At 65.2% G+C, this 115,343-nt stretch carries 89 protein-coding genes, 4 other RNA genes, 2 pseudogenes and 1 riboswitch; of the genes and pseudogenes, 56 read left to right on the top strand and 39 right to left on the bottom strand.

Going from position 1 to position 115,343, the window contains the following annotated elements:
• Window positions 1-27: 27 nt before the first annotated feature.
• From QRM60_RS18150 to QRM60_RS18135, 4 genes are all read right to left on the bottom strand, one after another.
• The gene (locus QRM60_RS18150) at window positions 28-1,218 is read right to left on the bottom strand and encodes a methyl-accepting chemotaxis protein (protein ID WP_011037126.1); all 1,191 of its coding nucleotides are present in this window, start codon (window positions 1,216-1,218) and stop codon (window positions 28-30) included.
• 150 nt (window positions 1,219-1,368) lie between these two features.
• Window positions 1,369-1,983, bottom strand: coding sequence for a high frequency lysogenization protein HflD (gene hflD / locus QRM60_RS18145; RefSeq protein ID WP_114998379.1), 615 nt, complete (start codon window positions 1,981-1,983; stop codon window positions 1,369-1,371).
• Window positions 1,983-3,119, bottom strand: coding sequence for a tRNA 2-thiouridine(34) synthase MnmA (gene mnmA, locus QRM60_RS18140; RefSeq protein ID WP_228432939.1), 1,137 nt, complete (start codon window positions 3,117-3,119; stop codon window positions 1,983-1,985). The genes hflD and mnmA overlap by 1 nt, the downstream gene beginning before the upstream one ends.
• Complete coding sequence (locus QRM60_RS18135; protein ID WP_285446783.1) at window positions 3,116-3,574, bottom strand: NUDIX hydrolase; 459 nt, start codon at window positions 3,572-3,574, stop codon at window positions 3,116-3,118. Before QRM60_RS18135 ends, mnmA begins: the two co-directional genes overlap by 4 nt.
• A gap of 292 nt (window positions 3,575-3,866) precedes the next feature.
• On the opposite strand from QRM60_RS18135, the gene clpS reads away from it, so the two are divergent.
• Window positions 3,867-4,187, top strand: coding sequence for an ATP-dependent Clp protease adapter ClpS (gene clpS / locus QRM60_RS18130; RefSeq protein ID WP_029217216.1), 321 nt, complete (start codon window positions 3,867-3,869; stop codon window positions 4,185-4,187).
• Between the two features lie 143 nt (window positions 4,188-4,330).
• A complete protein-coding gene (gene clpA, locus QRM60_RS18125) occupies window positions 4,331-6,613 on the top strand; it encodes an ATP-dependent Clp protease ATP-binding subunit ClpA (RefSeq protein WP_012438364.1) in 2,283 nt (760 codons plus the stop codon).
• Between the two features lie 395 nt (window positions 6,614-7,008).
• Here clpA and infA read toward each other — a convergent pair whose 3' ends face one another.
• The 4 genes from infA to trxB all read right to left on the bottom strand — a co-directional run bounded on the left by infA (window position 7,009) and on the right by trxB (window position 10,243).
• Complete coding sequence (gene infA, locus QRM60_RS18120; protein ID WP_002813418.1) at window positions 7,009-7,227, bottom strand: translation initiation factor IF-1; 219 nt, start codon at window positions 7,225-7,227, stop codon at window positions 7,009-7,011.
• An 80-nt stretch (window positions 7,228-7,307) separates the two neighbouring features.
• Window positions 7,308-8,057, bottom strand: a complete 750-nt coding sequence (gene aat, locus QRM60_RS18115; RefSeq protein ID WP_115555966.1) for a leucyl/phenylalanyl-tRNA--protein transferase — start codon at window positions 8,055-8,057, stop codon at window positions 7,308-7,310.
• A 41-nt stretch (window positions 8,058-8,098) separates the two neighbouring features.
• On the bottom strand, window positions 8,099-9,217 hold the full coding sequence (locus tag QRM60_RS18110; RefSeq protein ID WP_115577020.1) for a GNAT family N-acetyltransferase: 1,119 nt from the start codon (window positions 9,215-9,217) through the stop codon (window positions 8,099-8,101).
• 57 nt (window positions 9,218-9,274) lie between these two features.
• Window positions 9,275-10,243 carry a thioredoxin-disulfide reductase gene (gene trxB, locus QRM60_RS18105; protein ID WP_042599053.1) on the bottom strand — a complete coding sequence of 323 codons (969 nt, stop codon included), beginning with the start codon at window positions 10,241-10,243 and terminating at the stop codon, window positions 9,275-9,277.
• Window positions 10,244-10,528: 285 nt separating this feature from the next.
• Between trxB and QRM60_RS18100 the strand changes: the two genes are divergently transcribed.
• From QRM60_RS18100 to crcB, 5 genes are all read left to right on the top strand, one after another.
• Window positions 10,529-12,889: a DNA translocase FtsK gene (locus QRM60_RS18100; RefSeq protein ID WP_076055365.1), complete on the top strand. Its 2,361-nt coding sequence runs from the start codon at window positions 10,529-10,531 to the stop codon at window positions 12,887-12,889.
• Window positions 12,890-13,023: 134 nt separating this feature from the next.
• A complete protein-coding gene (locus tag QRM60_RS18095) occupies window positions 13,024-14,949 on the top strand; it encodes a DUF3857 and transglutaminase domain-containing protein (RefSeq protein ID WP_285446782.1) in 1,926 nt (641 codons plus the stop codon).
• Between the two features lie 105 nt (window positions 14,950-15,054).
• The gene (lolA, locus tag QRM60_RS18090; protein WP_042599055.1) at window positions 15,055-15,684 is read left to right on the top strand and encodes an outer membrane lipoprotein chaperone LolA; all 630 of its coding nucleotides are present in this window, start codon (window positions 15,055-15,057) and stop codon (window positions 15,682-15,684) included.
• Between the two features lie 92 nt (window positions 15,685-15,776).
• The gene (locus QRM60_RS18085; RefSeq protein ID WP_115555963.1) at window positions 15,777-17,147 is read left to right on the top strand and encodes a replication-associated recombination protein A; all 1,371 of its coding nucleotides are present in this window, start codon (window positions 15,777-15,779) and stop codon (window positions 17,145-17,147) included.
• Window positions 17,148-17,149: 2 nt separating this feature from the next.
• Window positions 17,150-17,220: riboswitch (Fluoride riboswitch) on the top strand.
• Between the two features lie 112 nt (window positions 17,221-17,332).
• Complete coding sequence (crcB, locus tag QRM60_RS18080) at window positions 17,333-17,734, top strand: fluoride efflux transporter CrcB (RefSeq protein ID WP_042599057.1); 402 nt, start codon at window positions 17,333-17,335, stop codon at window positions 17,732-17,734.
• A 106-nt stretch (window positions 17,735-17,840) separates the two neighbouring features.
• Here crcB and QRM60_RS18075 read toward each other — a convergent pair whose 3' ends face one another.
• From QRM60_RS18075 to QRM60_RS18065, 3 genes are all read right to left on the bottom strand, one after another.
• On the bottom strand, window positions 17,841-19,046 hold the full coding sequence (locus QRM60_RS18075; RefSeq protein WP_115530467.1) for an acetyl-CoA C-acyltransferase: 1,206 nt from the start codon (window positions 19,044-19,046) through the stop codon (window positions 17,841-17,843).
• Window positions 19,047-19,201: 155 nt separating this feature from the next.
• The gene (locus QRM60_RS18070) at window positions 19,202-21,574 is read right to left on the bottom strand and encodes a 3-hydroxyacyl-CoA dehydrogenase/enoyl-CoA hydratase family protein (RefSeq protein ID WP_285446781.1); all 2,373 of its coding nucleotides are present in this window, start codon (window positions 21,572-21,574) and stop codon (window positions 19,202-19,204) included.
• 25 nt (window positions 21,575-21,599) lie between these two features.
• Entirely contained in the window at window positions 21,600-22,232 is a 633-nt protein-coding gene (locus QRM60_RS18065) for a TetR/AcrR family transcriptional regulator (protein ID WP_011037144.1), read from the bottom strand.
• A 218-nt stretch (window positions 22,233-22,450) separates the two neighbouring features.
• Between QRM60_RS18065 and ndk the strand changes: the two genes are divergently transcribed.
• The 8 genes from ndk to glp all read left to right on the top strand — a co-directional run bounded on the left by ndk (window position 22,451) and on the right by glp (window position 30,336).
• The gene (ndk, locus tag QRM60_RS18060; protein WP_076038930.1) at window positions 22,451-22,876 is read left to right on the top strand and encodes a nucleoside-diphosphate kinase; all 426 of its coding nucleotides are present in this window, start codon (window positions 22,451-22,453) and stop codon (window positions 22,874-22,876) included.
• A gap of 75 nt (window positions 22,877-22,951) precedes the next feature.
• On the top strand, window positions 22,952-24,100 hold the full coding sequence (rlmN, locus tag QRM60_RS18055; protein WP_181921133.1) for a 23S rRNA (adenine(2503)-C(2))-methyltransferase RlmN: 1,149 nt from the start codon (window positions 22,952-22,954) through the stop codon (window positions 24,098-24,100).
• A gap of 10 nt (window positions 24,101-24,110) precedes the next feature.
• Window positions 24,111-24,899 (top strand): type IV pilus biogenesis/stability protein PilW, encoded by a 789-nt coding sequence (gene pilW, locus QRM60_RS18050; RefSeq protein WP_115556107.1) that lies wholly within the window; start codon window positions 24,111-24,113, stop codon window positions 24,897-24,899.
• Window positions 24,896-25,750 carry a RodZ domain-containing protein gene (locus tag QRM60_RS18045; RefSeq protein ID WP_014507730.1) on the top strand — a complete coding sequence of 285 codons (855 nt, stop codon included), beginning with the start codon at window positions 24,896-24,898 and terminating at the stop codon, window positions 25,748-25,750. Before pilW ends, QRM60_RS18045 begins: the two co-directional genes overlap by 4 nt.
• Before the next feature lie 70 nt (window positions 25,751-25,820).
• Window positions 25,821-26,459, top strand: coding sequence for a tetratricopeptide repeat protein (locus QRM60_RS18040; protein WP_011037148.1), 639 nt, complete (start codon window positions 25,821-25,823; stop codon window positions 26,457-26,459).
• A complete protein-coding gene (gene bamB, locus QRM60_RS18035) occupies window positions 26,459-27,676 on the top strand; it encodes an outer membrane protein assembly factor BamB (RefSeq protein WP_014507731.1) in 1,218 nt (405 codons plus the stop codon). The genes QRM60_RS18040 and bamB overlap by 1 nt, the downstream gene beginning before the upstream one ends.
• 10 nt (window positions 27,677-27,686) lie before the next feature.
• Window positions 27,687-29,084 (top strand): ribosome biogenesis GTPase Der, encoded by a 1,398-nt coding sequence (gene der / locus QRM60_RS18030; RefSeq protein ID WP_011037150.1) that lies wholly within the window; start codon window positions 27,687-27,689, stop codon window positions 29,082-29,084.
• A gap of 31 nt (window positions 29,085-29,115) precedes the next feature.
• The gene (gene glp / locus QRM60_RS18025) at window positions 29,116-30,336 is read left to right on the top strand and encodes a gephyrin-like molybdotransferase Glp (RefSeq protein ID WP_285446780.1); all 1,221 of its coding nucleotides are present in this window, start codon (window positions 29,116-29,118) and stop codon (window positions 30,334-30,336) included.
• Window positions 30,337-30,346: 10 nt separating this feature from the next.
• Here the strand turns inward: glp and moeB are convergent, their stop codons facing one another.
• Window positions 30,347-31,546, bottom strand: coding sequence for a molybdopterin-synthase adenylyltransferase MoeB (gene moeB, locus QRM60_RS18020; protein ID WP_285446779.1), 1,200 nt, complete (start codon window positions 31,544-31,546; stop codon window positions 30,347-30,349).
• A 199-nt stretch (window positions 31,547-31,745) separates the two neighbouring features.
• Between moeB and QRM60_RS18015 the strand changes: the two genes are divergently transcribed.
• Together QRM60_RS18015 and QRM60_RS18010 are read left to right on the top strand one after the other, a co-directional pair.
• Window positions 31,746-34,421 (top strand): TonB-dependent receptor, encoded by a 2,676-nt coding sequence (locus QRM60_RS18015; protein ID WP_285446778.1) that lies wholly within the window; start codon window positions 31,746-31,748, stop codon window positions 34,419-34,421.
• 81 nt (window positions 34,422-34,502) lie between these two features.
• Window positions 34,503-34,718, top strand: a complete 216-nt coding sequence (locus QRM60_RS18010; RefSeq protein ID WP_012438379.1) for a hypothetical protein — start codon at window positions 34,503-34,505, stop codon at window positions 34,716-34,718.
• Between the two features lie 145 nt (window positions 34,719-34,863).
• Here QRM60_RS18010 and QRM60_RS18005 read toward each other — a convergent pair.
• Window positions 34,864-34,937, bottom strand: a non-coding RNA gene (locus QRM60_RS18005) — sX9 sRNA.
• Between the two features lie 61 nt (window positions 34,938-34,998).
• Window positions 34,999-35,877, bottom strand: a complete 879-nt coding sequence (locus QRM60_RS18000) for an SDR family oxidoreductase (protein WP_285446777.1) — start codon at window positions 35,875-35,877, stop codon at window positions 34,999-35,001.
• A 209-nt stretch (window positions 35,878-36,086) separates the two neighbouring features.
• On the opposite strand from QRM60_RS18000, the gene QRM60_RS17995 reads away from it, so the two are divergent.
• The 4 genes from QRM60_RS17995 to QRM60_RS17980 all read left to right on the top strand — a co-directional run bounded on the left by QRM60_RS17995 (window position 36,087) and on the right by QRM60_RS17980 (window position 39,852).
• Window positions 36,087-37,445 carry a cytochrome P450 gene (locus QRM60_RS17995; protein WP_285446776.1) on the top strand — a complete coding sequence of 453 codons (1,359 nt, stop codon included), beginning with the start codon at window positions 36,087-36,089 and terminating at the stop codon, window positions 37,443-37,445.
• 113 nt (window positions 37,446-37,558) lie between these two features.
• The gene (locus QRM60_RS17990; protein ID WP_162275367.1) at window positions 37,559-38,137 is read left to right on the top strand and encodes a DUF4142 domain-containing protein; all 579 of its coding nucleotides are present in this window, start codon (window positions 37,559-37,561) and stop codon (window positions 38,135-38,137) included.
• Window positions 38,138-38,140: 3 nt separating this feature from the next.
• Window positions 38,141-38,686: a hypothetical protein gene (locus QRM60_RS17985; protein WP_285446775.1), complete on the top strand. Its 546-nt coding sequence runs from the start codon at window positions 38,141-38,143 to the stop codon at window positions 38,684-38,686.
• Window positions 38,683-39,852, top strand: a complete 1,170-nt coding sequence (locus QRM60_RS17980) for a zinc-dependent alcohol dehydrogenase (RefSeq protein ID WP_285446774.1) — start codon at window positions 38,683-38,685, stop codon at window positions 39,850-39,852. The genes QRM60_RS17985 and QRM60_RS17980 overlap by 4 nt, the downstream gene beginning before the upstream one ends.
• A gap of 30 nt (window positions 39,853-39,882) precedes the next feature.
• Here the strand turns inward: QRM60_RS17980 and QRM60_RS17975 are convergent, their stop codons facing one another.
• Window positions 39,883-40,653, bottom strand: coding sequence for an OBAP family protein (locus QRM60_RS17975; protein ID WP_285446794.1), 771 nt, complete (start codon window positions 40,651-40,653; stop codon window positions 39,883-39,885).
• Window positions 40,654-40,796: 143 nt separating this feature from the next.
• On the opposite strand from QRM60_RS17975, the gene xth reads away from it, so the two are divergent.
• Entirely contained in the window at window positions 40,797-41,867 is a 1,071-nt protein-coding gene (gene xth / locus QRM60_RS17970; RefSeq protein ID WP_116923766.1) for an exodeoxyribonuclease III, read from the top strand.
• Here xth and QRM60_RS17965 read toward each other — a convergent pair.
• Entirely contained in the window at window positions 41,864-42,139 is a 276-nt protein-coding gene (locus tag QRM60_RS17965) for a hypothetical protein (RefSeq protein ID WP_042599066.1), read from the bottom strand. The two genes, xth and QRM60_RS17965, sit on opposite strands and share 4 nt — an antisense overlap.
• A 172-nt stretch (window positions 42,140-42,311) precedes the next feature.
• Here QRM60_RS17965 and QRM60_RS17960 point away from each other — a divergent pair, with 172 nt between their 5' ends.
• The 3 genes from QRM60_RS17960 to QRM60_RS17950 are packed head-to-tail and all read left to right on the top strand — an operon-like array spanning window position 42,312 to window position 44,533.
• Window positions 42,312-43,562: a molybdopterin molybdotransferase MoeA gene (locus QRM60_RS17960; protein ID WP_285446773.1), complete on the top strand. Its 1,251-nt coding sequence runs from the start codon at window positions 42,312-42,314 to the stop codon at window positions 43,560-43,562.
• A 46-nt stretch (window positions 43,563-43,608) separates the two neighbouring features.
• Window positions 43,609-44,187 (top strand): molybdenum cofactor guanylyltransferase, encoded by a 579-nt coding sequence (locus tag QRM60_RS17955; RefSeq protein ID WP_285446772.1) that lies wholly within the window; start codon window positions 43,609-43,611, stop codon window positions 44,185-44,187.
• Window positions 44,171-44,533: a hypothetical protein gene (locus tag QRM60_RS17950; protein ID WP_011269778.1), complete on the top strand. Its 363-nt coding sequence runs from the start codon at window positions 44,171-44,173 to the stop codon at window positions 44,531-44,533. Before QRM60_RS17955 ends, QRM60_RS17950 begins: the two co-directional genes overlap by 17 nt.
• Before the next feature lie 24 nt (window positions 44,534-44,557).
• On the opposite strand, the gene QRM60_RS17945 is transcribed toward QRM60_RS17950, so the two are convergent.
• Window positions 44,558-45,556, bottom strand: a complete 999-nt coding sequence (locus QRM60_RS17945) for an NAD(P)-dependent oxidoreductase (protein WP_228945635.1) — start codon at window positions 45,554-45,556, stop codon at window positions 44,558-44,560.
• Between the two features lie 84 nt (window positions 45,557-45,640).
• On the opposite strand from QRM60_RS17945, the gene QRM60_RS17940 reads away from it, so the two are divergent.
• The 7 genes from QRM60_RS17940 to cobA all read left to right on the top strand — a co-directional run bounded on the left by QRM60_RS17940 (window position 45,641) and on the right by cobA (window position 55,276).
• Window positions 45,641-46,213, top strand: coding sequence for an ANTAR domain-containing protein (locus tag QRM60_RS17940; RefSeq protein WP_011037167.1), 573 nt, complete (start codon window positions 45,641-45,643; stop codon window positions 46,211-46,213).
• Window positions 46,214-46,217: 4 nt separating this feature from the next.
• Window positions 46,218-47,288: a CmpA/NrtA family ABC transporter substrate-binding protein gene (locus tag QRM60_RS17935; protein ID WP_285446771.1), complete on the top strand. Its 1,071-nt coding sequence runs from the start codon at window positions 46,218-46,220 to the stop codon at window positions 47,286-47,288.
• Between the two features lie 373 nt (window positions 47,289-47,661).
• Window positions 47,662-48,831, top strand: a complete 1,170-nt coding sequence (locus QRM60_RS17930; protein ID WP_172666357.1) for a nitrate/nitrite transporter — start codon at window positions 47,662-47,664, stop codon at window positions 48,829-48,831.
• A 58-nt stretch (window positions 48,832-48,889) separates the two neighbouring features.
• On the top strand, window positions 48,890-51,307 hold the full coding sequence (nirB, locus tag QRM60_RS17925; protein WP_029217224.1) for a nitrite reductase large subunit NirB: 2,418 nt from the start codon (window positions 48,890-48,892) through the stop codon (window positions 51,305-51,307).
• Entirely contained in the window at window positions 51,304-51,669 is a 366-nt protein-coding gene (nirD, locus tag QRM60_RS17920; RefSeq protein ID WP_186829686.1) for a nitrite reductase small subunit NirD, read from the top strand. The genes nirB and nirD overlap by 4 nt, the downstream gene beginning before the upstream one ends.
• Complete coding sequence (locus QRM60_RS17915; protein WP_285446770.1) at window positions 51,666-54,464, top strand: nitrate reductase; 2,799 nt, start codon at window positions 51,666-51,668, stop codon at window positions 54,462-54,464. The genes nirD and QRM60_RS17915 overlap by 4 nt, the downstream gene beginning before the upstream one ends.
• A 65-nt stretch (window positions 54,465-54,529) precedes the next feature.
• On the top strand, window positions 54,530-55,276 hold the full coding sequence (gene cobA, locus QRM60_RS17910; RefSeq protein ID WP_170873827.1) for a uroporphyrinogen-III C-methyltransferase: 747 nt from the start codon (window positions 54,530-54,532) through the stop codon (window positions 55,274-55,276).
• Between the two features lie 33 nt (window positions 55,277-55,309).
• Here cobA and QRM60_RS17905 read toward each other — a convergent pair whose 3' ends face one another.
• From QRM60_RS17905 to QRM60_RS17880, 6 genes are read right to left on the bottom strand one after another with little or no spacing between them, the layout of a single operon-like run.
• Window positions 55,310-56,395 carry an acyltransferase gene (locus tag QRM60_RS17905; protein ID WP_285446769.1) on the bottom strand — a complete coding sequence of 362 codons (1,086 nt, stop codon included), beginning with the start codon at window positions 56,393-56,395 and terminating at the stop codon, window positions 55,310-55,312.
• Window positions 56,396-56,451: 56 nt separating this feature from the next.
• Window positions 56,452-57,750: an SAF domain-containing protein gene (locus QRM60_RS17900; RefSeq protein ID WP_285446768.1), complete on the bottom strand. Its 1,299-nt coding sequence runs from the start codon at window positions 57,748-57,750 to the stop codon at window positions 56,452-56,454.
• Window positions 57,747-58,328, bottom strand: a complete 582-nt coding sequence (gene rfbC / locus QRM60_RS17895; RefSeq protein ID WP_285446767.1) for a dTDP-4-dehydrorhamnose 3,5-epimerase — start codon at window positions 58,326-58,328, stop codon at window positions 57,747-57,749. Before rfbC ends, QRM60_RS17900 begins: the two co-directional genes overlap by 4 nt.
• Window positions 58,325-59,374 (bottom strand): SDR family oxidoreductase, encoded by a 1,050-nt coding sequence (locus QRM60_RS17890; RefSeq protein ID WP_011037177.1) that lies wholly within the window; start codon window positions 59,372-59,374, stop codon window positions 58,325-58,327. Before QRM60_RS17890 ends, rfbC begins: the two co-directional genes overlap by 4 nt.
• Window positions 59,375-59,378: 4 nt before the next feature.
• Window positions 59,379-60,152 carry a glucose-1-phosphate cytidylyltransferase gene (gene rfbF / locus QRM60_RS17885; RefSeq protein ID WP_285446766.1) on the bottom strand — a complete coding sequence of 258 codons (774 nt, stop codon included), beginning with the start codon at window positions 60,150-60,152 and terminating at the stop codon, window positions 59,379-59,381.
• A gap of 54 nt (window positions 60,153-60,206) precedes the next feature.
• Window positions 60,207-61,391, bottom strand: a complete 1,185-nt coding sequence (locus QRM60_RS17880) for a glycosyltransferase (protein ID WP_285446765.1) — start codon at window positions 61,389-61,391, stop codon at window positions 60,207-60,209.
• Between the two features lie 245 nt (window positions 61,392-61,636).
• Between QRM60_RS17880 and QRM60_RS17875 the strand changes: the two genes are divergently transcribed.
• The 6 genes from QRM60_RS17875 (at window position 61,637) to QRM60_RS17850 (ending at window position 67,340) form a co-directional block, all read left to right on the top strand.
• On the top strand, window positions 61,637-62,812 hold the full coding sequence (locus QRM60_RS17875; protein WP_285446793.1) for an NAD(P)/FAD-dependent oxidoreductase: 1,176 nt from the start codon (window positions 61,637-61,639) through the stop codon (window positions 62,810-62,812).
• Window positions 62,803-63,111 carry a hypothetical protein gene (locus QRM60_RS17870; RefSeq protein WP_076055310.1) on the top strand — a complete coding sequence of 103 codons (309 nt, stop codon included), beginning with the start codon at window positions 62,803-62,805 and terminating at the stop codon, window positions 63,109-63,111. Before QRM60_RS17875 ends, QRM60_RS17870 begins: the two co-directional genes overlap by 10 nt.
• 211 nt (window positions 63,112-63,322) lie before the next feature.
• Window positions 63,323-63,580, top strand: coding sequence for a KGG domain-containing protein (locus QRM60_RS17865; protein WP_012438401.1), 258 nt, complete (start codon window positions 63,323-63,325; stop codon window positions 63,578-63,580).
• A 762-nt stretch (window positions 63,581-64,342) separates the two neighbouring features.
• A complete protein-coding gene (locus QRM60_RS17860; RefSeq protein ID WP_011037183.1) occupies window positions 64,343-64,852 on the top strand; it encodes a ferritin-like domain-containing protein in 510 nt (169 codons plus the stop codon).
• A 381-nt stretch (window positions 64,853-65,233) separates the two neighbouring features.
• Window positions 65,234-66,286, top strand: a complete 1,053-nt coding sequence (locus QRM60_RS17855) for a chemotaxis protein CheB (RefSeq protein WP_285446764.1) — start codon at window positions 65,234-65,236, stop codon at window positions 66,284-66,286.
• Between the two features lie 133 nt (window positions 66,287-66,419).
• Window positions 66,420-67,340 carry a M14 family metallocarboxypeptidase gene (locus tag QRM60_RS17850; RefSeq protein WP_285446763.1) on the top strand — a complete coding sequence of 307 codons (921 nt, stop codon included), beginning with the start codon at window positions 66,420-66,422 and terminating at the stop codon, window positions 67,338-67,340.
• A 69-nt stretch (window positions 67,341-67,409) separates the two neighbouring features.
• Here the strand turns inward: QRM60_RS17850 and QRM60_RS17845 are convergent, their stop codons facing one another.
• Window positions 67,410-69,215: an EAL domain-containing protein gene (locus tag QRM60_RS17845; protein WP_285446762.1), complete on the bottom strand. Its 1,806-nt coding sequence runs from the start codon at window positions 69,213-69,215 to the stop codon at window positions 67,410-67,412.
• Here QRM60_RS17845 and QRM60_RS17840 point away from each other — a divergent pair.
• On the top strand, window positions 69,187-69,456 hold the full coding sequence (locus QRM60_RS17840; RefSeq protein WP_285446795.1) for a hypothetical protein: 270 nt from the start codon (window positions 69,187-69,189) through the stop codon (window positions 69,454-69,456). The genes QRM60_RS17845 and QRM60_RS17840 overlap by 29 nt on opposite strands.
• A 450-nt stretch (window positions 69,457-69,906) precedes the next feature.
• Window positions 69,907-80,100 (top strand): autotransporter-associated beta strand repeat-containing protein, encoded by a 10,194-nt coding sequence (locus tag QRM60_RS17835; RefSeq protein ID WP_285446761.1) that lies wholly within the window; start codon window positions 69,907-69,909, stop codon window positions 80,098-80,100.
• Between the two features lie 83 nt (window positions 80,101-80,183).
• Here the strand turns inward: QRM60_RS17835 and QRM60_RS17830 are convergent, their stop codons facing one another.
• Entirely contained in the window at window positions 80,184-82,925 is a 2,742-nt protein-coding gene (locus QRM60_RS17830) for a S8 family serine peptidase (protein WP_285446760.1), read from the bottom strand.
• A gap of 1,490 nt (window positions 82,926-84,415) precedes the next feature.
• Window positions 84,416-84,997 (bottom strand): TetR family transcriptional regulator, encoded by a 582-nt coding sequence (locus QRM60_RS17825; RefSeq protein WP_042596119.1) that lies wholly within the window; start codon window positions 84,995-84,997, stop codon window positions 84,416-84,418.
• A gap of 173 nt (window positions 84,998-85,170) precedes the next feature.
• Here QRM60_RS17825 and QRM60_RS17820 point away from each other — a divergent pair.
• From QRM60_RS17820 to QRM60_RS17805, 4 genes and pseudogenes are all read left to right on the top strand, one after another.
• A pseudogene (locus tag QRM60_RS17820) lies at window positions 85,171-86,267 on the top strand (alkene reductase).
• A 66-nt stretch (window positions 86,268-86,333) separates the two neighbouring features.
• Window positions 86,334-87,122: an SDR family oxidoreductase gene (locus QRM60_RS17815; RefSeq protein ID WP_115555935.1), complete on the top strand. Its 789-nt coding sequence runs from the start codon at window positions 86,334-86,336 to the stop codon at window positions 87,120-87,122.
• A 36-nt stretch (window positions 87,123-87,158) separates the two neighbouring features.
• A pseudogene (locus QRM60_RS17810) lies at window positions 87,159-87,386 on the top strand (alcohol dehydrogenase catalytic domain-containing protein); the annotation flags it as partial.
• Between the two features lie 35 nt (window positions 87,387-87,421).
• Window positions 87,422-88,306 carry an alpha/beta hydrolase gene (locus tag QRM60_RS17805; RefSeq protein ID WP_202975400.1) on the top strand — a complete coding sequence of 295 codons (885 nt, stop codon included), beginning with the start codon at window positions 87,422-87,424 and terminating at the stop codon, window positions 88,304-88,306.
• Between the two features lie 208 nt (window positions 88,307-88,514).
• Here QRM60_RS17805 and QRM60_RS17800 read toward each other — a convergent pair whose 3' ends face one another.
• The 3 genes from QRM60_RS17800 to QRM60_RS17790 form a co-directional block, all read right to left on the bottom strand.
• Window positions 88,515-90,479, bottom strand: coding sequence for a beta-N-acetylglucosaminidase domain-containing protein (locus QRM60_RS17800; RefSeq protein ID WP_115555934.1), 1,965 nt, complete (start codon window positions 90,477-90,479; stop codon window positions 88,515-88,517).
• 712 nt (window positions 90,480-91,191) lie between these two features.
• Window positions 91,192-91,965, bottom strand: a complete 774-nt coding sequence (locus QRM60_RS17795) for a DUF4440 domain-containing protein (RefSeq protein WP_115555933.1) — start codon at window positions 91,963-91,965, stop codon at window positions 91,192-91,194.
• Between the two features lie 135 nt (window positions 91,966-92,100).
• A complete protein-coding gene (locus tag QRM60_RS17790; protein WP_115555932.1) occupies window positions 92,101-93,372 on the bottom strand; it encodes a GAF domain-containing sensor histidine kinase in 1,272 nt (423 codons plus the stop codon).
• A gap of 664 nt (window positions 93,373-94,036) precedes the next feature.
• Here QRM60_RS17790 and QRM60_RS17785 point away from each other — a divergent pair.
• The 3 genes from QRM60_RS17785 to QRM60_RS17775 all read left to right on the top strand — a co-directional run bounded on the left by QRM60_RS17785 (window position 94,037) and on the right by QRM60_RS17775 (window position 97,012).
• Window positions 94,037-94,453: a DUF2231 domain-containing protein gene (locus QRM60_RS17785; RefSeq protein ID WP_115004771.1), complete on the top strand. Its 417-nt coding sequence runs from the start codon at window positions 94,037-94,039 to the stop codon at window positions 94,451-94,453.
• The gene (locus QRM60_RS17780) at window positions 94,450-95,760 is read left to right on the top strand and encodes a sorbosone dehydrogenase family protein (protein ID WP_116903026.1); all 1,311 of its coding nucleotides are present in this window, start codon (window positions 94,450-94,452) and stop codon (window positions 95,758-95,760) included. The genes QRM60_RS17785 and QRM60_RS17780 overlap by 4 nt, the downstream gene beginning before the upstream one ends.
• Before the next feature lie 214 nt (window positions 95,761-95,974).
• Window positions 95,975-97,012: a Gfo/Idh/MocA family oxidoreductase gene (locus QRM60_RS17775; protein ID WP_285446759.1), complete on the top strand. Its 1,038-nt coding sequence runs from the start codon at window positions 95,975-95,977 to the stop codon at window positions 97,010-97,012.
• A 66-nt stretch (window positions 97,013-97,078) separates the two neighbouring features.
• Here the strand turns inward: QRM60_RS17775 and QRM60_RS17770 are convergent.
• Window positions 97,079-97,153, bottom strand: a non-coding RNA gene (locus tag QRM60_RS17770) — sX9 sRNA.
• Window positions 97,154-97,402: 249 nt separating this feature from the next.
• On the opposite strand from QRM60_RS17770, the gene QRM60_RS17765 reads away from it, so the two are divergent.
• Window positions 97,403-98,086: a thermonuclease family protein gene (locus QRM60_RS17765; protein ID WP_285446758.1), complete on the top strand. Its 684-nt coding sequence runs from the start codon at window positions 97,403-97,405 to the stop codon at window positions 98,084-98,086.
• 107 nt (window positions 98,087-98,193) lie between these two features.
• Here QRM60_RS17765 and QRM60_RS17760 read toward each other — a convergent pair whose 3' ends face one another.
• Together QRM60_RS17760 and QRM60_RS17755 are read right to left on the bottom strand one after the other, a co-directional pair.
• The gene (locus tag QRM60_RS17760; RefSeq protein WP_285446757.1) at window positions 98,194-100,284 is read right to left on the bottom strand and encodes a M13 family metallopeptidase; all 2,091 of its coding nucleotides are present in this window, start codon (window positions 100,282-100,284) and stop codon (window positions 98,194-98,196) included.
• 203 nt (window positions 100,285-100,487) lie between these two features.
• Window positions 100,488-101,363, bottom strand: coding sequence for an NmrA family NAD(P)-binding protein (locus QRM60_RS17755; RefSeq protein WP_285446756.1), 876 nt, complete (start codon window positions 101,361-101,363; stop codon window positions 100,488-100,490).
• Window positions 101,364-101,678: 315 nt separating this feature from the next.
• Here QRM60_RS17755 and QRM60_RS17750 point away from each other — a divergent pair, with 315 nt between their 5' ends.
• From QRM60_RS17750 to QRM60_RS17735, 4 genes are all read left to right on the top strand, one after another.
• A complete protein-coding gene (locus QRM60_RS17750) occupies window positions 101,679-102,110 on the top strand; it encodes a DUF2946 family protein (RefSeq protein ID WP_285446755.1) in 432 nt (143 codons plus the stop codon).
• A gap of 342 nt (window positions 102,111-102,452) precedes the next feature.
• The gene (locus QRM60_RS17745; protein ID WP_285446754.1) at window positions 102,453-103,109 is read left to right on the top strand and encodes an SCO family protein; all 657 of its coding nucleotides are present in this window, start codon (window positions 102,453-102,455) and stop codon (window positions 103,107-103,109) included.
• A gap of 61 nt (window positions 103,110-103,170) precedes the next feature.
• Window positions 103,171-103,245, top strand: a non-coding RNA gene (locus QRM60_RS17740) — sX9 sRNA.
• A 97-nt stretch (window positions 103,246-103,342) separates the two neighbouring features.
• Window positions 103,343-103,921, top strand: coding sequence for a copper chaperone PCu(A)C (locus tag QRM60_RS17735; protein WP_285446753.1), 579 nt, complete (start codon window positions 103,343-103,345; stop codon window positions 103,919-103,921).
• Window positions 103,922-103,977: 56 nt separating this feature from the next.
• Here QRM60_RS17735 and QRM60_RS17730 read toward each other — a convergent pair whose 3' ends face one another.
• Window positions 103,978-105,183, bottom strand: coding sequence for an MFS transporter (locus QRM60_RS17730; RefSeq protein ID WP_285446752.1), 1,206 nt, complete (start codon window positions 105,181-105,183; stop codon window positions 103,978-103,980).
• Window positions 105,184-105,428: 245 nt separating this feature from the next.
• Between QRM60_RS17730 and QRM60_RS17725 the strand changes: the two genes are divergently transcribed.
• Entirely contained in the window at window positions 105,429-105,845 is a 417-nt protein-coding gene (locus QRM60_RS17725; protein WP_285446751.1) for a helix-turn-helix domain-containing protein, read from the top strand.
• A gap of 61 nt (window positions 105,846-105,906) precedes the next feature.
• A non-coding RNA gene (locus tag QRM60_RS17720) (sX9 sRNA) lies at window positions 105,907-105,981 on the top strand.
• A gap of 108 nt (window positions 105,982-106,089) precedes the next feature.
• Here the strand turns inward: QRM60_RS17720 and QRM60_RS17715 are convergent.
• From QRM60_RS17715 to QRM60_RS17695, 5 genes are all read right to left on the bottom strand, one after another.
• Window positions 106,090-106,344, bottom strand: a complete 255-nt coding sequence (locus tag QRM60_RS17715; protein ID WP_228436235.1) for a hypothetical protein — start codon at window positions 106,342-106,344, stop codon at window positions 106,090-106,092.
• Complete coding sequence (locus tag QRM60_RS17710; protein ID WP_285446750.1) at window positions 106,341-107,678, bottom strand: TFIIB-type zinc ribbon-containing protein; 1,338 nt, start codon at window positions 107,676-107,678, stop codon at window positions 106,341-106,343. The genes QRM60_RS17715 and QRM60_RS17710 overlap by 4 nt, the downstream gene beginning before the upstream one ends.
• A 15-nt stretch (window positions 107,679-107,693) precedes the next feature.
• Window positions 107,694-108,836, bottom strand: a complete 1,143-nt coding sequence (locus QRM60_RS17705) for an SPFH domain-containing protein (protein ID WP_228436233.1) — start codon at window positions 108,834-108,836, stop codon at window positions 107,694-107,696.
• A 198-nt stretch (window positions 108,837-109,034) separates the two neighbouring features.
• On the bottom strand, window positions 109,035-109,310 hold the full coding sequence (locus QRM60_RS17700) for a hypothetical protein (RefSeq protein ID WP_228422935.1): 276 nt from the start codon (window positions 109,308-109,310) through the stop codon (window positions 109,035-109,037).
• A 131-nt stretch (window positions 109,311-109,441) separates the two neighbouring features.
• Window positions 109,442-109,867 (bottom strand): YqaA family protein, encoded by a 426-nt coding sequence (locus QRM60_RS17695; protein ID WP_285446749.1) that lies wholly within the window; start codon window positions 109,865-109,867, stop codon window positions 109,442-109,444.
• A gap of 293 nt (window positions 109,868-110,160) precedes the next feature.
• Here QRM60_RS17695 and QRM60_RS17690 point away from each other — a divergent pair, with 293 nt between their 5' ends.
• A complete protein-coding gene (locus QRM60_RS17690; RefSeq protein ID WP_285446748.1) occupies window positions 110,161-112,209 on the top strand; it encodes a TonB-dependent receptor in 2,049 nt (682 codons plus the stop codon).
• Between the two features lie 246 nt (window positions 112,210-112,455).
• Here QRM60_RS17690 and QRM60_RS17685 read toward each other — a convergent pair whose 3' ends face one another.
• Window positions 112,456-114,564 (bottom strand): methyl-accepting chemotaxis protein, encoded by a 2,109-nt coding sequence (locus tag QRM60_RS17685; protein WP_285446747.1) that lies wholly within the window; start codon window positions 114,562-114,564, stop codon window positions 112,456-112,458.
• A 353-nt stretch (window positions 114,565-114,917) separates the two neighbouring features.
• Between QRM60_RS17685 and QRM60_RS17680 the strand changes: the two genes are divergently transcribed.
• Entirely contained in the window at window positions 114,918-115,226 is a 309-nt protein-coding gene (locus QRM60_RS17680) for a hypothetical protein (RefSeq protein ID WP_285446746.1), read from the top strand.
• The last annotated feature ends 117 nt before the right edge of the window (window positions 115,227-115,343 follow it).

The raw sequence follows: 115,343 nt of genomic DNA, 5'->3' as shown, positions 1-115,343 counted from the left end.
GGGATCAGGCAGTGCGTGGCATCGGTCTCAGAACAACTCGACCGTGCCAGCGCCCATGCCCTGCTGTGCGACCGGCTTGTGCGGCGGGCGTTCCCACTCCACACGCATGTCGCGCAGACGGCTGGACACCTTGGCCAGCGACGCAACCAGGTCGCTGTCGTACACGCCGCCGTTGCGATGCAGCAGTTCCTGCAGCGCCGTGGCTTCGCGGTTGATCGCGGTGAGGCGATCCAGGTGGGTGTGGATACCGCTCAGCGTCTGCGTGGCGATGTCCTCGAACTGCAGGGCACGCACCGCTTCGGCCACGCTGCCATCGATGGAGCGTGCGCACTCGGAGATCTCGCGCATGCCATCGCCCAACGAGGCGTTGATCTGCGCAACGTTCTCCAGCATCGCGGCCGATTCATGGCGCGCCTCGCGGGAGCGGTCCATGTGACGCGAGGCCAGCTGCGAGACCGTTTCACGTACCTTGGCGATCGATTCCTTGGAGCTGTGTGCCAGCTTGCGAATCTGTTCGTTGAAGGTAGTGGAGCGTTCGGACAGGTTGCGCACCTCGTCAGCGACCACCGCGAAGCCACGACCGGCTTCACCGGCACGCGCTGCTTCGATGGCGGCGTTCAAGGCCAGCAGGTTGGTCTGGTCAGCGATCGACTTGACGTCTTCCAGCAGCGCAAAGATGCCGTCCAGGTGCTGGGCCATCTCGTCGATGTGGTGCACCGTGTTGGTGCTCTGGCCGCTGACCTGTTCCAGCGCTTCCACCAACTGCTCCATGCGGGAGCTGGCGTGCTGGGCGAAGCGGGCCACGTCGACGCCGGCACTGCCGTCGTCACCGGCACGGTCGACGATGCGGGCCAATGCCTGGCTCTGCTGGCGCGACTTGCGGTTCATCGACTCGAAGCTGCCACCCAGACCGGACACGGCCTGGCGGATCAGTTCACGGGCGCGTTCCACTTCGGAGCGCGAACCGTCGACTTCGTTGCTGACGAACGTACGCAGTTCGTTGAGCAACTGGTCCTGCTCGCGCAGGATGCGGATCTGGTCCGGATTACGCCGGAACTGGGAATACGTCACCCAGGCAGCGAAACCCAACCAACTGAGGGTCATGGTCACCAGGATCGCCCAGCGCACCGAAGCGGGCCAGTCGAATCCAACGGCGAAGGGAAACAGCAAGGTCAGGGCCAAAGGGGCGGCCAGACGGATAAGTGGACGTGAATACATGGGCGTTCTCGGCAGAGTCACGGTTGCTGTATCGGCCGTACCCCCTTTGTCTTTAGCGACGATCACCACGTCGCTGCACGCCATTCAACCGCATCACGCCTGTGTGCCCACTGCCTGCGCGTGTCTCACGCCATCAGGCGGCCTGCGCCATCAACGCAGCGCGCGTGCCACCGCATCGATCATGGCACGCTTGGCGAACAGAAAATCCCACAGGCTGCCGCCCATCTGCCGCCACAGCACCGCCGAGCGCACCGCGGCCAGCAGCAGCGCGCGGATCTCGGCGACCACGCCGGCCTGGCCCAGGTAGTGCGGGTTGCCCTGCACCATGACCTTGGGGCGCAAGTGGCTGATGGTCTGCGCATACAGGGCGCCAAGCGCGCTCAGCACATCCGGGTGCGCGCTGTCGCCCAAGGTCTGGGCCTGGCGGGCGGCCGCCTCAATGCCCTTGGAAACGGTCTCAACCGTGGAATGGTCGCGCACGAAGCGCCGCTCCAGTTGTAGCACCGCCAGGGCCAGCCGCGGCAGCATGTCGTCCTTGCCCTGGTTGGTGAAATAGTTGTGCAGCAGGCGCAGGCCTGGCGCCACATCGGCCGAGGAGCCATACACGCCCTCGGGCGTGGCGGCGTCCACCCGGAATACGCTGTCCACGGCAGTGCGAACCGTTGCCGCCTCCGAATGCCCGGTCTCGGCGATCCGCCGCACCTGCTGCAGGGCCTGAGCGACGCCGGCCAGCGCCAGCACACGGTGATCCATGGAAGAACTCATCAAGCCACTACCTCGGAAGAAAAAGAAGATCCCGCCAGCTGGCGTTCCAGCGGCGCATCGGTGGCGGCAATGACCGCACCGCCTAGGCATTCCTCGCCGTCGTACAACACCAGCGACTGCCCCGGCGTCACTGCGCGTTGCGGCCGCTCGAAGTGAACCTGCAGCGTGCCGTCGTCCTGGACGGTCACGGTGCAGGGCTCATCCGGCTGCCGGTAGCGGGTTTGCGCGGTACAGCTGAAACTGCGCGCCGGCGGTGCGCCGGTGACCCAGTGCGCCTGCTCGGACTGCAGCCAACGCGACTGCAGTAGCGGGCTGTCGCGGTCCTGGTCCACATACAGCACGTTGCTGGCCACGTCCTTGCCCACCACGTACCAGGGCGCTGCGGCTCGCCCACGCACGCCGCCGATATTCAGGCCTTCGCGCTGGCCCAGGGTGAAATAGAACACCCCCGGATGCTCGGCAATCCGCTCACCCTGCGGGTCACGGATCTCGCCGGTGCGGGCGGGCAGATAACGGCCCAGGAACTCGCGGAAGTCGCGCTCGCCAATGAAACAGATGCCGGTCGAATCCTTCTTGGCATGCGTCGGCAGGCCGGCGTCCTGGGCAATGCGGCGCAGCGCGCTCTTTTCCAGCTCCCCGATCGGGAACAGCGTGGCTGCCAGCTGGCTCTGGCCCAACTGGTGCAGGAAGTAGCTCTGATCCTTGTTGCGGTCGGCCCCGCGCAGCAGCCGCCAGCGCCCGCCCAGATGGGCCACGCGCGCGTAGTGGCCGGTGGCGATCCGCTCGGCGCCTAGCGCCTGGGCAGCCTCCAGGAAGTGCTTGAACTTGACCTCGCGGTTGCACAGCACGTCCGGGTTCGGCGTGCGTCCGGCTGCGTATTCGGCGAGAAAATGCTCGAACACGCCGCTCCAGTACTCGCCGGAGAAATCCCGGAAATGGAAGGGAATACCCAGCACGCCGCAGACAGCCACCGCATCGCGCCGGTCGTCCTCGGCACGGCAGTCGCCGCTGCCATCGTCGGCCCAGTTCTGCATGAACAGCCCGGCGATCGGCTCGCCGTCCTGGGCCAGCTTCCATGCCGCCACCGACGAATCCACGCCGCCCGACACCCCTACGATGGTCCGCGGCGTGCTCATGCGACGTGCCGTACCAGCGCCAGCGGATGGCGTTGCCCGGCCAGGTAGTCGGCCACCACCTCCCACACCAGCGGGCTGCGCAGCCGATCGTTGGCAGCGCGCAGTTCCTCGGGCGTCATCCACAGCGCGCGCACTACACCCGTGTCCAGGCTGCGTTCGGGATGATGGGCGAGGGCATCGGCGATGAAGGCAAAGCGCAGGAAGCACTGCCCGGTGGGCGCCACCCATTGATAGGTCCCGATGAATTGGGTCAAGCGCACGTCCCAGCCGGTTTCCTCCAGGGTCTCGCGCACGGCCGCCTGCAGCAGGCTTTCGTCCGGCTCCAGATGCCCGGCGGGCTGGTTCAACAGCAGGCGCCCCCCGATGGATTCTTCCACCTGCAAGAAGCGGCCGTCACGGACCACCACGGTGGCCACGGTGACATCGGGGTGCCAGCGGGTTTCTTGAAGCGTCATCAGTCACTGGGTCCAGGAAGTTGCAGGCTGGAGATTGATCCGCGCCGCACAGGAAACAAGCGCCGTCCATCGATCGCGGCGGGCGCTAGGTGCGGCATCCGCAGTGCGGCGCAGTGCAACACTGCATGCCGCCAATGCGGATGCCGGCAGCAGCGCAGTGCGCCACGGAGCGTGCCATTGCAACGCAGTGTGGGAAGACGTCATCAGTGGCCGGCCGGAGAACAGGCGCAAATTGTGCGGGCGCGGGGCCAAATCGTCCAATGCGGAGGGCGCGGGACCGTATAATGGCCGGATGCCTCGTAAGACCTCCCACGAACACGACCACGGCCTAGTGGTTGAGACCAGCAAGCCCGAAGTGGCGCCACCGCCGCGCTACCAGGTGCTCCTGCTGAATGATGACTACACCCCGATGGACTTCGTGGTGACCGTGCTGCAGCAGTTCTTCAACCTGGATCTGGAGCGCGCCACCCAGGTGATGCTGCATGTCCATACGCGGGGGCGCGGCGTCTGCGGCGTCTACAGCCGCGAGGTTGCCGAGTCCAAAGTGGCCCAGGTCAACGAATTCTCGCGCATGAACCAGCACCCGCTGCTGTGCACGATGGAGCAGGCCTGAGCGGTCTAGCTGGATCATTCCAGCAGTGCAACGGTGTCGCTGCAATGGCGTGCTAACGCCATCTGAACATGCCTATCCGATAGGGTTGTGGAAAATCCCAACAAAAGCCGCATATTGTTGGCAACAGCCGTTCGGAGTTACCAATGTTCAGCAAAGACCTAGAGCAAACCATCGGCCAGTGCTACAAGCGAGCCCGTGAGGCGCGGCATGAATTCATGACCGTCGAACACCTGCTGCTCTCGCTGCTGGACAACCCCTCCGCGCAAGCCGTCTTGAAGGCCTGCGGTGCGGACCAGGTGCGTCTGCACACTGACCTGGAACAGGCGATCGAGGCCTCGGTCTCGCGCCTGGCCGAGGACGATGGCCGCGACACGCAGCCCACCCTGGGCTTCCAGCGCGTGCTGCAACGCGCCGTCTACCACGTGCAGTCCTCCGGCAAGAAGGAGGTCACTGGTGCCAATGTGTTGGTGGCGATCTTCGGCGAAAAGGACTCACATGCGGTGTACTTCCTGAATCAGCAGGACATCACCCGCCTGGATATCGTCAATTACCTCTCCCACGGCATCGCCAAGCTGGGTGAAGACGGCGAGCAGCCGTCCGCCTCGGATGGTGAGCCCAAGAGCGATGCGGGCGAGGGCGAAGGCAAGGGCGATGCCCTGGCCGAGTACGCCACCAACCTGAACGATCATGCCCGTAACGGCAAGATCGACCCGCTGGTTGGGCGTGCGGACGAGATCGAACGCACCATCCAGGTCCTGTGCCGCCGCCGCAAGAACAATCCGCTGTACGTGGGCGAGGCCGGCGTGGGCAAGACCGCGATCGCCGAAGGCCTGGCCAAGCGCATCGTCGATGCCGACGTGCCAGAAGTGCTGGCCGACGCGGTGATCTTCTCGCTCGACCTTGGCGCACTGGTCGCAGGCACCAAGTACCGCGGCGACTTCGAAAAGCGTCTGAAGGGCGTGCTGACCGCGCTGAAGAAGGTGCCGAACGCGGTGCTGTTCATCGACGAGATCCACACCATCATAGGTGCGGGCTCGGCGTCGGGCGGCACCATGGACGCCTCCAACCTGATCAAGCCGGCACTGGCGTCGGGCGAGCTGCGCTGCATCGGCTCGACCACGTTCCAGGAATACCGCGGCATCTTCGAGAAGGACCGTGCCCTGGCACGCCGCTTCCAGAAGATCGACATCGTCGAGCCGACCGTCGGTGAAACCTTCGAAATCCTGCAGGGCCTCAAGCCCAAGTACGAAGCGCACCACGGTGTGACCTATGCCGATGATGCGTTGCAGGCGGCGGTGGATCTCTCAGTCAAGCACATTGGCGACCGTCTGCTGCCGGACAAGGCCATCGACGTGATAGACGAAGCCGGTGCGCGCCAGCGTCTGTTGCCCGAAGGGCAGCGCAAGGAGCTCATCGACATCGAAGAGATCGAGACCATCGTGGCCAAGATGGCGCGTATTCCGGCCAAGCAGGTCAGTGCGACCGACAAGGACGTGCTGCAGCATCTGGAACGCAATCTCAAGATGGTGATCTTCGGGCAGAACCCGGCGATCGAAACGCTGGCTGGCTCGATCAAGCTGGCGCGCTCGGGCCTGGCCAATCCGGAGAAGCCGATCGGCAACTTCCTGTTCGCCGGCCCGACCGGTGTGGGCAAGACCGAGGTCACCAAGCAGCTCGCGCTGCAATTGGGCATTGAGCTGGTGCGGTTCGACATGTCCGAGTACATGGAAGCGCATTCGATCAGCCGTCTGATCGGTGCGCCTCCGGGCTATGTCGGCTTCGATCAGGGCGGCCTGCTGACCGAAAAGATCGTCAAGACGCCGCACTGCGTGCTGCTGCTGGACGAGGTGGAGAAGGCGCATCCGGACATCTTCAACATCCTGTTGCAGGTCATGGACCGCGGCATCCTCACCGATACCAACGGGCGCGAAGCGAACTTCAAGAACGTGATCCTGGTGATGACGACCAACGCCGGTGCCACGCAGGCCTCGCGTCGTTCGATCGGTTTCACCAAGCAGGATCATTCCACCGATGCGATGGAATCGATCCGCCGCGGTTTCACGCCGGAGTTCCGCAACCGTCTGGATGCGATCGTGCAGTTCCAGCCGCTGGGCTTCGACCACATCCTGCGGGTGGTGGACAAGTTCATCATCGAGCTGGAGATGCTGTTGCAGGAAAAGCACGTGTCGCTGTCGGCCACGCCGACCGCGCGCGACTGGCTCGCTCAGCATGGCTTCGATCCACTAATGGGTGCGCGCCCGATGTCGCGCGTGATCCAGGAGAAGATCAAGCGCCCGCTGGCCGACGAGTTGCTGTTCGGCAAGCTGGTGGAAGGTGGCCGCGTCAACATCGACGTCAAGGATGGCGAGCTGGTGGTCGAAGCGCATCCAGAACCGGAGCGCCTGTTGCCGGCTACGGTTGATTGATCGACTTCGATTGTCTCTGCTGGAGAAAAAGCCGCTCGAAAGAGCGGCTTTTTTGTGTTTAACGCGCTGGAGCTGGAGCGGCACCGGTCTGGCGTAATGCTGGAGCGTTGGGGCGGGGTGCCGGCGCACATGGCGCCCAAGTGCGGGAGGATCGCCGCAAATCACCAAGACGCCATGCGCTGCGTACAACCCCGAGCCGCGCTGCAGTAGTCGAACAATCACATGGTCTGCGGGTGTGTCACGCAACTGCGCTATCGGCCGCCGAGAACGTCAACGCACAGATCAGCGCGCAGACGAAAGCCCGCCCATGTAACGCGATCACACGAGTGGAAAATAAAACCCGGGCACGACAAAAAGCGGCACTTGGCCGCTTCGCGTCTTGATACCAGAACCGCTTACTTCATGCGGTAGGTAATACGACCCTTGGTGAGGTCGTACGGCGTCATCTCAACTTTGACACGGTCGCCGGTGAGGATGCGGATGTAGTTCTTGCGCATACGGCCGGAGATGTGGGCGATGATTTCATGCCCGTTTTCCAGCTTGACCCGGAACGTGGTGTTGGGGAGCGTCTCGCTGACGCTGCCTTCGAATTCAATGGAGTCGTCTTTCGACATGTAATCCTGTGCAATCACGGTTGGCCCGGCAGGGCCGTAAGGGACAGCATTTTACGCTCCATCTCGCCGAGGCGCAAATTTTATGTTAAGCGGACTCCTGCAAGCGTGCTTGCGTGCCGTTCGCCATAGCGTTGCGTCCAGCTGCCAGGTGGCTCGGGCAATGCGACTTGGGTGGCTACATGCTGCAGGAACTGCTCACGTGGCAGGCGTTGTGCGCCCAGGCGCATCAGGTGCGGGTTTTCTACCTGTGCATCGATCAGTGGCCAGCCGCGGCCATGCAGTTCGGCGGCGAGCGCTGCCAGTGCAATCTTGGAGCCGCCACTGGCGCCGCTGAACATGCTTTCGCCGAAGAACATCTGGCCGATCGCGACCCCATAGATGCCGCCTACCAGACGCGCGCCGTCGAACACTTCGACTGAATGCGCGTAGCCGCGTCTGTGCAGGTCCAGGTAGGCCTCCTGCATCTGGTCGGTAATCCAGGTGCCGTCCTGGCCAGGGCGCGGACTCGACGCGCACGCGGCGATGACCTGCGCAAATGCGGTGTCGGCGCGCAGGGTCCAGGTGCATGTGCGCAGCTGCCGCCTGAAGCGGGACGACAAGTGGATGGCGTCGGTGCGAAACACGGTGCGCGGATTCGGGCTCCACCACAGCAGCGGTTGGCCGTCGGAGAACCAGGGAAAGATTCCGTGCGCGTAGGCGTTGAGTAGCCGCTGCGGGTGCAGGTCGCCGCCGATGGCGAGCAGCCCATCGGGCTCGCGCAAGGCGTGCTCGGCGGGTGGGAAGGGGCTCGCAGGATCCGGAGACAACAGATGGGGCAGGGTGCGCGACATGCGCAGAGTCTAGCGGCGCGGTCTGCGCGGCGGCGATGTTGTCAGTCGCGGAACGGGCTGTGTTCGGCCAGCTCGACGGCATGCTGGGCCACGGCGGCACGCTCATCGGCGCACCACTGCGCCAGCGGCTCACGGAAGCCGGGGTCGGCAATCCAGTGGCGGCTGCGCACCAGGGTGGGCAGGAAGCCGCGCGCAATCTTGTGTTGCCCCTGGGCGCCGGGTTCGAAGCGGGTCAGGCCTTCGCGCAGGCAATACTCGATGCCCTGGTAGTAGCAGGTTTCAAAATGCAGGCCAGGCAGTGCTTCGCCGCCCCAGTAGCGGCCGTACAGGGTGTCGCCGCCGCGCAGGCATAGCGCCCCGGCGATGGGTTGCCCGTCCAGCTCGGCCAGGAACATCACCAGCTGCCGCGGCAGGTGCTGCGCCAGGTGCTGCAGGAATTCGGGCGTCAGCGCGGGCGAGTTGCCGTATTCCTCGAAGGTCTTGAGGTAGAAGCCGTACATGGCCTGCAGCTCGTCCGCGCTGGCCTCATCACCATGCATTACACGAAAACGCACGCCGGCGCGCTGCACCTTGGCACGCTCCTGGCGGATGTTCTTGCGGTGCTTGTGGTTCATCGCGGCCAGGTAGGCCTCGAAGTCGGCCCAGCCGGTCGCGTTGTGCCAGTGGTATTGCAGGTCGTTGCGCTCCAGCCACTCTGCGGTGAATGCCGCGTCCTCGTTGGCGGGATAGAAATTGACGTGCGCAGACGACAGGCCGGCGCTTTCCACCAGGGTGCGCATGCCGTCGAGCAGGTGCGTGTGCCAGCGCGGGTCGCCCAGCAGGCGGGGGCCGGTCACTGGCGAGTACGGCACCCCGCACAACCACTTGGGGAAGTAGTCCTGGCCATAGCGGGCATAGGCATGCGCCCAGGCGTGGTCGAACACGAACTCGCCATGCGAGTTGTTCTTGAGGTAGCCCGGGGCAGCGGCGACCAGGGTGTCGCCGTCCCACAACGTCAGGTGCAGTGCCTGCCAGCCCCAGTCCGGGCGCAGGCAGCCCTCGCGCTCCATGCCTTCGAGGAAGGCATATGAAACGAAGGGGTGCGCGCCGTCATGCAGGCTGTCCCAGGCGCCGGCGGGTATCTCCGCAAGCTGGCGGCACCAGCGCGCAGTCACGCTCACGCCGCCGCCCCTCTAGCGCAAGTGGCCTGCGGGTGGGGCCGTCGGCCAGCCATCACCTCAGGCGCTCTTGTCCAGATACCGTTCGGCATCCAACGCGGCCATGCAGCCGAAACCAGCCGAGGTGATCGCCTGGCGGTAATGCTGGTCGGCGACGTCGCCGGCTGCGAACACGCCGGCCACCGAGGTCTCGGTCGCCGCGCCGTTCAGGCCGGAGCGGATCTCCAGGTAGCCGTTGTTCATGGCCAGCTGGCCGTCGAACAACTGCGTGTTGGGGTGGTGGCCGATGGCGACAAAGAAGCCGTGCGCGTCGATGTCGCGGGTGCTGCCGTCGAGGGTGGACTTGACCCGCACGCCGGTCACGCCAGCATCGTTGCCCAGCACTTCTTCGATGGCGTGGTGCCAGACGGTTTCGATCTTGCCGGCCGCCACCTTGGCGAACAGCTTGTCCTGCATGATCTTTTCGGCGCGCAGTGTGTCGCGGCGGTGCACCAGGTAGACCTTGCGGGCAATGTTGGACAGGTACAGCGCTTCTTCGACCGCGGTGTTGCCGCCGCCGACCACCACCACGTCCTGGTCCTTGTAGAAGAAGCCGTCGCAGGTGGCGCAGGCGGACACGCCGCGGCCCTTGAACGCTTCTTCGGTGGGGATGCCCAGGTACTTGGCGGTGGCGCCGGTGGCGATGATCAAAGCGTCGCAGGTGTACTCGGCGCTGTCGCCGATCAGCCGGAACGGGCGCTGCGACAGGTCCGCGGTATGGATGTGGTCGAAGATGACCTCGGTCTCGAAACGCTCGGCATGCGCCTGCATGCGGCTCATCAGGTCCGGGCCCATCAGGCCGTGGGGGTCGCCCGGCCAGTTGTCCACCTCGGTGGTGGTCATCAGCTGGCCGCCTTGCTGCAGCCCGGTGATCACTACCGGCTTGAGGTTGGCGCGGGCGGCGTAGACCGCGGCGGTCCAGCCGGCCGGGCCGGAGCCGAGGATCAGCAGGCGGGAATGCTTGGCGGGACTGGCAGAGGAGGCGCTCATGTATACTCGCGATCTAGGAAAAGGCAGGGTTGGCGCGGTGCAATCAGCGCCCCTGTGGCGGCATAGAGTGGCGGTCCCCACCCGGTGAATCAAGGCGGCGCGATGGAACTGCTTGGACCGCCGATGGCATGGTCATCCCCATTCGCGCTTTCGACGCCGCCCTGTGCGGCGTTTTTCGTTGGCTGCGGCGCGGGTTGCTGGCGATCCGATGCGTGGCTGCTGAAACTGTGCACTCAGTCGTTTATTATCAACCACTAACAGCATTTTTCTAAGGTCTGGCTACAGGTGGCAAAGCAGGTTCCCGAACGCAGCAAGCCCGCAGAGGGCAAGTCGTCGTCGCGCAAGCCGGCGGCCGCGGACAATCCCCGTCGGCAGAAGCTCTGGCGCGATCTGGCGCTGATCGCGGTTGCGCCGCTGTTGCTGTACCTGTTGGCGAGCCTGTTCACCTATTCAGCGGCGGACCCGGGCTGGTCGCAGACCGGCAGCGTGGTCGCACCGGTGCACAACATGGGCGGCCGGGTAGGCGCCTGGATCGCCGATGTGCTGCTGCAGCTGTTTGGCTACGTGGCCTTCCTGTTGCCGGTGGTGTTGGGCGCAGTGGCCTGGATCGCCTTGTTCGGCATGGACAAGGAAGGGCAGGCCGAGGCCGACCTGGGCCCGGCCTTGCGCCTGGTCGGCATGGTCGGCTTCCTGATTGCCTCGACCGGCTTCCTGCACCTGCGCCTGTTCAATGGCGACGTGGCTGGCGCGGGCGGCATCCTGGGCCGGCTGGTGAGCAATTCGCTCAGCGCCGGGTTCGGTGCGCTGGGGGCGAACCTGTTCGTGGTGGTGCTGCTGCTGGTGTCGATCACGCTGGCGACCGGGTTGTCGTGGTTCGTGGTGATGGAGCGCATCGGCAAGTGGGTGCTGGCGCTGGGACCGTTGCTGCAGCGCAAGTCGCACCAGGCGACCGAGTGGCAGCAGACCCGCGTGATGCGCGAAGAACGCGAGGAAGTGCGCAAGGTCGATGCGGTCAAGCAGGCCAAGCGCGAGCCGGTCAAGATCGAGCCGCCGCCGGCGCCGGTGGTGGAAAAGAGCGAGCGCGCCAAGCGCGATACCCAGATCCCGATGTTCCAGGGCGTGAGCACCGACGGCTCGGATCTGCCGCCGCTCGCGCTGCTGGACGACCCCAAGCCGCAGGCCAAAGGGTATTCGGAAGAGACGCTGGAAACGCTGTCGCGCCAGATCGAGTTCAAGCTCAAGGATTTCCGCATCGAGGCGCAGGTGGTCGGTGCGTATCCGGGCCCGGTGATCACCCGGTTCGAGATCGAACCCGCGCCCGGCGTAAAGGTCAGCCAGATCAGTTCCCTGGACAAGGACATCGCACGCGGGTTGTCGGTGAAGTCGGTACGCGTGGTGGACGTGATTCCGGGCAAGTCGGTGGTGGGTCTGGAGATCCCCAACGTCACCCGCGAGATGATCTTCCTGTCCGAGTTGCTGCGCTCCAAGGAATACGACAAGTCGGCCAGCCCGCTGACGCTGGCCCTGGGAAAGGATATTGCCGGCCGCCCGACCGTGGCCGATCTGGCGCGCATGCCGCACTTGCTGGTGGCCGGTACCACTGGTTCGGGCAAGTCGGTGGCGGTCAACGCGATGGTGCTGAGCCTGCTGTTCAAGGCCTCGCACAAGGAACTGCGGATGCTGATGATCGACCCGAAGATGCTCGAACTGAGTGTCTATCAGGGCATCCCGCATCTGCTGGCGCCGGTGGTCACCGACATGAAGGAGGCCGCCAACGGCCTGCGCTGGTGCGTGGCCGAGATGGAGCGCCGCTACAAGCTGATGAGTGCGGTGGGCGTGCGCAACCTGGCCGGCTTCAACAAGAAGGTCAAGGACGCCGAGGACGCCGGCCAGCCGATGATGGACCCGCTGTTCAAGCCGAACCCGGAACTGGGTGAAGCGCCGCGGCCGCTGGAAACGCTGCCGTTCATCGTCATCTTCATCGACGAATTCGCCGACATGATGATGATCGTCGGCAAGAAGGTCGAAGAGCTCATTGCGCGCCTGGCACAGAAGGCACGTGCGGCCGGCATCCACCTGATCCTGGCCACCCAACGCCCCTCGGTGGATGTGATCACCGGTCTGATCAAGGCCAATATCCCGACCCGCGTGGCGTTCCAGGTCAGCTCCAAGATCGATTCGCGCACCATCCTGGATCAGTCCGGTGCCGAAGCGCTGCTGGGCAACGGCGACATGCTGTATCTGCCGCCGGGCACGGCGTTGCCAGACCGCGTGCATGGCGCCTTCGTCAGCGACGAAGAAGTGCATCGGGTGGTCGAGCATCTCAAGGCCAGCGGGCCAGTGGCGTATGTGGACGGCGTGCTGGATGAAGTACAGACCATGGGCGATGGCACCGTGGTTGGCGCGACCGGGTTGCCTGAAAGCAGTGGCGGCGGTGGCGACGAGTCCGACCCGCTATACGACGAGGCACTGCGGATCGTCACCGAGACCCGGCGCGCGTCCATTTCAGGCGTGCAACGTCGCTTGAAGATCGGCTACAACCGTGCTGCGCGGTTGATCGAGGCGATGGAGGCAGCGGGCGTGGTCAGCCCGCCCGAACACAACGGCGACCGCACCGTGCTGGCGCCGCCGCCGCCGAAAAACTGAGCCTGCCATGGCGTCCGACGCTGCGGTGTCGGCGCCGTGTATCGGCCGTTTCTGGAGGCCCGTCCATGCGTCTGGCGGGCGCAACGGCTACCCTGTAAACCAAGGGCCGCTCCGGTCCGCCGCGATCAAGACCCATGCTGCGTTGTCCCTTGTTGTTGTGTGTGCTGCTTTTTTCCATGCCGCTGCTGGGCCAGGCGCAGCAGCAAGCGGCCGCGCCCGCATCGGCGGCGCGCGCACAGGCTGACACCAACTACAGCTTCGTGCGCTACCGCGCCGACTACGAAGTGCGTGACGACGCCAGCAGTGTGGAGACGGACACCTACGAGATCCTGCTCAAGACCAAATCGGCGGTCGAGCAGTTCAGCCAGGTGCGGCTGAGTTACAGCGAAAAGATGGAAACCCTCGACGTGCTCGAGGCCTACACCATCACCGCCGAAGGGCTGCGCCAGGACGTGGCGGCCGACAAGATCTACACCCAGGAAAGCTACTCCAGCGCATCGGCAGCGATGTATGCCGACCGCAAGGTCAAGGTAGTGGTGTTCCCGAACCTGGCGCCGGGCGCGCGCATCGTCTACCGCGTGCGCCGTGCGCAGAACACGCCGTATTTCCCCGGGTATTTCAGCCTGTGGGAGACCTTCAGCGTGTTTGCGCAGTACGACGATGCGGTTGTCACCCTGGTCGCGCCGAAGGCACTGCCGATGCACCTGTCGGTGCGTGGGCTGGAAGGCAGCACCAAGCCGGTGGTGCGGGGCGACCAGGCGCGCTGGGAATGGCATTACCAGCGCGCCGTACCGATGAAGAACCAGAACTGGAGCGCGGCCACCTGGGAGTTCAGCCCCACACTGATGGCCAGCACTTTCGACAGCTGGTCGCAGATGGGCCTGGCGTATCACATCAAGGGTGGGCGGGCGGCGGCAGTGACGCCGGCGATCCAGTCGCTGGCCGATGAGGTGACCCGCGGCATCGAGGCGCCGCGTGCGCAGGCGGCGGCGTTGTACGCCTGGGTGGCGCGCAACATTCGCTACGTGGCGGTGTACCTGGGCAACGGCGGGCTGGAGCCCAACAGTGCCGACAGCATCCTGGCCAACCACTATGGCGACTGCAAGGATCACACCGTCATCCTGGAAGCACTGCTGGCCGCCAAGGGCATCGCCAGCACGCCGGTGTTGATCGGCGCCGAAGGCGGGCCGACGCTGCCGCCGATCCCGGTGCTGGGGCGGTTCAATCACGCCATCACCTATATCCCGGCATTCGATCTGTACGTGGATTCCACCAACCCCTATGCGCGCTTCGGCCAGCTGCCTGCCGGGGATCTCGGCGCACCGGTGGTGCACACACTGGATGGCAAGGTCACGCAGACGCCGCCGAATGATCGCAAGCTCAACCGCTACGTGGCCCGCACCGAGTACCGCTTCACCCCGCAAGGCGGCCTGGAAGGGCTGACCACGCTGGACAGCGGCCAGACCGGCGAGGTGGGTTTGCGGGCGATGTTCGTGCAGCTCAATGCGCAGAACCGCAACCGCATTGAGGAATCCATCATTGCCCAGTCCGGTTTCGACGGCACCGGCGATCTGTTGATCCAGGGCGATCCACTCGACCTGGATGCGCCATTCAATTACCGCTATCGCTTTCAGGCCAACGACGCGGTGGATTTCTCGGTGGTCGGCGGCATGACCTTGCCGGATATGCCGGGCGCTGAATCCACGCGGGCGATCTATACAACGACCTCGGCCGAAGACAATCTCACCCCGTTTTACTGCAACGACAGCGTGCGCGAAGAAACCTATGCGGTGACGTTTCCGGACACCGTGCCGATCATTGCCATCCCGCGCAGCAGCACGTTCCGCAATGCGGCCGGCGAGTATGCCGTGGACTGGACCCGCAAGGGCCAGACCGTGACTGCGGTGCATCGCCTGCAGCGCGCCGCCATCCGCGGGCCGCAGGCACTGTGCCAGCCGCAGGATTACCGCGCCTTCCGCGAGCTGTATCAGCAAGTGCGCCGCGGCTTCCGTGGGCAGATCGTGTACGGCGACCTCTCGCAGGTGCAGACCGCGCGGTGAGGGTGACGCAGGCGGGCACACGCGGCTGAACATCGGCCGCCGACACTGCTCGCCCATTCATCCAGGAAGCTTCAGAATTCACCTAGTCCCTTTTGGAAGACCGCGATGCATCGCCAGCTCCGTTACGCCGTCCTCGCCACCGCCTTGCTCGCCGGCACCGCTTTCGCCGGCGCACGTCAGGAGCTGGATGCCTTCACTCGCGGCTTGAAGGGCCTGGACGGGCAGTTCAGCCAGAAGGTCACCGATGCCAATGGCCGCGCCAAGGAAACCTCCAGCGGCCGCGTTGCGTTGTCGGCGCCGCGTCTGTTCCGCTGGGAATATGCCAAGCCGTACAAGCAATTGATCGTGGCCGATGGCAAGAAAGTCTGGGTATTCGACCCCGACCTGGAGCAGGTGACCGTGCGCGTGCAGGGCACCGAAGAACAGAACAGCCCGTTGACCGCGTTGATCGACCCGGCGCGTCTGGACAAGCAATACGACGTCAGCGAAGAAGCCGCCGAGCGTGATGGCTTGCTGTGGCTGTCGCTGACACCCAAGGTCGATACCGAAGCCAGCTTCCAGATGGCCTCGCTCGGCTTCGGCAAGCAGGGTCTGGCCAGGATGGAAATCGTCGATGCGGTGGGCCAACGCACGGCGATCACCTTCGAGGGCTGGAAGCGCAACCCCGCATTCGCCGCCGACACCTTCCGCTTCACGCCCGCCAAGGGTGTGGATGTAGTGGGCGACGCGCAGTAACCATGGCAGCGGTGCCAATCAGTGCACGCAGCAGCGCCGGCGCAATGCTGCGTTGCCATCGGCCCCGCATGCCGGCGCGCTAGACTACGCACGTGGCACGTACCAGGCTCCCTGTCGAAACCGCCGATCTGCTGAGCGTGGATGGCGATCATCTGCGCCCGCTGGCCGAACGCATGCGGCCGCGTGCGCTCGACGAGATGGTGGGTCAAAAACGCCTGCTGGCACCCAATAGCGCGTTGCGGCGCGCGGTCGAATCCGGCCGCGTGCACTCGATGATCCTGTGGGGTCCGCCGGGCTGCGGCAAGACCACGCTGGCGCTGCTGCTGGCGCATTACGCCGATGCGGAATTCAAGGCCATTTCCGCGGTGCTGTCCGGCTTGCCGGAGGTGCGCCAGGTGCTGGCCGAGGCCGCGCAACGCTTTGCCAGCGGCCGGCGCACGGTGTTGTTCGTCGACGAGGTGCACCGCTTCAACAAAGCGCAGCAGGATGCCTTCCTGCCGCATATCGAGCGCGGCACCATCCTGTTTGTGGGCGCCACCACCGAAAACCCGTCTTTCGAGTTGAACTCGGCCTTGTTGTCGCGCTGCCGCGTGCATGTGCTGGAAGCCGTCTCGCCACAAGACATCGTTGAGGCCTTGCAGCGCGCCCTGCAGGACAGCGAGCGCGGGCTGGGGCAGGAGACCATCCAGGTTACCGATGCTTCGTTGCTTGAGATCGCCAGCGCCGCCGATGGCGATGTGCGCCGCGCGTTGACGCTGCTGGAAATCGCCGCAGAGCTGGCAACGGGCGAGGGCGGTGAAATCACGCCGCAAACGCTGCTGCAGGTCCTGGCCGATCGCACCCGCCGCTTCGATAAGAATGGCGAGCAGTTCTACGACCAGATCTCCGCGCTGCACAAGTCGGTGCGCAGTTCCAATCCCGATGCCGCGTTGTATTGGCTGACCCGCATGCTCGATGGCGGTTGCGACCCGGCGTATCTGGCGCGCCGGCTGACCCGCATGGCGATCGAGGACATCGGCCTGGCCGATCCGCGCGCGCAGAGCATGGCGCTGGAGGCCTGGGACATCTTCGAGCGCCTGGGCAGCCCGGAAGGCGAGCTGGCCTTTGCGCAGTTGGTGCTGTATCTGGCCAGTACCGCCAAGTCCAATGCCGGCTATGCCGCCTTCAATCAGGCCAAGGCCGAGGTGCGCGCCACCGGCACCCAGGAAGTGCCGCTGCATCTGCGCAACGCACCGACCAAATTGATGAAGACGCTCGGCTACGGCCAGGATTACCAGTACGACCACGATGCCGAAGGCGGCATCGCGCTGGACCAGACCGGCTTTCCGGATGCGATGGGCGAGCGGGTGTATTACAACCCGGTGCCGCGCGGGCTGGAGATCAAGCTCAAGGAAAAACTCGATCGGCTACGCGAAGCACGCGAGCAGGCCCGTGCTGACAAGGGCCGCAAGCCCACCGCATAATCTGCTGCACTGGAGATGGCATTCCTCCTTGAACCGCGTGCTTGTGCAGTGCGCTGATGATGCCTGCCCACCCACGCCGGGGCGGCAGGCCGCTGTCCCGGCATCGCGATGTATCGACCGAGGAGCATGCCGATGATGCGTTCTAAGCCTTCAAGACCTGTCTGTGCCCTGCTCACGGTGCTCCAATGAGTGCGCCGGTGTGGTGGCAACAGGCGCTGCTGGCTATGGTGGGCGGCGCGGTGGGCTCCGGCCTGCGCTTTGCCATTGGTGCATCGCTGCTGCAGCGCTTCGGCACGGGATTTCCCTGGGGAACGCTGACCGTCAACTTGGTCGGTGCCTTTTTCGCTGGCTTGTTGATGGTCTGGCTGGATGCGCGCGGGCCAGCGAGCTGGGCGTTGCGCGCGTTGCTGATCGTCGGTGTGATGGGCGGGCTGACGACGTTCTCGTCGCTGATGATGGAATGCCTGGTGTTCGCACGCACCGAGCGTTCCACCCTGGTCGGTCTCTATCTGGCGGTGACGCTGCTCGCCGGGCTGGCGCTGGTGTTTGCGGGCGCACGTACCGGCCAATGGCTGGTTGCGCGTTGATGGTTTCGCCGCAGCGCTGAAACGAACAAAGGCGTGCATGAGCACGCCTTCGGTCTTTACAGCATGCGGCGCGACGAACCCGCGTTGCCGGCCCGCCGTGTTGCGCTTACAGCGCTTCGATGATGCCCGCAGCACCCATGCCGGTGCCGATGCACATGGTGACCATGCCGTACTTCTGCTGACGACGGCGCAGGCCGTGCACCAGCGTGGCGGCACGGATCGCGCCGGTGGCGCCCAGCGGATGGCCCAGCGCGATCGCGCCGCCCAGCGGGTTGACCTTGGACGGATCCAGTTCGCTGTCGCGGATCACGGCCAGTGCTTGCGCCGCAAAGGCTTCGTTGAGCTCGATCCAGTCGATCTGGTCCTTGGTCAGGCCGGCTTGCTTGAGCGCCTTGGGAATTGCCGCGATCGGGCCGATGCCCATCACTTCCGGGCGCACACCGGCCACCGAGAAGCTGACAAACCGTGCCAGCGGGGTCAGGCCGTAATCCTTGATTGCCTGTTCGGACGCCAGCAGCACCGCGCCGGCACCATCGCTCATCTGCGAGGAATTGCCGGCAGTGACGCTGCCGCCGAACTGGCCGTTACGGAACACCGGACGCAGCTTGGCCAAACCTTCGAGCGAGCTGTCCGAACGCGGGCCTTCATCGGTGTCGACCAGGCGCTTGCGCAGCGCAATCACGTTGCCGGCCAGGTCGGGTTGATGCGACAGGATTTCGTACGGGGTGATTTCGTCGCGGAACTCGCCAGCCGCAATGGCCGCGATGGCTTTCTGGTGCGAGGCCAGCGCGAACGCATCCTGATCTTCGCGCGAGACTTTCCATTCCTCGGCGACCTTCTCGGCGGTGATGCCCATGCCATAGGCAATCGCCACGTGGTCGTCGGCGAACACATTCGGCGACATCGCGACCTTGTTGCCCATCATCGGCACCATCGACATCGACTCGGTGCCGCCGGCCAGCATCAGGTCGGCATTGCCCAGACGGATCTGGTCGGCCGCCATCGCCACGGCCTGGATGCCGGACGAACAGAAGCGGTTGATGGTCTGCCCGGCCACCGTATTCGGCAGGCCGGCCAGCAGCACGCCGATGCGCGCCACGTTCATGCCTTGCTCGCCCTCGGGCATCGCACACCCGATGATGGCGTCGTCGATCCGCGACAAATCGATGCCCGGCGCCTGCGCCACCACCGCACGCAGCACGTGCGCCAGCATGTCGTCAGGACGGGTATTGCGGAACACGCCCTTCGGCGCCTTGCCCACCGGCGTGCGGGTGGCGGCAACGATGTAGGCTTCTTGAATCTGCTTGCTCATGTGGCTTTCTCCGAAAGCCGGGAATGGGGAGTGGGGAATCGGGAATCGCAACTGCGGATTCGCCTGAGTTCACCCTCGACATCGACCGGCAGAATAGTGGGAGGAGCAGGGAATCGATTTGGCTTTCACCATTCCCGATTCCCCATTCCCGATTCTCAGTTCCTCAGCGGCTTGCCCGTCTTGAGCATGTGGCCGATGCGTGCCTGGGTCTTTTCCTGCTGGGCCAGCTCGACGAAGTGCTTGCGCTCCAGCTTGAGCAGCCATTCCTCGTCCACCAGCGCGCCGCGGTCGATCTCGCCGCCGCACACCACCGTGGCAATGCGGGTGGCGATCTCGTAGTCGTATTCGCTGATGAAGCGGCCTTCCAGCATGTTGACCAGCAGCATCTTGAAGGTGGCGATACCGACGTCGCCGGCCACCTGGATGCGGCGTGCCGGCAGCGGCGCGCGGTAGCCGCCTTCGGCCAGTGCACGCGCTTCGGCCTTGGCAATGTGCAGGGCTTCATAGCCGTTGAACACCACCTTGTCGGTGGCGCGCAGCAGGCCGAGTTCCTTGGCATTGACCGCCGAGTTGGACACCTTGGCCATCGCCACGGTCTCGAAGGTCTTCTTGAGTTCGGCGAACACGTCGCCGCCAGGGCCGGCCGCCACCGAGGCGCGCACCGCCAGTTCCTTGAGGCCACCGCCGGCCGGCAGCAGGCCGACGCCAGCTTCGACCAGACCGATATAGCTTTCCAGCGAGGCCACCGTCTTAGCGCTGTGCATCTGGAACTCGCAGCCACCGCCCAGCGCCAGGCCGCGCACCGCCGAAATCACCGGCACCTGCGCATACTTGATGCGCTGGCTGGTGGCCTGGAAGTTGGCGACCATCGCCTCGAACGCATCGACCTTGCCGGCCTGCAACAGGCCCAACGCACCGGCCAGATCGGCACCAGCGGAGAAGGGTTCCTTCTGCTGCCAGATCACCAGGCCGGCGAAGTCTTTCTCCGCGCGGCCAACCACTTCCTGCAGGCCATTGAGCACGTGATCGGACACGGTGTTCATCTTGGTCTTGAAGCTGACCACCGCGATGTCGTCGCCGTCGTGCCACATGCGCACGCCGTCGTTTTCGAACACCGTCTCGCCCGGCGAGAACTGCTCTCCCAGCAGCGGGTCCGGGAAGCGCTGGCGCTTGTACACCGGCAGCGCCGAACGCGGCAGCTTGGCATCGCGCGCCGGGCTGTAGGAGCCCTCGGCCGCATGCACGCCATCGCGGCCGTCGAACACCCAGTTCGGCAGCGGCACGCTGCTCATGCTCTTGCCGCTGGCAATGTCTTCGGCAATCCACTGCGCCACCTGCTTCCAGCCGGCGGCCTGCCAGGTCTCGAACGGGCCCAGCGACCAACCGTAGCCCCAGCGGATCGCCAGATCCACATCGCGCGCGGTCTCGGCGATGTCGGCCAGGTGATAGGCGCTGTAGTGGAACAGGTCGCGGAACGTCGCCCACAGGAACTGCGCCTGCGGATGCTGGCTCTCGCGCAGCTTGGCGAACTTTTCGGCCGGGTTCTTGATCTTGAGGATCTCGATCACTTCCGGCGCAGCGCTTCGGTCGGCCGGTCGGTAATCCTGCTTCTGCAGGTCCAGCACCACGATGTCCTTGCCGACCTTGCGGAAGATGCCGGCGCCGACCTTCTGGCCAAGCGCACCCTTGGCGATCAGCGCCTCCAGCCACTTCGGCGACTTGAAATACTGGTGCCACGGGTCGTCCGGCAGGGTGTCGCCCATGGTCTTGATCACGTGCGCCATGGTGTCCAGGCCGACCACGTCCGAGGTGCGGTAGGTCGCTGACTTCGGGCGGCCGACCAGCGGGCCGGTCAGGCCATCGACTTCATCGAAGCCCAGGCCGAATTCGGCGGTGTGGTGGATGGTGGACAGGATCGAGAACACACCGATGCGGTTACCGATGAAGTTCGGGGTGTCCTTGGCGTACACCACACCCTTGCCGAGCGTGGTGACCAGGAAGCTTTCCAGGCCTTCGAGCACGGCCTTGTCGGTGCCCTTGGCCGGAATCAGCTCGGCCAGGTGCATGTACCGCGGCGGGTTGAAGAAGTGCACGCCGCAGAAGCGGTGGCGCAGCTGCTCCGGCAGCACGTCCGACAGCTTGTTGATGCCCAGCCCGGACGTATTGGAGGCCAGCACCGCATGCTCGGAGACGAACGGGGCGATCTTCTTGTACAGGTCCTGCTTCCAGTCCATCCGCTCGGCAATCGCCTCGATGATCAGGTCGCAGTCGCGCAGCTGCTCCAGCCCGCTCTCGTAGTTGGCCGGCGTGATCGCCTCGGCCAGCGCCTTGCTGGCGAGCGGGGCGGGGCTGAGCTTGCCTAGGTTGGCGATGGCCTTGAGCACGATGCCGTCGGCCGGACCTTCCTTGGCAGGCAGGTCGAACAGCACGGTGTCGACACCGGCGTTGGTGAGGTGCGCGGCGATCTGTGCGCCCATGACGCCGGCACCGAGCACGGCGGCGCGACGGACTAGCAACGGATTGGACATAGCGATGAGCCTTTGGTGAGTGCGACTACGGTGTGGAATGGGTGCGGAAACCGGGTTCCGCGAAACGAATCAGTTCACGCGCGGCGTGCGCGCGATGGTCGGCCTCGCTCACGCCCGCCGGGCGCTTGATGAGGCCGAAATCGGCCATGGCATAGGTGAGCGCGCCGGCCAGGAAATCCAGGCGCCAGTACAGCTCCTCCTTGCTCAGGCCCGGCACGCAGCCGGCGATGGCCTTGCCGAACTCGCGTAGCACATGGCCGTAATGGTCGGAGAGGAACTTGCGCAGGTTGTCGTTCTTTTCGGCATAGGCCCTGGCGATCACGCGGACGAAGGCGCCGCCACTCTGGCGGTCCTGGGCCATGGCCAGTGCCGGTTCCACGAACGCGGCCAGCACCGCGGTGAGTTCGCCCGGCTGGCTACGCTTGGCGGCCTCGAGCTGCTGCAGCCGTGCGGCCGTCATCTCGTCCATGCGCCGACGGAACACCTCGTTGACCAGATTTTCCTTGGAGCCGAAGTGGTAGTTGACCGCGGCGATATTGACGTCGGCCTGGGTGGTGAGCTGGCGCAGCGAGGTGCCGGCGAACCCGTGCTGTGCGAACAACTCCTCGGCCGCGCTGAGGATGCGGTCCTTGGTCGAGAAGTGGGCGGGCTTGGGCATGGACGGGTGTAGCGCTCAATCAAACGATTGTTTGAGTCTACGGGCTCGCGAACGCCATGGTCATGCCGCACTGCAGCACGATTCAGGGCCTGGTATGCAAAGGTAAGGACGACGGGATAGAATTGGCCATCGCAAAGAAGGCTAAGCCCGCGTTTTGACGCGGGTTTTTTTCATGATAACCTCGGGCCTTCAGTGGCCCGCCCAACGGAGATTCTCCCATGGCGCTGGAGCGCACCCTGTCCATCATCAAGCCCGACGCCGTCGCCAAGAACGTCATCGGTGAAATCTATAGCCGCTTCGAGAAGGCTGGCCTGAAGGTCGTGGCCGCCAAGTACAAGCAGCTGTCGCGCCGCGAAGCCGAAGGCTTCTACGCCGTGCACCGCGAGCGTCCGTTCTTCAACGCGCTGGTCGAGTTCATGATTTCCGGCCCGGTGATGATCCAGGCGCTGGAAGGCGAGAACGCCGTCGCCGCACACCGCGACCTGCTGGGCGCCACCAACCCGAAGGACGCCGCACCGGGCACCATCCGTGCCGACTTCGCTGATTCGATCGATGCCAACGCCGCCCACGGCTCGGACTCGGTCGAGAACGCTGCCAACGAAGTCGCGTATTTCTTTGCTGAAACTGAAGTGGTCTCGCGCTGAGGCCGAGAGAGTCGAATCGTGAATGAGGTCGTGATCCCCTCCGTGTTGCTGGACGTTCCCGTCCCGGCTGCAACGGTGCACAAGCAGAACCTGCTCGACCTCGACCGCGAGGGACTGGAGCGCTTCTTCGCCGATACGCTCGGCGAGGCGCGCTACCGTGCCCATCAGGTGATGAAGTGGATTCACCATCGCTACGTCACCGATTTCGACCAGATGACGGACCTCGGCAAGGCGCTGCGTGCGAAGTTGCACCAGCACGCCGAGGTCCTCGTCCCGAATGTCGTGTTCGACAAACCGTCGACCGACGGCACCCACAAGTGGCTGCTGGCCATGGGAACCGACGGCAAGAATGCGATCGAGACGGTCTATATCCCCGACAAGGGCCGTGGCACGCTGTGCGTGTCTTCCCAGGTCGGCTGCGGCTTGAACTGCACCTTCTGTTCGACCGCCACCCAGGGCTTCAACCGCAACCTCACCACCGCCGAGATCATCGGGCAGGTCTGGGTTGCCGCGCGCCATCTGGGCAATGTGCCGCACCAGCAGCGTCGTCTCACCAATGTGGTGATGATGGGCATGGGTGAGCCACTGATGAATTTCGACAACGTCGTGCGCGCGATGAGCGTGATGCGCGACGATCTGGGCTACGGCCTGGCCAGCAAGCGGGTGACGCTGTCCACCTCGGGCCTGGTGCCGATGATCGACCGGCTAGCCACCGAAAGCGACGTGTCGCTGGCGGTGTCGCTGCATGCCGCCAACGACGCGCTGCGCGAGAGCCTGGTGCCGTTGAACAAGAAGTACCCGATCGCCGAGCTCATGGAGTCGTGCGCGCGCTACCTGCGCGGCAACAAGAAGCGCGACTCGGTGACGTTCGAATACACCTTGATGAAGGGCATCAACGACCAGCCCGAGCATGCGCGTCAGCTTGCCCGGCTGATGCGGCAGTTCGACAACGCCGTGCAGTCCAAGGATGCCGGCAAGGTCAACCTGATTCCGTTCAACCCGTTTCCCGGCACGCGCTACGAGCGCTCTGGCGAAACCGAGATCCGCGCATTCCAGAAGATCCTGCTCGATGCGCAGGTGCTGACGATGGTGCGCCGCACGCGCGGCGACGATATCGATGCAGCCTGTGGTCAGCTCAAGGGCCAGGTCATGGACCGGACCCGTCGCCAGGCGGAATTCCGCCGCACATTGGAAGGGCAGGCCGATCGAGATGCGGCAGCGTGATATCGCGTTAATGGCGGCTGCGGTCATCGCGCTGAGCGCGGTTGGCTGCGGCGGGCGCAATGCCAAGGCCGGCACGGTGAAGGATGTCGAGGAGGTCGCTCAGGTCTATTCTTTCCGTGACACTGCGGCTACCAAGAACCGGTTGGGCGTACAGGAAAAGCTTGGGCTAGCCAGCAACCGACTCAGATCAGGCGATTACGCGGGTGCTGAAGAACAGGTGAGGGCTGCGCTGAAGAAGGATTCTCAGGCGGTGGACGCCATCGGCCTGCTCGCCCTGATTCAGGATGCAAAGGGTGATGCTGCCGCTGCTGGCGCCTCCTACCGCCGCGCCGCAGAGCTTGCGCCGCAACGTGGCGATGTGCTCAACAACTACGGCGCGTGGCTCTGTGCCAATGGCCAACCGGCCGAGTCGCTGGTCTGGTTTGATCGCGCGTTGACGGATCGCAACTATTCCTCGCCTGCATCGGCGCTTGGCAATGCGGGCGGCTGTTCGCTCAAGGTGGGGCAGTTAGAGCGTGCATCCCGTGACCTGCGCAAGGCGCTGGAATTGGACCCGAATAATCCGTATGCGCTGGAGTCGATGGCCCGTTCCGAAGCGGGCAAGCGCAATTATTTCGAAGCCCGCGCATTCGTCGAACGACGGCTGGCGGCTGCACCGGCAACTGCTTCCGTGTTACAACTCGCCATTCAGATTGAGCAAGGGCTCGGCGACAAGGTAGCTGCCGGCCGTTATCAACAGCGGTTGGTCAAGGAATTTCCTGACGCAGCGACCGCTACTCCTGGGGCCAATGCATTGTGATCAGTGATTCCAATCCGAATCCTTTCGAGCAGGAAAAGGGATGCGGGCAGCAGTTGCGCGACGCGCGCGAAGCGGCAGGTCTGAGCGTGGACGATGTGGCAGGCAAGTTGCGCATGCCGGCCCACGTGGTGCGTTCGCTCGAACAGGAAGAATGGCAGCGTCTCGGCGCGCCGGTCTTCGTGCGCGGCCAGTTGCGCAGCTACGCGCGCCTGCTACGTGTCGATCTGGATCCGCTGTTGCAGCAAACCACGATTGCGCCGGTTGAACCGGTCAAGCTGGTCAGCCACACGCATACCCCGCGTGCCCGGCGGATTCTGGAAAGCACCGCACGCAAGGCGATGTACGTTGTGATCACCGGCGTGTTCGCAGTGCCGGTGTGGTATGCCACGCGCTCGCACCTGGATGGACAGGGGCCAAGCACCGTGTCGCTGGACAGCGTGCCGGATGCTGCCAAGACCGGCACGCCCGCGCGGACTGCCGAGCCACCGTCTTCCGCGCCACGTGAACAGCCTGCGCCGTATATCGCGTCGATGACGCCGGTGCCCCGGGCCACACCTGCTGCCGAGACCCCGACCGCCAGCAGTGCTGGCACGTTGTCGCTGCGTTTCAGCGGTGACAGCTGGGTGCAGATCCTGGCACCGGATGGCAGCGCGGTGGAAAAAGCGTTAATCCGTGCCGGCGAGCAACGCACCTATTCACCGGGCCAGATCGGCCGTGTGGTGCTGGGCAATGCGTCGGCGGTAGAGGTTCAGCAAGGCGGCAGTATCGTCGACGTAAAGCCGTTCCAGCGCGCTAACGTGGCACGTTTTGCGGTATCCTCCGACGGCTCCGTGGTGCCTGCTTCCGAATAGAAGCGGACTGCGGTTTTTCATTTTCCCCTTTTGATGTTCCGCGCCTGCAGGTGGCGGAGCGAGAGTACGCATGGCGATCGACGATCTGCTCGACGAACACGAACAAGGTGAACGGGTTCGTTCCTGGTTGAGAAAGAATGGCGCGGGTCTGATTGGCGGAGTCCTGCTGGGACTGGCCCTGATTCTGGGGTGGCAGTGGTGGCAGAAGCGCAACACGACCGCGTCGGTGGAGGCCAATGCCCGCTACGAGGCCGTGGTCAAGTCTATCCAAGGCAAGGACCTGGACAAGGCCGCCAAGGACATCGTGGCGCTGGACGACGGCAAGGGTGGCGTTTACGCCGAGCTCGCTGCGCTGCGGCTGGCCAAGGCCCAGATGGATGCCGGCAAGACCGCCGAAGCGATCAAGACATTGCGTGATGTGCCCGCCGAAGGCGAGCTCAAGCAGATCGTGCAGCAGCGCCTGGCGCGCGTGCTGACCGACAGCGGCAAGCCGGATGAGGCGATCAAGCTGCTGGCCGATGCGCAGGATCACACCAGCCTGGAAATCCGCGCCGATGCGCTGGTGAAGCAGGGCAAGCGCGACGAAGCACGCGCGCTCTATACCAAGGCACTGGCAACGGTGGATGTGGCATCGCCGCAGCGCCGCCTGCTGGAAACCAAGCTGATGGATGTGGGCGGCACCGTGCCCGATCCGGCGGAGCCGATTTGATGAAGCAGGTTGATATGTACAAGCGCGTTGCATTGATCGCCCTGATGGGCATGTCGCTGGCGGGCTGCAGCACCGTCAAGGGCTGGTTCGCAGGCAAGGACGCGGCTGCCAAGAAGGCGCAGGAACCGGCCGAACTGGTTAAGTTCGAGCCTTCGGTCAAGGTCGACAAGCTGTGGTCCACTGGCGTGGGCAAGGGCGAGGGGCACATCGGTGTGCGTCAGCGTCCGGCCGTGGCAGATGGCAAGGTGTATGCGGCCGCCATCACCGGTGGCGTGCAGGCGCTGGATCTGCAGACCGGCAAGCGCGTGTGGGAATACAAGCCCAAGAAAGAAGAGCGCAACGATCGCAAGTTCAAGCAGCGCCTGTCCGGTGGCCCGGGTGTGGGCGAGGGCCTGGTAGTGATCGGCACGCTGTCCGGTGACGTGATCGCGCTGAATCAGGCCGACGGCACCGAGAAGTGGCGGGCCAAGGTGCCGAACGAAGTCATCGCTGCGCCTGCCATCGCGCAGAGCCTGGTGCTGGTGCGCAGCAACGACGGCCGCGTGAGTGCGTTCGATGCAGCCACCGGCGAGCGCCGCTGGTTCCATGCCGAGGAAGGTCCGACCCTGTCGGTGCGCGGCAATGCGCCGATCGTGACCGGCCCGGGCGTGGTGTTTGTCGGCAACGATGTCGGCACCCTGAGCGCCCTGGCGCTGCAGGATGGCCGCCCGTTGTGGGAACAGGCCATCGGCGTGCCGGAAGGCCGTACCGAGCTGGAGCGCATGTCCGACGTGGACGGCGCCCCGGTGCTGGATGGCACCACCCTGTACGCAACCAGCTTCAAGAACGAAACCCTCGCCCTGGAAGGTCCCAGTGGCCGTCCGCTGTGGACACGCGATCACGGCGGTGCCGGTGGTCCGGGCGTGTCGTCCAGCGTGGTGGTAGTGGCCGACAACGCCGGTTCGGTGTGGGGCCTGGACAAGTCCAGCGGTGCGGCGATGTGGTCGCAGGCTGCGCTTGCACGCCGCTCGTTGACCGGTGTGGCCATCCAGGGTGATTACGCCGTGGTGGGGGATTACAAGGGCTACCTGCACTGGCTGAAACTCAGCGACGGTGCTCTGGCCGCGCGAGCTCGCGCTGGACGCGACACGCTGCTGGCACAGCCGCTGGTCGTCGATGGCATTCTGCTGGTACAAAATACCGACGGCGATATCACCGCCTTCCGGTTGGCACAATAAGGACCTTGCGATGCTGCCCCTGGTCGCCCTGGTTGGACGGCCCAATGTCGGCAAGTCCACCATCTTCAATGCGCTGACGCGCACCCGTGACGCGCTGGTACATGACCAGCCTGGCGTCACCCGCGACCGCAACTACGGCGTCTGCCGGCTCGACGAGCAACAGCCCTTCATCGTGGTCGATACCGGTGGTATCGCCGGCGACGAAGAGGGCTTGGCCGGCGCCACCGCGCGCCAGGCACGTGCTGCGGCTGGCGAAGCCGATCTGGTGTTGTTCGTGGTCGATGGCCGCGAAGGCGCCTCGTCGCTGGACGACGAAATCCTGGCCTGGCTGCGCAAGCTGGCCCGGCCGACCGTGCTTGTGATCAACAAGATCGACGGTACCGATGAAGAATCGGTGCGTTCGGAGTTTTCGCGCTATGGCTTCTCCGATGTGGTGGCGCTGTCGGCCGCGCATCGGCAGGGCATCGACGACCTGCTGGAAGAGGTCGGTGCGCGTTTGCCGGAGGAAGGCGCGGGCGAGCTGCTCGATAACGACCCCGCGCGCGTGCGTATTGCATTCGTGGGCCGCCCGAACGTGGGCAAGTCGACGCTGGTCAATCGCCTGCTGGGCGAGGAGCGGATGATCGCGTCGGAAGTTCCGGGTACGACGCGCGATTCGATCGCCGTGGACCTGGAGCGTGACGGCCGCCAGTACCGCCTGATCGACACGGCCGGCTTGCGTCGCCGCGGCAAGGTGGAAGAGGCGGTCGAGAAATTCAGCGCCTTCAAGACGCTGCAGGCGATCGAGCAATGCCAGGTTGCGGTGCTGATGCTGGATGCTACCGAAGGTGTGACCGATCAGGACGCGACCATTCTCGGTGCGATTCTCGATGCGGGCCGCGCACTGGTGGTGGCGATCAACAAGTGGGATGGGCAGAGCGACTATCAGCGTGCCCAGGCCGAAGACCTGTTGTCGCGCAAGCTGGGCTTTGTGAACTGGGCCGAGGCCGTGCGGATCTCCGCGTTGCACGGCTCGGGCATGCGTGAGCTATTTCAGGCGATCCATCGTGCGCACGCATCGGCCACGCATGAGTTCAGCACCAGCGAAGTGAATCAGGCGCTGGAAATTGCCTACGAAACCAACCCGCCGCCAAGCATTCGCGGGCATGTCTCCAAGCTGCGTTACGTGCACCCCGGTGGGGCGAATCCGCCCACCTTCATCGTGCATGGCACGCGCCTGAAGGTGCTGCCGGAGTCGTACAAGCGTTATCTGGAAAACTTCTTCCGTAAGCGCTTCAAGCTGGTCGGCACGCCGGTGCGTTTCATTTTCCGTGAGGGTGCCAATCCGTACGAGGGCAAGAAGAATCCGCTCTCCGATCGGCAGATTGCGCGCAAGCGTCGCCTGATGCGGCACGTCAAGGGCAAGTAAGCCGGCACGGCGCGCTGGTATCCTGCGCGCCATGACCGACTATCCCTCCCGCATACCTTACGCACGGGCACTGGAGATTCTCCGCGCCGTTGCGGCGAACAGCCGCCTGCCCGACGAGAACATCGCCACCTCGCGTGCCGACGGCAGGATCTCCGCCGCCGACCTGATCGCGCCACTGTCGCTGCCGCCGTTCGCCAATAGCTCAATGGACGGCTTTGCCGTGCGCCACGCCGATACGCTGAGCGAGGACGTGCGCCTGCAGCTGGTGGGCGAGCAGTTTGCCGGCGACTCCTGGAGCGGCACGCTGACTGCCGGGCAATGCCTGCGCATCACCACCGGCGCGCCGTTGCCGGCCGGTGCCGACACCGTGGTGCCGAAGGAAGACGCCGACGAGCAGGCAGGTCTGGTGCGCCTGCGCACGCACCCGACACTGGGGGCGGCGGTGCGGCTGGCGGGCAGCGACGTGCGCGCGGGCGATCTGGTGATCCAGCCCGGCCAGGTCCTTACCCCGGCGCGGATTGGCCTTGTCGCTGCGCTGGGCGTGTCGCGGCTTGCGGTGGCGCCGCGCCCAACCATTGCGGTGCTGGCGACCGGTGATGAGCTGGTGGAACCGGGCATGCCGCTGGGGCCAGGGCAGATCTACAACAGCAACCGCGACATGTTGATGGCGCAACTGCGGGCACTGGGCTATGCGCCGACCGCCTGGCCAACCTTGCCGGACGATCCGCAGCGCATCCGCACCATTCTGGAAGATGCGGCGGCGGCTTTCGATGTGGTGATCACCTGCGGCGGCGTATCGGCCGGTGAAAAGGACTATCTGCCTCGCCTGATCCAGGAATTGGGGCAGATCCATTTCTGGCGCGTGCGTATGCGACCGGGGATGCCGGCGGTGCTGGGGCAGATCGGGCGCTGCCTGGTGTTGGGCCTGCCGGGCAATCCGGTGTCGGTGCTGGCGACGTTGATCGCCTACGGCGTGCCGCTGCTGGATGCCCTGCAGAGCCGCAGCGAGCCGCGGCCGGTGTGGCATGCGGCCTTGTCGGCGCCCTGGGACAAGCGCCACGAACGCCTGGAATTTCTGCGCGGCCGGCTGGACTGTGGCGCCGATGGCCGCCTGGTCGCGACGCCCCACCGTGGCGATGCCTCGCATCTGTTACGCGGCGCGGCCGACAGCAACGTGTTGATCGTGCTGCCGGAACCGGCGCGTCAATACGAAGCGGGCGAGGTGGTGCGCGTGATTCCTTACGCGTTGTAGCCGCCGTGCGTCAGGCCGGTGTGCCGCAGAAGCTGGCATAGTCGGCATAGCCGGGAAATGCCGTGCCTGGTGCGCACACCGGGCACTGTGGATCGGGCGGCAGGCGGATCTCGCGAAAGCGCATGGCCAATGCGTCGAAGCTGAGCAGGCGCCCGGCCAGGCTGTCGCCGAGCCCAAGCAAGAGCTTGATCGCCTCGGTCGCCTGCAACAGGCCGATCACGCCGGGCAGTACACCGAGCACACCGGCCTCGGCGCAACTGGGTGCGAACTCCGGCGGCGGCGGTTCGGGAAACAGGCAGCGGTAGCACGGCAGCTGCCCGCGGTGGCGTCCGGCATCGAACACGCTCAACTGCCCTTCGAACTGTTGCACCGCGCCATACACCAACGGCTTGCCGAGCTTCACGCAGGCGTCGTTGAGCAAATAGCGCGCCGCGAAATTGTCGGCGCCATCCACCACCACATCGACGTCCTGCAGCAGGGCCTCGATGTTGCTGGCGGTCACGCGCGTCTGGATGGCGTCGACCTGCACCCGCGGATTCAACGCGGCGATGCGCTGCGCGGCCGACACCACCTTGGCCATCCCGACGCTGTCTTCGGTATGCAGGATCTGGCGCTGCAGATTGCTGCGATCCACCACATCGTCATCGGCCATGCGCAGGTGCCCGACGCCAGCGGCGGCAAGATAAAACGCGGCCGGCGAACCGAGCCCACCGGCACCGATCAGCAGAACACGCGCGCGCGCCAGGCGCTGCTGCCCGTCGATGCCCACCTGCGGCAGGCGCAGATGCCGTGAGTAGCGTTCCAGGAAATCCGTTTCGTCTGACGGCAGCGTCGGCCGTACCAGCGGCAGCCCGTCGCGCGACCAGGCAGTGGTGCCGCCGAGGACCGACAGCGCGTGCGGATAGCCTTGCTCGCGCAGCTGCGCGGCGGTCTGTGCGGAGCGTTTGCCGCTCTGGCAGATCAGCAGGATATCGCGATCGCGATCGCGGTCGGGCAGATGCTGCGCCGGTGCCTGCTCCAGATCGGCCTGTGCGATGGCAAGCGCGCCTTCGGCCTGGCCGCTGACGCGTTCGTGCAGTTGGCGGATATCGATCAGCAGGGCGCCGCGCAAGGCGCGGGCACGGGCTTGGGCAGGAGAGAGGTCGTGGCTCATACGGCCATTGTCGCGCAAAGCCTCCATCCGATGACGCACCTGTGTGTTGCGCAGCATGTGAGTGGCCTGCATGAAGAGCGCGTGCGGATCACGCTGGATGGGCATGTGCCGATCACATGGCTTAGGCCGGTACGTGGCTGTAATCCAGCGCTTACCGGTGTGGCGCCAGTTGCGCGCTCGCGCCTGGTTCGTCCGCCCATTGCCGAACGCAGGAGGTGCAGCGCGCCATACCTGCGGCCGGCTTCAGGAGAATGTCATGACCCCACTTATCTGCGTATTGCCTGCGCATTGCAGACGCGCGATACGCCACCCGTTGGCGTTGTCGATCGCGCTGCTGCTCAGCGCAGGCGTGCACGCCCAGGAGGCCGCACCTCACGGCACTGCCGCTGCGCAGCCAGCCAACGCGCAGCCAACCTCCACGCTGGGTGCGGTGCAGGTGCGCGGCGTGCGCAGCAGCGTGGAAAGCGCCATTTCCACCAAGCAGGCACACAAGGAGATCAGCGATTCGATCGTGGCCGAGGACATCGGCAAGCTGCCCGATAACAGCGTCGCCGCGGCTCTGCAGCGGGTGACCGGTGTGCAGGTGGCACGTGCCGGCGGCGAAGTGGGCCAGGTGCTGGTGCGTGGTCTGCCGAACGTCATCACCACGCTGGACGGGCGCAATGTCTTCACCACGGTAGGGCGCGACATGGAGTTGGCGGATGTGCCGGCGGAGTTGTTGCGCAGCGTGGATGTGTACAAGACCACCGGTGCGCAATTCCAGGAAGGCGGCATCGCCGGCGTGGTGGATGTGCATCTGCGGCGGCCGTTCGATTTCGACGACGACAGCACGATTGCCGGCAGCGTCAGCGCATTGCGCGGCGATCAGGCGGAAAAGACCGTGCCCAATGGCAGCCTCACCATGAGCCAGCGCTGGGAGACCGGGGTGGGGCGCATGGGCGTGATGGGCAGTGTGGCCTACCAGCGTCGCCCGTATCAGGAGTCCAACACGCTCTACGGTACCTATGACCTCAAGCCGAATCCGCTGGATCCAGCGCAGCAGCTCTACGTGCCGTACAGCGCCGGCGGGTTGATGGCGCGTGGCGATCGCAAGCGCAAGTCGGCCAATCTCTCGTTTCAGTGGGCGCCGAGCGACAACAGCGAAATCTACATCGACACCTTGTACATCGGTTACGACAACCGGCCACAGGTGAATTACTGGCTGCCATTTCCAGGGCTGGCGAACGCGGAAAATACCGAATCGGTGAGCGTGCGCCCCGGCAGCAACGTGCTCGATGGCCTGGTGGCACGCGATCTGCAGACGCTGTCCAGCACGCAGGCGCACAAGAACGCGTCGGACACCTACCAGGCCGCGCTGGGTGGGCGCTGGAGCGGGGAGCGCGTGAAGCTGAGCACCGAGCTGGCGTACACCTACAGCGATGCGAAGAATCGCGCATTCACGCTGGACATGGACACGCGTGCGCCGCTGCTGCACATGCGCTCAGGCGGTGGCGCGGCCGATACCTGGATCACCCAACGCGATGGCAGCCCGTATGACATCACTGCGCCAGGCAACTGGGTCTTGCGCCAGTACTACGACAGCTGGAACCGGCAGCGCGGCGAAGAATGGGCCTGGCGCGGCGATGCCACCTTCGACCTGGATGCCGGACCGCTGACCTCGCTGGAGGTGGGCGCGCGCGCCAGCCGGCGCACCGCGACCAATCATTCCGGCGACACCGGTGCGCGCGACAACATCACCGGCGCGCCGATCCTGCTGAGCGACGTGCCCGGGCTGGCATCGGTGACGCCAGGCAACATGCTCGACGGCACGCGCGCGTTCACCAGCGACCGCTGGGCCTCCGCCAACCAGGACGTGCTGCTGCAGCAAAGCGCACGCCTGCGGACGCTGATGGGCCAGTCGCCGGAAGCGCCGATGGAAAATCCGGCGTTGTTCTTTGATGACCGCGAAGATAACTACGCGGTGTATGCGCAGCTGAACTATGGTTTCTCGCTGGGGCCGGTGCCGGTGGATGGGCGGATCGGTGCCCGCGCGACGCGGCTGGATTCCAGCCTGGAGGGCAGCCAGTCGCTGGACGGTGTGCTGAGCCCGGTGAGCATCGATCGCCGCATCGACAAGGTGTTGCCCAACTACAGCGCCAACTTCACCTTGCACGAGAACCTGATCCTGCGCCTGGCCGGCAGCACCACCATTACGCGGCCGGAGTTTGCCGATCTGAACCCGCAGCTGGCGTTGTATCAGTCGACCGAATCGCTGCCCGCGCGCGGCAATGGCGGCAACCCGCAGCTGCGCCCGGTGGAGTCGCGCAATGCCGACCTGTCGCTGGAGTGGTACTTCCGCCCGGGATCGCTGCTGTCGCTGGCCGGCTTCCATCGGGACATTGACGGCTATATCCAGAACTACGCCGCCGATGAGGCGATCGAGGGCATCACCTATTCGATCAGCCGCCCGCGCAATACCGGGCAGGGCAGTTTGAAGGGCGTGGAGGTGGGCTACACGCAGTTCTATGACTTCTTGCCGGGCTGGTTGTCGGGCTTCGGAACCCAGCTCAACTACACCTATATTTCGGCCGAAGCCGACTCGCCCGAGGGCATCAGCCAGCCGCTGACCAATGTCTCCAAGAACGCCTACAACGCGATCTTGATGTACGAATATGCACGCTTCTCTGCGCGCGTAGCCTACAACTGGCGTGGCGATTATGCAGTGAGCTTCAACAGCTCCGGTGACCAGCCCGAGCAGATCAACCAGGGGCGCGAAAAGTGGCTGGATGTGGCGTTCAACTACGAGTTGAGCGAGCGGCTGACGGTGTTTGCCGAGGCGACCAATCTGCTGGGCACCACCACCGATAATTATTTTGGCCAACGTTGTGCGTTTCCGCGCGAAGTTGCATCGCCCGAGCGCACGTATTCGCTAGGCCTGCGCTTCCGCCTGTGACGCGCGCTCAACCGCGTGGCCGGTACGTTGGCGCCAAGCTCACCCGCTGCTGGGTAGCGTGGACGTGTAAAGGAGACCCCCATGACCCCTGATATCGACGCACAACTGAAAACACTGGCTGACGACCTTCCCGAGCTGCGGCGGCAGCACCCCGATGACTTCTGGGATGTGTTCCATGCACGCGCAGAGGCCATTACCGCTGCGGTGCAGAGCAAGGAGGATGCCGCGCAGGTGACCAAGCGCATCGACGACATGCTTGCGGCCAACCAACTTGGGCCGGCGGACCCTGGCGCTTAGCACCGATGGTGTAACGCGCATTCTTTGCGCAGATGAGTAATGGATACAGATCGCCGCTCTTACGGCGATCTGTATTTGCAGCGAGAGATGCAGGCAGAAACCAGCCAAGCGACGGTGCTCGCCTGACCGGCGCCAGGCTTAGAGCGGCTAACAAAACGTAGCGAGCAGCCGTCAGGCGAGTGCGGACGGCGCGGAGGAACCGGAGTGTACGGGGTACATGCCGATTCCGAGCACCGGCCACGCCCGCTTGGCGGCTGCGTAGTAATTTTGATAGCTGCTCTTACTCGCCGTGGATGCGTCCACTTTCGCCCGCGCGGTACAACGTGCCTGCGGGATCGACCGCAGCGCGATCCTGTTGTTGGGTCTTGGCCCGCTTGGCGGAGAGCGCATCCGCCAAGCGCGGCATCAGCCGGGTCACGGTGATATTTGCATTGGCCATCGCGCCCACCTTGACGTCGCGGCCGCCGTGTTCGGCCGCATGCAGGATGGCGTTGGCAACGCGCATCGGTTCGATCAGCGGCGGCGGTAGTTGCGGTTCTGCTTGCATGTAGTTGCGCGCATGCTGCGGATAAGGCGTGTCCACCGCGGTGGGTTGAATCAGCACCACCGACACCGGCTGTTTGGCCAGGCCTTCGATCTCGATGCGCAGGCTGTCGGTGAAGCCTTTTACCGCATGCTTGGATGCCGAATACATGCCTTGCCAGGGGACCACGGCCTCCGAGGCTTCGCTGCCGATGTTGATCAATGCGCCGCCGCTTGTTGCCAGGTGCGGGAGCGCGATGCGCGACCCATAGACCACGCCCCAGAAATTGATATCGAACATGCGCCGGCTGTCGTCATCGTCTACGTCCTGTAACAGGCCGAAGATCGCCACGCCTGCATTGTTGACCCAGGTGTCGATGCGGCCGAAGCGCGCGATTGCCGTGTCTGCGGCGTGTTGCAGCTGCGCCGGTTCGGTGACGTCGGCGACCACGGCGATGGCCTGGTGTCCCTGCGCGGTGAGCAGGTCGGCCACTTCCTGCAGCACACCAGCACTGCGCGCAACCAGGACGACACTGGCGCCTGCTTCGGCGGCGGCCAGCGCGGTACACAGGCCGATGCCGCTGGAGGCACCGGTGATGACAATGACCTGCTGGTCGAGAGGGCGATGCTTGGCCATGGCGTAGCTCCGTGGAAAGTCCTAGACGCTAGGCACGGGTTGCTCATTACGCGGTGAAGCCAGTCTCGAGCATCTTCACGTGCGTAGCGCGCAGCGGCAGGTGTGAAGTCTGCGCATGCGCCGGGGGCGCATGTGGAGTGCGATTCACGTGCTGCTGCGTGCACCGAGCTCAGCGTGCCAGGCATCACCGCAACAAGAGCAGACCGGCAATGACGATGCATTCGTCCACCACCGACCATGTTGGCCACGCAGCGCAGCGTCTGCGCGATGACGCTGCGGACGCGACAGCGGAGACCGAAGGACGGATTGCACAGGCACCGCAGCGCGATGTGCTCCCGGCCTTGCTGCGAGATGGCTATGCCTTTGTGTCCAGACACTGCGACGCGCTGGGCAGCGATGCGTTTCAGGCACGTCTGGCGCTGCAACAGGTGGTGTTCGCGCGCGGGCCGGATGCGCTCGCCACCTTCTATCACCCAGGCCGCTTCACCCGCGTTGGCGCGATGCCGCCGACCACGCTGCGCTTGTTGCAGGGACGCGGCAGCGTGCAGCAGCTCGATGGCGATGCGCACCTGCAGCGCAAGCGCCTGTTCCTGTCGGTGCTGACACCTGCCGAAACCTCGCGGCTGGTGGCGTGCTTCGAGGAGAAGTGGAGCCGGCAGGCAGACACCTGGGCGCGTAGCGCACACATCATCTTGCAGCAGGAAGCCGAACACGTGCTCTGCCGCGCCGCGTGCCGATGGGCGGGGCTGCCTCTGCGTGCGCAACAGAGCAGGCCACTTGCACGCGACCTAGGTGCGATGATCGATGGCGCGGGGGCGTTCGGGCCGCGTTGGGTGCGCGGATGGCGTGGCCGTCGCCGCGTGGAGCGTTGGGTGGCGCGTGCGGTTCGCAATGTGCGGCGTGCCGGGACAGCGCCCGAAGCCAGCATCGCAGCCACAGTCGCCTGGCATCGCAATGCGGACGGCGTGCTGTTGAGCGTGCCCACAGCGGTAACCGAGCTGATCAACCTGTTGCGCCCGATCGTGGCCGTGGCGCGCTGGATCAGCTTCTGCGCGCTTGCCCTGCATGAGCATCCGCCGCTGTGCCCGCGCCTGCGCGCCGGTGAGCCAGGTCTGTTGCAGAACACTGTGCAGGAAGTGCGCCGCTTCTATCCTTTTTTCCAGCTGATTGGCGGGCGGGTGCGCATGCCGTTCGTCTGGCGAGACCGGCATTTCAAGCAGGGCGACTGGATGATGGTGGATCTGTATGGCACCAATCATCATCCTGCGGTCTGGCGCGATCCCGAGCGTTTCGATCCCTCGCGTTTCGAGCACTGGAAAGGCAGCCGCTACGACTTCGTGGCGCAGGGCGGCGGCAGTGTCGAACGCGACCATCGCTGCCCCGGGGAAAATCCGAGCATCGCACTGCTGATGTCTGCGCTCAGCCTGCTGGCATCCAGCGATTACACGTTACCGCCGCAGGATCTGCGCTACCCATTGAATCGTTTTCCAACGCTGCCGCGCAGCGGTGTGGTGCTACGCGATTTTATTCCGCCGGTGTCGGTAGGCGGCGTTGTCCAGAGTGCGTGAGGGGGTGTTGCGCCGCAACAGCCTTTCTTCGCCATGTCTCGACATGCGCTCGACGAGCGAGTCACGCCGCGCGGGCCAGCATCCTTGCACCACATCCCTTTGGAGAACTGCCCATGAAAACTGCATCCCCACTCCTGGCCGGCCTGGCATTGTCGCTTGGACTTGCGATGAGCGCGCAGGCACAGACCGCTACCCAGCCCGGCAGTAACACGGCACCTAAAAGTGCAACCAGCGCCGCGCCCAGCGAAGACGAGCAGGAAGCACTAGGGATGCTCAGCGCGATCAATACCAGTGAGATCAACGCGGCCAATCTGGCGCTGCAGAAGCAGGCCACCGGCGGGGTGCGTGATTACGCCACGCGCATGATCAAGGAGCACACCGAGAACAATCAGAAGATCGCCAAGTGGTCGCCGGATACCTCTGCGATGGGTGCCAAGCTGCAAATGACCAAGGGCAAGGCAGAGCTGAGCAAACTGCAAAAGCTCGAGGGCGACCAATTCCAGGCCGCCTACATCAAGGCGATGGTCAAGGACCACACCGACGCACTGGAAGCACTGGATAAGAAACTGATCCCGGCAGCGCAAAACCCGCAGGTGGCCGAGCACCTGAAGACCACGCGCCATCACGTGGCCGACCATCTCGCCGCCGCCAAGGCCCTGCAAACCACCACCAAGAATGCCGGGGTGCAGTAAGCCATGAGCCTGACCCCGACCAACCCGGTGGCCGCCGATGCGCAGGGCACACACATCGTGCGGAGCATGACCATCCGTGCCGAGCCGCATCAGATCCTGGATGCGTGGTGCGATGCCACGGTGCAGCAGCGCTTGCTCGAGGGCGCCGCCGTGTTGGTCGATGGGGACGGCCATGCGTCCGAATGGGAATTGCGCGCGCCGCTACAGCAACAGTTGCGCGTGCAGCTGCGCCGCGCCGAGTCGCGGTTGGGGGAATCGGTGCGCTACATCGCCGAGGGCGAGCATGGCCTGCAGGTCGATGTCCTGCTGCAGTTGCGGCCCGCACGTGGGCGTGATGCCAGCGAGGTCACCGCCACACTGCATTACGCGGTCGAAGGCGTGATCGCGCAGCTATTCACCAAGCTCGTGAATCCAGCGCCCTACGTGCTGCTGGGCAAGACATTGCGGCGGCTGCGCGCATGGCTGGAGGCAGGGGAGATTCCGACCCTGGCGCACACGCCGGCGGCACGTGGCGACAGACATTCCCAGGCAACAGGAGAACAGGTGTGAGAGCACTGTGCTGGAACGGCGTCAACGACCTGCGCGTGGAAACGGTGCCCGATCCGGTGCTGGTCAATCCACGCGATGTCATCCTGAAGGTGGGCTTGAGCACCACCTGCGGTTCGGATCTGCACTTCATCGACGGCTATCTGCCCACCATGCGCGAGGGCGATATCATCGGCCATGAGTTCATGGGCACGGTGGTGGAAGTGGGGCCGGCAGTGAAGAACGTGCGGGTGGGGCAACGCGTGGTGGTGCCCTCGTTTATTTCGTGCGGCGGTTGCTGGCATTGCGAGCGCAAGGAATATTCCCTGTGCGACAACACCAACCCGCACTGGGAAATGCAGGAGCCGCTGCTAGGCCACCCCACCGCCGGTATTTACGGCTATACGCATGCCTTTGGCGGCTACGCCGGTTCGCATGCCACCTATATCCGGGTGCCGCATGCTGACGTTGGTTGCTTCGAAGTGCCGGACGAGGTGTCCGATGAGGACGCCTTATTTTTGTCCGATGCCGGGCCGACCGGCTTCATGGGTGCGGACTTTTGCAACATCCAGCCGGGCGATACGGTGGCGGTGTGGGGCTGTGGCGGCGTCGGCCTGATGGCGCAGCAGAGTGCACGCATTCTCGGGGCAGAGCGGGTGATTGCGATCGATCGCCTGCCCGAGCGCCTGGCCATGGCGCGCGATGTGCTGGGTGTGGAGGTCATCGACTATTCGGCTGTCGACAGCGTGGTGGATGTGCTGCGCGAGATGACCGGCGGGCGCGGGCCAGACGCCTGCATCGATGCGGTCGGCATGGAGGCCCATGGCACCGGCATGGGGCATGCCTATGACCGCGTGAAGCAGGCGCTGCATCTGCATACCGACCGCGGCCAGGCGTTGCGCGAGGCGATCCTGGCCTGCCGCAAGGGCGGCATCCTGTCCGTGCTGGGCGTGTATGGGCTGATGGATAAATTCCCGCTCGGCGCGGTCATGAATAAGGGGCTGACCGTGCGCACCGCACAACAGCATGGGCAGTTGTATGTGCCCAGATTGCTTGACCTGGCCCGCGCAGGCCGGCTCAAATCGAGCTTCCTGATGACCCACAAGATGCCGCTGGAAGAGGCCGCACGCGGCTATGAGATGTTCAAGCACAAGCACGAAGGGTGCGTGCGCGCGGCGTTTGTTCCGTAAGTTGCTCAGTGATTGATAGCATTCCGTTGTTTACTGCGCAGTTGCCTCGGCATCCACCACGCCTGGGATCGGCTTCGCTTCGGGGAAGTGGCGGTGCAGGGCATCCACGCCATGCTGCGGTTTTGCGAGCTCGGTGAGGTCCTTGCGATCGGCACGACGCTCGGCCGTAGAAATGGTCACCGCCTTGTCGCGCTGCTCGATCAATTGCTGCTGGATCTCGCCAGCGCGGCTGAATGACCACGCCAGCATCGGTTCGCCCAGCGGCAGCGTGTCGCCCGGTGCGGTGCCCTTGCGCGAATGCCAGGTGTGCCAGGTCTTGCCGTAGCTGTTCATCTTGCTGCGCATCAGTTCCTTTTCGGCAACCAGCGGCAGATTGGGTGCAGAGAGCTGGCCGGACAGGATCTCGCCATTGTGCGGATGCCAGAGCGCGCGTTCCTGCGCGGGCAGTTGCGCAAACAGGCTTTCGGAGATGATGTACTCGATGCCGGTGAGATTGGCCTCGGCCGTATTGCCATCGTAGAGCGCACACTGCGCCAGATCCTGGTTGACCTGGTGGCAGTAGTGATGCGCTTCCATCTGTTGCTCCGGCGCATCCTTCATTGGGTGAAAGCCCACCAGGTAGATATCGAGTTTGCCCACCGGCCCATTGGATTGCAGCACCTTGGCGCCGGCTTCGAGGACATTGGTCTTGGTGGTTTCTTCCGCGCCCGGCGGTGTGACCGGCGGTGGAATGCGCGAGCACGCGGCGCAAAACGCCAGCGGCAGCAACAAGAGGGACGGTCGCATGCGGTCTCCTTCGATACAGGGGTTGCCAAGGCTAAGGATGCGAGGGGTTCGCTGCGCGTGAGTGCGCACCGGTGCACACGCGCAGCTTCACCTCGCTTGAGCATCGGGTTAATGCGTTAGACGCGATGCTCTTGATCCACGCCAGCGGCCGCTCGCCCATGCCCACTACTCAACGTACGATTGCCACCTACAACGTCAATGGCATCGCCAGCCGCCTGCCGCACCTGCTGCAATGGCTGCAACGCGAGCAGCCGGATATCGTGGGGCTGCAGGAATTGAAATCCACGCAGGAGGCATTTCCGGAGCAGGCGATCCGCGATGCGGGCTACGGGGTGATCTGGCAAGGCCAGCGGTCGTGGAACGGCGTGGCACTGCTGGCGCGCGGCGCCGAGCCGGTAGAGATCCGGCGCGGCCTGCCGTGGGATCCGGCGGACACGCAGAGCCGCTATCTGGAGGCCGCCATCCATGGGGTGATCGTGGGTTGCCTGTATCTACCGAATGGCAACCCGCAACCCGGGCCAAAGTTCGACTACAAATTGAAGTGGTTCCAGCGCCTGCTTCGGCATGCGGCCACGCTGGTGGCGCTGCCACATCCGGTTGCGTTGATCGGCGACTTCAATGTGGTGCCCACCGATGCGCACATCTACGACCCCAAGGGGTGGCGCAAGGACGCATTGCTGCAGCCGGAGAGCCGCGCCGCGTACGCGCAGTTGCTGGCGCAGGGCTGGACCGACAGCCTGCAGGCCATCCACGGCGATGCACCGGTCTACACGTTCTGGGACTACTTTCGTCAGCACTTCGCGCGTGACCGCGGGCTGCGCATCGATCATCTCTTGCTCAACCGCACGTTGGCGGCGGGGCTACGCGATGCCGGGGTGGACAAGTGGGTGCGTGCGCTGGAGAAGGCCAGCGATCATGCGCCGACCTGGATCACGGTGGATGTGCCAGATACCGATGCAGTGCCAGCAGCTGCGGCCGGGCCTGCACGCAAGCGCCCCAACGTGAAGGAGGCTGCGGCAAATGCGGGCGAGAAGAAGCCGTCTGCGACGAAGAAGGCAGTAAAGAACGCAGCGAAGACCACTGCGGTCACCAAGACAGCTGCAAGGAAGTGTGCCACCAAGAAGACAACAGCCAAAAAGGCATCGGCAAACACCGCATCGGCTGCACCTACAGGCAGGAAGGCAACACCCACGACGACGCGTAAGACCAGCAAACGCCCCACGTCTTAAGCGCGACCACCCAGCCGCTTCAACTTGATCCGCTGCAACACATAGCCGGTGATGCCGGTCGCCAGAATCAGTGCATTGCTCACGATAAACACCGCATTGCCAACCAGCGCGCTATAGAGAATAAACAGCAGCGAGGCGGTGATCTGCCCGATGAAGAGCCAGCGCGATACGCCCTGGATCTGGTCCGACCGCCATTGTTTGTAGATCTGGCGGATGAGGGTGGCAATGAGGACGGCGCTGGCGAGCCAGCCGACGAGATCGACAAATTGCATGCGCGAAGCGAGTGAGGGGACGCGGCAACTGTGCCGGCGTGGATGTGGGCGGGGCGTTCGAGCAGGGTCAAGCACACGTGGCGTTGCGCGGCGCCCCATGGCCACGCGGTACCCGGCATGCGAGCGGCCGGGTATCCTAGCCAGGTCATCCATCGATCGGCCCTTCCTGCTCATGATCAGCTACGCCGAGGCCCTTGCGATTGTGCAGCAGCAGGTGGCACCGCTTGCGGGCGAATGGGTGAGCAGTACAGAGGCCGAAGGCCGCATCCTGGCGCAGCACGTGTCGAGCCCGGATGCGTTGCCGCCATTCGACAACAGCGCGATGGACGGCGTGGCGCTGGCCACTGCCGGCAACGGTGCGCGCGCCGGCAGCGACTATGTGATTGCCGGGACAGTCGCTGCCGGTGAAGTGCCTGCGACCGCTGACGGTGCTGCGTGGGAAATCATGACCGGCGCCGCGTTGCCGGCGGGCGCCGATGCCGTGGTGCCGATCGAGCAACTCGAGATCCTGGCACAACATGCCGATCGCCCCAGCCTGATCCGCCTGCGTGCCGACGTGCGTGCGGGGCAGCACATCCGGCGCCGTGGCGAGGACGTGGCGGTCCACGACCGCGTGATCGAAGCCGGCACGCTGTTGCGTGGCGCGCATGCGATGGTGCTGGCCGCGCTGGGCTGCGCGCGCGTGCCAGTGATGCGCCAGCCGCGCGTGGCGCTGATCGCCACCGGACGCGAGCTGGTGACCAACCCGGAGCAGCCCTTGTTGCCCGGGCAGATTCGCGATGGCACCAGCCACTATCTGCTCAGCCAGTTGCGTGCGGCCGGTGCGCGGGTGGTGTGGCAGGCCCAGGTGGGCGACGACGCGGTGGCCTTCGATGCGGCGCTGGCACAGGCGCGCCAGGCGGGCGCGGATGTGATCCTGAGCACCGGCGCGGTGTCGCGTGGGCGCTACGACTTTGTTCCCGATGCGCTGGCCCGGCACAACGCACAACGTCTGTTCCACAAGGTCGCGGTGCGGCCGGGCAAGCCGGTGCTGCTGGCACGCCTGCCGGATGGCGTGCTGTATGTGGGCCTGCCCGGTAACCCAATGGCGAGCGCGGCAGGACTACGCTTTTTTGTCGAGCCCGCGTTGCGAGGCTTGCTTGGCATGCCGCACGAACACGGCCTGCCAGTTGCCTTGCACGCACCGCTGCCGGCGCGGCCGGTATGGCGCCAGCATCTGCGTGCGCAGCTGACTTGCTCGACCGCGGGCGTGCTCAGCGTGCACGTGTTGCCGCAGCAGGAATCCTTTCGCGTGGCGCCGTTGCTGCAGGCCAATGTCTGGGCAGTGGTGGAGCCGCAGCCGGACGGTGCTGCACCCAGCACGGTGGCGCAGGTGTACGGCCTGGGCCATCTGCAACCGGCTGCGCCGGTATTCGTGCCATGAAGGTCTTTGAGCAATCTGCGCAATGGCCTGCAACAGGCACGCCTGCATGACAACGACACCCGCAGTCATCGCATGGACCGGTGTGGTGCTGGCGGGCGGGCGTTCCTCGCGCATGGGCCAGGACAAGGCGCTGTTGCCGTGGCATGGCCGCCCCTTGCTTGCGCAGATGCAGGCGTTGCTGCTGCAAGCCGGCGCGCAGCAGGTGCTGGTCAGCGGCAACTACCCGCAGTTTGCCGGCATTGCCGATGCCCGGGCCGACCTCGGGCCGCTGGGCGGCCTGGCCAGCGTGATTGATGGCGTTGCCGATGGCACCACCTTGCTGGTGGTGCCGGTCGACATGCCGTTGCTGTCTAGTGCACTGCTGGCACGCCTGTTGGCACCGCCGGATGCACGCTGCGCCACCTTCGAAGACGAGATGCTGCCGATGCGCGTGCAGGTGGACGCACAGCTCCGCGCTGTCCTGGCGCAGTTGCTGGAGGCGCCGGCAGCGTCACGTGCGCTGCGCGCCTTGCAGCAATCACTGCAGTGCCATCGCGTGGCCGTCACCGCCACAGAACGTGCCGCGTTCGTCAATTGCAATACGCCCGCGCAGTGGACTCAGCTCATCCATGAAAATCCAGATTGAAGGTCAGCACCTGCGGTTCCGTATCGACGAGGCCGAACTGGCCGCGTTGCTGGATGGGCGCAGCATCGACAACCTGAGCCGGCTGCCAAGCGGGCAGGGCGCGCGATTGGTGCGCCATAGCGTCAGCCTCACCGGCGGGCACGCCAGCTGCAATTGCGCCACCGACCACTGGCAGCTGTCGCTCCCGCGCGATGCGCTGGAAGAGCATGCGCGGCGCTTGCCCAGCCGCGATGGGCTGACCTTCACCTTCGATGCGGGCGCCGGGCATGCCGAACACATGACCTTGCAGGTGACCTTCGATGTGGACGTGCGCGACAGTGCGCGCAAGCGCTTGCCCAAGAGCTGACGCGGTAACACCGCTGCCGCGCAGTCAGTCGCCGCTTGGCGGCTCCGCAACCACGCCCGGCACCTGATCGCAGGCCAGCCCCTGCACCTGCAGCGCATCGGCGATGCGCTGCGCGTGCGCCGCCTCGAATCCCGCACCGCCGCGCAGCGCAACTACATGCAGGCCGTCGCCAGCCAGCTGTAGCAACAGGGCCTGCTGCTCGGCCACATCGGCTGGCAATACGCGGCGTGATGCATCGCGCCGTGCCAGTTCCACCACCGCCTCCGGCACGTCGTGCGCCACCAGCAATACATCGGCCAGGTTCATCGCGCGCAGTGCCTTGAGCGTGAGCAGGCCGGGATCGCCCGGGCCGGTGCCGACCAATTGCACGCTGCCACGCGCGGGAACCGCGTCGGCATCCTCCAGCGCCTGGCGAAAGGCCGCATCGGCGGCGGCGGTGTCGCCGCCTTGCAGGAGCAGCGGCACCGGCCCGTCGATCACGCGATCGAACCAGCGGCGGCGGCGATTCATGTCAGGGAACTGGCTGCGAATGCGCTCGCGGTAGTGCGCGAACAAGCCGGCGAAGGTGCCGACGGAGGCATCGAGCTCACGTTCCAGCCGCTCACGCAGCCGTCGCGCCAGCATCGGTGCCGCGCCTGCGGAGGAGATCGCAATCACCAACGGGTCGCGGTCGACGATGGCCGGCACTTGATACGTGGACAGCTCCGCATCGTCGACCACGTTGACCAGCCGCTGGCGCGCACCCGCGGCGGCGGCCACTTGCTGGTTCAACGCAGTGTCGTCGGTGGCGGCCACCACCAGCCACACGTCATCGATCCACGCCGCATCGAAACTGCCGCGCAGCTGTTCAAAACGCCCGGCCTGCATCAACACATCCAGTTCCGGCGACAGCGCATGCGCGTAGAGCCGGATATGGGCACCGGCCTTGAGCAGGGCCAGCACCTTGCGGGTGGCGACCTCGCCACCGCCGATCACCAGCACTGCGCGCGCCTGCAAGTTTGCGAACAACGGGAACAACGGCATCAGGCTGGCTCCGGGAAAAGATGGCTCGCACCGGCAGCATGTTGCATGGCACCATCGGGCCACGTCCACGCCTCGCCGCCGCCAATGCGTGTTTTGCTGGTCAACGATACCGAAAAGCCCATTGGCGAACTGCGCCAGGCCTTGTCGCGCGCCGGGTATACGGTGCTCGACGATGTGGCATCGGTCAGCGCCTTGCTGCACGCAGTGCAGAGCCAGCAGCCGGATGTGGTGGTGATCGATGTGGATTCGCCCTCGCGCGACACGCTGGAACAGTTGTCGATGCTGCATGCGCATGCGCCGCGGCCGGTGGTGATGTTTTCCGGCGATGGCGACGATGCGTTGATCCATGCCGCCGTCGGCGCGGGTGTTACCGCCTACGTGGTGGATGGGCTGGCGCCGGCGCGGCTGGCGCCGATCGTGCAGGTGGCGCTGGCCCGGTTTGCGCACGAAAACAGCATGCGCAAACGTCTGGACGAAGTGCAGCAAGCCTTGCAGGACCGCAAGCAGATCGACCGCGCCAAGGGCTTGCTGATGGAAAAACGCGGACTGAGCGAAGCCGATGCGTACGCCGCGCTGCGCCAGCAGGCGATGAAGCAGGGCGTCAAGCTGGCGGAGGTGGCGCGCCGCATCGTCGCCATGGCCGATCTGTTGGGATGACTACATGAGCCAAGCCGAACTTCCCGTGCTGCGCGTGGCCTATATGCCGCTGATCGACTCCGCGCCGCTGGTGGCGGCCAGCCGGCTGGGGCTGGACCACGCGTACGGCCTGCAACTGCAGCTGCGCCGGCAGGCCTCGTGGGCCGGCGTGCGCGACCGCCTGCTGGCCGGCGAAGTGGACGCTGCCCACACGCTGGCCAGCCTGGTGTATGCGATCGACCTGGGTGTTGGTGGCCCGCAATGTCCGATGGCATTGTTGATGACGCTCAACCACAACGGCCAGGCAATCACCCTGGCGCCGGCGCTGGCACAGGCCGTGGCGGCAGGGCAACCGTTGCCGCAGGTGTTGGCTGAAGTGGGCCGCCGGGTGGTGTTCGCGCAGACCTTTCCCACCGGCACGCACGCGCTGTGGCTGTACTACTGGTTGGCTGCCTGCGGCGTGGACCCGATGCGCGATGTGGATGTAGTGAGCATCCCGCCACCGCAGATGCCCGAGGCGCTGGCCAGCGGGTTGGTGGACGGCTACTGCTCCGGCGAGCCGTGGGCCGCCGTGGCCGAGGCGCAGGGCAGCGGGCAGCGGGTGATCCGCAGCGGCGAGCTCTGGCCCGAGCATCCAGAAAAAGTGCTGGCGTGCCGGCGCGAGTTCGCCGCGCTGCAGCCGGAACTGAGCGAACGCCTGACCGCCTGCGTACTGGAGGCGTGCCGCTGGCTGGATGCCGCGCCGGCCAATCGCGCGCAGTGCGCACAGTGGCTGGCCGACCCTGACTGCATCGGCGTGCCGGCCGCACATCTGGCCGCATGCCTGGATGCCGACGCGGCAACGGTGTCGGTGGACCCCAGTGCGCTGGCCTTCCATCGCGGTGGCGCGGTGAACATGCCGTGGCTGTCGGATGGCGAGTGGTTCCTGGAGCAATTCCAGCGTTGGGGCTGGCACACGCTGCAAGCGGCCGACCTAACGCGCCTGCACGACATCCATCGTTTGGACAACTATCGCCGTGCTGCACAGCGTGCCGGCGTCACCGCGCCCGACGCGGACAGGCGCATCAACCGCCTGTTCGATACACCGGCCGCCTGAGCGCGCAGCGGGACCGCGACGCACACAGTTGGTGCATCGCCGCACGAAAGCCGGGCATTGGCTCCGCTGTGGCTCTGGGTCCCGCTGGCATGGCGTCTACTGCGAGGCCGCTGAAATACCTACGTTTCAAGCACTTGCACGCGGTGATCGCGGAGTGCAAAAGTTGGCACGTTGATTGCGTAGCACCACGTGTGGGTGCAACGGCGCACTCGCCACAACACGAACACGATGCAGCGGGTCAACGGCGATCCGCGCGCATCCAGGACAACGGCGTCCTTCCGGTTTACCGGAGGGGCGCCGTTTTTTTTTGGCCATCGCATTCGGAGATGCCTCTATGCAGCGTTCGTTCTGGCGATCTGGGCACACGCCCACCTTGTTCGCATCCTTCCTGTATTTCGACCTGAGTTTCATGGTGTGGTACCTGCTCGGTCCGCTGCAGGTGCCGATCGCGCAGGCGCTGGGATTGGACACGCAACAGCGCGCCTTGATGGTGGCGGTGCCCATCCTGTGCGGCGCGGTGTTGCGCCTGGTGCTGGGCATGCTGGCCGACCGTATCGGCGCCAAGCGCGCCGGCGTGGTGGCGCAGCTGGCGGTGATCGCCTCGTTGTTTGGTGCCTGGCAACTCGGCGTGCACAGCATGGGCCAGGTGCTGCTGCTGGGCGTGCTGCTCGGCATCGCCGGCGCCTCGTTTGCTGTGGCGCTGCCGCTGGCATCGCGCTGGTATCCGCCGGAACACCAGGGCACGGCGATGGGCATTGCCGGCGCCGGCAACTCCGGCACGGTGCTGGCGGCCTTGTTCGCACCGATGCTGGCGCTGGCATTCGGCTACCAGAACGTGTTCGGGCTGGCGTGCATTCCGCTGGTGCTGACGCTGCTCGTGTTTGTGTTGATTGCCCGCGAAGCGCCCACACCGGTTGCGCGCAAGCGCTGGGCCGACTACGGCCGCGTGCTGGTTGGCAATCGCGACGCGTGGCGGTTCATGTTCTTCTATTCGGTGACCTTTGGCGGCTTCTCCGGGTTTGCCAGCGCGTTGCCGGGTTACTTCCACGACCAGTTCGGTTTCGATGCGCGCACCGCGGGCTGGGCCACGGCCGCCTGCGTGCTGGCCGGCTCGGTGATGCGCCCGCTCGGGGGTGTCATCGCCGACCGCGTTGGCGGCACGCGCGCCTTGCTGGCGGTGTACTTGCTGGTCGCCACCTTGGTCGGCATCGCCGGCTTTGGCGCAGGTGGGGCCACGATCACCTTGGGGCTGTTCGTGCTCACGCTGCTGTGCCTGGGTGCCGGCAATGGCGCGGTGTTCCAGCTGGTGCCGCAGCGCTTCGGCCAGGACATCGGGGTGATGACCGGCCTGATCGGCATGGCCGGCGGCATTGGCGGCTTTGCATTGGCCGCGGGGCTGGGCGTGCTCAAGCAGCACACCGGCAGCTATGCCATCGGCATGTGGTTGTTCGCGGCGTTCGCCCTGGGTGGCTGGGCGCTGCTGGCCGGCGTCAAGACCCAATGGCGCAGCGAATGGTCCACCGCCGGCGCGGCGCGGGTCTGACATGTCGACAGGAATCCAGGCAATGAAGCAACCCAGACTCGTCGTCATCGGCAACGGCATGGCCGGCATCCGTACCGTGGAGGAACTGCTCAAGCTGATGCCGGGCATGTACCACATCACCGTGTTCGGGGCCGAGCCGCATCCCAACTACAACCGCATCCTGCTCTCGCCGGTGCTGGCCGGCGAACAGGAGTTCGACGACATCGTGCTCAACCCCCTGCAGTGGTACCGCGACAACGGCATCCATTTGCACTTGAACAAGGAAGTCACCCGCATCGACCGCGTGCGTCGCCGCGTGATCGCCGCCGATGGCACCGAGGCGGAATACGACCGGCTGCTGATCGCCACCGGCTCGGTGCCGTTCGTGCTGCCGATTCCCGGCAACGACCTGAAAGGGGTCATCGGCTACCGCGATATCCAGGACACGCGCACCATGATCGACACCGCGCGCACTCGCCAACACGCGGTGGTGATCGGTGGCGGCCTGCTGGGCCTGGAAGCGGCCAACGGGCTGAAAGTGCGCGGCATGGAGGTCACCGTGGTGCACCTGGCCGGCTGGTTGCTGGAACGCCAGCTCGACCCGGTGGCCGGCAACCTGCTGCAGCAGGCCTTGCGCGCACGCGGGCTGGAGTTCCGCTTGAACACCGCCACCAGCGCGCTGCTCGGCAACGCGCAGGGCGAGGTGATCGGGGTGCGGTTTGCCGATGGCAGCGAGATCCCGGCCGACCTGGTGGTGATGGCCGCCGGCATCCGCCCGAACACGCGGCTGGCCGAAGAAGCCGGCATCCATTGTTCGCGTGGCATCGTGGTCAACGACAGCCTGCAAAGCTTCGACCCGCGCGTGTATGCGGTGGGCGAGTGCGCCAACCATCGCGGCATTGCGTACGGCCTGGTGGCGCCGTTGTTCGAGCAGGCCAAGGTGTGCGCGAACCATCTGGCGCAGTTCGGCATCGGCATCTATCGCGGTTCGGTGGCATCGACCAAGCTCAAGGTCACCGGCATCGACCTGTTTTCTGCGGGCGATTTCATGGGCGGCGATGGCTGCGAGGAAATCGTGCTGTCCGACCCGGCCGGCGGCGTCTACAAGAAATTGGTGATCCGCGACGACGTGCTGGTGGGGGCGTGCTTGTATGGCGACACCAGCGATGGTGGCTGGTATTTCAAGTTGCTCAAGGACGGCACGCCGATCCAGGCGCAGCGCGACCAGCTGATCTTCGGTGAAAGCGCACTGGGCGATTCGGGCACCGGTGGCCAGGACCGCGCCAGCGCCATGTCCGACAGCGACGAAGTCTGCGGTTGCAATGGCGTGTGCAAGGGCACCATCGTCAAGGCGATCAGCGAGCAGGGCCTGTTCACCGTAGACGAGGTGAAGAAGCACACCAAGGCGGCGAGTTCGTGTGGCTCGTGCACTGGGCTGGTGGAGCAGATCCTGATGAACTGCCTGGGCTCCAACTTCCAGGAAACCCCGAAAACAAAGGCGGTTTGCGCATGTACCGACCTGAGCCATGGCGAGGTGCGGCGTGCCATTCGCGAGCACAAACTGCTGACCCATGCGCAGGCCTATGCCTTCATGGAATGGCGCACACCCAACGGCTGTGCCACCTGCCGGCCGGCGATCAACTACTACATGTTGTCGACCTGGCCGCATGAAGCCATCGACGACCCGCAGTCGCGCTTCATCAACGAACGTGCGCACGCCAACATCCAGAAAGACGGCACGTTCTCGGTGATTCCGCAGATGAAGGGCGGGGTGACCAATGCCAGCGAACTGCGCCGGATCGCTGATGTCGCCGACAAATACGCGGTGCCGATGGTCAAGGTGACCGGTGGCCAGCGCATCGATCTGCTCGGGGTCAAGAAGGAAGACCTGGTGGATGTATGGCGCGACCTGGGCATGCAGTCCGGGCATGCGTACGGCAAGTCGATCCGCACCGTGAAGACCTGCGTGGGCAGCGAGTTCTGCCGCTTCGGCACGCAGAACAGCACGCAGATGGGCATCGATCTGGAAACCATGCTCGCCAACATGTGGAGCCCGCACAAGGTGAAGCTGGCGGTGTCTGGCTGCCCGCGCAATTGCGCCGAATCCGGCATCAAGGACGTGGGCATCATCGCGGTGGATTCGGGCTGGGAACTGCATGTTGGCGGTAACGGCGGCATCAAGACCGAGGTGGCGCGCTTCCTGGTCAAGGTGACCACTGCCGAAGAGGTGCGCGAATACACCGGCGCGTTCCTGCAGCTCTACCGCGAACAGGCCTATTACCTGGATCGCACCGTGCACTACATCGCGCGCGTGGGGCTGGACTACATCCGCGCGCAGGTGGTGGACGATGCCGCCAACCGGCGCGCGCTCTACGAGCGCCTGCTGTATTCGCTCGAAGGCCTGGTCGACCCGTGGAAGGCCCGCATCGCCGGCGAACGCCGCCAGGAATACCAACCGCTGCGCATCGCCGCGCCAGCCGCCACGGTGGAGGAATGAGCATGGCCGAGAACCCCTGGGTGCGTGTGTGTCCGCTGCAGGACCTGCCCGAACTGGGTGCGCGCGTGCTCGACGTGGAGGGCCTGCCGCCGATTGCGATCTTCCGCACCGCCAGCGATCAGGTATTTGCCTTGCGCGACCGCTGCCCGCACAAGGGCGGGCCGTTGTCGCAGGGCATCGTCGCCGGAGAGACCGTGACGTGCCCGCTGCATGGTTGGGCGATTGCCTTGCAGAGCGGCCAGGCCTGCGCACCGGATGTGGGTTGCGCACCGCGCTATCCGGTGAAGGTGGAGGCCGGTGCGGTGTGGATCGTGCTGCAGCCGGTGCTGCAGGCCGACGCCGTTGCCGAGCCGGCCGCATGAGCGATGGCCTGCTGACGGCGCTCGGTGGTGAGGCGCAGCCGCTCGCGTCCTCGCCGATGCATCGCACCACGCGCTCCACCTGCTGCTACTGCGGGGTTGGCTGCGGCGTGTTGATCCACAGCACGCACGATGACGCCGGCGAGCGCATCGTCGGCATCGAAGGTGACCCGCTGCATCCGGCCAATCACGGGCGCCTGTGCAGCAAGGGCCTGGCATTGCCGCAGACCGCGGCCAGCCAGCAGGGCCGCCTGCTGGCGCCGGAGTTGCGACGCCACCGCGACGCACCGCGCACGGCGGTGAGCTGGGACCAGGCCTTGAGTCACGTCACCGGCAAACTGGCTGCAATCATCGACCAGCACGGCCCGGATGCAGTGGCGTTCTATGTCTCCGGGCAGCTACTCACCGAGGACTATTACGTCTTTAACAAGCTCGCCAAGGGGCTGTTGGGCACCAACAACATCGACACCAACTCGCGCCTGTGCATGTCCAGCGCGGTCACCGGCTACAAGCTCGCCCTCGGTGCCGATGGCCCGCCCACCTGCTATGAGGATCTGGAGCTGGCGCAGACGGTGCTGTTTGCCGGCAGCAACATGGCCTACGCGCATCCGGTGCTGTTCCGCCGGCTGGAAGACGCACGCGCGCGCAACCCCGAGATTCGCTGGATCGTGATCGATCCCCGTCGTACCGACACCGCGGCCATGGCCGACCTGCACCTGGCCATCGAACCCGGCACTGACGTCGCATTGTTCAACGGCATGCTGCATCACCTGATCTGGGAGGGTCTGGTGGATGCGCATTTCGTTGCGGCGCAGACCGAAGACTTCGATGCCCTCAAGCACATGCTGCGCGAATACACACCGCGCATGAGCGCCGAGATCTGCGGAATCTCGCATGAGCACCTGGTGCAGGCGGCCGAGTGGTTCGGGCGCAGCCCGGCCGCGTTGTCGTTGTATTGCATGGGCTTGAACCAGTCGGCGCATGGCACCGACAAGAACCTGGCGCTGATCAACCTGCACCTGGCCACCGGCCAGATCGGCAAGCCGGGCGCGGGGCCGTTTTCGTTGACCGGCCAGCCCAATGCGATGGGCGGGCGCGAAGTGGGCGGCATGGCAACGATGCTGGCCGCGCACCGCGAGATCGGCAATGCGCAGGAGCGCGCGGAAGTGGAACGCGCCTGGGGCGTGCCGGCCGGGCGCATCAGCGCCACGCCGGGCGCACCGGCGGTGCAATTGTTCGAGCGCCTGCGCGCGGGCACGCTCAAGGCGGTGTGGATCGTGTGCACGAACCCCGTGCATTCGATGCCTGACATCGATGGCGTGCGCGCGGCGCTGGAGCAGGCCGAACTGGTGATCGTGCAGGACGCGTTCTCCGGCACCGACACCGTGCCTTATGCCGATGTGTTGCTGCCGGCCGCCAGCTGGGGCGAGAAGGACGGCACCGTGACCAACTCAGAGCGCTGCATCACCCGCGTGCGCAAGGCAGTGGAACCGCCCGGCCAGGCGCGCGCGGACTGGTGGATTGCGCGCGAGGTGGCACGCCGGCTGGAAGCGCGCCTGGCCCCGCAGAAGGGCGCCGGCCTGTTCGCGTTCGACACGCCGGCGCAGATCTTCGATGAGCACCGCGCGTTGACGGTAGGGCGCGACCTGGATATCGGCGGCCTGGATCATGCCGTGCTGGATGCACGCGGGCCGCAGCAGTGGCCATTCCCGGCGGGTGCCACGCAAGGCCAAGCGCGACGCTACACCGATGGCGTGTTTGCAACCCCCAACGGACGTGCGCGCTTCCATGCCACGCCGTACCGCAAGGTTGCCGAGCCCACCTCGGCACGCTTTCCGATGCGCTTGCTGACCGGCCGCTTGCGCGATCAGTGGCATGGCATGTCACGCAGTGGTCGCGTGCCCGGTGCGTTTGCGCATAGCCCCGAACCGGCATTGCGCATGCATCCGGACGATGCCGTGCGCCGTGGCCTGCAAGCGGGCGAACTGGTGCGTGTGGCCAGCAAGCGCGGCGCGCTGGTGCTGCCGTTGGAACTGTCCGACGAGTTGCGTTCGGGCACGGTGTTTGCGGCCATGCACTGGAGCGCGCAGACGCTGGCTAGCGGCGGCATCAACGAAGTCAGCACGCCGGCCGTGGATACACGCTCGCAGCAGCCCGAGCTCAAGCACGCCGCCGTGCGTGTGGAAAAGGCCGCGTTCGGCTGGCATCTGCTGGCGGCACGCCGCGGCGATGCGCTGGCCCTGCAGCAAGCCTTGCAGCCGTTGCTGCGCGATTGCGGCTATGCCGGCCTGCGCCTGCATGCCGAGCCGGGCGGCGATGCGGGCGGGCAGTGGGCGGTGTTGCATGCGGCCTGCGAGCGCGCGCCGTCAGCGGAGTGGATCGATCGGTTGGTGGCTGCGTTGCAGTTACCGGCCGGTGCCGACGTGCTCGAATACCGCGACCTGCGCCGCGGGCTGATGCGCCGTGTGGGCTGGCGGCTGCAGGACGGGCACAGCCATATCGATGGCGTGCTGCTCACTGCGGCGCAACCCAGCGCGGCCAATCAGTCGCTGCTGGACACGGCCTTGCGCGGGCAGCCGTGGTGCGGCGCACGCCTGGCCGTGTTTGCGCAGACCCAGGGTGCGCCGGCCGATCCGATTGTGTGCACCTGCATGCACGTCTCCAGCGCCGCGATTCATGCCGCCATCGACGACGGCGCCGACCTGGCGCAGCTCAAGCAACGGCTGGGCTGCGGAACGGTGTGTGGCTCCTGCGTTCCACAACTCACCCGGCTGTGCCGGCCGTCCCAGCGTGCCTGAGCGCGCGTCCCCTCCTGCCTTGCGAGACCGCTGCCATGCTCAACTCGTCCTCCCGCTGTCGTGATGTGGTGTTGCTCTCCGCCGGCCCGGGCGACCTGGAACTGCTCACCATCAAGGCGGTGAAGGCATTGGCCACCGCACAGGTATTGCTGCTCGACGATCTGGCCAACCCGCAGATCGTGGAACTGGCACCGCAGGCGCGCGTGATCCGGGTGGGCAAGCGCGGTGGCTGCCGCTCCACGCCGCAGGACTTCATCTGCCGGCTGATGCGCCGTTACGCGCTGCAAGGCGTGCAGGTGGTGCGCGTCAAGGGCGGCGATGCCTTGTTGTTCGGGCGTGCCGGCGAAGAGATCGCCTTTCTGCGCGCCGCCGGGGTGGGCGTGCAGGTGATCAACGGGGTCAGCGCGGCGTTCGCGGCCGCGGCGGCGCTGGAGGTCTCGCTGACCCATCGCGCGCATTGCCATGGCATCACCTTCGTCACCGCGCATACGCACGACCACGGCGGGCCGAACTGGGGCGCGCTGGCGGCCAGCGGCACCACGCTGGGCATCTACATGGGGCTGCGCCGGGCCGACGCAGTGGCCAGTGCCTTGCTAGCGCATCTGCCGGCCAGTACGCCGGCGGCCATCGTGCAGGCGGCCACGCGCGCCGAGCAGCAGCGCCGGCTCACGACGCTGGGCGAGCTGGGCCGCACTGCTGCCACACTGCCGCCGGACCTGCCCACGCTATTGCTGGTGGGTGGGGCAATGGCCGAAGCCAATGCCGCGTGCGATGACTCGCTTGGCCTGCTGCTGCAGCAGGCCGTGGGTTGAGGCAGTGCGCCGTGTTGGGCTGTTACACCGCAGCTAGCGGCGTGACAGCAACCGCCGTGCGTGGCGCAACACGGGGCGTTCGTAACACAGGTGGTAGGCCACGCCGAGCGCAATCGCCGCGGCCGCACTGAGCAGCAGGTTCACCTGCCAGGTCGCGGCGGGCCCAAGCCGCCGCGTGGCACGCGCCACCACCGACATCAGCGGCATGTGCACCAAATAGATCGCATAGGACGCATTGCCCAGCAGGACCAACGCCGGCCCAACCTGGATCCAGCCGCGCCATTCGGCACGCACCAGCCCCACCAGCGCTGCGGCAATCGCCAGCCCGAGCAGCGGCGAATGTGCACGCTGCAGGCCGCCCAGCACGAAGCACAGCAACGCCAGTGGCGCCAGCAGCGCACACACCAGCAGCGGCCAACGCGCTGCGCTCAACACTGCGCGTGCAGCCAGCATGCCGAACACAAATTCCAGCGTGATGGGATGCAGCAGCAGCGCACGCCAGGAGAGATCGATGGGTTGTTCGAACGGGGCGGCCCATGCGCCAGCGCCGCGCGCGTCGGCAGGCTGCAGTGCGGCGGCGTGCAGGAATGCGTTGTAGAGCAGGGTGAGCGCAGCCCAGGCCAGCGCGCAGCGCAAGGGGTGGCCGCTGCGAAAGAACATCCACGCCAGCGCGTAGAACAGCAACTCGTAACTGAGCGTCCAGGCCACGCCGAGCGCAGACTGCCCGCCGACCGGCAGCAGCGTGAGCGTAGTGACCCATGACCAGTCCAGACCACCATCGTCCGGCGCCGGCAGCAGTGTGTAGATCAGCGCCAAGGCAATACCCACCGGCCAGTACGGCAGATAGATGCGGCTGAGCCGGCTGGTGACGTAGTCATGGCTCCAGCCGGGCAGCGCCGCGCTGGCGTGGTTGACGTAGTAGATGATGAAACCGGACAGCACAAAGAAGAAATCCACGCCCAGATAGCCATGCGCCATGGCTGCGGCCAGCCACGCCGGCACGGGTTCCACCAGGTGCGTGGTGGGTAACAGCATGTGGCTGCCCACCACCATCAACGCGGCGAGCGCGCGCCCGGCCTGCAGCACGCGGATGGTGGAACGGGCGGGTACCGAGACCATGCAGGTGGCACTGCCACGCGCTCTGCGTGGCGGTGCTGCGGCTCAGCCAGCCGCGCTCATGCGGCCAGCTCCGCCGATGCGAACACGGCGGCCTGCTCGGCACGCAGTTGATCGATCAGGCGGTGCTGCGGCAGCTGGACGTCGTCGTAGGTGAGTACCTGGTCCTTGGTCACCGCATGCCGCAACACGCAGCCTTCGGCCACGCCCATCGGCAGCAAGCGCTCGCGCGCGGTGACATCGGCGCGCTCGCATTGGCCGTAGCTCATGTAGCCACCCAGGCCATCGATGGTTTCGCCCGCGGCCAGATCGCGCTTGGCGGTAGCGATCACCTCCACCAGCGGCGCGCCCAGCGGTTGCAGCACGGCATCGCCCAGCAGCACCACACGCGCCACCGACAGCGGCACTTCGAAATGGCACAGGTGATACGGCGTGTAGAAGCTGTACAGCGGGCCTTCGCCGAGTTTGTAGAGGTTGAGGTAATGCCGCTGCTTGGGGTCGTCGTGTGTGGCCAGCACAAACACGCCGGGCGAGGGCAGGGCGCCCACCACGTAATCCACCGCACCGCCCACTGCGCGCAGTGCATCGATGTCGTAGCGCTGGGTCAGCTGATCGACGTGGCCGTGGTGTTCGTAACCGGTCATGCCACGCTGCAGGATCGACATGCCGGTGCCATTGGCCACGATCGCCTGCTCGAAGCTGATCTTGGTGCCATCGGCAAAGCTGGTGACCATGTGCGGGTCCTGGCCCCACTTGGCCGCAAATCCGGCCTGGGTGGTGGGCGTGCGGTAGGGGTCCTGCAGGCCCTTGATGTTTCCGCACAGCAGCGGCGTGAGCCCGATCGAGCGCACGAAGCGGTACAGATTCATCTGCACGCCGGGCTGATCGCCATCGCAGGCGCTGAAGATCACGCCCGCCGCGTCTGCCTTGCGCTTGAGCAGCGGGCCCACGGTGCCATCGAGCTCGGCATTCATGGTGACCATGTGGCGGCCGTTGGCGATGGCGCCCAGGCTGATCCGCGCGCCGTAGTCGATGGCGCCGGTGGCATCGATCAGGCAATCCAGCGCATCGCAGCCATACAGCAGCGCGGGGTCGTCGGTGACGGCCGGTGTGCCGGCTGCGATCTGCCGCGACAACGTGGCGGCACTGTCCACGCGAGTGGCTTGCTGGCCGGCCTGGCGGTAGGCCTCGATCGCTTTATCGACACTGCGGTTGCAGATCACCGCCACGCGCATGCCAGGCACGGCATGGGCGATCTGGTTGACGATGCCGCGCGCCATGAATCCTGCACCGTAAAGCCCTACGCGCAACGGGCGGCCTTCGGCAGCACGCGCCTGCAACAACCGATCGACGCTCATGCGCGCTCCTGTTGAGTCAGTCCGGTCAGTTGGGTCACGCCATGCACCTGCTTATTGAACTCCGGCCAGGCGGCGTCCTTGTCGGACACCAATGCGGGCGTGGACGGCCAGCGGATGCCAATGCGCGCATCGTCCCAGCGCAGTCCGCGTTCGGCAGCCGGCGTATACATCGCACTGGCGAAATACAGCGCTTCGGTCTGCGCCTGCAGCGTGATGAAGCCATGCGCAAACCCGCGCGGCACATACAGTGCCAGGCGGTTATCGGCAGTGAGTTCGACCCCGTACCACTGCAGGTAGGTGGGCGAATCCGGGCGCAGGTCGACAATGGCATCCCATAGCGCGCCGCGGATGCAGCGCACGATCTTGACCTCCGGCGCGGGCGGCAGCTGATAGTGCATGCCGCGCAAGGTGCCAGCCTCTGCGTTGAAGGAGTTGTTGACCTGCACGAACTGGTCAACCAGCCCGGCCTGGGCCATCTCTTGGGTACAGAACACCCGCGCAAACCATCCACGCGCATCGCCTCGCGGTTCGGGCTCGATGATGAAGGCGCCAGACAACGGCGTGGGGCGAAAAATCATGCCGCCGCCCTCAGATCGGCAGCGAGTGCGCCGCTGTCTACCAGCTGCTGCAGGATGCGCAGGCGGATGAAATCCGAACTTTGGCGGAAGTCGCCATCGGCAAAGCCGGCGCGCAGCAGGTCATCGCGCAATTCGGTAATGGTGGACTGCAATGTCTGCTGCGGCTGGTGCTGTGGCGCCAGGCGCTGGAACAGCGAAAAATCCACGCGATACGAGCGGTTGTCAGCCGGTGCGGTGGTAGAGATGGACACCGTGGCCGATGGCATCGCCGCGCCCACTGCCTGCGCCAGATCGCGGATCTGCACATTCCACTGCTCGGCGCCGGCGTTGACGGCCAGAAAGCGCCCGCCCGCCAATGGGGTACGGCCCAGCGCCCAGTCGATCGCACGCGCCATGTCGCGCACATGGATCAACGGCCGCCAGGGCGAACCATCCGACAACACCTCCACCGTGCCATTGGCCACTGCGCTGGCAACAAAATCGTTGAGCACCAGATCCAGCCGCAAGCGTGGCGATGCACCACAGGCGGTGGCAAACCGCAGGCAGGTGATCACCATGTCGGTCTCCAGCTGGGCCAGGGCGCGCTCGGTATCGATCTTGGAATGCGCGTACGCGGTAAGCGGCGCCACCGCGCTGCTTTCCGAACGCGGTGTGCCGTCTGCGGCTGCGCCATACACGCTGCAACTGGAGGCGAACACGAAGTGCTTGACGCCAGCCTGCGCGGCGGCCTGTGCTACTGCGACACTGGCGCGGCAATTGATGGCGTCGGTGACCTGCTCGAAGCGCTTGCCCATGGCGTCGTTGGAGATCGCGGCCAGATGCACCACGCCATCGAAGCCGCTCAGTTGCTGCGCGGTGAGATCACGCACGTCGCCGAACCACTGTTGATCGAGCACCACCTCGGGCAGCTGACGCGGGTCGGACAGGCAATGCGCAAACCAGCCGCGATCCAGGCCCACCAGCCACGCGTCCGGGTACTGCTGCCGCAGGTGTCGTGCTACCACCGGGCCGATATAGCCCATGTTGCCAGTGATCAAGATGCGCATGTGTTTACTCCCAGACGCGCCAGGGCGCACGATTGGATGACCAGAGGTTTTCGAGATAATTGCGGTCGCGCAGGGTATCCATCGGCTGCCAGAAGCCCTCGTGCCGGTACACGCTCAGTTCGCCGCGGTCGACCAGGGTTTCCAGCGGGCTGTTCTCCCACACCGTGGCATCGCCTTCGATCACGTCGATGACGCGCGGGTCGAGCACGAAGAAACCGCCGTTGATCAGGCCGTCGCCATCGAGCGGCTTTTCGCGGAAGCCGGTGACCTGTTCGCCTTCCACGCGGAGCGCCCCGAACCGGCCCGGCGGTTGCACCGCGCTCACCGTAGCCAAACGGCCTTCGCGCCGATGCAGCGCGATGGCGGCGCCAATATCGATGTCGGCCACGCCATCGCCGTAGGTCATGCAAAAGGCGTCATCGCCGTGCAGGTGCTCGCGCACGCGGCGCAGGCGGCCGCCGGTCATGGTCTGCGCACCGGTGTCCACCAGCGTTACCCGCCACGGTTCGGCGCGGGTGTTGTGCAAGGTGGTGGTGTTGCTGCCCAGATCGCAGGTCACATCCGATTCGCGCATGTGGTAATTCATGAAGAAATCCTTGATCACCTCACCGCGATACCCCAGGCACACCACGAACTCGTTGATGCCGTGATGCGCATAGATTTTCATGATGTGCCAGAGGATCGGCTTGCCGCCGACCTCCACCATGGGCTTGGGGCGAATGGCGGTCTCCTCGGAGATGCGCGTCCCCAGGCCGCCAGCCAGAATCACTGCCTTCATCTGCCTTTCCTTTGGGCTGTCGCGCCGGTGGTGCTGGCGCTGTATGGGTGACTGTCAGGCGCTAACGCTGTGGGCGATGGACGGAGACACGGCGGTCTGCTCGGCCATGGTGGCCAGCGTGTCGAGCATCGCCATGCGCTCTGCCATCAATGTGGGCCGCGGCAGGTCCAGGGTCTGCAGGATCTGCGCCCAGCGGTGCGCCCAGTCATGCCGGCGCAGGCTGTGCACGGTGTTGTGCAGGCGCGCGCGGGCCAGCCGCTCCGGCTGCTGTTCGAGCGCGCGCAGGAACCCGCCGATATCGTCCAGGTCTGCCGGCAGTTCGATCACCGCATCGTCCCAGTCAAAGCACTGTGCGAACTCGGGGCAACGCTGCGCGGAGCCAACAATGACGGCACCACCGGCGGCGCCTTCGAAATAGCGTGTGGCCAGGGCTTGCTTCTTGACGCCCTTGAAGAAGCCCTTGTTGTCCACCACGAAGTCGTGGGCCATGAAGAACTTGGCACGCTTGATCATCGCCGCCGACTGCAGTCGATGAGCAGGCCAGTGCGTTACCGCACCGCCACGCACCACATCGTGCAGGTAGAAGAATTCCGGGTGCGCCTGCGCATGCGCCAACAACTTGTCGTGCACATCTGGCTTGCGGCGGCCGATGCTCACCACATCGATGCAGCGCTGTTGCGGATGCGGCATCGGCGTGGCCAGCAACACATCGCAGGCGCTGGGCAAAAACGACACCGGCGTGCGCGTGTACGTACGCAACGGCTCCACGCAACTGGCATTGAGTACGAACACGTGATCGAACCCATCCAGCAGGCGCAACTCGGACCTTTGCGATTCCAGTTGCTCGGGCCAGGTTTCCAGCAGATAGGCCACGCGCGTGCGGCAGCGTTCTTGCCAGTGCCCAATGCGGCTGAGCGTGCTCAACTCTCGAGGGAACTGGCACATATAGAAAAACAGATCGTAATCGCTCTCAACCTCGCACCGTTGCGCATTGGATGCGGCCGGTTGGCCGCGCAAGCGGCGCAGCGCGGATACGCCGCGGTAGCTGAGCTCGTTGAGCAGATAGGACACACTCGGGTTGACGCCGCGCCCGCTGGCATACGCGGCCGCAGGCGGACACACCACGTCGGCATGCTCCAGGCTGCGCACCACATTGAGAAACGCATAGGCTTGCCCGTTAAACGCTTCGGGCCATGCCTCATAGTTCGAGGACAGCAGGACTGACCGGGCCGCAGGCATTGCAACTCCTTGACGCCAACGCTTCTCCGGACCGGTCCGCAGCGAACGCTACGGCCGGGTGGGGTGGAGCAACGCGCGCCGACAAAAGTTAGATAAAGGTTTGTTGGCCCTAGACAACCGTGAATCATTGGCTAACGGAGCCTAAATATAGAAATCTTCCGTAAGCGAATAGTGATACCAGTCGCGACAATGCGTGACGATCTGGTGTGTGTTTACACTTGCGCGGTCTCGAACTGGACGAACGCATGCACGACGTGGATTGCATCGTGGTGGGCGCCGGCGTTGTAGGCCTGGCCATTGCACGACAGCTTGCGATGCAGGGAAACGAGGTGTTGATACTCGAAGCCGCATCGGCCATTGGCACCGGCACCAGTGCGCGCAACAGCGAAGTCATACACGCCGGGTTGTATTACCCGCCCGGATCGTTGAAGGCGCAGCTGTGTGTTCGCGGCAACGCATTGCTGTATGCATATTGCCGCCAACGCAATGTGCCGCATCAACGCTGCGGCAAGTTGATCATTGCCTGCGATCAGGCGCAGACCGCGCAGCTGGAGGCGTTGCAGCGCAATGCAACCGACAGCGCCGCACCGGGCGTTGTGCCATTGAGCAGTGCACAGATGCAGGCGCGCGCACCAGCGTTGCGCTGCGCGGCTGCGCTGGAATCCACCACCACCGGCATCATCGACAGCCATGCATTGATGCTGGCCTTGCAGGGCGATGCCGAGCGACATGGCGCCACGCTGGCGTTGCGCGCACCGGTGCAGTCGATCGAACCGCTGGTTGCCGGCTTCCGCGTCTGCACGGCGGGCGGCGACGCGATGGGGTTGACGTGCCGCTGGTTGGTCAACGCTGCCGGTCACGGTGCGCCGGCGTTGGCCGCACGCACCGAAGGCCTGCCAGCCACTGCGCGCGTGCGCGCGCACTATGCGAAGGGCAGTTACTTCACCTTGGCCGGGCGGTCGCCGTTTCACCAATTGGTGTATCCGTTACCCGAGCCAGGTGGCCTGGGTGTGCACCTGACGCTCGATCTGCAAGGGCGCGCACGCTTCGGCCCCGATGTGGAGTGGGTGGCGCAGCCCGACTATCACTGCGAGCCGGCGCGCGCCCAGCATTTCTATGCGGCAATCCGCCGTTACTGGCCAGCGCTGCCCGATGACGCGCTGCAACCGGGCTACTGCGGAGTGCGCCCGAAGATCAGCGGCCCCGGCGAGCCGGCCGCCGACTTCCGGATCGATGGGGCGGCGCTGCACGGCATGGCGGGGCTGGTGAACCTGTTCGGCATCGAGTCGCCTGGCCTGACCGCCTGCCTGAGCATTGCCAAGCATGTGGCCGCGCTGCTGGGTGATGAGGCGCGGGCCGCCGCCCATGCGGGTGCTTCCAGTCAAGCTGGTTCTGCGCAGGGAGGCGCCGCATGTTCCTGATCCAGGTACTGCTGCCGCTCGCCGACAACAATGGCGTGCGGTTTGAGCAGGCAATGTTCGACGAGGTCCATCAGCACCTGGCCATGCGGTTTGGTGGCATCACTGCCTACACCCGGGCACCGGTGCATGGCGCCTGGCAAGAGCAGGGCGCGCAGCTGGTACACGACGACCTGGTGATCTACGAAGTGATGGCCGATGACCTGGATCGCGGCTGGTGGCGCAGCTACCGCGCGGAGTTGGAGCAGCGCTTCCGCCAGGAACAGCTGATCGTGCGCGCGCAGGAGATCACCCTGCTCTGAGCGGTGCGGATCGGCGCGTGCGTGGTAGCGCTATCCCTTTAGGGTCGGGCCGCGTGAAAGCGGGTGTGCAACTTTTGCACAGCGAGCGCAGCCGTTTTTGCCTGCATTGGTCGTCGCCACACCGAAATGCGTGGGTTTGAGGGTTGGCACGATAGTTGCGGTACCTCCTATACCCAGTGACGTAGTCATCGACGCATCGAGAGGAGGCACAGTGGAGGACGGACAGAACGCAACTCGCAGCCGGCGCGGTTTTGCCGCATTGGATCCGGAGAAGCGCCGTTTGTTGGCGAGCAGTGGTGGCAAGGCGGCGCATGCCAGTGGCAATGCGCACGAATTTACTAGCGACGAAGCGCGCGAAGCAGGCCGAAAGGGTGGCCAGGCCGTGAGTCGTGATCGTGACCATATGTCGCGTATCGGCAGCAAGGGCGGTCGTTCCAAGCAGGCCAAGCCCCAGGAAGAATCCGCATAAGTCACCCGGCACGCAGCAATGCGTGCCGGTTCTTGTGTCAGCAATGGAAACCGGCCCCGGTGCGCTTCGGACACGGGGCCGTTAGCGTTTGAAAAGACGCGTTTTGCCCGCACTTTCGCATTGCTGGCAGCCGCAATCGATTGCAGCTCCTAGATGCAGGCAGCGCCATGATGCGTGATGCAGTACGCTTGGGCTTGCCAACCTGTTGATGCGCAAGGCATCCATGTCGGGTCGGCAAATTTTGCACACCGCAGCATGCTGAGAGATCGATTGCAGGCGAATTTGTCGCAATCACTCTGGCCTCCGCAACCAACTGTGCAACGCATGCACATACCACCGAATGCCTGGCGTGGCCGTGCTTGTGACGCGCGACGAGCCCAGTGCGACGCAGTGCCCGCACAGGCAGTTGCTCTGGGCAGATGGCTGTGACGCCACTGCCCGAGAGAGTGCGGCCTGGGCCGGGTGTGGCTCTGCTAATGCAGCGCAACGGACTTGAACATGACCACCGCGGGCTTGCGCGGAAGTACTGCGCCGGGCCGCCGTGTGCGCCTGCGTCGTCAGCGACAAGCCAGTGAAGCGCGCCATCAAAAACGTGCATGTAGACACGACGCACGACCTCGCGGGTACTTGCCGCGGGCGCGCATCGACGCCTGTGCATGTAAAGCCATTGTCGATGACGCACATGCCGTTCACTCGATGCAGCCGCGCCTTTCATCGCAGCGCGGGCAGCCTGGACCCATCGTAGACGACAGGAGACCCCGCATGGCCGAACCCCGTGAAAACCTGATGGACTGGTTGCGCGACGCGCATGCAATGGAGCAGCAGGCCGAGCAGATGCTCAAGGCCCAGGCCGCGCGGATCGAGCATTACCCGAAGCTCAAGGCGCGTATCGAGCAGCACCTTGAAGAAACGCTGGGGCAGCAGCGGTTGGTCGAGGCAAGTATCGAGCGCCTGGGCGGGTCGCCGTCGGTGGTGAAGGACGCGATGGGCAAGATGGCTGCCTTTGGGCAAGCCATGGGCGGCATGACCACCTCGGACGAAATCGTCAAAGGCGCGATGGCCAGTTACGTGTTCGAGAATCTGGAAATTGCCACGTACACCGCGCTGTTGGGTGCTGCAAAGACGGTGGGGGACGTCGAAACACAGCGCATGTGCGAGCAGATCCTTCCGCAGGAAGAAGCCATGGCCAAATGGCTGCTGGAACACCTGCCCGAGCTGACCGAAGAATTCCTGGTGCGTGATGCAACGCCCGGAGTCACCGCGAAGAAGTAACTGCATCGCCTGGGGCACCAACGTGTTGGTGCTGGGTGGGAGACAGGGCCCTGCATAGCGGGGCCCTGTGCGTTTTGGCCAATAACTTACGCATACGGGATCACGCGGCCAAGCGGTAGACGCAATACGCGGGCAATACGCGTTCCGAAATCTTCGATTGCTGCTGTTATGGAATTCCATCTTGTTGCGGAGACAGCGCAGCGCACCACACGCATGACGCCGTACATGTGCGTCGCAATCGGCATGGTCTGTGGTCAGCAGCAGCTCGCCATCCTCGCCGCACCGCAGACCCGAATCGATACACACCTAACTCGTGTCTGCTTCCACACCCTCTAGAAGAAAGCTCGGCAATAGTGATGTGCGACAGCATGGGAGTGACCAGTGACGATTGAAAATAACCGCAACATCGTGGCGATCGGCGGGTCGGCAGGCGCCAGCCAGGCGCTGCGCACGCTGCTGGCAGACCTGCCGCGCGATCTTCCCGCCGCGGTGCTGGTGGTGCTGCATCTGTCGCCGCAAGGCACGGGCATCGTAGAGATGGTGCGCAGCGCAGTGCGCGGCTTGCCGGTGCACGTGGCCAGTGATGGCATGCCCTTGGTGCCGGGTGCGGTGTATGTGGCCGTGCCGGACTCCCACCTGATGGTCGATGGCATGCACGTCGTGCTGGGGCGCGGGCCACGCGAGAACATGTCGCGGCCGTCGATCGATGCCTTGTTCCGCTCCGTTGCGGTCTCACACGGCGCACGCGCGTTGGGGGTGCTGCTGTCGGGCATGCTCAACGATGGCTGCGCCGGGTTGGAAGCCATCCAGGCTTGCGGTGGTGCGGTGGCGGTGCAAGACCCGGACGATGCAATCGCCGAGGACATGCCGCGCAACGCGCTGCGTGCGCTCACCCCGGACGTGGTGGCCCCCAGTGCCGCACTGGGGGCGGTCATCACCGATCTGGTGCGCGAACCGGCGGCCTGGCCGATTGCGCCGTCGGATGCGCTCAAGCTGGAGGTCGCGATCGCGCGCGGGCAGCCGTCCACCACCGAGGTGATGACGCAGCTGGGGGAGCCGGTGGCGCTCAGCTGCCCGGCGTGTGGTGGCGTGCTGACCAAGCTGCATACACCGGGCACGCTGCGTTTTCGTTGCCAGGTCGGTCATGGCTACACCGCGCCCGCATTGATGTCCGCGAAGGAAGGTTCGGTGGATGAGGCGCTACGCGTGGCCTTGCGCGTGATCGAAGAACGCGCCGAATTGGTGAGCCGGATGGCCGGCGACGACCGCGCTCACCAGCCATCGGTCGCCTCGCTGTATGCCGCGCGTGCCAAGGAATACCGCGGCTATGCGGATGTATTGCGCAGCGCCTTATTGACCTCACTGCAGCGCCCGGTCGAACACGGCGCGCTCGTCGAAGACGGCGCGTTGCTGACGCAGGACGATCAGCATTAAGCAACGCGAAAATTGCAAAGCGGCCAGCCGCCACCTTGGCCGCCGCCTCGCTGTTGGTCTACCCGCGCCGCGAGGGTTCCGCAGAGACATGCGAGCGCTTACGCTTGTCGGTCTTCCTGCACTGGATCCGGCAATGACAGAGCAAACGCGGTATCCCATCGGCAGCCCCGGCCAGGCCTGGGGCGAGACAGAACGTGCGCAGTGGCGTGCGCGGCAAGTCCGCCGCCGCGTCTATGCAGAGGACGTGCTGCAGCCGGTCGCTGCACTCACCGGTGCATTCAAATGCATGCAGTACGGCGTTATCGGGCAGGGCGCGGACACGTATCCACTGTTGGCGCTGCGCACCTCGCACTGGGATGCCACCTTGCCATGGGCGCTGGTCACCGGTGGCGTGCATGGCTATGAAACCAGTGGCGTGCTGGGCGCACTGCAATTCCTGCAGGAGCGCGCAGCAGCGTACGCAGGGCGTATCAATCTGCTGGTCGCGCCCTGCGTCAACCCATGGGGCTATGAGCGCATCCAGCGCTGGAATGCCGAGGCGATCGATCCCAATCGCGCCTTCCGGCCCAACAGCCCTGCGGCCGAATCGGCAGCGCTCATGCAGCTGGTGACCACCGTCACCGGCACGGCGTTGCTGCACATTGATCTGCACGAAACCACTGATAGTGACGAGACCGAGTTCCGCCCGGCGTTGGCCGCGCGCGATGGCGTGCCGTTCGTGCCCGGCAGCATTCCGGACGGGTTCTATCTGGTGGGTGACAGCGACGACCCGCAGCCGGCATTTCAGCAGGCGGTGATTGCAGCGGTGGCACAGGTGACCCATATCGCGCCAGCCGATGCACAGGGCGAGATCATCGGCGCGCCGGTGGTGGGCGAGGGCGTGATCAACTACCCGGTACGCCGGCTCGGCTTGTGCGCCGGTGTCACCGAAGCGCGCTATCGCACCACCACCGAGGTGTACCCGGACAGCCCGCGTGCGACGCCTGCGCAGTGCAACCTGGCCCAGGTGGTGGCGATCTGCGCCGCGCTGGATGATGCGTTGGCCAACACCTGATGCGGCATCACCAGGCCGTGCACATCGCGCGGCCTACTGGATATGCGCGCAGCCGATGATGCACAGCGGTTACGGCAGGCCTGCCGCGGTGCGCGCCTGCGCCACGTAGGCCGGCACCAACACGGCTTCCATCGGCCTGGCCAACAGAAAGCCTTGCGCCTCGTCGCAGCCCCAACTCCGCAGTAGCGCAATTTCGTCGGCGTGCTCGATGCCTTCGGCCACGGTGCGATAGCCGAGTGCACTGGCCAGCCGCACGACGGCTTCTGCGCGCAGCTGCATGCCGGATTGATCGGCGATGCCGGTCACCAGCGAGCGATCGAGCTTGAGCACATTGACGGGTAGTTCGGTCAGGTAGCCGAAGTTGCTGTAGCCGGTGCCAAAATCATCGATCGCAACGCTGACGCCGGCGTCGCGCAGGGCACGCAAGCGTGGCAAGGCCTGCACATTGCTGCGCAACCAGCGGCCTTCGGTGATTTCCAGCTCGATCCGTTCGGTAGGAATGCCCAGTGCCTGGCAGCGGTCGATCACGTCCGAGGCCAGATTGACGTTGCCGAAGTCGCGCGAAGACAGATTGATCGATAGCGAAAAATCCAGGCCGCCAGCGCGCCACGCGGCCAGTTGCCGGAGTGCGTGGTCGATCACCCATTCGGTAACCGTGCACATCAGTGCGGTTTTTTCGAACAAGGGAATGAATTCATCGGGCCCGATCGCGCCCAACGTTGCGTGCTTCCAGCGCAGCAGGGCCTCGAAGCCGGTCACCGACAGGTCCAGCAGGTTGATGCGTGGCTGGAACACCAGGCGAAAATCGCCTGCCTCCAATGCCGCTTCTGCATCCAGTGCCAGACGATACGAGCGCTGGATGGCGTCGTCGTGCGCCGCGCTATACCAGCACAGGATCGCGTGGTGGCTCACCGCGTCACCCAATGCAACCAGCCCCTTGCGCATCACATCGCCGGTGTCTGGCTGACGCGGCAGGAACTTCACCACGCCGGCGTGGAAGGTCAGCGACATCGGGATGCCGGCCGCATCCACCGGCGCGTGCAGCATGTCGCGCAGATCCAGCAGCAGGTCTTCCATTTCATCGGCGGCAGAATTCAACAGGAAGAAGGCAAACCGCATTGGCGCCACGTGATACACGGTGGCCTTGCCGCGCAGTGCGCGCGTCAGCACATAACTGGCATGGCGAACGAGCTCTTCAATGGGCTGCATGCCCAGCGCCTGCCGCGCCTCGTTGGCCGCATGCGTGTCGTAGACCTCGATGAAGGCTGCCAGCACCGGCATGGCGTGGTTGCCGTAGGCGAGCGTGTCCAGGTCGGCCTGCAATTGGCGGGCGTTATGCAGGCCGCTATGCGGCTCGCGGCGGCCGGCACCGAACTGCAGCTCCAGTTGTGCGGCCGCCACATTGGCGAACATGCGCAGTTGCTGGCGCTCCTGCACGTCCAAGCGCCGTTCGTAGGCATCCAGGACGCACAAGGTGCCGTAGACGCCTGTCTGCGGTGCACCAATGGGAACACAGGCGGCAAAGCGTGCGGGCTCGGCGGTCGCTGTCTCACCTAGCCGGACTGCAGGCAGCACCGCCACGGCAAGTCCCTCATGCTCAGCGTCGTGCGCGCCGTTGTCTTCAAAGGCCGCCACGGTCTGCATGGCCTGGTCCGGTGCAATGCCATGCGCCGCCAACACACGCCGCCGCCCGGATTCGGTAATCGTCAGCGCGGCAGCGGCAGCACCCAGCGAATGGCATACCAAACGTGCAATTTGATCGAGAGGCTCCATGCCGGCCAGGTCGGTCGGTGTGTCGCGCCACTCCAGATGCCGCTGTTGTCCCTGTTCGTCTGACGAACGCGTCATGCCATTGAGCTCCGTGGTGGAGATCACACTATCGCGTGATCGACATCAAAGGGAAGTGCTGATTCAGCCCTCGGGGTTCTGTAACGATGCGCGCATTCCATTGTCTCGAGACACGATGAGGCATTTTTCCGCGCGACGAAAAAAGGCTGCTTATCCAATCAGTGGTCTTGGCGGCAGAGGTCGTTTAATTGGTGTACCGGATTTTGTATATGAAATTTCATCTGATTTCATTTCATTCGCTTCTCTCGGAATTGGCGCATTAACTTGATGCGGTGCCGCAAAGCTGATGCGTGCGTGCAGTGCCGGAAATTTGACGCGGACCACTGTGTGGCTTGCAGCATCAGCCAAACCCATCCGCTGGAGTTCCTCTTAAATCGGGCACTGTGTCGTTCACATTAACCAGGCAGGTCCGTAACGGTCGCCGCGACTGCATCTGATGTTGAATTTAATACTGCAAACGACCGCGAGCATACGAATCGACATTTTCCAGTTCTGCCATGCAAGTATTTATGGTTAGTGATACTTCGCACACTTTGCGCATAACGATTCGTTTATTAATCGATCAGCACATCCAGTCGGATTGGTATTCATCGTACTCATCCAGCGGTTAATCGAGCGCTGCCATAAGACCGGCGTTTGATCCAAACATTTTTTGAAACGTCATCCAGGCGCGCATTTGCGTGCGCGCCGATCTTTGCTTGTAACTCAGGAGAGACATATGAATCGTGCGTTTGCGCTGGTCTGGAACGCGGCTATCGGTAATTGGGTCGTCACGCACGAGTTGGTGCGCCGGCGGCGTAAATCGGGAGCGACCCGGCGCAATCTGCCGAGCATGGTGATCCTCGCCTTGGGAGCGGCTGCACCCACGCTGGCCTGGGGCGCGTGCACGCCGGCGCTACCTGCCGCTGGACAAACGGTGACCTGCACTGGATTGCCGATCACCAGTAATGCGTTTTCCAGCAACGCGAACAATCTGACCGTCAACGTCGCCTCCGGAACGCAGATGACGGCGGGGCTGCTTGGCGGCACCGCCATTGCACTCGGCGGCACCAATTCCACGCTCAATAACAGCGGCACCATCGATCCTTCCGTGCTTGGCCTGCTGTCAGTGCTCAGCACTGGCGTGACGATGGGCAACGCCAGCTCGACGCAGGTCACGGTCAATAACCTCGCGACCGGCTCGATCTACGGAAGCGGCGGCCTGCTTGGTGCCAACCTGCTCAACCTCGATGGCATGGCGCTGGGCCTCACAGCCGCACCCGCCGGCGTGGTGCAGATCAACAACGCGGGCACCATCAGTAGTCGCCCCTTGTTGAATCTCTCGGTGCTTGGCTCGGATACGCCGGTCATCGCGGTCAGCGGTGGCGCCACGGTCAACGCAGTGAACTCCGGCACCATCGAAGGGCGGGTGGGGTTCCAGAGCTCGGCCACCGGCAACACCTTCATCAATTCCGGCGCCATCAACGGCAGCGTGTCGATGGGCGCCAACAGCATCAACAGCTTCACGGCGGTCACCGGTAGCAGCGTCAACAGCGCAGGTGGCATCGGGGTCGCGCTGCTTGGCCCAGGCGGGTTGTTGAGCTTTGCGGCAACCGGCACCGTGGATGGCGGGGCGGGCGGCACCAACACCTTGATCCTGCAGAATTCCGCCACGGGCACTGGCAGCGGCACCGCCGGCACGGCGGCGCTGAGCACCTCGCAATACATCAACTTCGGTAGCCTGCGCGTCAACAGCGGTACCTGGACGCTGGGCGGCGCGACCAACTTCAGTAACACCGCGCTCAATGGCGGCGTGGCGCAATTCGCCAACCCGGCCCTGTTCGGCACCAACATCACCGCCAACGGTGGCGCGATCGAGGCCACCGCCGCCAATCTGACCTTGAGCCCCACCGGTGGCATTGCACTCACCGGAACCGGCCTCACGGTGCAGGGCGCGAATGCATTGACCATCGGCAGTGCGCTGACCGGGACCGGCGCGCTCACCAAAACCGGTATAGGTGCCGTCACCCTGACCGGCGCCAATACCTATAGCGGCGGCACCACGCTGGCCGCCGGCAGCCTGACGCTGGGCAATAACACCGCGCTAGGAACCGGCACGGTGACTGCGGCAGGTGGCACCCTGTCGGGCACCACCGCACTCAACCTCGCAAACGCCTTTACGTTGGCCGATAACGTATCCATTGGTGGGGCCAACGCGGTGCGCCTGGGTGGCACCATTGCTGGGACCGGTGAACTCATCAAGATTGGCACAAGCACCTTAACCCTGGGCGGGACCAATACCTATACCGGCGGCACCGCGCTCAATGCCGGCACAGTTGTGCTGGAAAATGCCGCCGCCCTGGGCACCGGCGCTGTGATCGCGGGCGGCGGAGCGCTGGACACCACCGCACCGTTGTCGCTTGCGAACAATGTGGTGCTCAACAGCACGCTGGGTGTGGGCGCCAGCGGAAACGCGTTGAGCCTGATCGGAGTGATATCAGGCGCCGGCGGCATCACCAAGGCCGGCACCGGCACGTTGGCACTCACCAATGCCAACACCTATACCGGCGCGACCACGCTGGCCGGCGGCACCTTGCAGGTAGGCAATGCGGCGGCATTGGGTGGCAGCACGCTCAATGTCACGGCTGCGTCCACCTTGTCGAGCAGCATTGCGCTGGCACTGGGCAATGCGGCTTCGCTTGCAGGTCCATTGACGGTGAGCGGTGCCCAGGCGCTGACGTTGGGCGGCGCCATCGGTGGTACCGGCAGCCTGCTCAAAAGCGGTACCGGCGATCTCACCCTGACCGGCACCAACAGCTACACCGGTGGCACCACGCTGAGCAGCGGCCGTCTGCTGGTGGGGACGGGTAGTGCCTTGGGCACCGGCACGCTCACCGCCAGTGGTGGCGAACTTGCTGCCACCGCACCCACCACGCTGACCAATGCGGTCGCGCTCACGGGTGCGCTCGGTGTGGGCGGCAATGGCACGGCGCTGACACTGTCCGGTACCGTCAGCGGCACCGGCAGTGTCAACAAGCTGGGCACCGGCACGCTGACACTGGGCGGTTTGAATACATATACCGGCGGCACCACGCTGGGAAGCGGCACCTTGCAGGTGGGCAGTGCCACGGCATTGGGCAGCGGGGCGTTGAACGTCACCGGCAATGCCGCGCTGCAAAGCACGGCGGCCACCACGCTGGGCAACGCCGTGAACCTGTCTGCTGGCGCGCTGACGTTCGATGGGACGCAAGCGCTCAGCCTGACCGGCACGGTCAGCGGCACCGGCAGCCTGGTCAAATCCGGCACCGGTGATCTCAGCTTGAGTGGCAACAATGTGTTCACCGGCGGCACCACGCTCAGCGCTGGTCGGTTGACGGTGGGCAGCAATACCGCATTGGGCAGCGGCACGTTGACGGCAGCAGCCGGTAGTACGCTCGATTCGGCAGTGGTAAGCACACTCGCCAACGCGATCGCGCTGACCGGCGTGGGCGCTGTCAATGTGGGCGGTGCCAACGCGCTCACGCTGAGCGGCGACATCAGTGGCGTAAGCAGTTTGAACAAGGTTGGCACGGCGAGTCTGAGCCTGACCGGCAACAACACCTATACCGGCGGCACGCGCCTGAGCGCGGGCAGCTTGCTGGTGGGCAGCGATACGGCGCTGGGCACCGGTGCACTGACTGCCGCCGGCGGTGTGTTGGACAACACCGCGCGCGTGTCGCTGAGCAATGCAGTGGTGCTGGAGCAGAATCTGGCGCTGAGTGGCAATCAGGATCTTGCACTTGGCGGCAGCGTCAGCGGGACGGGTGCACTGATCAAGAACGGCAATGCGGCGCTGAGTTTGACGGGCACCAATAACTTCACCGGTGGTGTCACTCTCAACGCAGGCACGTTGCTGATCAACAGCGGCGCAGCACTGGGAACCGGTGTACTCACCGCAGCCGATGCCACGCGTCTGGACACAACCGCCGCTGCCAGCGTCGGCAATAACGTCGCACTGCTTGGCGCACTCACGGTAGGCGGCAGCAACGCGCTGGATCTGACCGGCACCGTCAGCGGCACCGGCAGCCTGATCAAGGAGGGTGCCGGCGCACTCACGCTCACCGGCAACAACGTTTACAGCGGTGGGACGCAACTCACCGCAGGCAGCCTGGTGGTTGGCGCGGATGCCGCGCTCGGCACCGGCGCGTTGACCACCGCCGATGGCACCGCGCTCAGCGCAAGCACTGCAGTCACGCTGCAGAACGGCATCGCGCTGGGCGGTGCGCTCAGTATCGATGGGCAACCGCTCACGCTCAATGGCGTGGTCAGTGGCGCGGGCAGTTTGATCAAGAACGGCACCAATGCGCTCACGCTCAATGGCAACAATACCTGGGCCGGCGGGTTGCAACTGCAGGCCGGCTCGGTATTGGTGGGCAGTGATACCGCGCTTGGCCTGGGCACCCTCACCGCTGCCGCCGGCACCACGCTGGATGCCACCACCGCGGCAACCTTGGGCAATGCAGTCGCAGTGGATGGCGCGCTCAGCATCGGTGGCACGCAGGATCTCACCTTGAATGGGGTGGTCAGTGGCGCCGGCAGTCTGGACAAGCAGGGCACTGCCACGTTGACGCTGGGCACTGCGAACACGTTTACCGGTGGGACGACGCTGGGCGCTGGCCGCCTGGTGCTTGGCAACGAAGCCGCATTGGGCACGGGACAACTGACCATCGCCGGCGTCGCCGAACTGGATACCGCTGCAGCGGCGAACCTCGCCAATGCCGTGCAGTTGAATGCACAGCTCACCTTGGCCGGCAGCAACGATCTGAGCTTGAACGGTGCCATCACTGGCACCGGCGGCCTGCTCAAGAATGGCACCGGTACGTTGTCGCTCACCGCCACCAACAGCTATAGCGGCGGCACCACGCTGACCGGCGGCACACTGGCCGTAGGTGCGGATGGCGCACTCGGCACCGGCAGCCTGTCGGTGGTGGGCGATGCGGTGCTGAGCAATGCGATTGCCGTGGCACTGGGCAACGACATCACCCTGGGCGCGGCGTTGACCGTCGATACGGTGGGCGACCTGCTGGCCACCGGCAACATCAGCGGCACCGGCGGGCTGACCAAGACCGGCGCGGGCATTCTGACCCTCGACGGCAGTAACAGCTACACCGGACCGCTGGCGGTGCAGGCCGGCGCACTGGTGGCCAACACCGCTGCGGCACTTGGCAACGCGAGTACGGTGGATGTCGGCGCCGGTGCCTTGCTGAGCCTGACCGGCGGCGGCGTAATCAACAGTCTGGGCGGCGGCGGCAATGTGGATGTGGGTGCGGGCAGTACCTTGCAGGTGGGCGCGGGCAGCTTCGCCGGCAGCCTGATCGGCAATGGCAACCTGGACAAGATCGGCACCGGTACCTTGAGCCTGCTCGGCGACAACGGAGTGGCCGGCAGCACCTTGGTCAGCGGCGGCACCCTGGATGTGGCGGGTAGCTTGATCACCAGCAATCTGAACGTCGCGCTCGGCGGCACCTTGCGCGGCGCCGGCGCGGTGACCGGCCCGGTGACCATCGCCGACGGCGGGCGTCTGGCAATCACCAGTGGTTCCACGCTCAGCGTGGGCGGGTTGGCCCTTGCATCCGGTGCCTTCATCGATGCCTCGCTGGCAGCGCCGAGTACCACCCGGCTGCTTGCGGTCAACGGCAACCTCACGCTCGATGGCACGCTCAACATCACCGACATCGGTGGCTTCGGCACCGGCGTTTACCGGCTGATGGACTACACCGGCCTGCTCACCAACAACGGTCTGTTGCTCGGCACCATTCCCGGCAGCGTGGACATCAGCCAGTTGGCACTGCAGACCGCGATCGGCCAGCAGATCAACCTGGTGGTGACTGCACCCGGCAGCATCGTGCAGTTCTGGGACGGTGCGCAGACGGTTGCCAACGGCAGCGTGGACGGCGGCAGTGGAATATGGGGCGCCGCCAGCAGCTGGACCGGTCAGGACGGCACCGCCAACAGCACCTGGCAGGGCGATTTTGCGGTGTTCTCTGGCACGGCCGGCACCGTGGGTGTGCAGGGCACGCAAGCGGTGGGCGGGCTGCAGTTCGTCACCGACGGGTATCAGTTGACCGATGCCGGCGCGGGCAGCTTGAGCATCACAACGCCATTGACGGCGGTCCGCGTGGACCCCAATGCCACCGCCACGCTCGATGTCGGCATCAGCGGTGCAGGTGGCCTGGAGAAAGTGGACACCGGCACGCTGGTGCTGGATGCGGCCAATAGCTACACCGGCGGCACCACGCTCAGCGGCGGCACGCTGGTGCTTGGCGATGCGCAGGCGCTGGGCACTGGCGCACTCACCACCGCCAACGGCACCACGCTGGATACCAACCAGGCCCTGGCCGTTGGCAATGCGGTCGTGCTCAACGGCGCGCTGAATCTTGCCGGCAGCAACGATCTGGCCTTGAACGGCGCCATCACCGGCGCGGGCAGCCTGGTCAAGAACGGCACGACCACGCTGACGCTCGACGGCGCCAACGGCTACACCGGCGGCACGGTGTTGAATGCCGGCACGCTGGCGCTGGGCAGCAATACGGCGTTGGGCACCGGCAGCCTGTCGGTGATTGGTAACTCCACCTTGAGCAACGCGATCGCGTTGGCATTGACCAACAACCTCACGCTCGGTGCAGGGCTCACCGTAGACACGGCGGCCGATCTTTCGCTCAGCGGCGTGCTCACCGGCGCAGGCGGGTTGACCAAGACCGGCCTGGGCGCGCTGACGCTGGCGGGCAGCAACAGCTTCAGCGGTCCCTTGTCGGTGCAGACCGGCGTGGTGGCGACCACCGCGCCGGGTGCACTCACGGGCGCGGGTGCAGTGGACGTGGCCGCAGGCGCGGGCTTGCAGCTGGGCAGCGACACCGCACTAGGTGCCCTGACCGGGCTGGGCAATGTCGCCATCGTGGGCGGCAGCACGCTGCAGGTGGGCAACACCAATGTCACCGGAACCTTCGGTGGCAGCCTGAGCGATGCGGGCAATCTGGAAAAGGTCGGCACCGGCGCGTTCCAGCTCACAGGGACCAGCAGCATTGGTGGCACCACCCTGGTGAGTGCGGGCACGTTGGACGTAGACGGCACGCTGGCCAGCGCAGGTGGGCTCACGGTCGCCAACGGCGGCGCCTTGAGCGGCAGCGGCGTGGTGGATGCGGCGGTCACGGTAGCCGACGGTGGCCGCCTGGTGGTGAGCAGCGGCGCGCTGCTGACCACCGGCACGCTGGGCCTGGCACCGAATGCAACCATCGATGCGTTTCTCGGCATTCCCAGCCAGACCGGCGTGCTCGCGGTCAACGGCGACCTCACCCTGGACGGCACGCTCAACATCACCGACATCGGTGGCTTCGGTAATGGTGTGTATCGCCTGATCGATTACACCGGCGGGCTGACCGACAACGGCCTGGCCTTCGGCACCATTCCTGGCTCTGTTGATCCCACACAATTGGCCTTGCAGACCGCGTTGGCGCAGCAGGTCAACGTGGTGGTGTCCGCGCCGGGCAGCAACGTGCAGTTCTGGGATGGCGCACAGACGGTGGGCAACGCGCAGATCGAAGGCGGCACCGGCACCTGGACGGCGGGTGCCACCAACTGGACCGGCATCGACGGCCTCACGAATACCGATTGGCAGAACAGCTTTGCCGTATTCGCCGGCACTGCCGGCAACGTCGGGGTGCAGGGCACGCAAGGCATCACCGGCATGCAGTTCGCCACCGATGGTTATGTGCTCACCGATGCCGGCGCGGGCGCGCTCAGCGCCAATGCCGCCACCACCATCGTGCGCGTGGATCCGGGTGTCACCGGCACCATCGACGTCACCATTGGCGGCACGGGCACCTTGCAAAAGCTCGACACCGGCACGTTGATTTTGGGCGCAGCCAACACCTATACCGGCGGCACCGCCCTGGGCGGCGGCACCCTGGTGCTGGGCGATGCACTGGCACTGGGCACCGGCACGCTCACTGCTGCTGGCGGCACCACGCTGGATACCGATCAGGCGCTTGCCATCGCTAATGCCGTGGACCTCACCGGCGCGCTGACAGTGGCCGGCAGCAATGATCTGACTCTAAGTGGCCCGGTCAGCGGCGCCGGTGGGCTGATCAAGGACGGCACCGCCACGCTCACCCTGGATGGTGCCAACAGCTACACCGGCGGCACCGTCTTGAATGCCGGCACCCTCGGTGTGGGCAGCAACACAGCGCTGGGCACCGGCAGCCTCTCGGTGCTGGGCAATGCGACGTTGAGCAATGCCGTGGCGGTGGCGCTGGGTAACGCGATCACCCTCGGCGCCACGCTCGATGTCGCCAACACGGCAGATCTGACCCTGGCCGGGGACATCAGCGGCAACGGTGCGCTGGTCAAGTCCGGTACCGGCACGCTGACGCTGGATGGCACCAACAGCTACACCGGCGGCACCACGCTCAATGCCGGTACCACGGTGGGCGACAGCGCCAGCCTGCAAGGCGCGATCGTTGACAACGCGGCACTGGTGTTCAACCAGACCACCGATGGTGTGTTCACCGGTTCGATCACCGGCACCGGCTCGGTGACCAAGGACGGCGCGGGCGATCTGCGTTTGAATGGCGCCAATGCCTACACCGGCGGCACCACCATTACTGCGGGCACCCTGATCGGCGATACCACCAGCCTGCAAGGCAACATCCTCGACAACGCGGCGCTGGTCTTCGACCAGGCCGGTGGCGGCGTGTATGCCGGTGTGATCAGCGGCACCGGCAGTGTCGAAAAGACCGGCGCCGGTGCATTGGTGTTGACCGGCGCCAACAGCTACACCGGCGGCACCCTGGTCAGCGCCGGCAGCCTGATCGGCAACACCACCAGCCTGCAGGGCAACGTGGTCGACAACGCCACGTTGGTGTTCGACCAGGCCACCGACGGCACCTTCGCCGGCGCCATCAGCGGCACCGGCAACGTGGTCAAGCAAGGCGATGGCGTGCTCACGCTGAGCGGCACCAACAGCTATAGCGGCGGCACCACGATTGCCGATGGCACCTTGCAGGGCACCACCAGCAGCCTGCAGGGCACTATCCTGGACAACGCCGTGCTGGTATTCGACCAGGCCGGTGACGGTACCTTTGCCGGCAACATCACCGGCAGCGGCACGCTGATCAAGAACGGCACCGGTGCGGTCACGCTGGATGGCGTCAACAGCTATCTCGGCGGTACCACCATCAATGCCGGCACCCTGATCGGCGACACCGACAGCCTGCAAGGCAACATCCTCAACAACGCAGCGCTGGTGTTCCTGCAGGACGCCAACGGCACCTATGCAGGCACCCTGTCGGGCACCGGCACCCTGGTCAAGGACGGCACCGGCACCTTGCTGGTGACCGCCAACAGCGGTGGCTTCACCGGGCCGACCACGGTGAGTGGCGGCACCTTGAGCGTGGGCAACCCGGCCAATCCGGGCGCGGTCCTGGGCGGGCCAGTCACGGTGGGACCGGGCGGCACGCTCACCGGCAGCGGCACCATCGGCGGGCTGAACCTGTCGGGCACTCTGCTCAGTGGCGGCGACAGCGGCTCGATCACGGTTGGCGGCAATGCCACCTTCAATCCGGGCTCCACCTGGCAAGTAACCCCGGGAAGTACCGGCACGGTCACACCGGTCACGGTGGGCGGCACGGCGGTGGTCGCGCCGGGCAGCACCTTGCAACTAGTGCGCGCGCCGGACCTGCCCCTGTTCGTGGATATTCCGCTGATCAATGCCGGTGGTGGCCTGAGCGGCCAGTTCACCAACATCACCTCCGACTACGCGTTCATTGACCCGAATGTCAGCGTGAGTGTCGGTGGGCTGTCGGTGTCGTTTGGGCGCAATACGGTGTCGATGGTCGACATTGCGGTGACCCCGAACGAGCAGGCCAGTGCCGCAGCTGTGGATGGCCTGCCCACCACCAGCCCGATCTTGCAGGCGGTGCTGCGTTTGCCGGACGACCCGGAGGCCGTGCGCACCGCGTTCGCCTCGCTGTCCGGCGAAAGCCACGCCACTACCGCGACGGCAATGCTCGATAGCCGTTTCCTGATGAGCGGCATCGGCAGCCATCTGCGTGGCGACAGCCAGGACACCCGCGTGGGCGACACCACGGTCTGGATCGCCGGCCGCAGCCGTCCGAACCGGATCGACGGCGACAGCAATGCCAACTCGGTGCGGCGCGAAGACGATGGCGTGATGGCCGGTGCCGAACGTCGCATCGGCGAGCGCAGCCTGATCGGCGTCGCGGTGGGTAACCAGGACCTGGAAAGCTGGTCGCGTGCCAACGATGATCGTGCCGATATCGATGCCACGCATGTCGGCGTGTACGCGCAGGCCGACTGGTCCGCTTTCACCCTGCAGGGTGGGGTGGACTATGCGGACTATCGTGTCGACAGTACCCGCCGCGTGATTCTGCCCGGCGTGATGGAAGAACGTCTGAGCAGCGATTACGACGCCACGGCCACCACGGTCTCGCTGGAAGCGGCCTGGAACCTGCAGGCGGGCACCGCGGTGTACAGCCCGTTCGTCGCAGCGGCCTACACGCATCTGAAGACCGACGGTTTCAGCGAGCGTGGCGGCATTGCCGGCTTGTCGGTGGGCAGTGCCAAGGACGAGTACACCACCAGCACGGTGGGTGTGCGCGGCCGTTGGGAGCTGGGCCAACAGGCCGGTCTTTACGCATCGGTGGGTTGGCGGCATGCCTATGGCGACCGCCAGGTGCAGCGCTCGGCGGGCTTCATCGGCGCGGGCACCAGCTTCTCGGTGCACAGCGTGACCCTGGCCAAGAATGCGGTGGTGGGCGAAGTGGGCGTGAGTCTGATCACCTCGCCGAGCAGCCGCATGGCGTTGTCGCTGCAAGGCCTCAATGGTGATGGCCAGACCGCGTATGGCGGGCAGGTGACCTGGGGTTGGAGCTTCTGATCCTGTCGCGGTTGCAGTGTTGAAACAGCAAAGGCCCCGGCAATGCCGGGGCCTTTTGTTTGTCACCAGTGATCCTGCGTGCCTCAGAACTGCCAGCGCAGGCCGACATTGGCGTTGACGCTGCTGGCATCGGAACTGCCACGCTCGGCACCCACATTGCCGTACAGCGAGAACGTGTCGCTGACGCTGTAGCGCACACCGAACGACGCACGCAGCGCTTCCTTGGAGAGCGGCTCACCGGCAACGGTGAACCGCGCCTCGGGCAGGCCGGTGAACCAGGCGGTGAAGTCGGCGTGGTTGTCGCCAAGCAGCGAGCGATAGGCAACCAGGCCGTCGAAGCCCCACTTGCCATGCGCCAGGTGACCGCGCACGCCCACTTCGCCGTAACCGGCGCGCAGCGTGTCGCTGGCTGCGCTCAGGCCCAGGCCGGTGACCGATGCTTCGCTGAAGGCATCCTGGGTCTGGCTGACCACACCGGCGGCCACGAACGGTGACAGCCCGGCGCGCGGCAACAAGCCCAGTTCGGTGCGCAGCGACCAGTTGGTGTCGTGGCGACGATCCTGCAGGCGCTCGCTGATGCTGCCGGCCTGCACGCTGCGTTCGGTTTCCACGCTGCCCATGCCGTATGAGCCAATCGCCGAGAGATACGCCATGCCGACCGGCTGGTACAGGTAGGCGGTCATCGCGTAGCGGTCGGCGCGCAGGCGGCTGGCCGAGGCGCTGATGGTGCCGCGGTCTTCGCCCGAGGTGAGCGCTGCACCCACGATGGTGCCGACGCCGCCCAGCGGCATGTCGAAGCCCACGGTGGTTGCGCGCTGGGTGTAATCGGCCGACGCGTAGCCGGCGCGGCTCAGGTCACCGTCGAGGTAGCTGCCCTGCATCCAGGTGGTCAGCGTGGTGGTGCCGGCCAGCAGCGGCAGGCGATCAGCCGCCACACGTGCATCGTTGAGCGCGGACTGGAACCCAAGCGTGCGTTCGATGCCGTGGACCTGGCCCACCAGCGTCGGCAGCGAGCTGGCAACCTGCGCATCGGTGGCCAGTAGCAGCGCACCGGTCGCGGTGATGACGCCGCCCAGGTTTGCGGTGTCGCCGGACGCCACGCGGGTATCCAGGGCTTTGACCAGGCTGTCGGCCTGACGGGCGCCGGCCACCACCGACTGCGACGCACCGGCAGCCTGTGCGCTGGCGGCAGCGGCATTGCGGGTGAGCGTGGCGGTGACGCTGGTGGGGTCATAGGCCAGCGCGGCGGTCCAGAAGAAGTTGTTGGCGTACTGCACGCGGTCGAAGGTGCCCTGCAGGGCGCCGGCACGCACGATGCGCTCGCTGCCGGCAACCGTGTAGCCCGCCGCTTCCGGCAGCAACAACAGGTTGCCTTTCAGGCTGGCCTGGCCGGTCACGGTCAGGCCCTTGCCCAGTTCGATCGCGGTGGTGCCGGTGCTGTTGACCAGACTGTAGTTGCCGTTGATGGTGCCGCCGCGCGATTCGAACGTGGCCGAGTTGAGCACCAGCACGTCGGAGCGCACGCTGCCCGACAAGGCCAGCACGCCGTCGCTGATGCTGGTGCCGCCGGCGTAGCTGTTGTTGCCGCTCAGGGTGAGTCTGCCGGCGCCGTTCTTGGTCAGGTTGCCGCTGCCGGAGATGTCGTTGCTGAAGGTGCTGTCGTAGCCGGAGGTCACGTTTGCCGCCCAGTTGCTCGCGAACTGGCCCGGGCCCTTGATCGCCTTGGCGGCGTTGACCATGCCCCAACCGTACAACGCGTCGACGCCGGGATCGCCCAGGTCGGTGGCGGTGGTCAGCAGGGTCTGCTGCAGGTTGGAAGCGCTCATCCAGGGATACACGCCGAGTACCTGCGCGGCCACGCCGCTGACCGCGGCAGTGGAGAACGAGGTACCAGCGATCTGGCCCTGCAACTCGGTGCCGGCCAGGGCCGGGGCGGCGTACATGCCCGGCGCCACCAGGCACCACTGCGCAGCGGAACCGCAATGATTGGAATAGCTGCTCAGCCCGGCCGGATTGCCGGCGCTGTCGATCTCCACCGCGCCCACGGCCAGCCAGTTGTTGCGCAGGCTGGCTTCCTGCACCGGCGCAGCGGCCGGGTAGGAGGCTTCAGCGGCGCCATCGTTGCCGGTGGAGGCCACGATCAAGGCATCGGCCTGCACCAGCGGGGTCAGCGCGAAGCGCCAGGCCAGTGCCGCATTGGCGCTGCTGGCCGCATCGGCGTACGAGGCGCCGATCGACAGGTTGGCGATCCGGACACCGGCCGCAGCCATGTCCACTGCGGCGCGACGCGCCTGCTGCGTGCCACAGGAATTCTCGGCGCAGATGCGGCCGTAGATCAGGTCGGCATCCGGCGCGACACCGCCAGCGAAGCCGTCCTGCGCCGAACCCAGCACCAGTGCCGACACCACACTGCCGTGGCCCCGCAACCGATTGGACGTGGATTCCGCTGCGCCGGGGGCGGCGGTGTAATCGGTAAACGCGTCGACCTTGCCAACGACCGGTGCGTAGGTCTGCACCAGGTTGTCGTCCATCACGCCGATCTTGACGCCTTGGCCTCTGGCGCCGGCCTGCTGGGCCAGATCCGCATTGGTGGGCACCAGCAAATTGCTGGCCAGGCCCTGGTAGCGCGGGGGGGCGACCGGCACCGGTGCAGTTTTCGGCAGCGGATCGGCAGTCGGGGTGGGGGCCGGGTTCGTGATCGGCGCCGGCACCACCGTGGTGGTCGGTGGCGGGTCGTTGCGGACATTGCCGCCACCGCCGCCGCCGCCACAGGCAGTCAGGACAAGGCAGGAGGAGATCGTCGTTGCGAGGAGCGAGCGTTTCATTGGTGGTCTGATTCCTGTCATGGCGCGCCGCTTAGCCGCTTCACATCAACGTCTGGCGCAGTGGACCTGCGCCGACCCAGACCGGCGCAAGAGTTTATTCACGTGTTATTGACATTTAATTTGCTGGCGAATCCATCCCCATGGATGTCGTCGCAAACCGCAACCGAGGGGCTGGTTTGTAGCGCCGCCTCAATTGCCTGATGGTTTAACGGCGATGGGTGGAACTTCTAAAACAGGATTGGACAGCCAGTATTCAGAAGAAACTCTTCAATAGGATTTATTGATTCGAGCAATAGCCGAAATGGTTTAAGGCTATTCCCTACAAGCTGTACGCTTGCGTCCGTTTATTCTTTGCGGCGAAACGGCGAGCATCCTAAATGCGATCGCAGTCGCATGGCATCAGGGAAGACGATCGTAGATGTAGGCAATTCACCTACCACGCAGTGGTAGATAACGAACTCAACCAGTAAAACGGGCGCTACTGTAGTTAGCGGACTCTAGCTTGCACACTATCCGAATAGAGCGTGGCTCTGGGCGTGCGCACATGCAGGGCTGCTCGCAGTTTATTTTCGGAAATAAACTGGCCTAACTCGTGCGCATCGATCTATCGACATTAGAGGTCGATAAGGCGCCTTGTTATATGAGTTGGTTTAAAGCATTTGGAAGGCGGTTATATCGAACTGCCCAAGGTGCGCTTGGCCGAAGACTCTGACTCACCAATTTAATCAGCGCCGTTATTGATCGCGATCTAGTGAAAATGCCTGGCGCTGACAATTCGGGAAATGTGCTCGACGCACAGGATGATCCGGTTTTTCAGCAGGATTTCTGCGGATTTCGAGCTTGGATGCCGTACGCATGCCAACGCGCCGCAGCCTCGCAAATGCGCGTTTGAATGACGACGATTGCAGACGCCCTCGACCGTCACCATTCTCTGGCTGAGTACGCCATTTGAATAAAGCGTCCACCGACGTGTCCTTCTGCGGCACGCATCGCGCGATGTATATGCCAGGACCCGGGCTATTTCAGTTTGGTTCCCGCGATGCATAGCGGCCTTTACTGGAATCCGGAGCGGCGTCTGCCTGGTGGCGTCTGCGTTACGGCGAACCAGCAGCTGCATTCGCCCAGGCAGTGACGGGCAGCAGCGCCGGCACGCCTCGGATTCCCGCTCAGCGGGGCTCTCGGCGGAGCTTCCGTCCGAACACAGGTCCGTTCAGCGCCGTTCAGCTGATTCCCACTGCCTGAGCGGCGCGCACCACGTGCAGACGGACGCAAGCCAGCTATCCAGCCAGGTGCACGGTCCACGCTGTCTGCATCTCAGTGCTGCGGCAGCCAAGTGGCGGGGTGACGTCGGTTCACTAAAGGCAGCGGGCGAGGGACGCCGCTGACGCAGGCAGGCCACTGCATGGCGATCTCGGTCATCAGCACGGCCGTCGCAGCGGATCGCGGCGTCAGCCGGGCCCGACCGTGTCACTGTCGCTAACGCGCGCCCGTTACCTGGCCGGCTGCGCGGGAAGGGCAGCCAGGATCTTCCCGCGGCAGACCTCCAGGATCTCGTCTGCCAGTGGTGAATCGTCCGGGCAGGCGCGCGAGAGCACCACCGCGCCGATCGCGTGGGCCAACCGGTCGATGGTGTCGGCGCGCACCTGCTGCCGTTGTGCAGCGTTGCGCGCGTCATCGGCGTTGGCCAGCGTGTCCAGCAACGTGCTGATGCCGCTGGCGAATTCGGCCTTGATGGCCTCGGGTTGCCGCGCGGCGTCGCCACAGAGCGCGGCCATGGTGCAGCCGCGTGCACGGCCATCGCGGTGCTTGCGCGAGACGTAATCGCTGAGGAATTCGGCCACATCCACCGCATCGGAGGCGGCAGCGGTCTTGGAAAAACCGAGTGCGGCCGTCTCGGCCATCAGGTCCGCCTTGGAGCGGAAGTGCTTGTAGAAGCCGCCATGGGTGAAGCCGGCCGCGGCCATCAGTTCGGCCACGCCTACGCCGTCGTAGCCGCGCTCGCGAAACAGCGCAGCCGCGGTCTCGACGATATGCGCCCGGTTTTCCTGTGCCTGTGCCTTGGTGACTTTCATGGGGGCAACTCCCGCTGCTGACTGGTGGCCAGTATGCATTGATGTCGTCCGTCATCAAAGTGTTGACAAGATAGATTATGGTCGACATCATTAATCCATCGCCGGATGAGGCTGCCCTGGCACCGCATCGAGCACCGATTGCAGTGCCATCCCTTTTTGACCGGACCCCGCTAATGACCGACACGCCCCTGTTCCAGCCGTACACCCTCGGCACCCTGACGCTCGCCAACCGGGTGGTGATGGCGCCGCTGACGCGCAACCGCGCGGTCGCCGGCGGCGTGCCCAGCCCGTTTGCAGCCAGCTATTACGCGCAGCGTGCTTCCGCCGGCCTGCTGATCTCTGAAGGCAGCCAGATCTCGCAGCAGGGGCAGGGCTACCAGGACACGCCTGGTATCTATTCGCAGGCGCAGATCGATGGCTGGCGCGTGGTGACCGACGCCGTGCACGCCAAGGGCGGGCGCATCTTCCTGCAGCTCTGGCACGTGGGCCGGGTGTCGCACGTGGATTTGCAGCCCGACGGTGCCGCACCGGTTGCGCCGTCGGCGCTCCCGGCGCAGGCCAAGGTGTTCGTCAATAACGGCTTCGCCGATACCTCGGCGCCGCGCGCACTCGCGCTCGACGAACTGCCCGGCATCACAGACAGCTTCCGCCAGGGCGCGGCAAATGCCATCGCGGCCGGCTTCGATGGCGTGGAGATTCATGCCGCTAACGGCTATCTGCTGGACCAGTTCCTGAAAGACGGCGCCAACGTGCGCACCGATGCGTACGGCGGTTCGGTCGAGAACCGGGCGCGTTTCGTGCTGGAGGTGACCCGGGCCGTGGTCGAGGAAATCGGCGCAGCACGCACCGGCATCCGCATCTCGCCGGTGTCGCCTGCCAGCGGCATTTCCGGCACCCGCCCGCAGCCGCAGTTCGATTATCTCGTCGAGCAACTCGACGCGCTCGGCATCGTGTATCTGCACGTCGTGGAAGGCGCCACCGGTGGCCCGCGCGATGTGGCGCCGTTCGACTACAGCGCCTTGCGCCGCCGTTTCAAAAATACCTACCTCGCCAACAACGGCTACGACCTGGAGTTTGCGAGCGCGCGCCTTGCCAGCCATGAGGCCGATCTGATCGCGCCTTCGGCCGCCCCTTCATTGGCAACCCGGACCTCGTGCAGCGCCTGCGCACCGGCGCGCCACTGGCCGCGTTCGACCCGGCCACCCTGTACGGCGGCGGCGCTGCCGGCTACAGCGATTACCCCACCCTGGACGGCAGCACCGCGTCCTGACCCGCAGGTGCTGCGTGCGCGTGCACGCGGCACACGCTCTCCGCAACCCACTTCTCCGAGACCCACATGAACACACTTTCGACTGTCCTCATCACCGGCGCATCGACCGGCATTGGTGCGACCTACGCCGAGCGCTTTGCGCAGCGCGGCCACAACCTGGTGCTGGTGGCGCGCGACAAGACGCGTCTGCAAGCCCTTGCCGAGCGCCTGCAGCAGGCGCATGGCGTCAACGTCGACGTGCTGCCTGCAGACCTCACCGAGCGCGCCGATCTGGCCACCGTGGAAGCGCGCCTGCGTACGGATACCAGCATCGGCATCCTCATCAACAATGCCGGCATTGCGCAGAGCGGTGGCTTCGTTGACCAGGACGTCGACACCATCGAGCGGCTGATCACCCTCAACATCACTGCACTGACCCGCCTGGCACACACCATCGCGCCGCGGCTGGCGCAGGCAGGCGAGGGTGCCATCGTCAATATCGGTTCGGTTGTCGGTCTGGCACCGGAATACAGCATGTCCGTTTATGGCGCGAGCAAGGCCTTCGTGCTGTTCCTGTCGCAAGGCTTGCATGTGGAACTCGGCGCCAAGGGCGTGTACGTGCAGGCGGTGCTGCCGGCGACCACGCGTACCGAAATCTGGGAACGGATCGGCGTCAATGTCGACAGCCTGCCCGAAGTGATGGAAGTGGGCGAGCTGGTGGACGCGGCATTGGTCGGCTACGACCGTCGTGAACTGGTGACCATTCCGCCGCTGCATGTGGCCGCACGTTGGGATGCGCTGGACGGCGCGCGCCAGGGCCTGCTCTCGGATCTGCGCCAGGCACACGCCGCCGAGCGTTACCGCACCGCGTCCTGACGCGTATACCCGCCACTGCCATCGGAGCCGCCACTCATGACGTTCAACGCACTGCTGGCCACGCAGACCAGCGATCGCATCGCCACCGACGTCGTGCAACTGGAGGAAGGCCAGCTGATGGCAGGCAATGTCACCGTCGCAGTCGAGTACTCGACGGTGAATTACAAGGATGCGCTCGCGGTCACTGGCCGCGGGCCGATTATCCGCCAGTTCCCGCTGATTCCGGGCATCGATTTTTCCGGCGTGGTGGCGTCGTCGCATCCACGTTTTCATATCCGCACCGTCGTGGACGTCAACGCATGAACATTGCAGCGCACCGTGCCCAGCCCGGCGAACCCTCGGCAGCGCCGAGCCTGCTCTACCGCGACACACCCAACCGCGCGATCGTGGTCGACGGCACCGTCTTTGCCTATCGCGACCTCGGCCCCTGCGGCGGCGTGCCGGTGCTGGTGCTCAACTACTGGGGCGGCACGCTCGACGACATGGATCCTTCCATCGTCGATGGCCTGGCGCAGAGCCGCCGCGTCATCGTCGCCGACTATCGCGGCATCGGCGGCTCGGGCGGCACCGCGCCGCTGACGATCGCTGTCATGGCGCACGACATGATCGCGCTGATGGGCAGCCTGGGCATCGCACAGGTGGATCTGCTCGGCACCTCGTTCGGCGGTTTCGTGGCGCAGGACATCGTGCGGCAGGCGCCGCAGTGCGTGCGCAAGCTCATCCTGGCCAGCAGCGGCCCGGCCGGCGGCGCGGGGATCGACAAGGTGGGCGCAATCAGCCTGCCGCAGATTCTCAAAGGTGCGTTGACGCGCCGCGACCCCAAGTACTTCCTGTTTTTCACCGCCAGCCAGCGCGGGCGGCACGCTGCAACCGCATTCCTGGATCGCCTCGCCGAGCGCACGCAGCACCGCGACAAACAGCTCAGCCCGCGCGCGTTCTGGCGGCAACTGCAGGCGATCAAGGCATGGGCGCGGCAACCCGCGCAAGACCTCACCCGCTTCACCATGCCGGTGCTCATCACCGCCGGCGATCACGACCGCCTGGTGCCGCCCGTGCACAGCGAAGCGCTGGCCAGGCGCATTCCCCACGCGCAGCTGATCGTCTACCAGGACGCCGGCCACGGCGCCGCATTCCAGTACCACGCCGCGTTCGTCGCGAGCGTGCTGGCGTTTTTGGATCGGTGAGCGGCGCGCTGCGGTGGCTCGGCGCGGTCGCCACTGCAATCGCGTACGCTTTGACTGCGCGCCACGACAGGTAAAGCCGAAGGGAAGGCCTTGGGCGTGCAGGCACCGATCAAGCAGCGCGACGGCGATCGCCCATCACGCGCAAACGCTGGTCCAAGCACGACGGGCGCTGCCACCACGGCAGCGCCTGCAGCGCGCCACCGTGCGATTACTCCTGCGCAGCTGGCACGTACACCAGCCCGGGGGCGTCCTTGACGAAGCTGTCCAGCACGCCGTCTGCCACCTTTACCGGGCCGGCGAAACGGGTGGCGCCGGGGATGGACTGGATGGCGGCCGCCTGTTCGGCGAGTTGCTTGGCCGCATCGAACTGCTGGCTGGCCGCTTGCGGGTTGGCAGCGAGCGCAGCTGAGACGCCGTCGACACTGCGGCGCAATGACTGGCCCCACAACTGCGCTGCGGTGAGCCACGGGTCGGCCTCGCGCACGAAGGCCTGAGTGGTGCTGCCGGCGCGGATCTGCGCCGGTGCGGCCGCCAGTGCATCGGCAGCGTTGCCGAGTGCGTGCAGTGTCGGGGTGATGGCCGCCTGGTCGCCGCTGGCTAGCGCATCACGTGCGTCATCGACCAGTGCCTTGAGGCGCGGCGCCTGCGGTTGCCAGGGCAGGTGGCCGAAGGTCGGCGCAACGTGCTGGGTGTCGAAAAAGGTCAGCAAGGCCTGGGTCACCACCGGGTCGTTGCCGGCAAGATCGCGCGCCGCGTAACGCCAGGTGCGCTGTGCGTCGTAACCAACATCGTTCCAGGCGAAGGCGAGCAAGCCCGCCACCGCCGCCCGGCTGGCCACTTCCTGATTCATCGGGTTGGAGACGATACCGCTCAGCTCCGCCGACAGCCCTGCCTGGCGGCGGTCGTACGGGGCGAGGAGCAGGCGCCCGGTGGTTTCGGCGAAATCGTTGACCGGGTAGTTGTCCCACAGCAGCGTCTTGCGGCCGAAGGCCTTGGTCGCGTTGCGGGCGTCGGTTACCGAGATGGAGGCGGGCACCACGTCAGTACCGGTCCATTGAATGACCACGCGCGGATCCAGTGTCTTGTGCAGCGTGGTCTTGTACGGCGACACGGTGGCGTTGAAGTATTCGGTGGGCACCATGATCAGCGAGCCGTGGCCGGCCGCGGCGATATCTGCCTGCACGGCGTTGAGCAACGTGGCTTGCGCGGTGGCCGCGGCCTGTTCGCCAGACGGGCCGAAGGCGGCTTCGTCGGCCTTGCAGTTCCATTTGGTGTATTCGATATCGTCGAAGGCGACATAGAAACTGCGCACGCCGCGCTTGCGCAATGCGCTGAACTTGCGGCGGATGGCGTCCAGCTCGGCCGGGTCGCTGTAGCAGACCGACGGGCCCGGCGAGAGCGCGTAGACGAAGTTGATGTGCTCGCGGTTGGCAACTTCCACCACCTTGCCCAGCGCCTTGAGCGTGGCCGCAGGGTAGGGCTCGCGCCAGCGCTCCCGGGCGAACACGTCGTCCTTGGGGCTGTAGATATAGGTATTGGCCTTGAAGCGGGCGAGGAAGGCGAGGTGATCCTCACGCTCGGCCATGCTCCAGGGCTTGCCGTAGAAGCCTTCGATCGAGCCGCGCACCGGCATGGCCGGCGCATCGGCGATGGCCACCGACGGCATCTGCCCGGCGGTGACCAATTGCCGAAAGGTCTGCGCCGCGTGGTACAGGCCATCGCTGTCCTTGCCGGCCAGCACGATGGTGACGCCGGTGCCGCTGGCGCGGCTGCCCAGTGCATAGGCTTCGTCACGCTCGGGCAGTGCAGCGCCGGTCTGTTCGAGCGCGCTGCGCACGCTGGCGGTCTCGCTCAGGCCCAGCACCACCTGCACGGTGCCTGGCTCGCTGGCGGGCGTGGTGGCAACGCGGATCTTGCGCACGCCGGCGGCAGCGAGCACCTTGCGTACCAAGGCTTCGGAGGCCGGGTCGGTGCCTTTGGGGCGCACCAGCACCACCGATGTGCCCAAGCTCAGCTCCGGCCCAAGCAAGCGCAGCGATGTTGGCGCCGGAAACACCGCCGGCGCAGTCGTCGGCGTGGCGGACTCGGCAGCAGCGGCGCCGGGGAGCACGGCAACGGCCAGCGCTGCGGCGGTCAGCACGGCTTCAATACGAAACGATCGGCGGTGTCGCATCAAAGATCTCCATGCCAAATTGGTATTTGATTTATCTCGGATGGTATCTACCAATGCACGGCAAGTCGAGGTATGGCTGCAGTGGGTAAGGGAACCACGCACGACCGGCGCGCGCGACGCTGCGCAGCCCTGGCGGCGCGCCCGGTCGGCCACCGCAACGCCTGGTGCGCTGGCCGGCATTGAAAGATGCAGTTGACCGAATGCGGTCCTATGCTTCGCTCCCGCCCGGCGCCGTGTGCCGGTGCAGATCCCCATGACGGGATGGGCGCGGCACGATGCTTGCCAGGGAAGAGCCACGATGGTTCGCGTAAAACCGATGTTTGTCTTGCTGCACGCCCTGGGGTGGCGCTGTTCCTGGCGATCGCATATGTGGCCCGTCCCAGCGAAGACAGCGTGCCGGAGTTGCTGCAGCTGGCCGGCGTGGTCGCAATGAGCATCTGCGGGCTGCTTGGCAGCCTAGCGTTGCGCTTCAGCGGCGGGCGCGGCCTGTGCATGGCCGATCACGGACGCGCTCAAGGTGGTGATCAACAGTGCTACCCGAACCATCATCAGATGCCTGCTCCCTCAGTGGATGAGGGCCAGGCTAGACGTGCAGGGATGGAGCTCGAAGCGATCCATGACCTGCGGTCGCCGGGGCGGCCGAATGGTCGTGGTAGAGGATGAGTGGAATGGGTGGGGTTGCCACTGTGCGGGCGTGGCTGCACCGCCGCGGCTAGGGCTCGCGCACTGCGCGGTCGCTGACCTCGCCGTGCTCGTAGGCGGCCAGCGCGACGATTGCGCCGGCTGCGTCGGCTTCGAAGTCAAAGCGCAGGTCGCGTTCCATCGCGAAGAAACGGGTGGTCGATTCTGGATACAAGGTGGCGACAAAACTGCCGGCGGTGAGCCGCAGATGGTCCCCATCGGCCACGACCACGATGCTGCCGATGCGTGCGGACCGATACTGGCCGGCGTAGCGCGCCAGCGTCGCAGCGGGCACGGTGAGGGTGCGTGCTGGCGGCGTGTACGGTGCCGGGCCATGTGCGTAGCTGAGCACGCGATGCATGCGCCATTGCCCGCCATCGGCGATCCACACGGTAGTGAAGGATGCCTGGCCATCCAGCGACTCTGGCGCGCCGGCCCGCTGCGCGTAAAAGCGGTGCTGGCCTGATAACAGTGCAAAGCCGCCGCTGAGCGGGTGAAACGCCAGGCTGGTGTCGATCGCTTCGCGGCGCAGGCGCATGTTGGGATCGGCGCAGGGGCCTTTGCGCAACGATTCGATCAACCCGTCGCGTGTCCGGGTCAGCCCGGTTTTGTCGTGATAGAACTCCACGTCCGCGCTCAACAGCTTGCCGGCGGCGGGCAGGTCGCACGCGTTATAGGCCTTCCAGAAAGCGGCATCGGCGGCGCGTACGGCCACCTCGTCATCCTGGGTGGCGGCGGTGGCGACAGGTGCCAGGGCGACCAGCACGAAGGCCGCGAGTGTGGTCCGGACCGATATCAGCGGCATGCGTTACTCCTGATGCGGCTGCATCGATCAGCGAGGTTAGACCATCGCGCCTACGCGACGCGCCGCCCGGAAGTCACCATGCCGATCGGCGTGGTCGTGGGCGATGACGTTGCGCGTGTCAGTACAACGCAGGTGTTAGCCCTGCATCGCGCGCGGGCGTGCGTCGTCGCGGGCCAGCGCGTCTTCGTCGCCGGCATGCACGCTGTGCTGCGGCTGCGCCGGTGCGACCGGCATCTCGAAGGTAAAAGTGGTGCCGGCCAACAGGTCCGAGCTCACCGACAAGCGGCCCGCGTGCGCCTTGGCGATTTCCGCCGCGATATACAGCCCAAGCCCCAGACCTGGTTGCGGCGCGTCGTCGTCGTCGCGCGAGAACGGGCTGAACAACTTGGCGCGTTTTTCCGGCGCAATCACGCCGCCGTTGTGCACGCTCAGGTGCAGCATGCCGGCAGCCCGCCAGGCGCGCAGGGTGACCGGAATGCTGGGCGTGCCGTGCACGGCCGCATTACTGAGCAGGTTGGCGAACAGCTGTGACAACCGCGGCGCATCGCAGACGATCTCGCCGCCAATGTGGATGTCGGCATGCAGGTCGGTGCGGCCGGTGGCGGAGCGGACTTCCTGCACCACCTCCCGCAGACGACGCTCCAGCGCATCTTCCGCCCGCAAGGTGACCGGAATGCCGCCACCCAGGCGCCCACGCGCGAAGTCGAGCACGTCATCCACCAGCCCGCCGATGCGGGTGAGGCTGGTGCGGATATGCCCCAGCAACGACGCACCACGTGGCGATTGCGGCTCCAGCTGCAGCATTTCGGTGGCCATGCTGATCGACTGCAGCGGGCTGCGCAGATCGTGGCCCAGCACGGCAATGAACTGGTCGCGTAGCTCGCCTGCATCGTTGGCCGCAGACAGCTCCGTTGCCGCCCGTTGCAGTTTTTCTTCAGTCTCCAGCGAGTTGCCGATAAGCAGGGCGAACAACTCCAGCGACTTCAGGATATGCGCCTCGTCGAAGTTGGCCGGTGCGGAATCGATCGCGCACAGCGTGCCAAAGAAGCCGCCATCGCGCCGGAAAATCGGCACCGACACATAGCTCTCCAGCCCGTACAACTTGGGTGTGTGGTGATGCGCGTACACCGGATGCTGGCTGGCATGGCTGAAGATGACCGGCTTGGGCGACAGCCGGATCTCGTGGCAGATGGTCGATTCCAGTTCCAGCTGGCCGCCGGGCTTCAGGCCAAACCCCAGCGTGTCGTAGGTGGCGCAGGCCACCCAGCTGGTGTCGGTGACGCGGGCCACGGCGGTGAACCGCGAGCCGGTGATGTGGGCGACGGTTTCCAGGATCTGCGGCACGGCGGAGATTCTTTCGATCTCGGCGATCGCATTCAGCGCGGATGGAGCGGAGGAAGGGCGCATGGTGCGTCTCGCGGGCCGGAAGGGCGCAGAAGCAGGCTGATCAGTCCGCGCGGCGCAAAGTGGCGCCAGTTTAGTGCCAATTGCCTGCGCGCTGGGCGGTGACAGGCAAACGAACGGAGCCGCCAGATGGACGGGGCAGGCGGCAGGGCCTGCGGCCGGGGCCTTGCGATGGCCTGGACTGCATTGATCGCATCAAGAGGACAGAGCGATCCAGACAGTGGGGTGCTGGATCACGATCCCCGGCATCGGCAGACCGCATTCGTCACTGAGATGGGGAATCGGGAATCGGGAATCGAGAGTGGGGAATGGGTAGAGGCAGGAGCACAGCAGGCGACTTCGATCAGCAAGTCGGTTCGGCAGCCCAGTCTGTTCAACAACGCATGGTGGTTGCGTGCGCTTGGTGCTTCCAGACGATGCCGACGACGAACACGTCGAGCACCGACTTGTGCATCGGTGGCGCCGTTGTTCCTGGAGGCATCCATCAACGACGACTGCCTGGCGCGTGGCGTGCGCGCACCGGCAACGCGCGTGCACCCATGACCAACCGCCTGACGCGTGTGATCACGCGACGATGCGCGCCGCTGCATCCCCAAACATCACAAGCCTTAGCACACCACAGTGGCAGCATCGGCGCATTCCAAACACCGTTATAGAGGAGCCCGCCATGCAGTCGATTGCTGTCCCGCCACGAACATGGGCCATCCACCCGTTTCATGCAGCCGTGCTGGGGGGCGTGTTGCCGCTGTTCCTTGGCGCGTTGTTGAGCGACTACGCGTACTGGAGCAGCTACCAGATCCAGTGGAGCAACTTCGCCTCCTGGCTGCTGGTCGGCGCAATGGTGTTTACCAGCATCGCCTTGCTGTGCGGCATCGTCGGGCTCGTGCGCGGTAGCCGGCATGTGGTGTATGTCGCTGCGTTGGTGGCCACCTGGGTGATCGGTTTCTGGAACGCGTTGCATCATGCGCGCGACGCCTGGGCGATCATGCCGATGGCACTGGTGTTGTCGGTCATCGTTACGCTGTTGGCGCTGCTGGCCACCTGGGCGGGCTTCGCCAGTCTGCGGACGGGAGGTGCACGATGAGCCGCCGTCCATTTGCTGTGTTGGCCGTGTCCGCGTTGGCCGCTGCACTGGCCGCCTGCGGCCAGGCACCGGATGCCAAACAGCACGGCGCTGCGCCGGAGTTGCCGGCACCGCACCGTGGCTTGATGCCCGACATGTTGATTGCCAAACCCGCCGCATGGAACGACCGCCGCCCCACCGTACCGGCTGGCTACAGCGTGTCCGCGATTGCGACCGGCCTGGGCATTCCGCGCCAGACCCTGGTGCTGCCCAATGGCGACATCCTGGTAGCCGAAGGACGCGGCGGCGGTGCGCCCAATCTCAAGCCCAAGGACGTGATTGCCGGCAAGATCAAGGCCAAAGGCACCAGTTCGGTAAAGAGCGGCAACCGGCTGACGTTGTTGCGCGACGCCGACGGCGACGGCACCTACGAACTCAAAACCGTGTTTGCCGACAAGCTCAATGCGCCCTACGGGTTGGCGCTGATCGGCAACGCCTTGTACGTGGCAAACCAGGACGCCCTGGTGCGCTTCGATTACAGCGAAGGCCAGACCAAGGCCAGCGGCGCGCCAACGGTGGTGACCGAGCTGCCGTCTGCCATCAACCATCACTGGACCAAGGCGCTCACCGCCAGCGCCGACGGGCGCTATCTGTATGTCGCCATCGGCTCCAACAGCAACATCACCGAACGCGGCATGCCCGCCGAAGTCGATCGCGCACGCATCTGGCAGGTGGATGCCGCCACCGGAGCACATAAGGCCTATGCCACCGGCCTGCGCAACCCCACCGCGCTGGCGATCCAGCCGGGGAGCGGCGCGCTGTGGGCCGTGGTCAACGAGCGCGACGAGATCGGCCCGAATCTGGTGCCCGATTATCTGACCTCCGTGCGCGAAGGCGGCTTCTATGGCTGGCCTTACAGCTACTGGGGAAAGAACGTGGATACGCGTGTGATGCCGCAGGATCCGCAAAAAGTGGCCTCCGCCATTGCACCGGATTACGCACTGGGCTCGCATGTGGCGGCACTCGGCGTTGCGTTCTCGTCCGCGGCCATGGGCGAAAAATTCGCAGACGGTGTCTTCGTTGGTGAGCACGGCAGCTGGAACCGCGATCCGCCGGCGGGCTACAAGGTGGTGTTCGTGCCGTTCCGCGACGGCCGCCCGGCAGGCGACCCGATCGACTTCGTCTCCGGTTTCTACGGCGACGACGGGCTGACCCGTGGCCGCCCGGTCGGCGTCACCGTGGATCCGCGTGGCGCGCTGATCGTGGCCGACGATCTGGCCAACACCATCTGGCGTGTGACGCCAGCTGCGAAGCCGGCTGCTCCCTGATCGGCGTTCAACAGCGCTGAGTCGGTGTGCCCGCTTCGAAGGAGGCGGGCACACGGCCGATGCGCGTTGGCATGGTCGGTGTGTGAGTAGGCGTGCTGTTCGAAAAACGCGCTGGCATGGCGCGAGGTGTCGTGGCCAACGTTCGAACGAGGCACACGCATGATGATGGAACGGCGCTTTGTTACCATCGCGCCAGTCATAGAAAGGGCCATGCATGCCGTCGCTGACATTTCCCGAACCCGCGCTATTTGTTCCCAACCAGGGCGAGCCATCGCTGCGCTGGGGCATTCTGGGCCCCGGCATCATCGCCACAGCTTTCGTCAAGGCCATGCGCGGCCATACCCGGCAACAGCCGTTCGCGGTCGCCTCGCGCTCGCGGGCACGTGCGGAGGCGTTTGCACAGGCCTGGTCCATCCCGCGTGCGTACGACAGTTACCAGGCACTGGTGGACGACCCACAGGTCGACATCGTCTACATCGCCACGCCTCACAGCGAACATCTGGCGCAGGGCTTGCTCGCATTGCGCGCGGGCAAGCATGTGCTGATCGAAAAACCCATCACCACCTGCGCGGCAGACGCACGCGTGCTGGTGCAAGAAGCCCGCGCACGTGGGTTGTTTCTGATGGAGGCGATGTGGAGCCGTTACCTGCCGCATGCGCTGGTGCTCAAGGCCCAGGCCGAGAGCGGCGCGCTTGGCAGCGTGCGCCACGTCTTTGCGGACCTGAGTCAGTTGGGGCCCAGCGATCCTGCACATCGGCAGCGCAATCCGGCGCTGGGTGGCGGCGCCTTGCTCGACCTGGGTGTGTACACCGTGCAGCTGTCGTCGATGCTGCTCGGCACACCGACGGCCATCACCGCAACCGGCGCACTAACTGACACCGGCGTGGATGCATTCTCCACACTGGTGCTCTCGCACGGCCAACACGCGCAGTCCACCTTGATCAGCTCGATCGTCGGGCGCAGCACGTCCACGGCTTACGTGAGCGGCACCGAGGCGCGCGTCGACCTGGGCGCCTCGTTCCACAATCCCACCACGCTGCAGCTGGCAGGCAACAGCGATGCCACTGCCGCAGCGCTGTGGCAGGACCCGACCGGCATCAGCGGTTATGACGGGCTCTGCTGGCAAGCGACCGCTGCCGCGCGCTTCATCGGCGAAGGTCGCACCGAATCGCCGCTGCATCCACTCGACGAAGTGGTGCAGATCATGACCACGCTGGACACCGCACGCGCGCAGCTGGGCATGCGCAGTTAGGGGCGCAGCAGCGATGTGCGTGCACAGTGCCCGCGTTGCCGCCGGGTTGGGCGCGCCATTTAGAGCGGCTAACAAAACGTAGCGAGCAGTCGTCAGGTGGGTGCGGATGGCGCGGAGGAACCGGAATGTACGTGGGTACATGAGGATTCCGAGCACCGGCCGCGCCCGCCTGGCGGCTGCGCAGTCGTTTTGATAGCTGCTCTTAACACCGAACTGCCAATCCCTGCCCGTAACCGCTAAAGTGCCTGCCCCAAGGCAGGGCAGACGGTGGTGTCTGCCCTGGTGTCGAACCCGATGGATTGCTCGACGTCATACGCAACCGCAACGTTGCACCAAGGCCAGCGCGCACGGATGTCCTGCGCTGCCTGATGTAGAAGGATGTTGTTGTTGATGTGGTTCAGAGCTTGGTTGTGCGTTGTTGGTGCGCTCACTGTTTCACCCGCCTTTGCGGCAGACCTGATCGGTCGCGCCACCGTCACCGATGGCGATACCCTCACCGTGGCGCAGCAGCGCATTCGTTTGTGGGGGATCGACGCGCCGGAGAGCGCGCAGCAATGCACCGCCCGCAATGGCCAGGCATGGCCGTGCGGCCGGCGCGCCGCAGCTGCACTGGATGCATACGTGCAAGACCAAACGGTGCGCTGCCAGCCCAAAGATACCGATCGCTACGGACGCATCGTGGCCGAGTGCTTCGTGCAAGGCCAGTCGATCAACGCGTGGATGGTGCGTGCGGGCTGGGCCGTGGCGTATCGGCAATATGCCACGGCATTTGTCGCTGATGAAGCCATTGCCCGCCAGCAGGCGAGCCAGCTGTGGAGCGGCAGCTTCCAGACCCCATCGGAGTACCGGCGCGCAAAACGCAATGCTTCTGCCAAGCCAGCGGCAGGCACGTCCGCACCGATCAATGCCCGTTGCACCATCAAGGGCAATGTCTCGGCGAAGGGCGCCAAGATCTTCCATTTGCCCGGACAGCGCGACTACGCAAAGACACGCATTGCCCCGGCCCATGGCGAGCGGATGTTCTGCAGCGTCAGGGAAGCACTGGATGCGGGCTGGCGCCCGGCGCAGCGTTGATCTGCAGCGCATTCGCCGATCAGAACCGGTAGGCGCGCATAGCGCTGCACGGGCCCGCCAATGCAGCGAATCCGTGTCTGCGTCCTCCCGCAGGCGCGGGTCTGGCCTTACCAGATCACGACGCGGTCCTGTTCCGATCGGACCATCGCGTCGCCCGGCTTGCATCCAAACGCAGTGGCGAACTGCGGCATATTCGACGGCGATGCATTCGTGCGGACCGCGTAGGGCGCATGACCATCCGAGTTGAGCAAGCTGAGCTGCTTCTCCTCGCGCATGGTGCCGCGCCACAGTCTTGCCCAGCCGAGAAAGAAGCGCTGTTGCGGCGTAAATCCATCGATATCCGCACCACGCTCGGGATGCCGCCGCAGATTGGCCTGCAACGCATCGAACGCAATATTGATGCCACCCAGGTCGGCAATGTTCTCTCCCAGCGTCAGTTCGCCGTTGACGTGCACGTCCGGCTTGTTCGGCAGCGGGGTGTAGGCGTTGAACTGGGTGACCAGCTTGCTGGCGCGCGCAGTGAAGGCGGCCAGATCGGCCGGTGCCCACCAGTTGACGTTGGTGCCAACCGCATTGAACTTGCTGCCTTGATCGTCGAAGCCGTGGGTTGCCTCGTGGCCCATTACGGCACCAATGGCGCCGTAATTCAGCGCGTCGTCCGCGGTCACATCAAAGAAGGGAGGACGCAACACCGCCGCCGGGAAATTGATGCTGTTGTCCAGTGAAAAATAGAACGCGTTGACGGTTTGCGGCGTGGTGAACCACGCGTTCCGGTCCGCTGGCTTGCCGACCTTGGCAAGCTCATAGCGATAGTTGAACGCAGCAGCTGTCTCCACATTGCGTAAATAGGCGTCGCGCTCGAAGTGCAAGCCCGACCAGCTACGCCAATGATCCGGGTAGCCCACCTTGACGACGAATCCTGCCCACTTCTTCAATGCGGCGGACTTGGTCTCCGCTGTCATCCAGTCTGCCTGCTGGATCCGTAGCTTGAGTGCCTGGCGGATGTTCTCGATCAGCTCTGTTGCGCGCTGCTTGGCTTCGGGGGTGAACATCTTTGCCACATACAGCTGGCCAAGACCCTCGCCGATCGCTTCATTGGTCGCAAACAGCACGCGCTTCCAGCGCGGCCGCTGCGCCTGCTGCCCGTCCATGGTCTTGTAGCGGAACGCGAAGCGGTTATCGACAAACGGCTTGCTCAAGGCGAACGCCGCATCATCAATCGTGCGAAAGCGTAGATAGGCCTGCCACTGCGAGACAGGCAACGTCTTCAACAGGTGATCGAAGCCTGCAAAGAAGCGCGGCTGCGAGAGCGAGAAACGCTGGTCCGTGCTCAACCCCTGCGCGGCTAGATACGCCTTCCACGAGAAATGCGGCGTCACTGCATCGGCCTGTACAACGCTGACCAGATGGTATTGGGTCTTTGGGTCGCGTGCTTCGACCGGACTCAGCGATGCTGCTGCGAGCGCCGTTTCAACCTGCAAGACCTGCTTGGCCTGCACTGTTGCAGCCTCGGGCGTCGCGCCGGTCAGGACGAAGGACTGAGTGATATAAGCCAGATACGCCTTGCGAATGTCGGCGTAGCGCGGGTCGGTGTAATACGCCTTCGATGGCAGCGTCATGCCGTTCTCTTCGGCATAAGCGATCACCTTCGACGCATCCTGGAAATCCGGGTAGGCGCCGAACTTGAAGACCAGCCCGGCACCTTGGGTATTGCGTGCAGCAATGAAATTGGCAACGTCCTGCGGCGTTTTCAGCGCTTCAATCTGCGCGAGCCGCGGGCGAATGGGTGCATCGCCCAGGCGCTGGATTGTGGCTTCGTCCATACCGGACGCGTAGAACGTGCCCACCAGTTGCTCAACGGAACCCTCCACAGGTTTCGATCGGCCCAGCGCCTCCACGATCTCGCGCTGGGCAGCATCGCTTTCGTCCTGCAGCGTTGGGTAGCTGCCGACTTCCGTCTCGTCGGGAGGAATGGTTGTCTTGGCGAGCCACTTGGAATTGACGAAGCCGTTGAGGTCCTGGCAGGCGCTGATGGTGGGCTGCAGTTCCTGCGGATCAAATGCTGCGCGCTGTGGAGCGTGCTGAGGTGCAGCTGCCGGTGCCGCGGTTGCGCCTGGCGCTGTGGCCGGATCGCGCTTGCAGGCGCTCAGCGCCATCACGGTGGCAACGGCGAGCAATGTGTTCCTGGAAAGAGTCATGGCGCCATCGCAAGGGGGGGAGGGAGCCGCAACGTACAGGCTTGCCCTGCACGTCGGGGGCTTGCATGAAGAATGTTGAGCATTGCGTAGGTTTCGGATTCACGTCCGCTGGGTCACTACGAGCCCATGATGGGCTACGCGGCATGCTGCCAACTGCGGTAACGCAGCCACGTACGGGCGCTGCGTCCGCATGCGAGCCTCTGTCAGTTGGGTGTTGCAGCCGATGCCGAAACGTCACGCAACCACTGTGCCACCGAGCGCGGACTCAGCCCAAGCAAGTGCTGGGCACTGCTCGCCGGATCGATGGTGTTTGCCGGTGCCTGCCAGAGGGCCTGATACAGCCCGGTGACCGCAGCGGCAGCCGGCCCCAGCATCGGCTCGAGAAGGTTGCCGAAGTCAGCCGGCAATACGCCGCGGAAAGCCACACTGCGCTGCAGCTGCTCTGCCATGCCGGCCGCGAGATCCCGGCCGAGCAGGCCGGGGAGGTGACCCACGCCAACCACACCGCGTAATTCCGGCATCTCGAACAACCGCACAACTACCTCGGCAACATCCAGATGCGAACTCCAGGAGACCGCGAAATCCTCACGAATCGGGTAGCCGAGAAGGCCCTCGGCACGCGCGCCGCCAATCACCATGGGCAGCAGCAGGTTCTCCAGGAACAGCCGCGGCGCTACCACCGCAGTGGAGACGCCAGTGGCCTTCACGCCTTCGATCAGCACAGTGATTGCCGCACTTGCCGGCGCTTGCAGCGCGCTGCCGGGGGCATCAACGATGCTGCCGCTGGTGGAGATCACCACCCGTGCCGGCTTGGCCGCAGCGATCGCTGCGACGATGGCATTCGCCTGTGCAAGGCGCGCCTCTTCCGTGGCGACCGGCAAATGGATAAAGACACCCTTCGCGCCGCGATACGCCTCGGTAAGCGACTGCACGGAGGTGTTGTCGACACGGATGGCGGCGGTGCCTGCATGCGCATCAGGGTTACGCACTGCTGCAACGGCATGCTTTCCGGCAGTCAGCAGCTGTGTGAGGACGGGGGCGCCCTGAGCGCCGGTAGCACCGTGGATGATGTAGGTCATTGCATGCTCCTGTGTGAGCGGTTGGAAGGATGGCGCCGGAGCATGGGAGGCGTCCATCGGTTACTTCAACTGCACTAATGGAAACTGGCTGAATGCTTCGCGCATCGTGCAGAGGCGCTGCATGTCGAAGCTATGCAGGCGGCTGTGCTGCCATCTGTCAACGCAGCACTGGTCCACGGCGCCCCCTCATTACCCTGCAACGCGCCGACACTGAGCTGAGCTGGGCTGGCGCTGCGACAATGCGTCGCAGCCCGGCCGCAGTTTTTTCATTACACTTCGCCGGTGTCCACGCCACTTCCCCCTTTGCGCCGATTGATGCAGCACCTGGCCTGCCTGGCCGTGGTGTTGTTGGTGTGCGCGCCGTTGGTGAGCCGAACACTCAATGGCGCACAGCGTTTTCTGGATGCGCCGCTGTGCCAGAGCCAACCCGATCAGGCTGGCAATGCCATGCGCACGACGCTGTTGCTTGCCAAGATCGCTGGAGGCGAAAGCCCGGCGAGCATCAACAGTGCAGCACTGGATGCCTGGCCGGGCAGCATGCACCACCAAGATCATGGAGCAGCGCATGGAGCATTGGCCTGCGATTACTGCGTGCTCTCGGCAAGACTACTGCCGTGGCTGTTGGTCGTCTTGCTGGTGTTCCCCTTACTGCGCGCGGTCGTTCCCGGCGAAGGAACCGTAGCGCCTGAGTCCTTCAAGGCGCGATGGCGCGCGCATACGCCACGTGGGCCACCGCTGCGGGCTTGAATACGCTGAGTGAGTGAGTCAGCGCTGGCATTGCCCACGGCTGGCTGCGTTTTAGGTGCTTTGGAGCGTTTCGTATGTCGTCTATTTCTCTGCCGCCACCTGCGGCGGCAACGCCCTGCGTTGTGTTGGTGACCTTGCTCCCAACCTTGGCGCTGGTCACCGATGCAGATATCAGGCGTGTGTCCCAGCGCAGCGCCAACCCGCGCCAATCACCGAGCGCGCGCGCCAACCAACCGCGGTGCCCAGGCAAAGCATGCGAATCCGACAACGCGATCGAACCGGATGCCGCCTAGTGTGTCGCATGCGGCAACCTATCCACGCGCTTACCGTGAGGGTCAGCGCATGCAGGCCGGCAGTGCCGTCTGCAGACAACGAAAGGAGTTACACATGCGGGGTGTTGTAAGCCAGCTAAAACGGCTGGGAATGCAGTGCATCGTGCTGGGCATGGCGTGTGCCATCGCTGGGTGCGGACAATGGGGGAGCTCGTTCTCACCCACCGGCACGGACCTCAGCAGCATGGGGCGGGGCGTGGATTTCTATCTGAAAGATACTGAAGGCACTCCACGGCCATTGCGCAGCTTTCGCGGCAAGGTGCTGGTGCTGTTCTTTGGCTTCACCAATTGCCCGGATGTCTGCCCAACCACTTTGGCGCGTGCCGCGCAGGTGAAGCGCGCATTGGGCGCAGATGCGGCGCAGGTGCAATTCGCCTTCGCCACGCTGGATCCGCAACGCGATGTTCCCAATGTGTTGCGCACCTACGTCAAAGCCTTCGATCCTGACTTCATCGGCCTCACCGGCAGTGAAGGGGAGATCCGGGTGGCCGCAGATAATCTGAAAGTGGTGTATGCCAAGGTGCCGATGGGCAAGACCTATACCATCGACCATTCCACCCGCAGTTTTGTGTTCGATCGCGAAGGCAAATTACGCGTTGGCCTCACCCATGAGCAGACGGTTGAAACCGTTGCCGCCGATATTCGCCAGGTGCTGGCACTGCAGTAAGAGCAGCTATCAAAACTACTGCGCAGCCGCCAGGCGGGCGCGGCCGGTGCTCGGAATCCTCATGTACGCCAGTACACTCCGGTTCCTCCGCGCCGTCCGCACCCACCTGACGACTGCTCGCTACGTTTTGTTAGCCGCTCTAAGTGGCGCCAGCGTGCGACACCGCTCCATCCCATCCCGTGCCGGCACACACGCCGCCACGCATCGCCACACGACGTAGACGGAGAACACCGATGAGCACACGTTTATTACTGCTGGTTGCGATCAGTGCATTGACGCTGGCCGCCTGCAAGGCCACGCAAGCACCGGATGCTGCACAGTCGACTGCGACGCCAGCTGCCACGACCGATACGCCGACACCTGCGTCAGCCCCGGCAACGGCCCCTACCACCGCCGCTGCATCGGTGGTGGTAGAAAACGCCTGGTCGCGCGCAACGCCGCCTGGTGCGCCGGTGGCCGGCGGCTACGTCACCTTGCGCAATCAATCCAGCACGCCGGACCGGCTGGTCGCGGTGGAGTCGCCGGCCAGCGCGCAGGTGGAGTTGCATGACATGCGCATGGACGGTGGCGTCATGAAGATGCGGCGCCTCGATGACGGGCTGGCGCTGCCACCGGGCGAAACGGTCGTGCTCGGGCCAGGTGGCACCCACCTGATGTTCATCGGGCCGCATGCGCCTTTCGAAGTCGGCAAGCCGGTCATGGCGACCCTTGTCTTCGAACATGCGCCACGGGTGGAGCTGCAGTTCGATGTGCGTGCAATGGGCGCTGCATCGCCGGACGATGATCACCACCATGCCGGACACATGCAGTGATCGATGCCGGGCTGCTGTGTGTGCTGCGGCGCGATCGGCAGTACCGGCCGGCGGTGCTAGCCGGAGCCCGCGCGGGCTGTGCGCCACAGCGGCCACAGCCCGGCCAGGCCCAGCAATGGGCCTGGCAGCAGCACCCAGGCAATCTGCAGGCCAAGCGTCTCCACCAGCTGAGTGGTAAGCCCGATGGCGACCACGGTGATCGCAAAGCCGATCGCGTTCTGCATGGAGAGGGCGCTGCCCACCAGCCCCGGCGGGCAGGCGCGCGCGGCCAGTGCGGAGAACTGCGGCGAATCGGCCACAACGCTAGCGCCCCAGAGCAGCATCAGTGCGACAGTGGCTGGGGCCGACCATGCGCCAACCAACGGAAATGCCGCACAGCACAGCGCCGAGAGCAGCAACGCAACCGCCGCAACACGCGCACTGCCGAGCCGGCTGCTGAGCTGCCCGCCCACCACGCAGCCGACTGCACCGGCGGCAATGACGCAGAACGCCAGTGCCGCCGGGTGCATCCCGAGCGCCTGCGCAAGCCCCGCCTGCGCGATCAGCAAGGGCGTCAGCGTCCACATCGCATACAGCTCCCACATGTGGCCGAAATACCCCAGCGTGGCCGCGCGGAAATCCTTGACCGCAAACGCCTGCCAGACCGCACCCACCGCCAGCCTGGTTGGCGCACCGCCTGGGCGTTGCGCGCCGGGCCCCAGCCGCAGGATCATGCATGCGGCAATGCAGGCCAGGCCGGAGGCCACCAGGATCGGCATCTGCCAGGGCAGCGCGGCGCCCAGTGCCTTGATGCCTTGCGGCAGCGCGGTGCCCAGGGTCAGCATGCCGACCAGCCATGCCAGTGCCTTGCCAGCGTGCTGGGGCGCCCAGCGCACCACCAGCTTCATGCCGATGGGGTAGATGCCTGCAAGGCTGAGCCCCACCAGGAAGCGCCACACCAGACCACTCGCCACCCCATCGGCGAACACCGCAAAGCCCAGGTTGCAAGCAGCGCCGGCGATCGCGCAGGTGGCAAAGATCCGGTGGGCCGCAAAGCGGTCGGCCAGCCCGCTCAACGCAAAGCTCAAGGTGCCGATAATGAAACCGAGCTGCGTGGCGATGGTGAGCACACCGATGCTGGCCGGGCCACTAGCCCATTGCCGCATCAGATCCTCGGCCGCGCTATTGACCGAAAACCACAACGAGGTGCCCAGCAATTGCGCCAGGATGATCATCACCAGTGCGTGCTTCGATCCGGGGGAATGGTCCTGGGTTGCGCGCATCGTGCAAGGCCTCGTGCGTGGGCGCGTGCTGCCGGCTGTCAGTGCGGCCGGCGCGGTGCGCGTGGATATCCGGAACAACACAACATCGCCAGCCGTGCAGGCACGCGGTGCAGCACCATCTACACCGTGCACCTGCTGCAGCGTGCGCGCAACGCGGGAGCTGCGAGCGGGCAGGGCACACCTGCTGCCGCTGCACCATGGGCGAGCGCCCTTGCTCCAGTCAACTGCACCGATGGACGGCGCGCATGAGCACTGCAAAAGAACCCTGCTGCGGGGTTGCGCGGTTGCTGCTGTTGCTGGAGGGGCCGTGGGCGTCGTTGATCGTGCGCGAACTGCTCGCCGGGCCGCGCAGGTTCACCGAACTCAGGAGTGCCTTGTTCGGCATCAGCGCACATACGCTGACCCATCGCTTACGGCAATTCGAAACGGCCGGCCTGGTGGTCCGCACCGCTTACGCGGAGACGCCACCGCGTGTGGTCTACGCCCTGACGCCACGGGGAGAGGAGCTGCGTGCGGTCTTCGAAGCCATGCGCGTCTGGGGCGAATCGCTGCCACCGCCCGAGACCCCGGCAGAACCACCGCAGGCTGGTGTTGCGCTCACCCTGCGTGAGATCGCCGGCGGTTGCCCGCTGAGCAAAGCCTCTGACCCGGAGCAGGACTAAGAGCCTCCATCAAAACGACTGCGCAGCCGCCAGGCGGGCGCGGCCGGTGCTCTAAATCGGAATTTACCCCCGTACACTCCGGTTCCTCCGCGCCGTCTGCACCCAACTGGCGATTGCTCGCTACGTTTTGTTAGCCACTCTAAGCGCCGTGTGCGCACTGCGCACAGTCCCGGCCGACCGCACGGCGCCATAACGCATTCAAGCTCGGGGCCGGCTGGTACATGCGGCATTCCACGTCAAGGCGTTATTGCGGCGTATCGCGCCGCACACGCGTGCGATACGCCGCCACATTGTCGCCATCGATCTGCTTGCGCTGCGTTCCGGTGATGGTGTCGATCCTGGTGTCCGAACACGTCACCGGTTTGGCCTCGACCAGCGTCTCGCGCTCGAAGGCATGTGATTGCCCGGTGTTGCGGTAGTACTGATACAAGACCCAGTACAGCGTGCTTGCACCGATCGGCCCGGTCAGCAACACCAGCAGCCCTACATTGTCGCTCATGCGATCACCGCCAAAAACCACAGTGCGGCCGCTTCGATTACGGTACCGGTGACCAGCGCGGCAAGCAGCAGTTTCCATTGCTGCACCGGCACGCTGCCCATGGTTTCCCCGGTGCGGCCATTCACTGCGATGTAGTGCAGCAGACCGCCGTTGCGGCCAGGCTGATGATAGGAATACAGCCAGACCGGCAGGTACATCGACACCCAGCGTGTGCCGTGCACTTCGAGCTGTTCCCGCTCCCAGCGCACACCGCGGTCGTAGCGGCTGACCGAGCGTTCCACCTGTGCGCGCGCGATCGACAGCAACTGGTCTTCCAGCCGTGGCCGTAGCTGCTCGATATTGCTGTCGCGCCGCTCCGAACTGAAGCCAGCCAGATACGACGCGTTCCACTGCACCGCATTTTTGGTGTCGAATGGCAGGATGGTGTTGATGATGTTGTTGGTCGTGACCCGGCTATCGAGATTGCCACGCTCGGAAGACGATTCCAGTGGCAGATCGTCCACGGTGAATTCCACCTGCCGTTTCACCGCATAGATGTCGGCGTCGTAATAGGTCTTCTTGTTCTTCTCGGTGCCCTGGGTGTACGTGCGCGTGGTGATTTCTCCGACGCCGGCCACGCTGGCGCTCACGTTGCCATCGACGATCATGTAAGGCAGATAGACGCCCACCACGTTCTCCGGGGTGAACTGTTGCTTGAAAGCCTTCAGTGCAAACAGGCGGCGCTTGCCGACGAACTGGCGGATGCGCGCCACCGCGTCCTGCTTGTCGATATGAAAGGGCAGCACGGCATCGGGCACCGCGCCATTGGCCACCTGTTCGTTGACGCCGAACACGTGCCGGCACCAGTGGCATCGCGCGGTCATCGCGCTATCGGTATTGATGGTGACTTCCGCGCCGCAGCCGCTGCATTTGAAGCTCATCAGGTTGTCGGCATCGGCCTGGATGTTGCGCGCACCCGAGGCGATGACCGTCCCGCGCAACTCGGCCAGGCCGGCGCCGAATCCATACGCTTCCTCGACCCGCGTGCCATCCCAGGTGTGCCGGCAGTACTGGCACACCAGCAGGTCAGTGCCGAGCTTGGGGCGGATATCGGTGGCGCCACATTTGGGGCACCGGTTGAGGCCATCCTTTAATTCGGCCGCGGCGGTGTCGATGCCGAGCGGGTCGGGCGCCTGCAGTTCGGCGCGGATCGGCGCGGGCAGGGTGGCCGGGTCGATGGCCATCTGCCCCGGTAACGGCGGCACGCCCTGCGGCGACACTGGGCCGTGCGCTGCAGGCGGCAGCGGCGGTGGCTGCAATGGTGGCAGCGGCGGCGGAATGCTGGAGCTGGACATGGGCGGGCCTGCGACTTACAAGCCCAGCGCCTTGGCCTTGGCGGCGTCGTAATCGCTCTGTGTGATCAGCCCGAGGTCCAGCATTTCCTTGGCCTTTTTCAGCATCACCACCGGGTCTTGCACTGCGGGTGCGGCGGGCTGCTGCAGAGTGCTTATACCGCCCAGCATGCCGGTCGCCATGCCAACGCCAACCAGCCCGGCCGCGCCGCCGTGTTCACCGGCAGATTGCAGGCCCTGCGCAGCACTCGCCTGCAGGTTGGCATTGCCGCGCGCGCCGCTGAGCGCATCGGCACGCTGCACGGTCTTGAGCAGCTCGCGCGTGTTGGCGTCGTATTCGATCGACACGATGGCCGTCTTGACGATGGCCAGGCCGCGATCGGACTGCCATTGATACGCCTGTTCCACCGCAGCGGAGAGGCTCTTGGCAAAGCCGAGCGCATCCTGCTGCAGCCGGGTGATGCGATTGCCCTTGGCGGTGTCGTTGGTGTACAGGCTGAAGGCCGGCGCAAGCGCGCTCACCACTTCGTTGAACAACTGGCCGGCGGCCGCATTGTCCAGGTCGGTGAAGTCGAACACCTGGCCGGGCTGCAAATAGCTGGCCGGCACGAAGTTCTTCACGAACAGGATCGGGTCGACGATCTTCAGCGTGTATGAGCCGCGCGTCACCGCGCCGACCTGCGTGCCCAGGAAGCCGTCGTCCCAGTAGATCTCCGATTGCGTGCCGAACCGGTTGTCGGGCAGCTCCTTCAGCGCCACAAAGAAGGCGGCCTGCTGCGTCCCAGGCTGGCCACCGAACTTGAACCGCTCCCAGCTCTGCCGGATCAACGGCGACACCAGGCCGTCGCCGGCAAACAGCGATTGCGCGTTGACATCGTCCGAGCGCCACTCGTAACCGCCGGCTTCGGCGACAAACGCCGTGACGGCGCCGTCCTGCATCAGAAGCAGCCCATACCCCTCCGGGACCACGATCTTGGAACCATTGCTGATGACGTTGGAAGATGCGCCGGTGTTGGCGCCGCGTCCGGCATTACTGCCGCGCGGCACCCCGGCAAACACGGCAGCCGTTGCAGGCAGGCCCGCCGGCACGGTGTAGAAATCTTTCCACTGGTCGGCAAGAACGCCACCCACTGCACCTGCAACCGCCTGCACAAGACCCATGACAACTCCCTGTAATGCGCGGCAGGCACGGCGCCCCGCGTGATCGCGGCACTATATCAGCAGCGGGCAGGGCGCCCGGCCGATCAGGCGGCGATGCAGCGGTCGTGACATTGCGCGAGCGCCAAACGAAAAAACCCCGTCGTAGCGGGGCTTTCGTTGGCAGTGCCAGGCTTGCGCCGGCAGGTCAGCGCGACATGCTCAGGGCACGTCGCATTTGAGTTTTCCATCCACGTAATACGGCTTTGGAACGTCAGGGTTGGTGCTGGTCTTTTCGAAGACCACCTCGAACGACGCCATGTCAGGCGTGCCTTTGCGTCCCTTGCATGCGTCCTGCAGTTTTTGCTTTACCGCGGTAATACCGGCGTCGCGATTGGCGCCGTCGGCGCTGTTGGTCAGGTTCACAACCTCGGCCGATGCGTGCGCGCTCAGGCCCAGCATTGCCCCAGCCAATACCAGCATGTGCAGCTTGTGCATAACGTCTCCTGATGCAGTGTCCGTGAATGCGTTGCACCGCTTGTCCAACGCCGCGCCAGCATAAGGCGGCAGGGTGAAGAGGTTGTGCGGATGGGCCGGCTTGGCGGTTACGCGCGCACGGGCAATACGCGTCAGCGTGAGAGCCCCACCGTGGCCCAGGCCAACACCGCATAGCGCGTGGTCTTGGCCACAGTGACCAGCATCAGAAACACACTCAGGCGTTCGCGCATGACACCGGCGGCAAGCGTCAGCGGGTCGCCGATGATCGGCATCCAGCTCAATAGCAGCGACCACTTGCCGTACCTGCCGTACCAGGCTTGTGCACGCAGCAAGGCAGACGGCTTGATGGGAAACCAGCGCCGGCCCTGAAAGCGCGTGACCTCGCGCCCGATCCACCAGTTGATCAACGAGCCGAGCACGTTGCCGGTGCTTGCAGCGGCGACCAGGCCCCACACCGAACCGCCGTCCAGCAGCAACGCCACCAACGCCGCCTCGGACTGTGCCGGCAGCAAGGTGGCTGCAATCAGCGCCAGTGCAAAGAGCGAGAGATAGGTCATGACGCGTGGGGAAGGGCGGGTTACGGAGGTGGTGCTGGGGTGTGGATGCTAGCAAGCCGTGCAGGGGAGGCCAGTGCACACGGCAAGGCGTAGCACCTGCGCACGCGTAGGCGGCTGATCCGGGTTCTGCAGATGCAGGGCGATACGCGAGTGGCAACGCACCTGAGTGGCAAGTGTGCGGCGCACTTCGGTCATGCGCCGCGATGCTTGCGTCGCGCGTGCCTGGGCGCCAATCCAATTACGTTATAATATATCGATACAGCAACGGTGCGCAGGGCGAAGGTCGAACGTAGATGAGAATCAAGGTGTTGGTGCCCGCCATGCTGGCAGCGGCGTTTGCAAACGATGCGCGCGCCGAGTCAGACGACTCGGCGGTCACGATGGGCAGTGTGGATGTGCGGCAGGGCGGGCGCGGCCAGCTCGCCGCCAATCGGGTCCTGACCTCGGTGGATGTGCTGGGCGGCGACCAGGTCGAAAACAAGAACGTCATGAACAGCTGGGAGCTGCTCGGGCAAATGCCGGGCATCCAGCTGACCGAAACACGCCAGGGCACGGAATCCGGCAAGGCTACGTTCCGCGCCTTCAACGGTGAGGGCTACATCAACGGCATCAAGATCCTGATCGACGGCTTGCCCAGCAACGTCAACAGCGGCAATCAGCGCTTCATCGACATGGTGTTCCCGCTGGAGATCGACTACATCGAAGTGGTGCGCGGCACCAACGATCCGCGTTACGGGCTGCACAACATTGGCGGCAACATCAATTTCGGCACCCGCCAGGGTGGCAACTACACCGACGGCCGGCTGACCTATGGCAGCTTCGACACCCGCGAAGCGCAGCTGGCCGTCGGCCGTGAGGCAGACGGGTTCGCACAGAACTACTTCGTCGGCGTGCAGGACTCCAATGGCTACCGCGACCACGACACCTCGCAGAAGTATTCGCTGGGCGGCAAATGGTTTGTCGGCAGCGACGCGGATACCGCAAAGCTCGGCCTGGTCGCGCGCGTGTATCACCATGAAGCCGACGAACCCGGGTTCATGACCGCCGAAGAACTGGCCACCGACCGCACCGCCTCGGCAGCCAAGAACGCCAACGATGGTGCGGACCGCGACATGCGCCATCTCGGCGTGCATCTGGACCTGCGGCTCAGCGACACCCTGCACTTCAACAACAAGCTGTACTACAACAGCTACGAAGAAACCCGGCGCGTGACATTCACCAGTTTTCCAATCGGCAATGCCCCGCGGCAACAACGCGAATGGGACGAAAAGCAGACCGGCATGCTGAGCACCATCACCTGGCGGCAGAGCGAGCTGCTGACCCTGGAGGGTGGGGCGAATGTCGAGCACCAAGACAATGGCTACCGCCGCCTGCGCTTCGCCTACAGCGTGCCGACCGACTTCAACGCCCCACCGGCACGTGTGCAGAACGACGACCGCTACACGCTGGAGAACGTCGGCGCCTACGTGCAGGCCGTGCTGACGCCCACCGCGGCGCTGAAGATCGTGCCGGCGTTCCGTGTGGACCGCTTCAGCGGCGACACACGCCTTCCCGGTGGCGTGACAGCACCGTTGCAGCACACCGGATGGATCGAGCAACCCAAGCTCAGCGTGGTGTATTCGTTCAACCCGGGCCTGCATGTCTATGCCAACTGGGGCAAGACCTTCCAGGTGCTCACCGGCTCGACCGCGCCTGGGTATCTCACCGCCGGCCAGGAGACGTTTCGCCCATCGATCAACACCGGGCAGGAAGTGGGCATCAAGTTCGCCCCCGCCGCCGGCACCGAGGCGCGGCTGGCCGTCTGGCAACAGGATGCGACCGACGAAGTGGCCAACATGCCGGCCACAGGCACCACGGTGGGCTTGGGCGAAACCCGCCGGCGGGGCGTCGACCTGCAGGTGTCCTCGCACCTGGGCGAGCACTGGGTGCTGTGGGCATCGCATGCGTATCAAGAGGCCAAGGTCATCAGCGCCTTCACCATTGCCGGCGATGCGCTGGCCGGCAATGAAGTCATCGCCACGCCGCGTTACATCAGCAACATCGGCGCGGACTACCGCCCGAACGCGCAGTGGACCTTCGGCGTGCAAGGCCGGATGCAGGGCGATTACTACATCGAAGAGCGCAACACACAAGGCAAGTTCGGCGGCTTTGCGTTGGTGGACATGAGCGCACGCTACCAGCTGTCCGAACGGATCAGCCTCGATCTGCAGGTGAGGAACCTGTTCGGCCGCGAGTATGCCTACACCTGGTACGACAACTTCTTCTGGGGCGGCAACGATCAACCGATGTTCTCACCCGCACCGGGGCGCACCGCGTTCCTGTCGTTCAACGTCAAGCTGTGATCGGCGCGTTGGCGGTGCCGAGCACCGTCACGCCAAGGCGATCGATGGAGCTGCGGCGCACAGACTGCTCGTGCAGCTGTGCGGTTCGGCGCGGGGATCACTCTCTCAACTTCTTCGGCTGATGCAGTAATCACCAAGCGCTTTTATTAAACGCATGGTCTCAACCTGATGCGGGTTGGTTATCTGATGCGCCGTGCCGGCGCCGCCCACCGCTGAGACAGACGGCGGCAACCAGCGCAGGTGGCCTCAGTGCAGCGCGGCAACCTTGAACACGTCAACCGCCTGCACCAGCTGCGCGGACTGCTGCTCCAGCGAACGCGCGGCAGCGTTGGCGGCTTTCACCAGGGCGACGTTCTGCTGCGTGGTCTCGTCCATCTGGGTGATGGTCTGGTTCACCTGCTCGATGCCGCTGGCCTGTTCCTGCGACGCTGCGGCGATCTGGCCCATGATGTCGGTGACATGCTGCACGCTATCCACGATGCCGCCCATCGTGGCGCCTGCCTTGTGCACCAGCACCGCACCGTCCGCCACTTGCTGGACCGAATGCGCGATCAGGGTCTTGATTTCCTTCGCTGCATCCGACGACCGGTGCGAGAGCGTGCGCACCTCCGATGCCACCACCGCAAAACCACGGCCTTGCTCGCCGGCACGTGCGGCTTCCACGGCAGCATTCAAGGCCAGGATGTTGGTCTGGAACGCAATCCCATCGATGACAGACACGATGTCTGCGATCCGCCTGGATGAGACTTCAATGCCCGACATCGTCTCCACCACCTGGCTGACCACATCGCGGCCTTCCGACGCCACGGTGGCCGCGCCCAGCGCAAGCGCATTGGCACGGCGGGCGTTGTCGGCGTTCTGTTTGACGGTAGAAGTCAGCTCTTCCATCGACGCTGCGGTCTCTTCGAGGTTGGCGGCCTGCTGCGCGCTGCGGCTGGCCAGCGCCTGATTGCCGGCGGTGATGTCCTCGGCGGCGAAACCGATGTTGTTGGAACTCTCCTGGATGCCGGCAACGATTTCGGTGAGCCGCGCCACGGTGCTGTTGGCATCGTCGCGCATCAGGGCGAACACGCCCTGGAAGTTGCCGTGCATGCGAACCGTCAGGTCACCCTGGGCAATGGCGCGCAGCAATGCCGAGAACCTGGACAGCGTGGTATCGGAGGTGGACATCATGGTGTTGAGGTTGTCCACCATGCGCGCAAATGCATGCTCGAATCGGTCAGCTTGGCCGCGGCGGCTGAAGTTGCCCGCACAAGCGGCCTCGGTGAGTTCCTGGATCTGCACATTGATCGCATGCAGGTTCTGCTTGGCCTGCGACATCGTGGCGGTGATGGCAGCCTTCTCGCCGGGATACTGCTCGATGTCTTGCGCAAGATCACCAACCGCATAGCGCCCCATGACTTCGGTCATGCGCAGCTGCGTGCGCACATGCGCATCGACCAGCGCATTGGTGTCCTGCACCATGTGCCCGTAGTCGCCGGGAAACCGCTCCGCATCGGTGCGATAACTGATCGCGCCCGCGTCGTGGCGCGCGGCCATTTCGCGCTGGGCGGAAATCACGGCCTGCAGGCGCGCCTGCATCTGTTGCATCGCACGCAGCAACTGGCCAGATTCGTCCGCGCCTGCCGCCACATCGCGGCTGCTCAGATCGCCCGCGCTGATGCGCTCGGCCAGCCCAAGCGCCTGACGCAGTGGCAGCACCACGCTGCGCGTCAGCAGCAAGGCAATGGCCGCGCCCAGCAGCAGGGCAATGATGGTCGACACCACCATGAGCATGGCAAAGCCGCGCGCCGTGGCAACGGCTTCTTCGGCCGCCTCACGGTTCTTGGCTTCCTGCAGGTCGATGAAGGCATTGATGCTGGCAAGCCAGTCGATGAAGGCCGGGCGCGCCTGCTTCAACAGGTCTTCTTCCGCATGCAGGCGGTCGCCCGCATCGCGCAGCAAGCGTACCTGGGCGATCAGCGGCATGGAGCGCTGCTCGATCGCCTTGATCGACCGCAGGATGTCCTTCTCTTTCTGGTCCGACGAGGTGGCCAGCAATGCGTCCAGCGGCTGCGCCGAGCGGGCGTAGTCGGCGGCGAGCTTATCGATGGCGTGCTCGGCAGCCTGACGGTCTGCGGTGGTGTCCATCAGCACCACGTCGCGCAGGGCGATGGCACGGTCGTGAACACTGCCGCGGAAGTTGATCGCGTAGCGTTGCTTGACGCTGTTGACGTCATTGATTTGCGTCAGCCGTTGGTCAATCGCGCGTACGCGCTGGATGCCCACCACCGTGAGCATCACCATCAGGACGATCAACGCCAGAAAGCCGAGCGCGAGGCGCTGGCCGATCCGCAGGTTTGAGAAGAAGGACATAGGTTCGATCGGATGCGGGGGAGGGCCCATGCCATGCACGGGAGGCGGAACACGATCGCTGTCCGCCCGACGGGGCGCACCGGGTTAGCGAACTCGACCAGTCCGTTAGCGGCGATGGGGGCCTTGGCTGAACCCGCCGCCTAATCGCGTTTAGTTCTCGTTTGCTTTGGCAGCGGCCGGGCGAGCCTGCTGCGACAGACTCCCGGCTGTCGGCGGCGGTGCGATACGCACCAGCCAGCAGCATCACTGCGCTGAAGCGTGCGACGTAGCTCAGCGCCAGGCCACCGGATAGGCCTCAGTGGCCCGGGGCGTGGCTCACGGCGCCGCGACGCAGCAATTGTGATGATGGCGGGATGAACAGTGGGAACCAGATCACAGCACGCACGGTCAGTATCGGCCCGATGGGACCTGCCGACGCAGGCCAGGAAGTCACCGTCCACCTCTCGGCAGCGCCGGGCCCACGTTGGCAAGCCTGCTTCAATTTTCTCTTGCAGGGGCGCGATGTACCGCTGCTGCGCGATCACGTGATGTTTGATGGCGCCTCCTTCAGCGGCTGGGCGCTGCCGGGCAGGGCGGAAGCGTTTCGCGAGGAATTGCCGCGGTTGCTGGCGTCCACCGGTGCGCTTGCGCACGCGCAAGGACTTAAAGACTCGGCGCGTTGATCGCAAACCGCATGTGACTGGCAATGGAGCGCCACGCAGCGCTTCGTTCGCCTGATACCCGCCTAAGAACCTGTTCACGATCTTTCCTGATCAGTGCAGACTATGCGGATGCGCCAA

This window comes from Xanthomonas sp. fls2-241-TYG-148 (assembly GCF_030208815.1).
Classification (GTDB): domain Bacteria; phylum Pseudomonadota; class Gammaproteobacteria; order Xanthomonadales; family Xanthomonadaceae; genus Xanthomonas; species Xanthomonas campestris.
This window is presented reverse-complemented; position numbering and strand designations above follow the sequence as displayed.

What these genes read in the sequence shown, in the direction of transcription:
- QRM60_RS18150 (WP_011037126.1), bottom strand. Translation starts at nt 1,218, where the DNA reads ATGTATTCACGTCCACTTATCCGTCTGGCCGCCCCTTTGGCCCTGACC.
- hflD (WP_114998379.1), bottom strand. Translation starts at nt 1,983, where the DNA reads ATGAGTTCTTCCATGGATCACCGTGTGCTGGCGCTGGCCGGCGTCGCT.
- mnmA (WP_228432939.1), bottom strand. Translation starts at nt 3,119, where the DNA reads ATGAGCACGCCGCGGACCATCGTAGGGGTGTCGGGCGGCGTGGATTCG.
- QRM60_RS18135 (WP_285446783.1), bottom strand. Translation starts at nt 3,574, where the DNA reads ATGACGCTTCAAGAAACCCGCTGGCACCCCGATGTCACCGTGGCCACC.
- clpS (WP_029217216.1), top strand. Translation starts at nt 3,867, where the DNA reads ATGCCTCGTAAGACCTCCCACGAACACGACCACGGCCTAGTGGTTGAG.
- clpA (WP_012438364.1), top strand. Translation starts at nt 4,331, where the DNA reads ATGTTCAGCAAAGACCTAGAGCAAACCATCGGCCAGTGCTACAAGCGA.
- infA (WP_002813418.1), bottom strand. Translation starts at nt 7,227, where the DNA reads ATGTCGAAAGACGACTCCATTGAATTCGAAGGCAGCGTCAGCGAGACG.
- aat (WP_115555966.1), bottom strand. Translation starts at nt 8,057, where the DNA reads ATGTCGCGCACCCTGCCCCATCTGTTGTCTCCGGATCCTGCGAGCCCC.
- trxB (WP_042599053.1), bottom strand. Translation starts at nt 10,243, where the DNA reads ATGAGCGCCTCCTCTGCCAGTCCCGCCAAGCATTCCCGCCTGCTGATC.
- QRM60_RS18095 (WP_285446782.1), top strand. Translation starts at nt 13,024, where the DNA reads ATGCTGCGTTGTCCCTTGTTGTTGTGTGTGCTGCTTTTTTCCATGCCG.
- lolA (WP_042599055.1), top strand. Translation starts at nt 15,055, where the DNA reads ATGCATCGCCAGCTCCGTTACGCCGTCCTCGCCACCGCCTTGCTCGCC.
- crcB (WP_042599057.1), top strand. Translation starts at nt 17,333, where the DNA reads ATGAGTGCGCCGGTGTGGTGGCAACAGGCGCTGCTGGCTATGGTGGGC.
- QRM60_RS18075 (WP_115530467.1), bottom strand. Translation starts at nt 19,046, where the DNA reads ATGAGCAAGCAGATTCAAGAAGCCTACATCGTTGCCGCCACCCGCACG.
- QRM60_RS18070 (WP_285446781.1), bottom strand. Translation starts at nt 21,574, where the DNA reads ATGTCCAATCCGTTGCTAGTCCGTCGCGCCGCCGTGCTCGGTGCCGGC.
- QRM60_RS18065 (WP_011037144.1), bottom strand. Translation starts at nt 22,232, where the DNA reads ATGCCCAAGCCCGCCCACTTCTCGACCAAGGACCGCATCCTCAGCGCG.
- ndk (WP_076038930.1), top strand. Translation starts at nt 22,451, where the DNA reads ATGGCGCTGGAGCGCACCCTGTCCATCATCAAGCCCGACGCCGTCGCC.
- pilW (WP_115556107.1), top strand. Translation starts at nt 24,111, where the DNA reads ATGGCGGCTGCGGTCATCGCGCTGAGCGCGGTTGGCTGCGGCGGGCGC.
- QRM60_RS18040 (WP_011037148.1), top strand. Translation starts at nt 25,821, where the DNA reads ATGGCGATCGACGATCTGCTCGACGAACACGAACAAGGTGAACGGGTT.
- bamB (WP_014507731.1), top strand. Translation starts at nt 26,459, where the DNA reads ATGAAGCAGGTTGATATGTACAAGCGCGTTGCATTGATCGCCCTGATG.
- der (WP_011037150.1), top strand. Translation starts at nt 27,687, where the DNA reads ATGCTGCCCCTGGTCGCCCTGGTTGGACGGCCCAATGTCGGCAAGTCC.
- glp (WP_285446780.1), top strand. Translation starts at nt 29,116, where the DNA reads ATGACCGACTATCCCTCCCGCATACCTTACGCACGGGCACTGGAGATT.
- moeB (WP_285446779.1), bottom strand. Translation starts at nt 31,546, where the DNA reads ATGCTGCGCAACACACAGGTGCGTCATCGGATGGAGGCTTTGCGCGAC.
- QRM60_RS18015 (WP_285446778.1), top strand. Translation starts at nt 31,746, where the DNA reads ATGACCCCACTTATCTGCGTATTGCCTGCGCATTGCAGACGCGCGATA.
- QRM60_RS18010 (WP_012438379.1), top strand. Translation starts at nt 34,503, where the DNA reads ATGACCCCTGATATCGACGCACAACTGAAAACACTGGCTGACGACCTT.
- QRM60_RS18000 (WP_285446777.1), bottom strand. Translation starts at nt 35,877, where the DNA reads ATGGCCAAGCATCGCCCTCTCGACCAGCAGGTCATTGTCATCACCGGT.
- QRM60_RS17995 (WP_285446776.1), top strand. Translation starts at nt 36,087, where the DNA reads ATGACGATGCATTCGTCCACCACCGACCATGTTGGCCACGCAGCGCAG.
- QRM60_RS17990 (WP_162275367.1), top strand. Translation starts at nt 37,559, where the DNA reads ATGAAAACTGCATCCCCACTCCTGGCCGGCCTGGCATTGTCGCTTGGA.
- QRM60_RS17985 (WP_285446775.1), top strand. Translation starts at nt 38,141, where the DNA reads ATGAGCCTGACCCCGACCAACCCGGTGGCCGCCGATGCGCAGGGCACA.
- xth (WP_116923766.1), top strand. Translation starts at nt 40,797, where the DNA reads ATGCCCACTACTCAACGTACGATTGCCACCTACAACGTCAATGGCATC.
- QRM60_RS17965 (WP_042599066.1), bottom strand. Translation starts at nt 42,139, where the DNA reads ATGCAATTTGTCGATCTCGTCGGCTGGCTCGCCAGCGCCGTCCTCATT.
- QRM60_RS17960 (WP_285446773.1), top strand. Translation starts at nt 42,312, where the DNA reads ATGATCAGCTACGCCGAGGCCCTTGCGATTGTGCAGCAGCAGGTGGCA.
- QRM60_RS17955 (WP_285446772.1), top strand. Translation starts at nt 43,609, where the DNA reads ATGACAACGACACCCGCAGTCATCGCATGGACCGGTGTGGTGCTGGCG.
- QRM60_RS17950 (WP_011269778.1), top strand. Translation starts at nt 44,171, where the DNA reads ATGAAAATCCAGATTGAAGGTCAGCACCTGCGGTTCCGTATCGACGAG.
- QRM60_RS17945 (WP_228945635.1), bottom strand. Translation starts at nt 45,556, where the DNA reads ATGCCGTTGTTCCCGTTGTTCGCAAACTTGCAGGCGCGCGCAGTGCTG.
- QRM60_RS17940 (WP_011037167.1), top strand. Translation starts at nt 45,641, where the DNA reads ATGCGTGTTTTGCTGGTCAACGATACCGAAAAGCCCATTGGCGAACTG.
- QRM60_RS17935 (WP_285446771.1), top strand. Translation starts at nt 46,218, where the DNA reads ATGAGCCAAGCCGAACTTCCCGTGCTGCGCGTGGCCTATATGCCGCTG.
- nirB (WP_029217224.1), top strand. Translation starts at nt 48,890, where the DNA reads ATGGCCGGCATCCGTACCGTGGAGGAACTGCTCAAGCTGATGCCGGGC.
- nirD (WP_186829686.1), top strand. Translation starts at nt 51,304, where the DNA reads ATGAGCATGGCCGAGAACCCCTGGGTGCGTGTGTGTCCGCTGCAGGAC.
- QRM60_RS17915 (WP_285446770.1), top strand. Translation starts at nt 51,666, where the DNA reads ATGAGCGATGGCCTGCTGACGGCGCTCGGTGGTGAGGCGCAGCCGCTC.
- QRM60_RS17905 (WP_285446769.1), bottom strand. Translation starts at nt 56,395, where the DNA reads ATGGTCTCGGTACCCGCCCGTTCCACCATCCGCGTGCTGCAGGCCGGG.
- QRM60_RS17900 (WP_285446768.1), bottom strand. Translation starts at nt 57,750, where the DNA reads ATGAGCGTCGATCGGTTGTTGCAGGCGCGTGCTGCCGAAGGCCGCCCG.
- rfbC (WP_285446767.1), bottom strand. Translation starts at nt 58,328, where the DNA reads ATGATTTTTCGCCCCACGCCGTTGTCTGGCGCCTTCATCATCGAGCCC.
- QRM60_RS17890 (WP_011037177.1), bottom strand. Translation starts at nt 59,374, where the DNA reads ATGCGCATCTTGATCACTGGCAACATGGGCTATATCGGCCCGGTGGTA.
- rfbF (WP_285446766.1), bottom strand. Translation starts at nt 60,152, where the DNA reads ATGAAGGCAGTGATTCTGGCTGGCGGCCTGGGGACGCGCATCTCCGAG.
- QRM60_RS17880 (WP_285446765.1), bottom strand. Translation starts at nt 61,391, where the DNA reads ATGCCTGCGGCCCGGTCAGTCCTGCTGTCCTCGAACTATGAGGCATGG.
- QRM60_RS17875 (WP_285446793.1), top strand. Translation starts at nt 61,637, where the DNA reads ATGCACGACGTGGATTGCATCGTGGTGGGCGCCGGCGTTGTAGGCCTG.
- QRM60_RS17870 (WP_076055310.1), top strand. Translation starts at nt 62,803, where the DNA reads ATGTTCCTGATCCAGGTACTGCTGCCGCTCGCCGACAACAATGGCGTG.
- QRM60_RS17860 (WP_011037183.1), top strand. Translation starts at nt 64,343, where the DNA reads ATGGCCGAACCCCGTGAAAACCTGATGGACTGGTTGCGCGACGCGCAT.
- QRM60_RS17850 (WP_285446763.1), top strand. Translation starts at nt 66,420, where the DNA reads ATGACAGAGCAAACGCGGTATCCCATCGGCAGCCCCGGCCAGGCCTGG.
- QRM60_RS17840 (WP_285446795.1), top strand. Translation starts at nt 69,187, where the DNA reads ATGCCATTGAGCTCCGTGGTGGAGATCACACTATCGCGTGATCGACAT.
- QRM60_RS17835 (WP_285446761.1), top strand. Translation starts at nt 69,907, where the DNA reads ATGAATCGTGCGTTTGCGCTGGTCTGGAACGCGGCTATCGGTAATTGG.
- QRM60_RS17830 (WP_285446760.1), bottom strand. Translation starts at nt 82,925, where the DNA reads ATGAAACGCTCGCTCCTCGCAACGACGATCTCCTCCTGCCTTGTCCTG.
- QRM60_RS17825 (WP_042596119.1), bottom strand. Translation starts at nt 84,997, where the DNA reads ATGAAAGTCACCAAGGCACAGGCACAGGAAAACCGGGCGCATATCGTC.
- QRM60_RS17815 (WP_115555935.1), top strand. Translation starts at nt 86,334, where the DNA reads ATGAACACACTTTCGACTGTCCTCATCACCGGCGCATCGACCGGCATT.
- QRM60_RS17805 (WP_202975400.1), top strand. Translation starts at nt 87,422, where the DNA reads ATGAACATTGCAGCGCACCGTGCCCAGCCCGGCGAACCCTCGGCAGCG.
- QRM60_RS17800 (WP_115555934.1), bottom strand. Translation starts at nt 90,479, where the DNA reads ATGCGACACCGCCGATCGTTTCGTATTGAAGCCGTGCTGACCGCCGCA.
- QRM60_RS17795 (WP_115555933.1), bottom strand. Translation starts at nt 91,965, where the DNA reads ATGCCGCTGATATCGGTCCGGACCACACTCGCGGCCTTCGTGCTGGTC.
- QRM60_RS17790 (WP_115555932.1), bottom strand. Translation starts at nt 93,372, where the DNA reads ATGCGCCCTTCCTCCGCTCCATCCGCGCTGAATGCGATCGCCGAGATC.
- QRM60_RS17785 (WP_115004771.1), top strand. Translation starts at nt 94,037, where the DNA reads ATGCAGTCGATTGCTGTCCCGCCACGAACATGGGCCATCCACCCGTTT.
- QRM60_RS17780 (WP_116903026.1), top strand. Translation starts at nt 94,450, where the DNA reads ATGAGCCGCCGTCCATTTGCTGTGTTGGCCGTGTCCGCGTTGGCCGCT.
- QRM60_RS17775 (WP_285446759.1), top strand. Translation starts at nt 95,975, where the DNA reads ATGCCGTCGCTGACATTTCCCGAACCCGCGCTATTTGTTCCCAACCAG.
- QRM60_RS17765 (WP_285446758.1), top strand. Translation starts at nt 97,403, where the DNA reads ATGTGGTTCAGAGCTTGGTTGTGCGTTGTTGGTGCGCTCACTGTTTCA.
- QRM60_RS17760 (WP_285446757.1), bottom strand. Translation starts at nt 100,284, where the DNA reads ATGACTCTTTCCAGGAACACATTGCTCGCCGTTGCCACCGTGATGGCG.
- QRM60_RS17755 (WP_285446756.1), bottom strand. Translation starts at nt 101,363, where the DNA reads ATGACCTACATCATCCACGGTGCTACCGGCGCTCAGGGCGCCCCCGTC.
- QRM60_RS17750 (WP_285446755.1), top strand. Translation starts at nt 101,679, where the DNA reads ATGCAGCACCTGGCCTGCCTGGCCGTGGTGTTGTTGGTGTGCGCGCCG.
- QRM60_RS17745 (WP_285446754.1), top strand. Translation starts at nt 102,453, where the DNA reads ATGCAGGCCGGCAGTGCCGTCTGCAGACAACGAAAGGAGTTACACATG.
- QRM60_RS17735 (WP_285446753.1), top strand. Translation starts at nt 103,343, where the DNA reads ATGAGCACACGTTTATTACTGCTGGTTGCGATCAGTGCATTGACGCTG.
- QRM60_RS17730 (WP_285446752.1), bottom strand. Translation starts at nt 105,183, where the DNA reads ATGCGCGCAACCCAGGACCATTCCCCCGGATCGAAGCACGCACTGGTG.
- QRM60_RS17725 (WP_285446751.1), top strand. Translation starts at nt 105,429, where the DNA reads ATGAGCACTGCAAAAGAACCCTGCTGCGGGGTTGCGCGGTTGCTGCTG.
- QRM60_RS17715 (WP_228436235.1), bottom strand. Translation starts at nt 106,344, where the DNA reads ATGAGCGACAATGTAGGGCTGCTGGTGTTGCTGACCGGGCCGATCGGT.
- QRM60_RS17710 (WP_285446750.1), bottom strand. Translation starts at nt 107,678, where the DNA reads ATGTCCAGCTCCAGCATTCCGCCGCCGCTGCCACCATTGCAGCCACCG.
- QRM60_RS17705 (WP_228436233.1), bottom strand. Translation starts at nt 108,836, where the DNA reads ATGGGTCTTGTGCAGGCGGTTGCAGGTGCAGTGGGTGGCGTTCTTGCC.
- QRM60_RS17700 (WP_228422935.1), bottom strand. Translation starts at nt 109,310, where the DNA reads ATGCACAAGCTGCACATGCTGGTATTGGCTGGGGCAATGCTGGGCCTG.
- QRM60_RS17695 (WP_285446749.1), bottom strand. Translation starts at nt 109,867, where the DNA reads ATGACCTATCTCTCGCTCTTTGCACTGGCGCTGATTGCAGCCACCTTG.
- QRM60_RS17690 (WP_285446748.1), top strand. Translation starts at nt 110,161, where the DNA reads ATGAGAATCAAGGTGTTGGTGCCCGCCATGCTGGCAGCGGCGTTTGCA.
- QRM60_RS17685 (WP_285446747.1), bottom strand. Translation starts at nt 114,564, where the DNA reads ATGTCCTTCTTCTCAAACCTGCGGATCGGCCAGCGCCTCGCGCTCGGC.
- QRM60_RS17680 (WP_285446746.1), top strand. Translation starts at nt 114,918, where the DNA reads ATGAACAGTGGGAACCAGATCACAGCACGCACGGTCAGTATCGGCCCG.